103 protein-coding genes, 3 tRNA genes and 1 pseudogene are annotated in these 115,343 nt (G+C 59.7%); 67 read left to right on the top strand and 40 right to left on the bottom strand.

The features are described 5' to 3' along the window. Positions 1-189 precede the first annotated feature (189 nt). The 6 genes from BM062_RS08765 to BM062_RS08740 all read left to right on the top strand — a co-directional run bounded on the left by BM062_RS08765 (position 190) and on the right by BM062_RS08740 (position 9,000). Positions 190-1,158 carry a Bug family tripartite tricarboxylate transporter substrate binding protein gene (locus BM062_RS08765; protein ID WP_092395871.1) on the top strand — a complete coding sequence of 323 codons (969 nt, stop codon included), beginning with the start codon at positions 190-192 and terminating at the stop codon, positions 1,156-1,158. A 133-nt stretch (positions 1,159-1,291) separates the two neighbouring features. Then, the gene (locus BM062_RS08760; protein WP_092395869.1) at positions 1,292-2,392 is read left to right on the top strand and encodes an ABC transporter substrate-binding protein; all 1,101 of its coding nucleotides are present in this window, start codon (positions 1,292-1,294) and stop codon (positions 2,390-2,392) included. 73 nt (positions 2,393-2,465) lie between these two features. Then, entirely contained in the window at positions 2,466-4,271 is a 1,806-nt protein-coding gene (locus BM062_RS08755) for an ABC transporter permease (protein WP_092395867.1), read from the top strand. A gap of 27 nt (positions 4,272-4,298) precedes the next feature. Next, positions 4,299-5,390, top strand: coding sequence for an ABC transporter ATP-binding protein (locus BM062_RS08750; protein WP_092395865.1), 1,092 nt, complete (start codon positions 4,299-4,301; stop codon positions 5,388-5,390). Positions 5,391-5,509: 119 nt separating this feature from the next. Next, complete coding sequence (locus BM062_RS08745; RefSeq protein ID WP_092395863.1) at positions 5,510-6,598, top strand: porin; 1,089 nt, start codon at positions 5,510-5,512, stop codon at positions 6,596-6,598. Between the two features lie 197 nt (positions 6,599-6,795). Next, on the top strand, positions 6,796-9,000 hold the full coding sequence (locus BM062_RS08740; RefSeq protein ID WP_254785011.1) for a M3 family metallopeptidase: 2,205 nt from the start codon (positions 6,796-6,798) through the stop codon (positions 8,998-9,000). 66 nt (positions 9,001-9,066) lie between these two features. Here the strand turns inward: BM062_RS08740 and BM062_RS08735 are convergent, their stop codons facing one another. The 4 genes from BM062_RS08735 to BM062_RS08720 are packed head-to-tail and all read right to left on the bottom strand — an operon-like array spanning position 9,067 to position 13,255. Continuing rightward, positions 9,067-9,552 (bottom strand): asparaginase domain-containing protein, encoded by a 486-nt coding sequence (locus tag BM062_RS08735; RefSeq protein ID WP_092395861.1) that lies wholly within the window; start codon positions 9,550-9,552, stop codon positions 9,067-9,069. Between the two features lie 12 nt (positions 9,553-9,564). Next, entirely contained in the window at positions 9,565-11,040 is a 1,476-nt protein-coding gene (locus BM062_RS08730) for a cytochrome c (RefSeq protein WP_254785010.1), read from the bottom strand. Beyond that, positions 11,037-12,638 (bottom strand): GMC family oxidoreductase, encoded by a 1,602-nt coding sequence (locus BM062_RS08725; protein ID WP_092395859.1) that lies wholly within the window; start codon positions 12,636-12,638, stop codon positions 11,037-11,039. Before BM062_RS08725 ends, BM062_RS08730 begins: the two co-directional genes overlap by 4 nt. Positions 12,639-12,640: 2 nt before the next feature. Beyond that, on the bottom strand, positions 12,641-13,255 hold the full coding sequence (locus tag BM062_RS08720) for a sorbitol dehydrogenase family protein (protein WP_092395857.1): 615 nt from the start codon (positions 13,253-13,255) through the stop codon (positions 12,641-12,643). Positions 13,256-13,409: 154 nt separating this feature from the next. On the opposite strand from BM062_RS08720, the gene BM062_RS08715 reads away from it, so the two are divergent. Beyond that, entirely contained in the window at positions 13,410-14,165 is a 756-nt protein-coding gene (locus BM062_RS08715) for an L-asparaginase (RefSeq protein WP_254785009.1), read from the top strand. A 4-nt stretch (positions 14,166-14,169) separates the two neighbouring features. Here the strand turns inward: BM062_RS08715 and BM062_RS08710 are convergent, their stop codons facing one another. Beyond that, positions 14,170-15,162 (bottom strand): D-2-hydroxyacid dehydrogenase family protein, encoded by a 993-nt coding sequence (locus BM062_RS08710; protein WP_092395855.1) that lies wholly within the window; start codon positions 15,160-15,162, stop codon positions 14,170-14,172. Positions 15,163-15,592: 430 nt separating this feature from the next. On the opposite strand from BM062_RS08710, the gene BM062_RS08705 reads away from it, so the two are divergent. Continuing rightward, positions 15,593-17,452: a phosphoenolpyruvate carboxykinase (GTP) gene (locus BM062_RS08705; RefSeq protein WP_092395853.1), complete on the top strand. Its 1,860-nt coding sequence runs from the start codon at positions 15,593-15,595 to the stop codon at positions 17,450-17,452. A 301-nt stretch (positions 17,453-17,753) separates the two neighbouring features. Here BM062_RS08705 and BM062_RS08700 read toward each other — a convergent pair whose 3' ends face one another. Further along, entirely contained in the window at positions 17,754-18,071 is a 318-nt protein-coding gene (locus BM062_RS08700; RefSeq protein WP_092395851.1) for a hypothetical protein, read from the bottom strand. Between the two features lie 390 nt (positions 18,072-18,461). Between BM062_RS08700 and BM062_RS08695 the strand changes: the two genes are divergently transcribed. Continuing rightward, complete coding sequence (locus BM062_RS08695) at positions 18,462-19,427, top strand: LysR family transcriptional regulator (protein ID WP_092395849.1); 966 nt, start codon at positions 18,462-18,464, stop codon at positions 19,425-19,427. On the opposite strand, the gene gntK is transcribed toward BM062_RS08695, so the two are convergent. Continuing rightward, on the bottom strand, positions 19,428-20,981 hold the full coding sequence (gene gntK, locus BM062_RS08690; protein WP_092395847.1) for a gluconokinase: 1,554 nt from the start codon (positions 20,979-20,981) through the stop codon (positions 19,428-19,430). Positions 20,982-21,356: 375 nt separating this feature from the next. Here gntK and BM062_RS08685 point away from each other — a divergent pair, with 375 nt between their 5' ends. Continuing rightward, the gene (locus BM062_RS08685) at positions 21,357-22,391 is read left to right on the top strand and encodes an HTH-type transcriptional regulator GntR (protein ID WP_092395845.1); all 1,035 of its coding nucleotides are present in this window, start codon (positions 21,357-21,359) and stop codon (positions 22,389-22,391) included. A 19-nt stretch (positions 22,392-22,410) separates the two neighbouring features. On the opposite strand, the gene BM062_RS08680 is transcribed toward BM062_RS08685, so the two are convergent. Together BM062_RS08680 and BM062_RS08675 are read right to left on the bottom strand one after the other, a co-directional pair. After that, on the bottom strand, positions 22,411-24,195 hold the full coding sequence (locus BM062_RS08680) for an alkaline phosphatase family protein (RefSeq protein WP_254785008.1): 1,785 nt from the start codon (positions 24,193-24,195) through the stop codon (positions 22,411-22,413). A gap of 214 nt (positions 24,196-24,409) precedes the next feature. Continuing rightward, entirely contained in the window at positions 24,410-24,868 is a 459-nt protein-coding gene (locus BM062_RS08675; RefSeq protein WP_014008389.1) for an Lrp/AsnC ligand binding domain-containing protein, read from the bottom strand. Between the two features lie 250 nt (positions 24,869-25,118). Here BM062_RS08675 and putA point away from each other — a divergent pair, with 250 nt between their 5' ends. Continuing rightward, positions 25,119-28,799, top strand: a complete 3,681-nt coding sequence (gene putA / locus BM062_RS08670) for a trifunctional transcriptional regulator/proline dehydrogenase/L-glutamate gamma-semialdehyde dehydrogenase (protein WP_092395841.1) — start codon at positions 25,119-25,121, stop codon at positions 28,797-28,799. Positions 28,800-28,924: 125 nt separating this feature from the next. On the opposite strand, the gene BM062_RS08665 is transcribed toward putA, so the two are convergent. Further along, complete coding sequence (locus BM062_RS08665; protein ID WP_092395839.1) at positions 28,925-30,901, bottom strand: DUF3300 domain-containing protein; 1,977 nt, start codon at positions 30,899-30,901, stop codon at positions 28,925-28,927. A gap of 247 nt (positions 30,902-31,148) precedes the next feature. Between BM062_RS08665 and BM062_RS08660 the strand changes: the two genes are divergently transcribed. After that, on the top strand, positions 31,149-33,188 hold the full coding sequence (locus tag BM062_RS08660) for an AsmA family protein (RefSeq protein WP_092395837.1): 2,040 nt from the start codon (positions 31,149-31,151) through the stop codon (positions 33,186-33,188). Positions 33,189-33,284: 96 nt separating this feature from the next. On the opposite strand, the gene BM062_RS08655 is transcribed toward BM062_RS08660, so the two are convergent. Both BM062_RS08655 and BM062_RS08650 read right to left on the bottom strand, forming a co-directional pair. Then, positions 33,285-34,586, bottom strand: coding sequence for an aspartate carbamoyltransferase (locus BM062_RS08655; protein WP_092395835.1), 1,302 nt, complete (start codon positions 34,584-34,586; stop codon positions 33,285-33,287). An 823-nt stretch (positions 34,587-35,409) separates the two neighbouring features. Continuing rightward, positions 35,410-36,297, bottom strand: coding sequence for a LysR family transcriptional regulator (locus BM062_RS08650; RefSeq protein WP_092395833.1), 888 nt, complete (start codon positions 36,295-36,297; stop codon positions 35,410-35,412). A 140-nt stretch (positions 36,298-36,437) separates the two neighbouring features. Between BM062_RS08650 and BM062_RS08645 the strand changes: the two genes are divergently transcribed. From BM062_RS08645 to BM062_RS08520, 26 genes are all read left to right on the top strand, one after another. After that, positions 36,438-37,976, top strand: coding sequence for a CoA-acylating methylmalonate-semialdehyde dehydrogenase (locus BM062_RS08645; protein WP_092395831.1), 1,539 nt, complete (start codon positions 36,438-36,440; stop codon positions 37,974-37,976). 159 nt (positions 37,977-38,135) lie between these two features. After that, positions 38,136-39,764: a GMC family oxidoreductase gene (locus BM062_RS08640; RefSeq protein WP_092395829.1), complete on the top strand. Its 1,629-nt coding sequence runs from the start codon at positions 38,136-38,138 to the stop codon at positions 39,762-39,764. Between the two features lie 201 nt (positions 39,765-39,965). Then, positions 39,966-40,736 carry an ABC transporter ATP-binding protein gene (locus tag BM062_RS08635; RefSeq protein ID WP_092395827.1) on the top strand — a complete coding sequence of 257 codons (771 nt, stop codon included), beginning with the start codon at positions 39,966-39,968 and terminating at the stop codon, positions 40,734-40,736. Beyond that, positions 40,736-41,485, top strand: a complete 750-nt coding sequence (locus BM062_RS08630) for an ABC transporter ATP-binding protein (protein WP_092395825.1) — start codon at positions 40,736-40,738, stop codon at positions 41,483-41,485. Before BM062_RS08635 ends, BM062_RS08630 begins: the two co-directional genes overlap by 1 nt. A 79-nt stretch (positions 41,486-41,564) precedes the next feature. Then, positions 41,565-42,773 carry an ABC transporter substrate-binding protein gene (locus tag BM062_RS08625; protein WP_092396122.1) on the top strand — a complete coding sequence of 403 codons (1,209 nt, stop codon included), beginning with the start codon at positions 41,565-41,567 and terminating at the stop codon, positions 42,771-42,773. Between the two features lie 151 nt (positions 42,774-42,924). Then, positions 42,925-43,809 carry a branched-chain amino acid ABC transporter permease gene (locus BM062_RS08620; protein WP_092395823.1) on the top strand — a complete coding sequence of 295 codons (885 nt, stop codon included), beginning with the start codon at positions 42,925-42,927 and terminating at the stop codon, positions 43,807-43,809. Between the two features lie 17 nt (positions 43,810-43,826). Next, entirely contained in the window at positions 43,827-44,798 is a 972-nt protein-coding gene (locus BM062_RS08615) for a branched-chain amino acid ABC transporter permease (protein ID WP_092396120.1), read from the top strand. 259 nt (positions 44,799-45,057) lie between these two features. Then, entirely contained in the window at positions 45,058-45,831 is a 774-nt protein-coding gene (locus BM062_RS08610) for a sulfite exporter TauE/SafE family protein (RefSeq protein ID WP_092396118.1), read from the top strand. A 199-nt stretch (positions 45,832-46,030) separates the two neighbouring features. Continuing rightward, entirely contained in the window at positions 46,031-47,956 is a 1,926-nt protein-coding gene (gene mnmG / locus BM062_RS08605; protein WP_092395821.1) for a tRNA uridine-5-carboxymethylaminomethyl(34) synthesis enzyme MnmG, read from the top strand. A gap of 69 nt (positions 47,957-48,025) precedes the next feature. Then, complete coding sequence (gene rsmG / locus BM062_RS08600; RefSeq protein WP_092395819.1) at positions 48,026-48,697, top strand: 16S rRNA (guanine(527)-N(7))-methyltransferase RsmG; 672 nt, start codon at positions 48,026-48,028, stop codon at positions 48,695-48,697. Between the two features lie 19 nt (positions 48,698-48,716). Further along, complete coding sequence (leuE, locus tag BM062_RS08595) at positions 48,717-49,352, top strand: leucine efflux protein LeuE (RefSeq protein WP_092395817.1); 636 nt, start codon at positions 48,717-48,719, stop codon at positions 49,350-49,352. A gap of 21 nt (positions 49,353-49,373) precedes the next feature. Then, positions 49,374-50,144 (top strand): ParA family protein, encoded by a 771-nt coding sequence (locus BM062_RS08590; RefSeq protein ID WP_092395815.1) that lies wholly within the window; start codon positions 49,374-49,376, stop codon positions 50,142-50,144. 123 nt (positions 50,145-50,267) lie between these two features. Continuing rightward, on the top strand, positions 50,268-51,164 hold the full coding sequence (locus BM062_RS08585; protein WP_092395813.1) for a ParB/RepB/Spo0J family partition protein: 897 nt from the start codon (positions 50,268-50,270) through the stop codon (positions 51,162-51,164). 292 nt (positions 51,165-51,456) lie between these two features. Further along, positions 51,457-51,801, top strand: a complete 345-nt coding sequence (locus tag BM062_RS08580; RefSeq protein ID WP_092395811.1) for an ATP synthase subunit I — start codon at positions 51,457-51,459, stop codon at positions 51,799-51,801. Beyond that, positions 51,798-52,622: a F0F1 ATP synthase subunit A gene (atpB, locus tag BM062_RS08575; RefSeq protein ID WP_092395809.1), complete on the top strand. Its 825-nt coding sequence runs from the start codon at positions 51,798-51,800 to the stop codon at positions 52,620-52,622. The genes BM062_RS08580 and atpB overlap by 4 nt, the downstream gene beginning before the upstream one ends. Positions 52,623-52,713: 91 nt before the next feature. Next, positions 52,714-52,959: a F0F1 ATP synthase subunit C gene (gene atpE, locus BM062_RS08570; protein WP_011872763.1), complete on the top strand. Its 246-nt coding sequence runs from the start codon at positions 52,714-52,716 to the stop codon at positions 52,957-52,959. A 66-nt stretch (positions 52,960-53,025) separates the two neighbouring features. After that, positions 53,026-53,496, top strand: coding sequence for a F0F1 ATP synthase subunit B (locus BM062_RS08565; protein ID WP_092395807.1), 471 nt, complete (start codon positions 53,026-53,028; stop codon positions 53,494-53,496). A gap of 2 nt (positions 53,497-53,498) precedes the next feature. Then, positions 53,499-54,038 carry a F0F1 ATP synthase subunit delta gene (locus BM062_RS08560; protein ID WP_092395805.1) on the top strand — a complete coding sequence of 180 codons (540 nt, stop codon included), beginning with the start codon at positions 53,499-53,501 and terminating at the stop codon, positions 54,036-54,038. 52 nt (positions 54,039-54,090) lie between these two features. Beyond that, entirely contained in the window at positions 54,091-55,632 is a 1,542-nt protein-coding gene (gene atpA, locus BM062_RS08555) for a F0F1 ATP synthase subunit alpha (RefSeq protein ID WP_092395803.1), read from the top strand. Positions 55,633-55,649: 17 nt separating this feature from the next. Next, positions 55,650-56,522: a F0F1 ATP synthase subunit gamma gene (gene atpG, locus BM062_RS08550; RefSeq protein WP_092395801.1), complete on the top strand. Its 873-nt coding sequence runs from the start codon at positions 55,650-55,652 to the stop codon at positions 56,520-56,522. Positions 56,523-56,572: 50 nt separating this feature from the next. Then, a complete protein-coding gene (atpD, locus tag BM062_RS08545; protein WP_092354792.1) occupies positions 56,573-57,973 on the top strand; it encodes a F0F1 ATP synthase subunit beta in 1,401 nt (466 codons plus the stop codon). A gap of 80 nt (positions 57,974-58,053) precedes the next feature. Next, the gene (locus BM062_RS08540) at positions 58,054-58,479 is read left to right on the top strand and encodes a F0F1 ATP synthase subunit epsilon (RefSeq protein ID WP_041743818.1); all 426 of its coding nucleotides are present in this window, start codon (positions 58,054-58,056) and stop codon (positions 58,477-58,479) included. Between the two features lie 181 nt (positions 58,480-58,660). Then, on the top strand, positions 58,661-59,431 hold the full coding sequence (locus tag BM062_RS08535; RefSeq protein WP_092395799.1) for a basic amino acid ABC transporter substrate-binding protein: 771 nt from the start codon (positions 58,661-58,663) through the stop codon (positions 59,429-59,431). Positions 59,432-59,563: 132 nt separating this feature from the next. After that, positions 59,564-60,004 (top strand): CoA-binding protein, encoded by a 441-nt coding sequence (locus BM062_RS08530; RefSeq protein ID WP_092395797.1) that lies wholly within the window; start codon positions 59,564-59,566, stop codon positions 60,002-60,004. A 42-nt stretch (positions 60,005-60,046) separates the two neighbouring features. Beyond that, a complete protein-coding gene (locus tag BM062_RS08525) occupies positions 60,047-60,853 on the top strand; it encodes a PPK2 family polyphosphate kinase (protein WP_092395795.1) in 807 nt (268 codons plus the stop codon). Between the two features lie 96 nt (positions 60,854-60,949). Then, complete coding sequence (locus BM062_RS08520; protein WP_254785007.1) at positions 60,950-61,765, top strand: SGNH/GDSL hydrolase family protein; 816 nt, start codon at positions 60,950-60,952, stop codon at positions 61,763-61,765. A gap of 21 nt (positions 61,766-61,786) precedes the next feature. Here the strand turns inward: BM062_RS08520 and BM062_RS08515 are convergent, their stop codons facing one another. Next, complete coding sequence (locus tag BM062_RS08515; RefSeq protein ID WP_092395793.1) at positions 61,787-62,560, bottom strand: transporter substrate-binding domain-containing protein; 774 nt, start codon at positions 62,558-62,560, stop codon at positions 61,787-61,789. Between the two features lie 20 nt (positions 62,561-62,580). Next, entirely contained in the window at positions 62,581-64,089 is a 1,509-nt protein-coding gene (locus tag BM062_RS08510; protein WP_092395791.1) for a MocR-like pyridoxine biosynthesis transcription factor PdxR, read from the bottom strand. A gap of 107 nt (positions 64,090-64,196) precedes the next feature. Between BM062_RS08510 and gabT the strand changes: the two genes are divergently transcribed. The 7 genes from gabT to BM062_RS08475 all read left to right on the top strand — a co-directional run bounded on the left by gabT (position 64,197) and on the right by BM062_RS08475 (position 73,171). After that, positions 64,197-65,519: a 4-aminobutyrate--2-oxoglutarate transaminase gene (gabT, locus tag BM062_RS08505; RefSeq protein ID WP_092395789.1), complete on the top strand. Its 1,323-nt coding sequence runs from the start codon at positions 64,197-64,199 to the stop codon at positions 65,517-65,519. 267 nt (positions 65,520-65,786) lie between these two features. Continuing rightward, the gene (locus BM062_RS08500; protein WP_371326569.1) at positions 65,787-66,920 is read left to right on the top strand and encodes an ABC transporter ATP-binding protein; all 1,134 of its coding nucleotides are present in this window, start codon (positions 65,787-65,789) and stop codon (positions 66,918-66,920) included. Positions 66,921-66,973: 53 nt separating this feature from the next. Then, the gene (locus BM062_RS08495) at positions 66,974-68,014 is read left to right on the top strand and encodes an ABC transporter substrate-binding protein (RefSeq protein WP_092395787.1); all 1,041 of its coding nucleotides are present in this window, start codon (positions 66,974-66,976) and stop codon (positions 68,012-68,014) included. 83 nt (positions 68,015-68,097) lie between these two features. Then, complete coding sequence (locus BM062_RS08490) at positions 68,098-69,387, top strand: ABC transporter permease (RefSeq protein ID WP_371326567.1); 1,290 nt, start codon at positions 68,098-68,100, stop codon at positions 69,385-69,387. A gap of 4 nt (positions 69,388-69,391) precedes the next feature. Then, positions 69,392-70,225: an ABC transporter permease gene (locus tag BM062_RS08485; RefSeq protein ID WP_092395785.1), complete on the top strand. Its 834-nt coding sequence runs from the start codon at positions 69,392-69,394 to the stop codon at positions 70,223-70,225. Positions 70,226-70,303: 78 nt separating this feature from the next. Next, positions 70,304-71,758 carry an NADP-dependent succinate-semialdehyde dehydrogenase gene (gabD, locus tag BM062_RS08480; RefSeq protein ID WP_092395783.1) on the top strand — a complete coding sequence of 485 codons (1,455 nt, stop codon included), beginning with the start codon at positions 70,304-70,306 and terminating at the stop codon, positions 71,756-71,758. A 243-nt stretch (positions 71,759-72,001) separates the two neighbouring features. Continuing rightward, entirely contained in the window at positions 72,002-73,171 is a 1,170-nt protein-coding gene (locus tag BM062_RS08475) for an MFS transporter (protein ID WP_092396110.1), read from the top strand. Positions 73,172-73,186: 15 nt separating this feature from the next. On the opposite strand, the gene BM062_RS08470 is transcribed toward BM062_RS08475, so the two are convergent. Then, complete coding sequence (locus BM062_RS08470) at positions 73,187-74,143, bottom strand: phytanoyl-CoA dioxygenase family protein (RefSeq protein ID WP_254785006.1); 957 nt, start codon at positions 74,141-74,143, stop codon at positions 73,187-73,189. Between the two features lie 138 nt (positions 74,144-74,281). Between BM062_RS08470 and BM062_RS08465 the strand changes: the two genes are divergently transcribed. Continuing rightward, positions 74,282-75,136 carry a helix-turn-helix domain-containing protein gene (locus BM062_RS08465; protein WP_092396106.1) on the top strand — a complete coding sequence of 285 codons (855 nt, stop codon included), beginning with the start codon at positions 74,282-74,284 and terminating at the stop codon, positions 75,134-75,136. Between the two features lie 46 nt (positions 75,137-75,182). On the opposite strand, the gene BM062_RS08460 is transcribed toward BM062_RS08465, so the two are convergent. Further along, on the bottom strand, positions 75,183-76,073 hold the full coding sequence (locus BM062_RS08460; protein WP_092395781.1) for a LysR family transcriptional regulator: 891 nt from the start codon (positions 76,071-76,073) through the stop codon (positions 75,183-75,185). A 113-nt stretch (positions 76,074-76,186) separates the two neighbouring features. Here BM062_RS08460 and BM062_RS08455 point away from each other — a divergent pair, with 113 nt between their 5' ends. Beyond that, complete coding sequence (locus tag BM062_RS08455; RefSeq protein WP_254785005.1) at positions 76,187-77,773, top strand: zinc-binding metallopeptidase family protein; 1,587 nt, start codon at positions 76,187-76,189, stop codon at positions 77,771-77,773. 6 nt (positions 77,774-77,779) lie between these two features. On the opposite strand, the gene speB is transcribed toward BM062_RS08455, so the two are convergent. After that, complete coding sequence (speB, locus tag BM062_RS08450; protein ID WP_092395779.1) at positions 77,780-78,733, bottom strand: agmatinase; 954 nt, start codon at positions 78,731-78,733, stop codon at positions 77,780-77,782. 142 nt (positions 78,734-78,875) lie between these two features. Here speB and BM062_RS08445 point away from each other — a divergent pair, with 142 nt between their 5' ends. After that, positions 78,876-79,790 (top strand): LysR family transcriptional regulator, encoded by a 915-nt coding sequence (locus tag BM062_RS08445; RefSeq protein ID WP_092395777.1) that lies wholly within the window; start codon positions 78,876-78,878, stop codon positions 79,788-79,790. Between the two features lie 96 nt (positions 79,791-79,886). Continuing rightward, a complete protein-coding gene (gene hemE, locus BM062_RS08440; RefSeq protein ID WP_092395775.1) occupies positions 79,887-80,966 on the top strand; it encodes a uroporphyrinogen decarboxylase in 1,080 nt (359 codons plus the stop codon). Between the two features lie 104 nt (positions 80,967-81,070). Here hemE and BM062_RS24985 read toward each other — a convergent pair whose 3' ends face one another. Then, positions 81,071-81,253 (bottom strand): hypothetical protein, encoded by a 183-nt coding sequence (locus BM062_RS24985; RefSeq protein WP_139220013.1) that lies wholly within the window; start codon positions 81,251-81,253, stop codon positions 81,071-81,073. Between the two features lie 552 nt (positions 81,254-81,805). Here BM062_RS24985 and BM062_RS08435 point away from each other — a divergent pair. Further along, complete coding sequence (locus BM062_RS08435) at positions 81,806-83,848, top strand: primosomal protein N' (protein ID WP_092395773.1); 2,043 nt, start codon at positions 81,806-81,808, stop codon at positions 83,846-83,848. 273 nt (positions 83,849-84,121) lie between these two features. On the opposite strand, the gene BM062_RS08430 is transcribed toward BM062_RS08435, so the two are convergent. Then, a complete protein-coding gene (locus tag BM062_RS08430) occupies positions 84,122-84,916 on the bottom strand; it encodes a FadR/GntR family transcriptional regulator (protein ID WP_092395771.1) in 795 nt (264 codons plus the stop codon). A 219-nt stretch (positions 84,917-85,135) separates the two neighbouring features. Between BM062_RS08430 and BM062_RS08425 the strand changes: the two genes are divergently transcribed. Together BM062_RS08425 and BM062_RS08420 are read left to right on the top strand one after the other, a co-directional pair. Next, positions 85,136-85,900, top strand: a complete 765-nt coding sequence (locus BM062_RS08425) for an SDR family oxidoreductase (protein WP_092395769.1) — start codon at positions 85,136-85,138, stop codon at positions 85,898-85,900. Positions 85,901-85,955: 55 nt separating this feature from the next. Further along, positions 85,956-86,297, top strand: coding sequence for an L-rhamnose mutarotase (locus BM062_RS08420; protein WP_092395767.1), 342 nt, complete (start codon positions 85,956-85,958; stop codon positions 86,295-86,297). A gap of 6 nt (positions 86,298-86,303) precedes the next feature. Here the strand turns inward: BM062_RS08420 and BM062_RS08415 are convergent, their stop codons facing one another. Further along, positions 86,304-87,002, bottom strand: a complete 699-nt coding sequence (locus tag BM062_RS08415) for a response regulator (protein WP_092395765.1) — start codon at positions 87,000-87,002, stop codon at positions 86,304-86,306. Positions 87,003-87,272: 270 nt separating this feature from the next. Between BM062_RS08415 and BM062_RS08410 the strand changes: the two genes are divergently transcribed. The 5 genes and pseudogenes from BM062_RS08410 to BM062_RS25895 form a co-directional block, all read left to right on the top strand. Further along, positions 87,273-87,902, top strand: a complete 630-nt coding sequence (locus tag BM062_RS08410; RefSeq protein ID WP_092395763.1) for a response regulator — start codon at positions 87,273-87,275, stop codon at positions 87,900-87,902. 104 nt (positions 87,903-88,006) lie between these two features. Continuing rightward, positions 88,007-88,876, top strand: a complete 870-nt coding sequence (locus tag BM062_RS08405; protein ID WP_092395761.1) for a class I SAM-dependent methyltransferase — start codon at positions 88,007-88,009, stop codon at positions 88,874-88,876. 107 nt (positions 88,877-88,983) lie between these two features. Further along, positions 88,984-89,343: a hypothetical protein gene (locus BM062_RS08400; protein ID WP_092395759.1), complete on the top strand. Its 360-nt coding sequence runs from the start codon at positions 88,984-88,986 to the stop codon at positions 89,341-89,343. Positions 89,344-89,449: 106 nt separating this feature from the next. After that, entirely contained in the window at positions 89,450-90,919 is a 1,470-nt protein-coding gene (locus BM062_RS08395) for a DNA-3-methyladenine glycosylase 2 family protein (RefSeq protein ID WP_092395757.1), read from the top strand. Positions 90,920-91,177: 258 nt separating this feature from the next. Further along, positions 91,178-91,291: pseudogene (locus BM062_RS25895) on the top strand (site-specific integrase); the annotation flags it as partial. A gap of 9 nt (positions 91,292-91,300) precedes the next feature. Here the strand turns inward: BM062_RS25895 and BM062_RS08385 are convergent. Continuing rightward, on the bottom strand, positions 91,301-91,879 hold the full coding sequence (locus tag BM062_RS08385) for a PIN domain-containing protein (RefSeq protein WP_092395753.1): 579 nt from the start codon (positions 91,877-91,879) through the stop codon (positions 91,301-91,303). Positions 91,880-91,882: 3 nt separating this feature from the next. Continuing rightward, complete coding sequence (locus BM062_RS08380) at positions 91,883-92,356, bottom strand: helix-turn-helix domain-containing protein (protein ID WP_092395751.1); 474 nt, start codon at positions 92,354-92,356, stop codon at positions 91,883-91,885. Between the two features lie 386 nt (positions 92,357-92,742). On the opposite strand from BM062_RS08380, the gene BM062_RS08375 reads away from it, so the two are divergent. After that, positions 92,743-94,101 carry an ATP-binding protein gene (locus tag BM062_RS08375; RefSeq protein WP_092395749.1) on the top strand — a complete coding sequence of 453 codons (1,359 nt, stop codon included), beginning with the start codon at positions 92,743-92,745 and terminating at the stop codon, positions 94,099-94,101. Between the two features lie 296 nt (positions 94,102-94,397). On the opposite strand, the gene BM062_RS08370 is transcribed toward BM062_RS08375, so the two are convergent. Further along, positions 94,398-94,473: transfer RNA gene (locus tag BM062_RS08370), tRNA-Arg, on the bottom strand. Between the two features lie 200 nt (positions 94,474-94,673). Between BM062_RS08370 and BM062_RS08365 the strand changes: the two genes are divergently transcribed. Next, entirely contained in the window at positions 94,674-95,276 is a 603-nt protein-coding gene (locus BM062_RS08365) for a c-type cytochrome (RefSeq protein WP_092395747.1), read from the top strand. Positions 95,277-95,349: 73 nt separating this feature from the next. Here the strand turns inward: BM062_RS08365 and BM062_RS08360 are convergent, their stop codons facing one another. The 7 genes from BM062_RS08360 to BM062_RS08330 all read right to left on the bottom strand — a co-directional run bounded on the left by BM062_RS08360 (position 95,350) and on the right by BM062_RS08330 (position 98,996). Then, positions 95,350-96,039 (bottom strand): YiaD family glycine zipper/OmpA-like lipoprotein, encoded by a 690-nt coding sequence (locus BM062_RS08360; RefSeq protein WP_092395745.1) that lies wholly within the window; start codon positions 96,037-96,039, stop codon positions 95,350-95,352. Between the two features lie 68 nt (positions 96,040-96,107). Further along, positions 96,108-96,485 (bottom strand): hypothetical protein, encoded by a 378-nt coding sequence (locus BM062_RS08355; RefSeq protein ID WP_092395743.1) that lies wholly within the window; start codon positions 96,483-96,485, stop codon positions 96,108-96,110. Positions 96,486-96,499: 14 nt separating this feature from the next. Continuing rightward, positions 96,500-96,886: a phage holin family protein gene (locus BM062_RS08350; protein WP_092395741.1), complete on the bottom strand. Its 387-nt coding sequence runs from the start codon at positions 96,884-96,886 to the stop codon at positions 96,500-96,502. A gap of 24 nt (positions 96,887-96,910) precedes the next feature. After that, positions 96,911-97,210 (bottom strand): ElaB/YgaM/YqjD family protein, encoded by a 300-nt coding sequence (locus BM062_RS08345; RefSeq protein WP_092395739.1) that lies wholly within the window; start codon positions 97,208-97,210, stop codon positions 96,911-96,913. A gap of 174 nt (positions 97,211-97,384) precedes the next feature. Further along, on the bottom strand, positions 97,385-97,894 hold the full coding sequence (locus BM062_RS08340) for a hypothetical protein (protein WP_092395737.1): 510 nt from the start codon (positions 97,892-97,894) through the stop codon (positions 97,385-97,387). A gap of 77 nt (positions 97,895-97,971) precedes the next feature. Then, the gene (gene rnk / locus BM062_RS08335; protein ID WP_175500932.1) at positions 97,972-98,382 is read right to left on the bottom strand and encodes a nucleoside diphosphate kinase regulator; all 411 of its coding nucleotides are present in this window, start codon (positions 98,380-98,382) and stop codon (positions 97,972-97,974) included. 146 nt (positions 98,383-98,528) lie between these two features. Beyond that, positions 98,529-98,996, bottom strand: a complete 468-nt coding sequence (locus BM062_RS08330) for a hypothetical protein (RefSeq protein ID WP_092395735.1) — start codon at positions 98,994-98,996, stop codon at positions 98,529-98,531. Between the two features lie 367 nt (positions 98,997-99,363). Between BM062_RS08330 and BM062_RS08325 the strand changes: the two genes are divergently transcribed. After that, positions 99,364-99,439 (top strand) — tRNA-Val (locus BM062_RS08325). Positions 99,440-99,473: 34 nt separating this feature from the next. Further along, positions 99,474-99,550 (top strand) — tRNA-Asp (locus tag BM062_RS08320). Positions 99,551-99,659: 109 nt separating this feature from the next. Here the strand turns inward: BM062_RS08320 and BM062_RS08315 are convergent. Then, positions 99,660-100,178, bottom strand: a complete 519-nt coding sequence (locus BM062_RS08315; RefSeq protein ID WP_139220012.1) for a hypothetical protein — start codon at positions 100,176-100,178, stop codon at positions 99,660-99,662. A 323-nt stretch (positions 100,179-100,501) separates the two neighbouring features. Between BM062_RS08315 and BM062_RS08310 the strand changes: the two genes are divergently transcribed. Beyond that, positions 100,502-101,632 (top strand): GGDEF domain-containing protein, encoded by a 1,131-nt coding sequence (locus tag BM062_RS08310; RefSeq protein ID WP_092395731.1) that lies wholly within the window; start codon positions 100,502-100,504, stop codon positions 101,630-101,632. Between the two features lie 24 nt (positions 101,633-101,656). Here BM062_RS08310 and BM062_RS08305 read toward each other — a convergent pair whose 3' ends face one another. From BM062_RS08305 to BM062_RS08295, 3 genes are all read right to left on the bottom strand, one after another. Continuing rightward, entirely contained in the window at positions 101,657-102,556 is a 900-nt protein-coding gene (locus BM062_RS08305) for a recombination-associated protein RdgC (protein WP_092395729.1), read from the bottom strand. Positions 102,557-102,739: 183 nt separating this feature from the next. Next, entirely contained in the window at positions 102,740-103,024 is a 285-nt protein-coding gene (locus BM062_RS08300) for a DUF4404 family protein (protein WP_092395727.1), read from the bottom strand. A gap of 41 nt (positions 103,025-103,065) precedes the next feature. After that, complete coding sequence (locus tag BM062_RS08295) at positions 103,066-105,129, bottom strand: UvrD-helicase domain-containing protein (RefSeq protein ID WP_092395725.1); 2,064 nt, start codon at positions 105,127-105,129, stop codon at positions 103,066-103,068. Between the two features lie 133 nt (positions 105,130-105,262). Here BM062_RS08295 and BM062_RS08290 point away from each other — a divergent pair, with 133 nt between their 5' ends. After that, positions 105,263-105,742, top strand: a complete 480-nt coding sequence (locus BM062_RS08290; RefSeq protein ID WP_092395723.1) for an SRPBCC family protein — start codon at positions 105,263-105,265, stop codon at positions 105,740-105,742. 24 nt (positions 105,743-105,766) lie between these two features. Here the strand turns inward: BM062_RS08290 and BM062_RS08285 are convergent, their stop codons facing one another. Both BM062_RS08285 and BM062_RS08280 read right to left on the bottom strand, forming a co-directional pair. Further along, complete coding sequence (locus BM062_RS08285; RefSeq protein ID WP_092395721.1) at positions 105,767-106,393, bottom strand: response regulator; 627 nt, start codon at positions 106,391-106,393, stop codon at positions 105,767-105,769. Continuing rightward, the gene (locus BM062_RS08280; RefSeq protein WP_092395719.1) at positions 106,386-107,756 is read right to left on the bottom strand and encodes a cache domain-containing protein; all 1,371 of its coding nucleotides are present in this window, start codon (positions 107,754-107,756) and stop codon (positions 106,386-106,388) included. Before BM062_RS08280 ends, BM062_RS08285 begins: the two co-directional genes overlap by 8 nt. 232 nt (positions 107,757-107,988) lie before the next feature. On the opposite strand from BM062_RS08280, the gene BM062_RS08275 reads away from it, so the two are divergent. Continuing rightward, on the top strand, positions 107,989-110,061 hold the full coding sequence (locus BM062_RS08275) for a carbon starvation CstA family protein (protein ID WP_092395717.1): 2,073 nt from the start codon (positions 107,989-107,991) through the stop codon (positions 110,059-110,061). Positions 110,062-110,071: 10 nt separating this feature from the next. After that, positions 110,072-110,272, top strand: coding sequence for a YbdD/YjiX family protein (locus tag BM062_RS08270; RefSeq protein ID WP_041742732.1), 201 nt, complete (start codon positions 110,072-110,074; stop codon positions 110,270-110,272). Between the two features lie 77 nt (positions 110,273-110,349). Here BM062_RS08270 and BM062_RS08265 read toward each other — a convergent pair whose 3' ends face one another. From BM062_RS08265 to BM062_RS08250, 4 genes are all read right to left on the bottom strand, one after another. Next, entirely contained in the window at positions 110,350-110,880 is a 531-nt protein-coding gene (locus BM062_RS08265; RefSeq protein WP_092395715.1) for a DUF6622 family protein, read from the bottom strand. A gap of 136 nt (positions 110,881-111,016) precedes the next feature. After that, positions 111,017-111,718, bottom strand: coding sequence for a GntR family transcriptional regulator (locus BM062_RS08260; RefSeq protein WP_254785004.1), 702 nt, complete (start codon positions 111,716-111,718; stop codon positions 111,017-111,019). A 258-nt stretch (positions 111,719-111,976) separates the two neighbouring features. Continuing rightward, the gene (locus BM062_RS08255; protein WP_092395711.1) at positions 111,977-112,495 is read right to left on the bottom strand and encodes a hypothetical protein; all 519 of its coding nucleotides are present in this window, start codon (positions 112,493-112,495) and stop codon (positions 111,977-111,979) included. Further along, complete coding sequence (locus tag BM062_RS08250) at positions 112,492-113,595, bottom strand: MGDG synthase family glycosyltransferase (protein ID WP_254785019.1); 1,104 nt, start codon at positions 113,593-113,595, stop codon at positions 112,492-112,494. Before BM062_RS08250 ends, BM062_RS08255 begins: the two co-directional genes overlap by 4 nt. A gap of 267 nt (positions 113,596-113,862) precedes the next feature. Between BM062_RS08250 and BM062_RS08245 the strand changes: the two genes are divergently transcribed. After that, positions 113,863-114,765 carry a DMT family transporter gene (locus BM062_RS08245; RefSeq protein ID WP_092395707.1) on the top strand — a complete coding sequence of 301 codons (903 nt, stop codon included), beginning with the start codon at positions 113,863-113,865 and terminating at the stop codon, positions 114,763-114,765. Between the two features lie 152 nt (positions 114,766-114,917). Further along, positions 114,918-115,343, top strand: a 426-nt coding sequence (locus BM062_RS08240) for a contractile injection system protein, VgrG/Pvc8 family (protein ID WP_254785002.1), incomplete at its 3' end; no start/stop codon positions are given.

Below are 115,343 nucleotides of genomic sequence, written 5' to 3'. Positions count from 1 at the left end.
CAACTAGTGGCTAGAATTCGAAAACGGGCCGTCAATACTCACACAGAAAACCTTGCTTGGCAAAATCTTGGGGGTCGTTAGTGAAAGGAAAATGAAAGACTGCCGCCGTTATGATGTAAAAAAACGATTAAAGCCCTGGGTTTCGCATCTGCATTGCGGGTGAAACAACAACAGAATGGGTAGGAGACAATGAATTCCGTCATCAACTGGATTGCTGCACTCAGTGCATGTGTCACGCTTGGCGCCCACGCGGCGCCGGTGCATTGCATTGCGCCTGCCAAGCCAGGCGGCGGCATGGCCGTAACCTGCAAGCTGGTGCAGAAGGGCCTGCAGCTGCAATCACCAGCCGGGCAAGAGCATCCGGTCAAGATCAGCTACCTGCCGGGCGGCATCGGCGCCGTGGCCTGGAACTCGATTGTCACCCAGCGCCGCGCCGAAGCCGATACGCTGGTGGCGTTTTCCGGCGGCTCGCTGATGAACCTGGCCCAGGGAAAATACGGCGATGCCGACGTCGACAACGTGCGCTGGGTAGCCGCCCTCGGGGTCGACTACGGCATGATCGCGGTGCGCAGCGATTCGCCGTACAAGACCTTGCCCGAACTGCTCGACGCCCTCAAGAAAAATCCCTCGAAAATCACCATAGGCGCCGCCGGCACCGTAGGCAGCCAGGACTGGCTGAAAATTTCCAGGCTGGCCAAGCTCAAGCAGATCGATCCCAAGAACCTGCGCTTCGTCGCGCTGGAAGGCGGCGGCGAAGCCTTTACCGCCTTGCGCGCCGGCCATGTGCAGGTGGTTTCCGGCGATGCTTCGGAAGCCACGCTGCATTCGCTGGACGGCGAGATCCGCGTGCTGGCGGTGCTGTCCGAACAGCGCCTGCAGGGCGCACTGGCCAATGTGCCAACCGCCCGCGAACAAGGCATGGACGTCAGCTGGCCGATCATCCGCGGCGTCTACATGGGACCGCAGGTGAGCGACGCCGACTATAAACGCTGGGTCGGCACTTTCGACAAGATGATGGCGACTCCCGAATTCGACCAGCTGCGCGCCCGCAACGGACTGTATCCGTTTGCGCTGAGCGGCGACAAGCTGACCGCATACATTAAAAAAACCGTTGAAGACTATCGCAAACAATCGGACCAGCTTGGCTTGATCAGATAAATCCCGCCGCGGCAAGAGGCCCGGCAAAAACCCCGCAAGCAATGCCAGATGGCAGCCGAATCCCCGGCTGGCACCGGCTCGCCTGCGCCTTTTTAAAAGTAGCTGCACCCATAACACTCAGGAGATGACATCCATGCTTATCAAAAAAACCCTGGCAAGCGCAATCGCCGCCGTATCGCTGGGCCTGGCCCTGAACGCCTCGGCGCAGGCGCCGGCAGGTTATCCGGCCGACTATGCAAAGGTCATCGACGGCGCCAAGAAAGAAGGCAAGCTGGTGATCTACAGCGCCACCGACTCGAAAGCCGCGGAACCTCTGATCAAGGATTTCAGCGCGCTCTATCCGGGCGTCAAGGTCGAGTTCAACGACATGAATTCAACCGAGGTGTACAACCGCTTCATTTCGGAAGCGGCCGCCGGCGGCGCTACTGCGGACGTGCTGTGGTCGTCGGCGATGGACTTGCAGTTCAAGCTGGCCAGCGAAGGTTATGCCGCCGTGTACAAATCGCAGGAAGCCGCTGCGATTCCTGCCTGGGCCAACTACAAGGACAGCGCTTACGGCACCACTTTCGAACCGCTGGCCATCGTCTACAACAAGCGCCTGGTGAGCGCCGACGAAGTGCCGGCCAACCATGCCGACCTGGTCAAGCTGCTGACCGCCAAGGCTGACAAGTTCCGCAACAAGGTCACCACCTACGACATCGAAAAATCGGGCGTCGGCTTCTCCTTCATCACCGAAGATGCGCAGATCAATCCGCAATTCTGGGACCTCGCCAAAACCTTCGGCGATGTCGGCATCCGGGTGCAATCCTCGACCGGCACCATGCTGGAACGGATTTCCTCCGGCGAGAACCTGATCGGCTACAACGTGATCGGCTCTTACGCGCAAGCGCGCGCCGCCAAGGATCCGTCGATCGGCGTCTCCTTCACCAAGGATTACAACCTGGTGCTGTCGCGCGTGGTGTTCATCAACAAGTCGGCCAAGAACATGAACGCGGCCAAGCTGTGGATCGACTACCTGCTGTCCAAGCGCGGCCAGACCATCATCTCCAACGAATCCCAGCTGTACGCCTTGCGCTCGGATGTCAGCGGCCACAACACGCTGGGCAGCCTGACCACCCAGCTGGGCGGTGCGCTCAAGCCGATCGCAATCACGCCGGCCCTGCTGCAATACCTGGACCAGACCAAGCGCCTGGCGTTCCTGAAGCAGTGGAAAGCCGCCGCAGGGAAGAAATAAGGCAAGCATGCCATCCCCGCCCGCGCGGGGATGGCGGATTTTCAAGACCCGGGTTTTTCTGCAAGGTACAACTATGTCATCCATTTCTTCTCCCCATCCGCTGGCCAGCCGTTCCCGGCTGGCGCGCCTGAATTGGCCGCGCGGACTGGTGGTCACGCTGGCGGCGGTGGCGATTTTCCTGCCGCTGGTGCTGATTTTTTACCAAAGTTTCCTGTCGGCGCCGTTTTTCGCGCCGGTCAAGACCTTGAGCCTGGAACCGTACCGCTTCATTTTCGACGATCCGGATTTCCGCCAGGCGTTCATCAACGGCTTGCTGCTGGCCAGCGGCCTGGCCCTGATCGCGGTGCCGCTGGGCGGCATGCTGGCGTTCCTGATGGTGCGCACCGACCTGCCGGGCCGCAACTGGATCGCGCCGATGCTGCTGGTGCCGATTTTTGTCTCGCCGATGGTGATCGCCTTCGGTTATGTGGTGGCGATGGGGCCGGTCGGCTTCTATACGGTGTGGATGCAGGACCTGCTGCGCCTGGTCGGGATTGAAGCAACGCCGTGGAATGTGTATGCCTTCCCCAGCATCGTCATCATCGCCGGCCTGACCCATGTGCCGCATGTTTACCTGTACGCCTCGGCGGCGCTGAAGAGCCTCGGCGCCGATGTCGAGGAAGCCGCCCGCGTGGCCGGCGCTTCGCCGCTGCAGGTGGCGCTGAATGTGTCGCTGCCGATGATCATGCCGGCGCTGGCGTATGCCGGCGTACTGGTGTTTTTCCTCGGCTTCGAAGTGTTCGGCCTGGTGCTGGTGCTGGGCGACCCGGAAGGCCACCTGGTGCTGCCGACCTACTTGTACAAGCTGACCAACAAGCTCGGCACGCCGTCGTACCACCTGATGGCGGCGGTAGCGGTGTGCCTGGTGGCGGTGACCTTGCCGCTGGTGATGATCCAGCGCTGGCTGCTGCGTTCGGCCAACAAGTATGTGTCGATCAAGGGCAAGGGCGCGCGCCAGAAGGCGCTGCCGCTGGGCAAGTGGAAATGGCTGGCGTTCAGCCTGATCGCGGCCTGGCTGATTTTTACTATCGTGATCCCGCTGTCCGGCATCGCCTTGCGCGCGTTTGTCTCGCACTGGGGTTATGGCGTATCGCTGATAGACACGTTCACTTTGCAGCACTTCCGCGATATCTGGGACCAGCCGGCGCTGGTGCGCGGCATCGTCAACACCATCCTGATCGGCGTCATCGGCGGTGCGATCGCGGTGGCCTGCTACTGCTGCATCGCGCTGGCCATGCATCGCAAATCGGACGGCATCACCCGCTTCCTCGACTACAGCGTGCTGATCCCGCGCGCCGTGCCGGGCCTGCTGGCCGGCCTGTCGTTCCTGTGGGTGTTCCTGTTCGTGCCGTCGTTCCTCGACAGCATGCTGAAAGGTTATGACAACGCAGTAGCGCAATGGCTGGTGGAACACGTGATTCCGCAACTGCGTGAACTGCGCTCCACCATCTTCTCGGTGTGGCTGGCGTACTCGGTGGTGTGGCTGGCTTATGGCTTGCGCCTGATCACCACGGCGCTGCTGCAGGTCGGTCCGGAACTGGAAGAGGCGGCGCGTGCGGTCGGCGCCCGCCGTGCGCAGGTGACGCGCGACGTCACGCTGCCGCTGGTGCGCTACGGCGTGCTGGGCGCCTGGCTGATGGTGTTCCTGATCTTCGAACGCGAATACTCGACCGGCGTCTACCTGCTCTCGCCCGGCACGGAAGTGATCGGCGCGCTGATCGTCTCGCTGTGGGCTTCCGGCTCGGTCGACCTGGTCGCCACTCTCTCCTTCATCAACATCACGCTGGTGGCCATCGGCCTCGGCATTGCGCTGCGCTTTGGGGTCAAGCTTCACGACTAAGTTGCACCACACAATCAGGAAATCATCATGAGCGAATTAAGTGTCAATAACCTGCATCTCGACTACGGCAGCGGCGCCAGCGCCAATCAGATCCTCAAGGGCGTATCGATGGAATTGCAGCGCGGCGAAGTGGTTGCCTTGCTGGGGCCTTCGGGCAGCGGCAAGACGACCCTGCTGCGCGCGGTAGCCGGCCTGGAATCGCCGAAATCGGGCAGCATACAGATCGGCGAGCGCGCCATGTTCGACGGCCAGCGCAAGCTGGAGATCCCGGCCGAAGAACGCAACCTGGGGCTGGTGTTCCAGTCCTATGCGCTGTGGCCGCACAAGACGGTTTCCGACAATGTCGGCTACGGCCTGAAGCTGCGCAAGATGAGCAGCAGCGACATCGCCGCCCGCGTCAAGACGGTGCTGGGCCAGCTCGGCCTGGGCCACCTGGGCGACCGTTTCCCGCACCAGCTGTCGGGCGGCCAGCAGCAGCGGGTCGCGATTGCCCGCGCGCTGGTGTACAACCCGCCGGTGATCCTGCTGGACGAACCGCTGTCCAACCTCGACGCCAAGCTGCGCGAGGAAGCGCGCGCCTTCCTGCGCGAACTGATCGTGCGGCTCGGCCTGTCGGCGCTGATGGTGACCCATGACCAGGCCGAGGCGATGGCGATTTCCGATCGCATCCTGCTGCTCAACAACGGCAAGATCGAGCAGCAGGGCACGCCGCAAAGCATGTATGAAACCCCCGACACCCTGTTCACCGCCGAATTCATGGGCAGCAACAACCGCCTGCCGGCCAAGGTGCTGGAGCGCGACGGCGGCCTGACCCTGCTGCAGGTAGAAGGCGGCGACGTCAAGGCAACGCTGCGCGGGCCGACCATCTGCAGCGGCGACAAGGATGCGGTCGCAATCATCCGTGTCGAGCAGGTCAACATTTCCGATACGCAGGTGGACAACGCCATCCGGCTGCCGCTGTCGACCTGCATGTACCTGGGCGACCGCTGGGAATGCGTGTTCCGCAACAGCGCCGCCAGCGGCGCCGACAGCACCGTGCTGCGCGCCTACGCCCGGCACAGGCTGGCGCCGGGAGAGTACTGGCTGCAGCTGCCGCAGGAAGCGCTGTGGGCCTTCTGAGCAAAGATTCCGAGACGACAAAAAAGGGGGAGTCATATCCGCATCACGCAACAGCCTTTGTGCAGCTTAGCCGTAACCGCACAGCCAACAAAAAAATATTACACAACGGAGGAACACCAATGAAAAGAAAGTACCTGGCGGCGGCAACGCTCGCCGCGCTCGGCACGCTGGCATCCGGCGCTTACGCTCAAACCAGCGTCACCGTCTACGGTATCGTCGATACCGGGATCGAGTATGTGAACAATGCCAACGCCAACAAGGACAGCTTGCTGCGCCAGAGCTCCGGCGCCATGAACACCTCGCGCATCGGCTTTCGCGGCACCGAGGACCTGGGCGGCGGCCTGAAGGCGGTATTCCAGCTGGAAAACGGCTTCAAGACCGATACCGGCGAGTTCGACAGCGCCGGGGTGCTGTTCAACCGCCAAGCCAATGTCGGCCTGGAAGGCAGTTTCGGCCGGGTGGTCCTGGGCCGCTCTTTCACCACCACGTATGATTTCATCCTGCCGTTCGACCCCATGGGTTATTCGGCCCAGTATTCATGGGTGACATCAGCCGGCGCCACGGGCGGACGCAAGGACGGCATGCCGACCAACCTGCAGAACATCGTCAAGTACCAGGGCAAGTTCGGCGACTTCAAGCTGGGCGCCACCTATGGTTTTGGCGAAACGGCCGGCAGCACCAGCGACAGCGCGAAATACGACCTGGGCGTGGGCTATGAAAGCGGCCCGTTCCGCATCGCCGCCACATTTGACCGGGTTAACAGCGCAGCCATCAGCGCCACCAACGGCGCTTACAGCAGTGCTTACGACCGGGCCACCAGCATCCACCTGGCGGGCAGCTACCAGCTCGGCAGCGACCTGATCCTGAGCCTGGGTTATCGCAACTACAAGAAGACGCTGGCGTCGAATGCAGCCGACCTGCGCAGCGATTTCTTCTGGGGCGGCGCCAGCTACAAGGTGACGCCGGTGGTGACGCTGATCGGCGCCATCTATTACCAGAACATCAAGAACGTCGCCAGCGGCAAGGACGCCGATCCGATCATGTATTCGGTGCGCGGCAAATATGCGCTGTCGAAACGCACCGACCTGTACCTGAGCGCGGCGTATTCCAAGGCGAAGAACTCGCAGCTGGTAGGCTTGTCGCGTGACGACCTCGCCTACGGCAGCAGCCAGACCGGCGTGATCGCCGGCATCCAGCACCGCTTCTAAAACCGGTAACGGCACGGCGGCTGTTTGGCCGTGCCGTCTTTTGCCACGGAAGACATGCGCGGTTACACGCGCAGTTGTCTTCCGTGTTTTTTTGCAAACTCGGTTTTTATCAAAACAGGCACGATTCCCTGTAGCTTGAATGCTGGCGTAAAATGTTTCGTCAAAAAAATAATCCAGTACCAACCCAAGGAGAATTGATGCAAGCTTCTACACGACGTATCACGCTGTGCGGATTGATGGTGACGGCAGCCGCCGGCATGATAGGCTGCACGACAGCTGACAATGGATCAACCAAGGCATCGCAAGCCTCAGCCGCCACCGCGGCGCTCGCTGCAAATTCCCCCTTCGCCCAGGTCAGCAGCTTGCCTTACAACATGCCGCCGTTCGACCGCATCAAGGATTCCGACTATAAGCCGGCATTCGAAGCCGGCATGGCGCAGCACCGCCAGGAAGCGCGCGCAATTGCCGGCAACCCGGCGGCGCCGAGTTTCGACAACACCATCGTCGCGCTGGAACGCTCGGGCCAGATGCTGAACCGCGTCAGCGATGTATTCTTCAACCTGGTGAGCGCCAACACCAGCCCGGAACTGGACCAGACCCAGCAAGACATGGCTCCCAAGCTGGCCGACCACAAGGACGCCATCTACCTCGATCCGCAATTGTTTGCGCGCGTCGAGCAGCTGTACCAGCAACGGACCAGCCTCGGCCTCGATCCTGAATCGCTGCGCTTGCTGGAACGCTATCGCACCGATTTCGTCAGGGCGGGCGCCCGCCTGTCGGCCGCCGACAAGGACCAGCTGCGCAAGCTGAACCAGCAGATTTCTTCGCTCACCACGCAATTCCAGCAGACCCTGCTGAAAGCCAATAACGACAGCGCGGTAGTGGTCGACCGCCAAGCCGACCTGGACGGTTTGACGCCGGAACAGATCAGCGCCGCGGCGCAGGCTGCAAGCAGCCGCAAGCTGGACGGCAAATGGCTGATTGCCCTGCAAAACACCACCGACCAGCCGCTGCTGGCGCAACTCAAGAATCGCCAGCTGCGCGAACGCCTCTACACCGCCTCCGTCACGCGCGCCAACGGCGGCAGCGACGACAACGTCGCCGGCGTCGCCGAGATCGTCAAATTGCGTGCCCAGCGTGCCGCGCTGCTGGGCTATCCAAGCCATGCCGCCTATGTGCTGGAAGACGAAACCGCCGGCACCCCGGACGCTGTCAACCGCATGCTGGGACAGCTGGCGCCGGCCGCCGCCGCCAACGCCCGCAAGGAAGCCGCCGCCATGCAGCAGGTGATAGACCGCCAGGCCAAGGCCAGCCATGCCAAGCCATTCAAGCTGCAGCCGTGGGACTGGGCGTTTTATGCGGAACAGGTGCGCAAGTCGCGCTACAACTTCGACGAATCCCAGATCAAGCCTTACTTCGAGCTGAACAATGTGCTGCAGAACGGCGTGTTCTACGCTGCCCAGCAGCTGTACGGCCTCCGCTTCAAGGAACGCACCGACCTGCCGGTGTACCAGAAGGATGTACGGGTGTTCGAAGTGTTTGACCAGGACGGTTCGCCGATGGCCCTGTTCCTGTTCGATCCTTTCGCGCGCGACACCAAGCAGGGCGGCGCCTGGATGAACAGCTACGTCTCGCAATCGCGGCTGTTCGGGACCAAGCCGGTCGTGTCCAACAATATCAACATCGTCAAGCCGCCTGCCGGCAAGCCGGTGCTGCTCACGTTCGACGAAGTCAACACCATGTTCCACGAGTTCGGCCATGCCTTGCACGGCATGTTCTCCAACGTACAGTACCCGATGTTATCCGGCACCTCGGTGCCGCCGGATTTCGTCGAATATCCGTCGCAGTTCAATGAAATGTGGTCGCACAACCCGCAAGTCCTGGCGCACTACGCCAAGCACTACAAGACCGGCAAGCCGATGCCGCAAGCGCTGGTCAACAAGGTGCTGGCGGCGCGCAAGTTCAATGCCGGTTTCGAGACTTCGGAATACCTGTCGGCAGCCATGCTGGACCAGGCCTGGCACCAGCTGCCTGCAGGCCAGACGCCGGCGGCCAAGGATGTGATGGCGGTTGAAGCGAAAGCGCTGCATGCGGCCAGCAGCGGCGACGGTTATGTGGTGCCGCCGCGCTACCATACGCAATACTTCCAGCACATCTTCGCCAGCGGCTATTCAGCCGGGTATTACGCTTATATCTGGAGCGACGTGCTGGCCAAGGATACCGAGCACTGGATGAATACCCACGGCGGCCTGAAACGCGCCAACGGCGACCTGCTGCGGGCCAAGGTGCTGTCGCGCGGCTTCAGCGCCGATCCTAGCGCGCTGTTCAAGGATTTCTATGGACGCGGGCCGGAAGTCGGGCCGCTGCTGGAGGCGCGCGGCCTGGGCGGTGTTACCAAGTAATTGCAGACTGGATGTGAAAACGGGGCAGATTTTCTGCCCCGTTTTTTTTCGCCTGGAGAAAAGGTATTACAAAGGCTCGAACACGCCGGCGGCGCGGTTCTTTTCTACTTTGTCCCACGCAAAAATCTTGCCGTTCATCGCCACGTACACGCCGTGCGGCAAGGCTTGCGCGACACCGCAGGCAAAACCGAAATTGAACAAGGCGTCGGAATTGGCTATCGCGTAGGGGATCATCGCGCCGGTGACTACGATCGTCTTCTCCAGCGCTGCCGCACCCAGCACCGCGGCGGTCTCGCGCATGGTGTCGGTGCCGTGGATGATCACTATCGCCTGTTCCGCCGCATGCGTGCAGGAAGCCAGCACGCGCCGGCGGTCGATGTCTTGCATGTCGAGCGAATCCAGCAGCGGCAGTTCTTCCAGCGCGATCTCGGTGGTGATGCGCGCGCGCTGGATCACCTGCGGCAGGTGGCTGGCGGCGAAAGTCAGCTTGCCGGCGATCTCATCGTAATGTTTATCGAAAGTGCCGCCGGTGGCGATGATGCGTAGAGCCATGAGTAAATGTTCCTATGATGAAGCCGCGCCGTCCTTGGCTGGACCAGGCTTGCGGCCGCGACGCATGATGAGTGAAAACAGTATAAATAACACGATCAGGCCTGCCGCGCCTAGTCCCCATGGCAGCGAAGCCAGCATCGGCGAAACCGGTCCGCCCTGGCGCTGGACCTTGACCTGCTCGGGCGTGATCGGCGGCGTATCGGCGTGGCCGTATTGTTTCACCACATAGTTGGCCAGCATGGCGATCTGGCTATCGTTGAGGTAATTGGCAAACCCGGGCATGAAAGTCTGCTCATCCTTGCCGCGGCGCTGTACGCCATTGAGAATCACCATCAGCAGGTTGCCGGGATCGCGCGCGCCCACCACGCTGTTGCTGAACAGGGACGGGTAATAACCGCCGACCACGCCGCTGCCGCTGGCCGAGTGGCAGCTGGCGCAGTTGCCGCTGAACAGTTCAGCGCCGCTGGAAGCGTTGCTGCTGACCGACACTGCCGCCACGCCGCGCAATTCGGCATCGTCGTCAGCGGCCTGGCCCCAGGCGTAGCGCGGCTTCTTGTCTGCGGCGTCGTTGATGGCCGGGACGCTGCGCACATAGGTGACGATCGCCTTCAGGTCGGCATCGTTCAGGTATTGCAAGCTATGCTCGATCGCTTCCGCCATGCCGCCGGCAGCGGACGCCTTGCCCGGCACCAGGCCGGTTTTCAGGTACTGGACAATTTCTTCGTCCTTCCAGCCGCCGATGCCGCTGACCGGATCGGGCGTGATGTTGTAGGCTGTCCAGCCGCCCAGCTGGGCGCCGCCGAAGGAACGCTTGAGGTCGACGCCCATGGTCAGGTTACGCGGCGTGTGGCATTCCTGGCAATGGGCCAAGCCTTCCACCAGGTAAGCGCCGCGATTCCATTCGGGGCTCTTGCCGCCATCGTCCTTCCATTCGCCCGGCTTGAAATTGAACAGGTTCCAGCCGGCCAGGATCCAGCGCTGGTTGAGCGGGAACGGCAATTTGTTTTCCAGGTTTTTTTGCTGGATAGGCGGCAGGCTGAACAGGTAAGCCTTGATCGCCAGCACGTCGTCGCGCGACAGTTTGGTGAAGGAGGTGTAGGGGAAAGCCGGATACAGATGCTTGCCTTCGTCGTCGATGCCGTTGTGCAGCGCGCCGATGAAATCTTCATCGCTCCAGCTGCCGATCCCGGTTTCCTTGTCCGGCGTGATGTTGGGACCATAGATGGTGCCGAACGGCGTGGCCAGCGGATAGCCGCCGGCGAACGGCTTGGCCGGATCGACCGTGTGGCAAGCGATGCAGTCGGCCGCCTTGGCCAGGTAGGCGCCGCGCGTGATCTGGTCAGCATTAGCCGGTGCGACAGCAGCAGGAGCTGCAGCCACGGTAGCGGCAGCGGCGGCAAACGCGGCGCCGTGCGCCAGCCCGGCGGCCAGCGCCATGCCGCCCATCCAGCGGGAAAACCGGCAAACGAGTTGAGCGCGGGCCGTCATAGCACTGTCCTCAAGGTGTCAGCGATGCGCAAGGACAGCGCCGCGATGGTCAAGGTGCAATTCACCGTGCCTGCCACCGGCATCACCGAACCGCTGGCGATGAACAGGTTTTCGTGGTCGTGCGAACGGCAATGGGCGTCGACCACCGAATCGCGCGGATCGCCGCCCATGATGGTGGCGCCCATGATGTGGTTGTTCGGCGCGAAATCGTCGTCGAATTTGATTTCGGTGCCGCCGAACATGGCAGCGATGCTGGCATAGGCCTGGTGCGTCAGCACTGCACTCTTCTGCACGTAGTCGTTGATCGAATACGTGATCTCGGGCTGCGGGATACCTAGCGCATCGCGTTTTTCCGTGCTCGGCCGGATGCGGTTTTCCGGATCCGGCAGGATGTCGTGGAAGCTGTTGATATTCACGGTGCGCGCCGCGCGGCGGCGGATTTCCTGGTTCAGCTTGACGCCGACCAGGCCGTCTTTCAAGGCGGTCTGCGCAGCGTGGTTGGTTTGCGCCATGTTATTCAGGTGCAGCTTCTTGGCTGCGTATTCGGCGCGGAAAGCGCCGTCGCGCATGTCGACGATGGAAGTCATTTCTATCGGGCCGCGCCCTGGCCACAGATCTTCATTGGCAAGGAAAGTGACGCCGGTGCCGGGATGGTCCATCAGGTTGCGGCCGACCTGGTCCGAGCTGTTGCCTACGCCCTTGCCGTGCTTGTCGTCGGTCGACATCAGCATCAGTTTCGGAATCTCGATGCCGTTCGCGGCCAGCACGAAATATTTGCCGGTGACCCGATGCGTGACGCCTTCCGGATCCTTGTAATGCACGGCGCTGATGCGCTCCTTGGCGTCCACCTCGATGCGATACACCACGGCGTCGGCCAGCACCTTGGCGCCGGCTCTTTCCGCTTTCTCGACATGGATGATGCCGCTATACATGGCGGCGATAGGGCAGATCGGCATGCAGTTGTTGTTGCCGCAGCAGTTTGGCCGTTCATCGTAGGCGCGGCTGTTGCGCGCCACCGGTTCCGACACCACCTTATGGCCGGCGCCGTTGACCACGGCGCTGAAGCGCTGGTCGTTCCAGGACAGCGGCAAGTGGTCCATCGGATACGGCTGCTTGCGCGGCGAACCGAGGTCGGTGCCGTCGTTGGGGCCGGACACGCCCAGCTCGACTTCAGCGCGGTAATAGTAGGGTTCCAGCTCGTCGTAGCTGATTGGCCAGTCGCGGCCGACGCCGTACAGCGTTTTCATCTTGAAATCGTTGGGCAGGAAACGCCAGGCCGCGGCGGCCCAGTGCCAGGTAGTGCCGCCTACCGCGCGGATGTATTGCGAATTGTATTTATGCGTGCCCTTGAGTATCAGGTAATTGTTTTCCGGCGTGTATTCGGGATGCGGCGCATATTTGGTGGACGGGTAGGGCACCATGAAATCGTCCTTGCTCGGCGTATTCCGGTAATTCTCGACGATGCGCCAGCGTTCCAGCCGCGGCCCGGCTTCCAGCACCAGCACCGAAGCGCCGGACAAAGCCAGTTGATGCGCCACCAGGGCGCCGGCGACGCCGGAACCGACAATTACGACATCTGCGGACAGGTTATCAGCCATGGTCAAGCCCTCGCTTTCAACACTGCCGGCTGGGTAACCCAATAACCGGGAGCGGCACGGCAATAAGTCGGCACGACTACCGCATCGCGCACCTGGTCGAACATCAGCGCCTGCTCGAAGGCGATCACCTTGGCGTTGCCGGTGACGCCGCCGTCGCCGACCACGCCCAGGTACCAGCCGCTGACGATACGGTGCAGCACCAGCGACAGCGCGCTGTCGCTGCCGACCGCGGCCGCCAGGTTATCGACGTCCTTGATTTTGTGATCGAGGCTGTACTGCCACAACGCTGCGGCCTGCTTTTCAAACTCGATCGCTTGCTTGCCGAGCGCGCTGTACAGTCTTGCGCCTATGCGCGGATTGAGTTTCGGCGCCCCGGTCAGCAAGGCCGACAATGCCATGAAATTTGCCTGTTGCTGGCTGCTGGGGGGAGGTGCGGCGGGGGTGACGGTCTGGGCTGAGGCTTGCTGCAGCCAGCGAGGAATGCTCATCATCGCGAAACTGACGCCGGCCAGCAGCATGAGATTGCGCCTGCTGGCGGAAAACACCTCGCGGCCAGGGGCTGCCGTGATGGGCTGGTCGCTTGTTCGCTCGCCTGTAACTGATGGACGTTGCTGCATATGGCTAGTCCTTTCTGCCTGGTGGGTTGCCTGATTATACTAAGCCCGGCAGATAGCTGCTGCGTCTTTTGCCTACCCTATGAAAACGGCGCGCAGCGACTACACTGGTAACATTTGATTTCAGCGCGCACCTCTTTGACAAGAATCCCGACTCATGAAACCCATCGCACCCGGCACCGTTATTTTCCACCGCTTCCGCGGTTATGGCGTGATCACCTCCGTCAACCTGCTGACCGGCTGGATCGCTGCGCGTTTCGGCAGCGAGAAGCGGACGCTGGACCTGAATCTGTCTACCGACGAGGTCCAGCACGCCGATGGCGAGCCGATCCTGTTCCGCCACGCGCCGCCGGACCGCATGCCGCACGCGCGCCTGATGGCGCTGGTGCGCGAGCTGCATCGCGCCGGTTACCAGCGGCTGTACCTGTACAGCTGGCCCAAGCCGTCCGGCCTGCACTGGCGCTGGCACCTGTTCTGCGGCCGGCGCAGCTGGATGGAGAGGGCGCGGCGCGAAGGCTGGTACGGTTCCGGCGCCGACTACAATTTCAATCCTATCCTGGGCTGGGGCGACAAGCCGGGAGCATCGATCCCGGAGCTGGCCAGGGCGCTGGCGCAGTTCGACCCGCACGGCCTGGCGCAAGCCCTGGGACGCGATGAAGACCACAGCGCATGGTTTGCCAAGGTATGCGACGCCTTGCTGCCGGATTACGCCTTCAGCCTGGGCTGGAGCGAAGGCCCGATGCCGGACAGCCTGCCGGTGATCCCGGTGCGCAAGAACGTGCCCGAATACAGCGGCCCAGCCCTGCCATGGCCGCCCGGCTGGCAAGGCATGTGGCGCGATACCACGCTGGCGGCGCCGGCAGCGCGCCTGAACAAGCTGATCCTGCCCAGCGGCGCCGGCGACGACGACTGACGATTTACTTCTGCGGCAGCGCGCCCGGATTCAAGACATTCTTGGGCGTGCCGCCGGCGAAATCCAGCACATTCTGGAACGCTGCACGGAAATACAGCTCGTAACCATCCTTCTCGACATAACCCAGGTGCGGCGTGGCCAGCACATTCTCCATCCGCAACAGCGGCGAATCCGGCGGCAGCGGCTCGGTCTCGAATACATCCAGCGCCGCAAAACCAGGCCGGCCCTGCTGCAAGGCCGGCAGCAGCGCGCCGTCGGCGACCAGTTCGGCGCGGCTGGTGTTGACAAAGATGGCGCTGGATTTCATCAAGGCCAGGTCAGCTGCCTCGACGATGCCGCGGGTGGCGTCATTAAGGCGCAGATGCAGCGACAGCACATCGGCTTCGGCAAAGAACTGCTGCTTCGACGCTGCGGCTTCGTAACCGTCTTTTTGCGCCGCGGCCAGGCTGGCATCGCGTCCCCATACCAGCACCCGCATGCCGAACGCCTTGCCGTATCCCGCAACCATGCGGCCGATCTTGCCGTAACCCCAGATCCCCAACGTGCGTCCCTTGAGCGCGGTGCCGATGACATCGTTTTGCGGCAGCGCCGACACCGATTGCCATTGCCCTTGCTGCAAGTTGCTGACATAGCGCGCAATGCGGCGGCTGGCGGCCATGACCAGGGCCCAGGTCAGCTCGGCCGGCGCGGTCGGATCGCCGACGCCTTCGACGATGGCGATGCCGCAGTCGGTAGCTGCTTCGACGTCGATATGGCCGCTCACTTTGCCGGTCTGCGAAATCAGTTTCAGCTTCGGCAGTTTTTGCAGCAGCGCCCTGGAAAAACTGCTGCGTTCGCGTATCAATACCAGCGCTTCAAAATCGGCCAGCCGAATTGCCATCTGGCCAACGCCGCGCGCGGAATTGTTGAACACTTTCACCTCGTGGCCCTCCAACATGTTGAAGCTGTCGAGATGGCGGACGCTGTCCTGATAATCATCGAGTATGGCAATTTTCATAGGAGTCTCTGGCTTTACGGAAAGTAAATGCGTGCAAAAAAGTGGAGGAAAACCGCTGTCACGTAATAAAGCAACAGCATCCGGAAAACGGGAAATACCTTACTACAATAGTTGGTCATTTTCACTACAAATCGGGTGTACAATCGGGCCACTTTTCCCAGGAAAAATGCAGTTTGCCGGACCGGACAAGCAGTATCGACCATGGTGTGCGGCCTACGCCGCTGTAAAACCCGCACGATGCCTGTAAATTTGTAGCTGACAGTAAACCCCGGCCCATTATTTCATTTTTTGCTGCCCGCGGCGATGCACAAAGAGCCCGCAGCAAACGCACCAGAATTCAGCCGACCGACACGGCGCGCCAGGCAGGCGCAGGCCGCTGGCAAAGGAAGGCCAGACGCAGATTTCTTTATTGGTATTGGAGGTAGTTTTCATGAATCAACCCCTTATGGGCGGCATTGCTGCAATCAACGCCCCGGCATACGTCAAGCAGCAGAAACTGATCAACTGGGTAGCTGAAGTCGCCGCCCTGACCAAGCCTGACCGCATCTACTGGTGCGACGGCTCGCAGGCTGAATACGATCGCCTGTGCAGCGACATGGTGGCGGCCGGCACCATGAAAAAACTGAACCAGGAAAAACGCCCGAACAGCTACCTGGCTTGCTCCGATCCGTCGGACGTGGCGCGCGTCGAAGACCGCACTTTCATCTGCTCGGCAAAAGAAGAAGACGCCGGCCCGACCAACAACTGGACCGATCCGGCCGAAATGCGCAAGACGCTGCACGGCCTGTTCGACGGCTGCATGCAAGGCCGCACCATGTATGTGGTGCCGTTTTCGATGGGCCCGCTGGGTTCGCCGATCGCCCATATCGGCGTTGAACTGTCCGATTCGCCGTACGTCGCCGTCAACATGCGCATCATGACCCGCATGGGCAAGGCCGTGTGCGATGTGCTGGGCAGCGACGGCGACTTCGTGCCTTGCGTGCACAGCGTCGGCGCACCGCTGGCGGCCGGCCAGAAAGACGTGGCCTGGCCTTGCAATCCGACCAAGTACATCGTCCACTATCCGGAAACCCGTGAAATCTGGTCTTACGGTTCGGGTTACGGCGGCAACGCGCTGCTCGGCAAGAAATGCTTTGCGCTGCGCATCGCTTCAACCATGGGCCGCGACCAGGGCTGGCTGGCGGAACACATGCTGATCCTCGGCGTCGAATCGCCGGCAGGCAAGAAACACTATGTTGCGGCGGCTTTCCCGTCCGCTTGCGGCAAGACCAATTTCGCCATGCTGATCCCGCCTGCAGGTTTCGAGGGCTGGAAAGTCACTACCATCGGCGACGACATCGCCTGGATCAAGCCGGGCGCCGACGGCCGCCTGTACGCCATCAATCCGGAAGCCGGCTATTTCGGCGTCGCTCCGGGCACCAACAACAAGACCAACTACAACTGCATGGCCTCGCTGCGCGAAAACACCATCTTCACCAACGTCGCCCTGACCGACGATGGCGATGTCTGGTGGGAAGGCATGAGCAGCACGGCGCCTGAGCACCTGATCGACTGGCAGGGCAAGGACTGGACGCCGGCCATCGCCAAGGAAACCGGCGCCAAGGCAGCCCATCCGAATGCGCGCTTCACCGTGGCCGCAACCCAGAATCCGGTCATCGACGCCGCCTGGGACGATCCGGCCGGCGTGCCGATCTCTGCCTTCATTTTCGGCGGCCGCCGCTCCACCACCGTGCCGCTGGTAACCGAAGCCCGCAACTGGGTGGAAGGCGTGTACATGGCAGCCACCATGGGTTCGGAAACCACTGCTGCCGCGGCCGGCCAGCAAGGCGTGGTGCGGCGCGATCCGTTCGCCATGCTGCCGTTCATCGGCTACAACATGAGCGACTATTTCCAGCACTGGCTGACATTGGGCGAGAAGCTGGCGCAGCAAGGCGCTGCCGAACTGCCGAAGATCTTCTGCGTCAACTGGTTCCGCACCGGCGCCGACGGCAAGTTCGTCTGGCCTGGCTTTGGCGACAACATGCGCGTGCTGAACTGGATGCTGGACCGGCTCGACGGCAAGCAGGGCGGCGTCGAGCACCTGTTCGGCGTGACGCCGCGTTACGCCGACCTGAACTGGGAAGGACTGGCGTTCAGCGAAGAACAGTTCGAGCGCATCACCGCGATCGACAAGGCTGCCTGGAAAGCGGAAACCGCGCTGCATACGGAACTGTTCGACAAGCTGAAACATCGTTTGCCGAAGCAGTTGGCCGAGGTCAAGCTGGCGCTGGAGAAGCAGCTGGCCGAGTAAGGTCCGGCTCGCATCGCAAAACAGAACGCCCGCGGCTTGCGGGCGTTTTTTTATGTGCGGGCAAAAAAAATCCCCGCCGGCGCTAAGCCGGCGGGGTGAATCCTTCCATCGCAGGAAAGAGGAGACGTCAGAAATTCAGATGACAGCTGTTACAGGCCGTTCAAACCCATCCAGGCCAGAACGCGCGTGGCCACGGCACGCAGCCATTGCAGCACTGCGAAAGTCGGGAAGCCGTCTTCGTCATGGTAAATGTATTGGTGCATGGCAAACTCCTCGTGGTTAATTGTCGTCAAGCGTGTCATCAGTCGCGGCCGGCCAGCAAGCGCAGCTCGGCCGCCAGGTTAGGCTGGCTGGAGGCATGGTCGTTAGCCATGCGGCGTATCAGTTGCTGCCCTTTGAACTTGCTGCGGGCAATCCGCTGCTCCAGCGATTTGCGCGGCTTGATCAGCATCAATGCTGCGCGCAAGATCCCCATCCAAAGCGGTTTGAAATACACCATCAAGGTCGCCAGCGCTCCCAGGCCCAGCAAAGGCCGCAGTGCGGCGGCAGCGGCAGCAAGCAGGGCCGATGCGTCGAACAAGGCGATTTCAGCTGGCAGGGCAAAAGCGAATAAAGACATTGCGACGACTCTTTCATGGTGATGTTGCATTGCAGTATATTCACTACTTAGCGTGCTATCCAATTCTGATTTTGGATATCAGTTATGTGTTCGACGAATAATGTTCTGATGCGGCTGAAGAATGTCTTCCATGTCGTCGTTAATGCATTATGTGTAAGATAAAGCACGGCGGGCATAAGGCAGTCTGGTGGAGTTTCTACTCAGCAATAGTTGCGTATCTAAGACATAATCCAGATTGATATGCATTTTATGTTGTGGTGCAATATTTTCACCCCACTTGAAATCTGTCATTGCGCTTTCATATAACAGTTATAGAATCTGTGAATGTTGCTTTCAGCTAAATTTGCTGTCGCCATATCCATCTAAAAATAATTAACGATAGATCCAACCATGAGCTTCCTGACGCTTGACCTGAACCTGCTGCGTGTCTTCGACGCCGTCATGACCGAGCAGAACCTGACGCGCGCCGCCAGCCGGCTGGCAATGACCCAGCCGGCGGTGTCGAATGCCTTGAAACGCCTGCGCGACACCCTTAACGACGAGCTACTGATCCGCACCGCGCACGGCGTCAAGCCGACCCAGCATGCAGAAGAATTGTGGCCGGTGGTCAGGCGCGCGCTGACCGACCTGGAAACCGCGATCACGCCGGAGACTTTCGATGTCTCGCGCGCCCACACTACTTTCCAGATGGCGATGGCCGACGCCACCGCAGCGTTATGGCTGCCGGCGCTGGTGCGCACCATCGAGCGCAATGCCCCGCAAATGAATATCCGCATGGTGCCGCTGACCACCCGCGATCCGCGCCAGATGCTGTTGCGCGGCGACGTCGACCTGGCGGTCGGCTTTTTCCCCGGCGTCGCGGCGCAACTGGCCGGCGGCCAGACTACCAGCGCCTCGCCGATCCACCACGAACGGCTGTACACCGGCGAATACGTGTGCGTGATGCACAAGGACCATCCGCTCGCCAGCCAGGTGCTGACCCTGGACAATTACTGCGCCTCGCATCATCTGCTGGTGAGTTTTTCCGGCCGGGCGCACGGCTTGATCGATGAAACCCTGGCGGCGATGGGACGCGAGCGGCGCATCCTGCTGACCGTCAACCAGTTCTTCACTGCCGGCCGGGTGGTCGCCAGTTCCGATTTGCTGACGGTCTTGCCGCGCCACCTGATCGGCGCGACCGGCATGACCGATGTCCTGGTGGCGCGCGAACTGCCGTTCCCGACGCCGGCGGTGCACGTCGACATGCTGTGGCACGAACGGGATGCGCGCAATCCGGCGCATAAATGGCTGCGCGGCCACCTGAGCGAAACCGCGCACGAGAAATTCAGCCTGATCGATCCCGAAGACGAAGACTAATCAATCGCGGGCGGCAGTCTCGCGCTGGAACTGCGACAGCTGCCGGTACTGCTGCTCCAGCAGTTTCGGAATAGCCGCATAGATCGGCCACAGGCGGCGGTACAGCGCGACGTTTTCCGCAATCGGCACGTGGCGGTGGGTAGAACCGACCATGGCGCCGATGACATCCAGCGAATCGACCTTGCCCAGTGCGTACAGGCCGAGCACGGCAGCGCCGAGGCAGGACGATTCGACGCTTTCCGGCACCACCACTTCACGCTCGAAAATATCCGCCATCATTTGCCGCCACAGCGCCGAACGGGCAAAGCCGCCGGTCGCCATCATGTGGGTGGTCGGCCCGATCAGGCCCTCGACCGCCGGCAAGATACTGTACAGGCTGAAAATCACGCCTTCCAGCGCGGCCCGGATCATGTGCGGCTTGCCGTGGTGCGTGGCCAGGCCGAAATAAGAGCCGCGCGCATCGGCGTTCCACAGCGGCGCCCGTTCGCCGGCCAGGTAGGGATGGAACAGCAATCCTTCGGCGCCGGCGCTGACACCCTCGGCGATCTTGGTCAACGCATCGTAAGGATCGAGTCCGGCGGCCTTGGCGGCGGCCGATTCGGCGGTGGCCAGCTCATTGCGTACCCAGTGGAAAATGCTGCCGCCGTTGTTGGTGGGGCCGCCGACCACCCAATGCTTGGCGGTCAGGGCATAACAGAAGGTGCGACCGGAGGGATCGGTCAGCGGCTTGTCGATCACGGTCCGCATCGCTCCCGAGGTGCCGATGGTGACGGCCACCTGGCCAGGGCCGATGGCGTTGACGCCGAGATTGGACAGCACGCCATCGTTGGCGCCGATCACGAACGGCGTCGCCGGCGACAAGCCCAGCTGCTGCGCCATGGCCGGCGCCAGGCCGTTCAGGTGATGGGTGGTCGGCACCAGTTTAGACAATTGCTGCGGGCCGATGCCTAGCAGTTCCAGCGCACCCTGGTCCCAGTCCAGCTGCTGCAGGTTGAACATGCCGGTGGCGGAGGCGATCGAATGGTCGACCAGCCATTCGCCGAACAGGCGGTACAGCACATATTCCTTCATGCCGACAAACCGCGCGGTGCGCGCAAACAACTGCGGCTGGTCGTGGCGCAGCCACATGATCTTGCACAGCGGCGACATCGGGTGGATGGGCGTGCCGGTGCGCAGGTAGATTTCATGGCCGCCCAGTTCGTCGCGGATGCGGTTGGCCCATGCGCCGGCGCGGTTGTCGCCCCAGGTAATGCTGTTGCTCAGCAATTCGCCGTCCGGGCCGACTGCAATCACGCTATGCATGGCGGCGCTGAAGGACACCAGCGCAATCTGCGCGGACTCGACATGGCTGTTGCCGACGGCGTTGCTGATAGCGCTCAGCACGGCTTCGTAAATCTGCTGCGGATCTTGCTCGGCCATGCCCGGCGTGGTGCACAGCAGGGGATATTCCACCGCGTGCTGCGCCACCACTTGTCCCTCGGTGGTGAACAGCACCGCCTTGGTGCTGGTGGTGCCGATATCTACGCCGAGCATGTATTCTGGCTGGTGTTGCATGAACTACCTCGTGATGAAATGAGTAAGCGACTGGTAATGGGCAGCCATCCTGCCTGGACAGCCGTCCGCCGCGCCCGCTTCATTGTAGTACTTGCCGGCGGCGGCGAGTGGCTGCAATAATACACCAGATGTTAGCGCTAACATCGCATCTCTTGACGCAACGGAAAGTGATATTGCAGACTGCTAGTATCCTTACTCCAAGGAAACTATAACAATACGGCATGGCTTGCGTGTAACATTGGTCGCGCTAGCCAAATGAACAAGATTCCATTGCCAGTCACATATCTTTAGGACCAGGCGGAATAATGAGCAGGCTGATGAACAGGCTGCCGCAGCGAGCTAAATGCAAAGAACCCATAAAATGCCATCGTTACCATGACCAGCCCGGAACTCAAGCCACAACGCCATAGCCGCGCCAGCGGCAGGGTAACCATCGTCGACGTTGCGCGCCTGGCGCGGGTCAGCCCGATGACTGTGTCGCGCGCCCTGAAAACCCCCGCGCTGGTGCAGCTGGAAGCGCGCGACCGGATTGCGGCGGCGATCAAGCAGCTCGGTTATGTGCCGAACCAGGCCGCCAGCACGCTGGCCTCGGCCAAATCGCAGGTGATCGGCGTGATCGTGCCATCGCTCAGCAACTCGGTGTTCGTGGATACGCTGACCGGCATCCGCGACAGCCTGAACCAGCACGGCTACAAATTCCTGATCGGCGAAAGCAGCTATTCGCCGGACAAGGAAAGCCAGCTGATCAGCACGTACCTGGCGCATGCGCCGGACGGCTTTTTGCTGAGCGGCATAGAACAGCAGGATGCGCTGCGCGAACAGCTGGCAACGCACAATGTGCCGGCCGTGCGCATGTTCGACCTGAATCCCGGAAACAGCGAGGTCACGGTTGGTTTTTCGCATGAAGAAGCGGGTTACAGCATCGCCCGCCACCTGATCGCGCGCGGCTACCGCCAGCCCGGCTTTCTCGGCGCCCAGCTCGATCCCCGCATGATGAAACGCCGGCACGGCTTTCGCAAGGCATTGTCGGAAGCAGGCATGAACCCTGAGGTGGAAGTGTTGACGCCGGTGCCGTCGACGGTAGAACTCGGCACCAAGATGCTGGGCCAGATCCTGCAGCAGGCGCCGGCTTGCGATGCCGTGTTTTGCTGCAACGACGACTTGGCGCTTGGAGTCTTGTTCGAGTGCCAGCGGCGCGGCCTGTCGGTGCCGGGCCAGATGGCGATCGCAGGGTTCAACGATTTGCCGTGGTCAGCCTTCGCCAATCCCGGCATCACCACGATAGTCACGCCGCGTTACGACATCGGCTTTACCGCCGCCCAGTTACTGATCAAGCTGCTCAGGCACGAACCGCTGGAAACAACCAGCGTCGACCTCGGCTTCAAGCTGGCGATACGCAGCAGCACCTGAGCAGCAAACAGGACTCCGATCAATGCAGATCCGGCAAAGCCTTGGTACGTTCAATTCGCACAGCCTGCAATTCGCTCGGATCCAGCGCCAGCAATGACAGGATTGTCGGGGCAATCTGCGTTGTCTCGACATGATCGTCATTCGATTGGCGGGCGATGCCGGCCCCCCATACCACGATAGGAACATGTCTATCCTGATGCGCGTTGCCGCCATGCTCGGCGATCTTGGACAGCTTGCCGCCGGCCCAGACGACTCCTTGCTGCGCGATACCGACTACATCGGGAACGCGTTCATCGCCACGCCTGGTGCCGAATAAATCTTCAGCCTCTTCTCCGGCATAGATTCTTGTGACGCCAGCTTGCGTAAATGGCTTGGAGATGCTGTTGCCCAAAGCATCCGAGCCGATGCCGGCGCCCGAATAAGCAAGCAGGAAATTCTTCGCAAAGCGCGTTGCTTTAGCCGAGCGGTCGGTGAGCCACATCAGGATGCCGTCGTCATCGATTGCATGGGCAACCAGATGGGTTTGGCTGGGGTCTTTGCAGCCCGCACTATTGTTTTCCCAAGCGCAGTTCAATGCGTCAATCATGTCGCCGTCATTGATGATCGTCAGCGCCGTGCGGTTTTGCGGTGATTGGCCATGTTTTGCGGAGAGCACCACCACCGTTTTGCGGAGATCAAGCGCGCTGATGATGGCCTTGAGCTGGCCGTCCACAAAAGTTAATGCGCTTTGCAATACCGGCCCTGGCACCGCGCCATTCAAGGTGTAGCCGCCCAGGCCGTTGGTCATGATGGTGCTGGGATTTTCCGGGTCGATGTAGTAGTTCGATTTGTTGAGTTTCTGCGCGGTGGAGACAGCCTGGAAGTTCATGCCGAAAATGGCGGGAACGCCCAGCGAGTTATTGCCGGCGTGATCCAAGCCCTTGGCCCAATTCACGACGGCCTTTACTTTGAAGGCATCGTATTTTTGGGTATTGGCGTTGTCCTTGGTCCAGTCGTCGCCGGGACCGGCAGGTGCTGACGGATCGGTGACTGAACTGTTGATTTCAGGTGCGAACAAGTCGTCGATTCCCTTGCCGGACGGGCCATTGAGAATGTCATATGCCGCGTGCTTGTCCGACCATGCTGTACGCAAATGATGCTGCTTCGCTACTTCAAAAATCGTGTTCACTTGAAGATACTGATGCGGATACACCGGCAAACATGTTTTGGGATCTACCGGCAATGTTTTCGGATCCAGCAAATCTTGTGCATGGCCAGTCAGCTGAGATATTTTTGTGAAGTCGGAATACAACCCGGGAATCTGCTGGCCGCTGTCCAAGCGGTTCATGTCCTTTGCGCTGACTTCCGCGTAGTAAACTTCCGCCCCCGGTTTCGCTCCCGCGCAGCTGGTTGTTCCCGCAGGCAGCAGCCCTCGGCTGTAGGCGTCATCGTAATAGATACCCGTGGTTTTTGGATTGCCGCCAGTGAGCTGGCCGACCATGCCTGGAAATGAATCCGAAGGGAAGGGGGTTCTGGCGTTGGTATAGCTGGCGCCTTCACGCACCATGCGCGCGAGGGTGGATTGCGGATACGCGGTAACAAACCAGTCAAGGTCGGCTTGGTGCATGCCGTCGACTGAAATGAGTAGGACATGCTTGGCTGGCTGTTTTTTTGCATCCGTTTCGTCGGCATGGCTCAACGTCGCCGCACTTGCGAAGAAAGAAAGCATCAGCGCCAAGGTGATTTTTTTCGAGGTTTGCATAGTTATTTTCCTATAGGGAGGATAGTGAAAAAAACTGGAATGAAGAAACTCGACGTCAAGCATAAGCCTCGTATGTGACCGGACAATTACGTACGGCAATATTTTCGAATGCTTGTCAAAGGCGCATGCAGCCGTGTTGCAGATGTGTTTTTGAAATAAAAAAGGGCCGTAAAAAAAAGAAGCAGAGTCAAATATCCACCGGGGAAAATTCAACTCTGCTTCTTTTATTCCAGCAGGCAGGAACCATGCGGCGAGCGCTGGCGGCCTGGGCCGATTCTTAGCGAATCGGCAGCTTTGTAGTGTGCTTGACCTCTTCCATCACCGCGTAAGTATGCGTCTCGCGCACGCCCTTGAGCTGCAGCAGCGACTTGCCGAGAAACTCGCGGTAGGCGTTCATGTCCTTGACGCGCGCCTTGACCAGGTAATCGAAACCGCCGGCCACCATGTGGCACTCCAGTACCTCGGGGATGATCTGCACGCTCTGGCTGAACGCCTCGAAAACTTCCGGCGTGGTGCGGTCCAGCACCACTTCGATAAACACCAGCAGGGCGACGTCCAGCAACTGCGGATTGAGCTGGGCGGTGTAATGCAGGATATAACCGGCTTCCTGCAGTTTGCGCACGCGCTCCAGGCAAGCGGCGGGTGACAAGTTGACGCGAGCAGACAGATCGACATTGCTGATACGACCATCGTTCTGCAGTTCGGCCAGGATTTTCTTACTAATCTTGTCAAGCATGCACTATCTTCCGAAAAATTTTATTCGGTTAAATTTTCTCACCAATAACAAAATTTTGATAGCGGCCATTATTACCAGAATTAATCCATGCCGATGCCGCCTACAATCGAACAACTTCACTTTCCTGAACAATTAAACACGTCGTCGTGAATAATGCTCTCCGGAAATTAACAAAGCCAATATCCTCACCGAGACAACCGCCATGCCGCCGCTACAGCCGTCATCCCAGCCAGACACTACTTCTCCCGCCATGTTCAGCCCCGCATTTACCGTCTTCCACCAGGAAGTCATGACCGGCCCGACGCCATTGCGCGCCGCCATCACCGCCGCTTACCGGCGCGATGAAATCCTGGCCGTGCAATGGCTGCTGGCGCAGGTGCAGACCAGCGCCGGCTCGTATGCCGCCAGCCAGGCGCTGGCGCGCAAGCTGGTGCAGGCGGTGCGCGAAAAACGCACGCGCGCCTCAGGCGTCGATGCCTTGATGCATGAATTTTCGCTGTCGTCGGAAGAAGGCGTGGCGCTGATGTGCCTGGCCGAAGCGCTGTTGCGCATCCCCGATCACCAGACCGCCGACCGCCTGATCGCCGACAAGATCAGCAAGGGCGACTGGGGCAGCCACCTGGGCGAATCGCCGTCGCTGTTCGTCAATGCCGCTACCTGGGGTTTGCTGATCACCGGCAAGCTGGTCGCCACCAACAGCGAACGCGGACTGGGTTCGGCGCTCACCAAGCTGATCGGGCGCGGCGGCGAGCCGCTGATCCGCAAGGGCGTCGATGTCGCCATGCGCATGCTGGGCAACCAGTTCGTCACCGGCCAGACCATCGCCGAAGCGCTCAGCAACAGCCGCGACAATGAAAAACGCGGCTATCGCTATTCCTACGACATGCTGGGCGAAGCGGCGTTAACCGAAGAAGATGCGGCCGCCTATTACCGCTCGTATGAAGACGCCATCCATGCCATCGGCAAGGCATCGAACGGCCGCGGCATCAAGCAAGGGCCGGGCATCTCGGTCAAGCTGTCAGCGTTGCACCCGCGTTATTCGCGCGCGCAACGCCAGCGCACCATGGAAGAGTTGCTGCCGCGCCTGAAACAGCTGCTGCTGCTGGCCAAGCAATACGACATCGGCCTCAACATCGACGCCGAAGAAGCCGATCGCCTGGAACTGTCGCTGGACCTGATGGAAGCACTGGCGTTCGACGCCGACCTGGCCGGCTTCGAGGGCATCGGTTTTGTGGTGCAGGGCTACCAGAAACGCTGTCCTTTCGTGATCGACTACCTGGTCGACCTGGCGCGCCGCAGCGGCCGCAAGTTCATGGTGCGGCTGGTCAAGGGCGCGTATTGGGATTCCGAAATCAAGCGCGCGCAAGTCGACGGCCTGCCTGGCTTCCCGGTCTATACGCGCAAGGTGTATACCGACGTTTCCTACCTGACCTGCGCCCAGAAACTGCTGGCGTCCACCGATGTCATCTATCCGCAGTTCGCCACGCATAACGCGCATACGTTGGCGACCATCTATAGCTGGGCGCAAGAAAAAAACATCACTGATTATGAATTCCAGTGCCTGCACGGCATGGGCGAAACCCTGTACGACCAAGTGGTCGGCAAGGACATGCTGGACAAGCCTTGCCGGATCTATGCGCCGGTCGGTTCGCACCAGACGCTGCTGGCTTACCTGGTGCGGCGCCTGCTGGAAAACGGCGCCAATTCTTCGTTCGTAAACCAGATCGTCGATGAGAGCGTGACCATCGATTCACTCATCGCCGATCCGCTGCAAGCCGCGCAACAGCTCGGCGGCGAGCCGCATCCGCAGATTGCCCTGCCGCCGGCCATGTACGGCGCGGAGCGCAAGAATTCGGCTGGCCTTGACTTGAGCAACGAGGAAGTACTGCGCGAGATCGACAACGCCTTCAGCGTATTCGGCAAGCAGCAGTGGCACGCAACGCCAATGCTCGCCGAACCGAAAACCTACAGCCAGGCCGCGCGTCCGGTATTGAATCCGGCCGACCAGCGCGACGTGGTGGGCAGTGTCGTCGAAGCCAGCGTGGCCGATGTCGACAAAGCCTTGCATGCCGCCAGCGTCTACGCCATGGACTGGCAAACCCTGCCGCCGGCGGAACGCGCCGACAAGCTGGAACGCGCCGCAGCCCTGTTTGAAGTCCATCAGCTGGAACTGATCGCACTGGCAATCCGCGAAGCAGGGAAGTCATTGCCGAACGCCATCGCCGAAGTGCGCGAAGCGGTCGATTTCCTGCGTTACTACGCAGCGCAGGTGCGGCATGTCCAGAATGCCTTGGCGCTGGGGCCGGTGGTATGCATCAGCCCGTGGAATTTCCCGCTGGCGATTTTCATCGGCGAGGTCAGCGCTGCGCTGGCCGCCGGCAACGTGGTGCTGGCGAAGCCGGCGGAGCAGACGCCGCTGATCGCAGCGCGCGCGGTGCAATTGCTGCACGAGGCCGGCGTGCCGCAGGCAGCATTGCAATTCCTGCCGGGCCAGGGCGACACCGTCGGCGCCGCGCTGACCGCCGATGCGCGCGTCAAGGGCGTGATCTTCACCGGTTCGACCGAGGTCGCGCAGATCATCAACCGCACCTTGGCCAAGCGTTCGCTGGCAGAGTCGGTGGACTTGCCGCTGATCGCTGAAACCGGCGGCCAGAATGCCCTGATCGTCGATTCCAGCGCGCTGCCGGAACAAGTGGTGCAAGACGTGCTGAATTCCGCCTTCGACAGCGCCGGCCAGCGCTGTTCCGCCTTGCGCGTGCTGTGCCTGCAAAACGATATCGCCGACCGCACCCTGCATATGCTGAAGGGCGCGATGCAGGAACTGCGGATCGGCAATCCGGACCGCCTGGCTACCGACATCGGTCCGGTGATCGACGCCGATGCACAAGGCCAGCTGCTGGCGCATATCGAAAAGATGCGCGCCACGGCGAAAGATTTCTACCAGCTGCCGCTGCCGGCCGAGCAAAGCAACGGCACCTTCGTTGCCCCGACGCTGATCGAAATCGGTTCCATGTCGGAGCTGAAACGCGAAGTATTCGGCCCGGTGCTGCATGTGCTGCGTTATGCGCGCAATGAGCTGCCGCAACTGATCGACGCCATCAACGGCAGCGGTTACGGCCTGACCCTGGGCATCCACTCGCGCATCGACGAAACCATCGATTTCATCGTCGCTCACGCTCATGTCGGCAATATCTATGTCAATCGCAATATCGTCGGCGCGGTGGTCGGCGTGCAGCCGTTTGGCGGCGAAGGAAAATCCGGCACAGGGCCGAAAGCCGGCGGACCTTTGTACCTGAAACGCCTGCAGCGCAATCCCGCGGTGTCGCTGGGAGCGCACACGATCCATGCGCCGAATCCGGAAGCTGAGAACGCCACCCCGGTGCTGCAAGCCTTGCTGAGCTGGGCCAGGACGCATGGCCATCAACGCATCGCGGCGCTGGGCGAGGAATACATGCACGCCAGCTGGCTCGGCACTTCGCTGGTGCTGCCGGGTCCGACCGGCGAACGCAACAGCCTGTCGTTTGCGCCGCGCGGCGCGATCCTGTGCAGCGCGGATAACGTCGGCGCCATGCTGAACCAGCTGGCGGCGGTGTTCGCTACCGGCAACCTGCCGGTGGTCGAAGCCAGTTCGTCCGCCATGATTCCGGAAGGTTTGCCGCGCGCGGTGCGCGCCGCGATCCGCGTGGTCGACCAGCTTGCCGGCAACGACCACGCCAGGCGCTTGCAGCTGGCCCTGGTCGACGGCGCCGGCACCGCGCGCCTGCGTCCTTTGCTGACGGCGCTCGGAGAACAAAGCGGGGCGCTGGTGCCTTTGCTGGAAACGTCGGAATACGCTTCGATTCCCTTGTGGCGCCTGCTGGCCGAACGTGCGGTTTGCGTCAACACCACGGCCGCCGGCGGCAACGCCAGCCTGATGACCTTGCAAGCTTAAGCACAGCAAACCCGACAGCGTCCGCTGTAAATGAAAAGGCTGGCTGAACCCTGTGTTCAGCCAGCCTTTTTTATTGCGCCGTGATGCTTGCCGCGGCTCGCCTTAACGGCATTTTTGCGATGCACTCATTTGTGTTCGTCATCCTTTTTTTGCGGATGGACATTGTTGGCATGAGGCTGCTCGTGATTTTGCTGAGGCGGATGCTGGACCTGCGGTTGTGGCGGCTGTGGCCGTGGCTGCTGCATTTGCGGCTGAGGCTGAGGCTGAGGTTGCGGTCGCGGTTGCTGCACCTGAGGTTGTGGTGGCTGTGGCCGTGGCTGCTGTACCTCTGGCCGTGGTTGCTGTGCCTGCGGCTGTGCTTGCGGCCGCCATTCCGGCCGGTTCGGTTCCTGATGTATCTGCTGGGCAGGGTGCTGGGCCTGTTCCGGCTGCCGGTTGGGCAGGTTTTGCGGCTGAGGCTGGGGTTGGAATTGCGGCTGCGGCGTCGGCTGCGGTCTTGCCGCTTCCGGCGCGGCAGGGCGATTGGCGTTGGGTCGCGGCACATTGCCGTTGAAAGGATTCTTGTGCAGGTTCACAGGGCTTTCTGCTTCCAGGTTCCTCGGCTGGACCGGATGCCGGTTCTGCGCGTTTTGCTGTAGCTGGTTCGGCACCGGGTTCTGTCCCGGCTGACCGGCAGCCGGATGTCCCGGTTCGCCGGCCTGCGGCTGGCCTGGAGCGGGCCGGATGAATCCCGGGCGCGCCAGTTGATTGGCGTTAGGCACGGCGCCGTTGGCTTGCGGCGGGACCTTGCCGAAGTCGGGCCGGCTCATGTGGCTGAAATCCGGCTGGCCATGATTCTGCCGCGGATTGCCGGCAAATGGCGCGGCATTCTGGTTCGGACGCTGCTGCGCTTGCGGCTGCGGCTGTGCAGGATTCGCTTGCACTGCCGGATTCGGCCGCTGCGCATTGAAGAAATTGGCCGCGCCGCCGCCCGGCTGGCCGGGGGGGCGCCCGCCGTTGGCCACGGCAGGATTGTTGTTGCCGGGGCCGCCAAAATTATTGCGCGTGTTGGTGATCGTGTTGTTGTTATTCACCGTACTGTTGTTGTAGGTGTTGTTGTAGTTGTTGGTCACGCGGTTGACGATAGTCGTGGAGCGCGACACATAGGTATTGTTGTTATACACAACCGCAGGCCGATGCCAGCCATGATCGCGGTCGCCATCGCCGCGCCAGTTGCCGCCGCCGCCTTCGCCGCCCCAGTGCACACCCCAGGAATTCCAGCCCCAGTCGTGATGGCTGATCACCGCACCGACCGCAATGCCGAGGCCGAAGGTAATCACGCCGGCAGTCACTATCTCGCCAGGCGGGTAATAGGGAGCAGGAGGTTCGTAGGCATAGCCGGGATAGACCGGCAGCGGCTGGCCATAGACCACGCCGGGGTTGTAGGCCGGCACGTACACCACGTCAGGCTCGGCCGGTTCGATCACGATGGTTTCCGGCGGCGGCGGGATCATTTCCGGTCCGGCGTAGACCAGCGGCTCGCCGGGCGGCGGTGCATAGTCGCTGGGCGGAGCCGGCTGCACGCGCGGCCGTACGGCGATCCGCTGCTGCCTGGTGTCCTTCAGGTTGCCGCTGCTGGCGGCGCGCTGGCGCATTACCTGGATCGCGTTCATGACATCGGTCGGATCGTTGACATACGCGTCGCCAAGGGCCGAAGTCCACGGAATGTTGCGCGCCATCTGGTCCAGCACGCTGGGAAACTGCGTCAAGCCTTTTACGCTGACGTCCCAGGGCTGCTGGTTGGCTGCGTCCTGCAGCTGGGCGCCCTTCAAGTTCTTGTTTTGCGCCAGCCAGTTGTCGGCAGCGGTGATCTGGTCGGGATAGCTGGATGCCGCCAGTACTTGCGCCACCAGCTTGTCGGGAAACAGGGCGATCGGCCCGACCAGCTGATACAGCTGGTCCGCGGTTGGCGGCACATAGGCCGGAGCCGCCTGCGCTTGCGGCGCCTGCGGCGCGGCCGTGGCAGGCGCAGCGTCGGGCTTTTTGTCGCAGGCTGCCAGCGGCAGCACCGCTACGCAGACGCTCAGCATCAGCGACATCGAAGTATTTTTATTATTGCTCATTTTTTGCTCCAGACTACGAGGAATGGACGGTAGTTACACGCTAGCACGGCAACTTGGCTACGCAACACCGGGTTACAAACGCTTGCATGTCTCACACAAATGCAGGAGGTCAGTCTCTAGATAACGTCTCATCACCGGGTCTCGATGACATACACTCTCATCAGTTTATTATTGGTAGAGCGGCAAGCACGGCAATCTAGACACTTGTCAAATTGAACTTTTTCATCGCGACTTACCTCACAACCTTATGACTGCCTCTACATTTCCCTCGCTGCGGCGCCCGGTTCGATGGCTGTTATGGTCGATTGCGGCATTGATTGCTTTGATCGCCCTCTGCGTGGCGCTGCTGCTCACATTCGACTGGAACCGCGCCAAGCCGTGGTTGAACCAGCGGGTCAGCGAGGCCACCGGACGCAATTTCGCGATCCGCGGCGACCTGGTGCTTACCTGGCAAAAATCGCAGGCCGACCTCGACAGCTGGCGCCGCTGGGTGCCCTGGCCGCGCCTGAGCGCCAAGGACATCGTGCTGGACAATCCCGACTGGGCCAAGACCGGCCCGCACATGGCGGAGATCGGCCAGCTGACGTTTTCATTGAGTCCTTTGCCCTTGCTCGCGCACCGCATCGTGATACCGTCGCTGGAGCTCGATACGCCAAGCATCGCGCTGGAACGCAAGCCGGATGGCGACAATAACTGGACGTTCAAATCCAGCGGACCGTCAGCCTGGCAGCTGGAACTGCAAAAGCTGGCCCTGGCGAAAGGCACGGTGAGGTTGCTGGACCCCATCAGCAAGCTCAATATCAAGGCTGACATAGACAGCTTGCCGGCAGCCAGCGCCGAAGGTTACGGCATCGGCTGGAAGGTCGGCGGCACGTTCAACAAGGCTGCCGTCAGCGGCAGCGGCAAAGCCGGCGCGGTGCTGTCGCTGCAAAATTCCACCACGCCCTATCCGCTGCAGGCCAGCGTCAATATCGGCAAGACCGCGATTGCCATCCAGGGCACGCTGACCAAGCCGAGCGACCTGGCGGCGCTGGACTTGCGTTTGAAACTGTCGGGCGCCAGCATGTCGAACCTGTATCCGCTGACCGGCATCGTGCTGCCGGCGACGCCGCCGTTCGCCACCGAAGGGCGGCTGGTCGGCAAGCTCAACAGCGCCGGCGGCGACTGGACCTACGATAAATTCAGCGGCCGCGTCGGCTCCAGCGACTTGTCCGGCACGCTGGAATACATCGCGCAGAAACCACGGTCTTTGCTGAAAGGCTCGCTGCTGTCCAACCAGCTCAAGCTGCAGGACCTGGCGCCGCTGATCGGCGCCGATTCGAACGCCAGCAAGGCCAATCGTGGCGACGGCGTGGCGCAGCCGAGCAACAAGGTGCTGCCGGTGGAGCAGTTCGATACCGCGCGCTGGGGCAGCATCGATGCCGACGTCAAATTCACCGGCCGCAAGATTATCCGCGACAAGGACCTGCCGATCCAGGACCTGGTCGCCGACCTGCACTTGAAGGACAGTGTGCTGTCGTTGACGCCGTTGAACTTTGGCGTGGCTGGCGGCAACCTGGTTTCCAACATCAAGCTCGACGGCAGCAACAAGCTGATCAAGGCGGAAATGAAAATCTCGGCGCGCCACCTGAAAATCAAGCAGCTGTTCCCGACGCTGGCGTCGGCCCAGGCCAGCCTGGGTGAAATAAACGGCGACGCCTCTCTGTCCGCTGTCGGCAACTCGGTGGCCAGCCTGCTGGCCAGCTCGAACGGCGAACTGAAAACCCTGATCAACCAAGGCACCATCAGCAAGTTCTTGCTGGAGGCGGCTGGCCTGAACATCGGCAATGTGGTGATTTCCAAGCTGTTCGGCGACAAGCAGGTGAAGCTCAATTGCCTGGCCAGCGATTTTGCCGTGACCAACGGCGTGATGGACGCCCGCACCTTCGTGATGGATACCGACGACGCCATCATCAATGTCGAAGGCCAGGTCAATCTCGCCCAGGAGTCGCTGGCGCTGACCATCAATCCGAAGACCAAGGGCTTGCGCATCTTCTCGCTCAGGTCGCCGCTGCACGTCACAGGCAGCTTCAAGAACCCGGACGTAGGGGTGGACAAGGGTGTGCTGGCCTTGAAGGCTGGCGGTGCGATTGCGCTCGGCGTACTGGCTCCGGTGGCGGCAGTGCTGCCATTGATCAATATCAGCCCGGACCAGCAGAGCGATTGCGCCGGCCTGCTGGCGCTGGCCAAGGAAAAGCCGGTGGCGCCGCCGCCCGGCAAGACGCTGCGTCCAAAGAAAACGCACTAGCCTTCATTTTCCTGCCGGATACGGCCGGACCGCCTGGTCCGGCCCGTAATTTCAATTGATCCCACCATTCAGGCGACCCCGTCTAGGCGATCCCGTCTAGGCGACCCCATCAAATACCGCGTCATCCGGCCCGACATAGTGCGGTGAGCGCCAGCTGACGTCGCGCATCGAATGCTGCACCTGGTTTTCCACGCCTAGCAGGGTGGCGAAAATCGCCATCCTCACCGGAATGCCGTTGTCGGTCTGGCGGAAGATCGCCAGGCGCGGATCGTGGTTGAGATCCGTGCTCAGGTCGTTGGCGCCCGGCCTGCCATCGCGCGGCAGGGGATGCATGACGATGGTGCCGGCGCCGCAGGTGGCGTCGATCAGCGCCTGGTTGATCTGGAAATCGGGGGCGTAGCCTTCTATCGCTTCGTCGGCGAAGCGTTCTTTCTGGATCCGGGTTGCGTACACGATGTCAGCCCCCTTCAATCCCTGCGCCAGCGAGGCCGATTGCTCCACCGTGTGGCCGCCGCGGGCGATGCGTTCCAGGATATGGGCCGGCATCTCCAGCGTCGGCGGCGCCACCAGGGTGAACCTGAGGCCGCGATACAGGGCCAGCAGCTTGATCAGCGAATGCACGGTGCGGCCGTACTTCAGGTCGCCGACCATGACGATATGGGCGCCGTCGACCAGTTTCCCCAGGCGCGAGAACTCACGCTGTATGGTGTACAGGTCGAGGATAGCCTGGCTCGGGTGTTCGCCCGGCCCGTCGCCGCCGTTGATCACCGGGATATTCGTGGCGCGGGCGAATTCGTCCACCGCTCCCTGTTCCGGATGCCTGACTACCAGCGCATCGGCATAACCGCTGATGACGCGGCTGGTGTCGTAGATCGACTCGCCCTTGGTCATCGAAGAGAAGGTAAAGCCGGTGGTGTCGCACACCGAGCCTCCCAGTCGGCAAAAAGCCGCGCCAAAGCTGATACGCGTGCGCGTGCTGGCTTCAAAGAACAAATTGGCTAGCACCGCCCCCTCGAGGATGCGCGAGACCTTCTGGCGCCTTGCAATGGGCTGCATGATGTCTGTCACGCGGAACAGCTGCTCCAGTGAATCGCGTGAGAACTGGTCGACCGACAGCAGCTGGGGCCTGCCGTTATAAGAAATCTGCTCGCGGAGCGGCGCATCTGTTTTATTGACATATACGCTCTGCGTTGAAGCAGATTTAAGCAATTCGGCAGCCAGGATTTCGCCGACAAATTTGCTGACAATGTCCGGCATGACCCTGAATTCGCTGGACGTTTCCGGAAGCAGCCAGGTGTCCAACGCACGCTTGCGAATGCCGATGCGGTCGGAAAAATTGTCCCGGGTCAGGTTCAGGCGACGCATGGCGTCGCGCAGGAAAGTTTGTTGATCACTCATTCTCGCCACCTTTATATACGCTAAGCGTACATTAAAGGTTTGGATTTATCCTGTCCAGGCTTTTTTCCTTCTTTCATGCTGCCCATTATTTAGGCAAGAGAAAATTTTTCTTGAAAACAGGTTCAAGAGGCTCAAAAACCCAGGCAAACAGCCCGATTTTCGGATTTTGTGGATAAAGCTGTGGATATCGTGTTTTTTAATTGTGGATATCTGAGATAGTTTTCCACAGCCATCTTTTTATCCAAGAACTATTCTTTTGCGATACACCGATTACTCAGGCTTTATCCAATCCATAAGTACTTGAATGAATGGTCAAATAGGCAGTTACCCACAGAAAAGCAGTTAGTTAACTACTACTACTATTTATATATATAAATCTTTAAATACAAAACCGAAAAACCTTTTCTTTTGAAGTTGCTTTTAAAAAAATATTTAACAAAAAGAAATAAAAACAGCTTTTTTTCAAAAACCTTCTTTTCTTGATTCAAAAAATGCATCTATTTCAACGGTAGAAAAGAAGAGATCCAGAACGAGGGTTGTGGATAAGTCTTTGGATAACTAGTGGAATCCAATGTGAATAAACCAGGACAAGCGTCAGGCCGTCATTTTTATCCAAGAAATGTTCTTTCCAGATACAAGGTTTACTCAGCATTTATCCAAGCCGTAAGTTATTGAATGAATAGTCAAATTCATAGTTATCCACAGAAAAGCAGGTGGTTAACTACTACTACTATTTATATATATAAATCTTTAAATACAAAGCTGAAGAAGCTGGATTTGCAAAAAGGACGAGTTTTCTTCTCTAAAAGATGCTTTTGAAGCATCAGTTTTTCCAGATTGACTGCAATATCGCAAAAATTGCAGCGATGACCGGTTCGTCCTTGCGTTTTTCCAGGGTGATAAACGAAAGTTCGGTGGATAAATTGACCGTATCGGAAATCACCAACCCGTGGGCATGTGCTTCACGTAATGCAATTGACTCCCGCACCAGAGACAAGCCGACTCCGGATTTCACCAGGTCAAGCATCGAAGGTTCCTGGTCGACCAGCGCAACTTTGTTTGGCGTGACTTTGTATTGAGCAAAAGTTTTGCTGAGTAAACGATGATGGGCTGACTCGGGTGGAGCCCAGATCCAGGGCAGTTTGGCCAAAGCCGGCCAGTCTTTTCCGGAAACCCGGCTTTTCCAGCCGGATGGTGCAAGCACGCAGTAAGTAAATTGTGTCAGTGTGAGCCGGTGAAAGTTTTTGTTGGGCGTACCGAGGTAATAACCGACATCGAGATGGCCGGATTTGATTTGCTGTAGTACATCGCCAGACATGCTGTGCTGCAACTGTGTAGAAAGCTGGGGATAACTTTCCACCAGGCGCTGCAGGAAAGCGCCCAGCCGGATGAATTCAGGATCGAGAATGGTGCCGATCGCCAGTTTTCCGCTCAGGATTTCCGAGCTGTCCGAGTGCAGGCTTTCTGCCTGCTGGCGCATTTCGGCCATGGCGGCGATTGCGCGTTCGGCAAATGGCAGCAACTTGATGCCTTCGTCGGTCAAAGCCATGCCGCTGGGGATGCGCGTAAACAGTTGCAGGTTCAGGCTGGCCTGCAGCGACTTGATTTGCAGGCTGACCGCTGGTTGCGTGACGTGCAGGAGTTCGGCTGCGCGTGTCAGGTTGCCCTCCCTGGCGACGGTGAGGAAGGCGCGAAGCTGGGTAATGTCCATGTGCGTAATCTTTAATCAGGATGGTTTTATTATTAGTATTGCTTATATTGATATTGATCATAACTCATTGGATTGTTGGCAAAGCTAGCGATATTCTGGGAAAACGCTAACCGAACCCGGTTTTACCAAAAGGAATCCTTATGACTACCGAATTCAATTCGACGCCCAGCCCGACTCCGCTCATTCAACATTACATCAACGGCAAGCTGACAGAATCCGCCAGCGGCCGTTTGCAAGACGTGTTCAACCCGGCCACCGGCGCGGTTTCGGCCAGGGTTGTGCTGGGCAGCGTGGAAGAAGTCAACGCCGCGGTTGCCGCCGCATCTGCAGCTGCGCCGGCATGGGCTGATACCGCACCGCTGAAGCGTGCGCGGGTGATGTTCAGGTTCAAGGAATTGATGGAGCAGCATCACGATGCGCTGGCGGCGGCGATTACGCGGGAACACGGCAAGGTGTTTTCCGATGCCAAGGGCGAAGTGACGCGCGGCCTGGAAATCGTCGAATTTGCTTGCGGTGTTCCGCATCTGCTGAAGACGCAATTTACCGACAATATCGGCGGCGGCATCGATAACTGGAACCTGCGCCAGCCGCTGGGCGTCACCGCCGGCATCACGCCATTCAATTTTCCGGTAATGGTGCCGTTGTGGATGGCGCCGATGGCGATTGCGACCGGCAACACATTTATCCTCAAGCCTTCCGAGCGCGATCCGTCGCCGTCGTTGATGATGGCTGACTTGTTCCGCCAGGCCGGTTTGCCGGATGGCGTATTCAATGTGGTGCAAGGCGACAAGCTGGCAGTGGATACCTTGTTGCAGCATCCCGATGTGAAGGCGGTGTCGTTCGTCGGATCTACGCCTATCGCGGAATATATTTACCAGGAGGGCGCCAAGCGCAAAGGCGTTTATCCACTGAGAGTACAGGCGCTGGGAGGCGCCAAGAATCACCTGGTGGTAATGCCGGACGCCGACCTGGACCAGGCGGTGGATGCGTTGATGGGTGCTGCTTACGGCTCGGCCGGGGAACGCTGCATGGCGATATCGGTGGCGGTGGCCGTCGGCAATGTCGCCGACAAATTGATAGAAGCGCTGATTCCGCGCGTGAAAGCGCTGAAGATCAAGAACGGCATGGAAGCCGATGCGGAAATGGGGCCGGTGGTCAGCGCCGTGCACAAGGAAAAGATCGAAGCTTATATCGAAGGCGGCGTTGCTGCCGGCGCCAGGCTGCTGGTCGATGGCCGGGGCCTGAAAGTTGCGGGACTGGAGCAGGGATTTTTCCTTGGCGGATCGTTGTTCGACCAGGTGACGCCGGAAATGAAAATCTACCAGGAAGAGATTTTCGGACCGGTTCTTTGCATCGTCCGGGTGCCTGATTTTGCTGCTGCCGTGAGCCTGGTCAATGCCCACGAATTCGGCAACGGCGTAGCGCTGTTCACCTCGGACGGCAATACCGCGCGCGAGTTTTCGCGGCGCATCGAGGTCGGCATGGTCGGCATCAACGTACCGATTCCGGTGCCGATGGCGTGGCACTCCTTCGGCGGATGGAAGCGCTCGCTGTTTGGCGATACGCATGCATACGGAGAAGAAGGAGTGCGGTTTTATACGCGCTATAAATCGATCATGCAGCGCTGGCCGCAGACCATTTCAAAAGGCGCGGAATTCACCATGCCGGTCGCTAAATAAATGGTGTAAATAATTATTTTAAAAACGGTATAAATAATATTCATGTTCTATACAGATCTCGTTCTGTGATGTTTCATTTTTTTGAGAAGCGCAGAATGGGATTTTGAGAATCAGGCGGCAAAGCAGGTTTGCACAAGACAAAAAAACAGAAAGAGACGCATGGAATCAGCAGGCAAGTACGACTACATCATCATCGGTGCGGGGACCGCCGGCTGCGTGCTGGCGAATCGTTTGACACAGGACGGTTCGGTTAAGGTATTGCTGATAGAAGCAGGCGCCAAGGACGATTACATCTGGATCCATATCCCTGTCGGCTACCTGTATTGCATCAACAATCCGCGTACCGACTGGATGTACCGGACTGAGCCTGATGCCGGCTTGAATGGGCGCAGCCTGATTTATCCGCGCGGCAAGGTGCTGGGCGGAAGTTCGTCGATCAACGGCATGATCTACATGCGTGGCCAGGCCCGGGATTACGACCAGTGGGCAGAACTCACCGGTGATCCTGCATGGCGCTGGGAGCAGGTGCTGCCATTGTTCAGGAAGAGCGAAGACCACTATAACGGCGCCAGTGAATTCCACGGCGCCGGCGGCGAATGGCGGGTTGAAAAGCAGCGCTTGTCCTGGAAGATCCTGGATGCTTTCCGCGATGCTGCGGCCGAAACCGGCATCCCCAAGGTTGATGACTTTAACCGCGGCGACAATGAAGGATGCAGTTATTTCGACGTGAACCAAAAGCGCGGCATCCGCTGGAATGCGGCCAAGGCTTTTTTACGTTCTGCCAGCGGCCGCGGCAACCTGACGATCATGACCGGCTGCCAGGTAAAGCGCCTGTCGCTTGAGCGTGGCGAGCAGGGGTTGGTGTGCAAGGGCGTCGAGTTTTCCGGCGGCGGCAAGGAATGGCATGCCGAGGCCAGTCGCGAAACCCTGCTGAGCGCCGGCGCTGTCGGTTCTCCGCAAATCCTGCAGTTGTCCGGCATCGGTCCGGCGGCGCTGCTGCAGCAGCACCAGATCCCAGTCGTGCAGGATACCCCGGGTGTCGGCGAGAATCTGCAAGACCATTTGCAGATCAGGATGGCGTTCAAGGTCAGCGGCGTCAAAACCCTTAACGCCATGAGCGGCAGCTGGCTGGGCAAGGCCAGGATCGGCCTGGAATACCTGCTGATGCAGAGCGGTCCGATGTCGATGGCGCCGTCGCAGCTGGGGGCGTTCGCCAAGTCCGATCCGGGGCAGGCCACGGCCAACCTGGAATATCATGTGCAACCGCTGTCGCTGGAAAAATTCGGCGATCCGCTGCATGCTTTCCCGGCTTTTACCGCCAGCGTCTGCAACCTGCGGCCCAGTTCGCGCGGCCATGTGCGGATCGCTTCCGGCGCGGCCGGGGAGGCGCCGAAAATTACCCTGAATTACCTGGATACCGAGGAGGACCGCAAGGTTGCCGCAGCGTCGCTGCTGCTGACGCGCAGGATTGCCGCCGCCCCGGCGCTGCAGAAATATGCGCCGGAAGAATTCAAGCCCGGCCCGCAATACCGGACCGAGGAAGAACTGATCAAAGCCGCCGGCGAAATCGGCACCACCATCTTTCATCCCGTAGGGACCTGCAAGATGGGCCGTGGCGACGATCCGATGGCGGTGGTGGACAGCCAGCTGCGGGTGAAGGGTGTAGGGGCGCTGCGCGTGGTTGACGCGTCGGTGATGCCGACCATCACTTCCGGCAATACCAATTCGCCGACCCTGATGATTGCGGAAATGGCGGCAAAATTCATCAAAGAGGACGCCGGCAAATGAAAATAAGGGCTTGGTCCTGGGCGCCGTTCAGGATATTTTGTAAGACATGGCTAATTTATCCAAAGTTTTTGTATAGTATTTCTACGTATTGCCCCGGCAGAGCGGCAACGGTTAGTATCCGTAAAAAAATATAAGGCTGATAAGGCGCTTGCAATACCATCTGTGAGCGGTTCCGATAAGGCAACATGCATAGGAGACCGGATGACTGACATCATCTTGGAGACAAAAAACCTGACCAAGGAGTTCAGGGGGTTCACGGCCGTCAATGGCGTTAACCTGCAGGTCGAGCGCGGCCATATCCACGCGCTGATCGGTCCCAACGGGGCAGGGAAGACGACTTGTTTCAATCTGCTGACCAAATTCCTGGTGCCGACTTCCGGCCAGATCCTGTTCAACGGCCGTGATATCACGACCGATGCACCGGCCCAGATCGCGCGCCAGGGCATTATCCGTTCCTTCCAGATTTCCGCCGTGTTTCCGCATTTGAGCGTGATGGAGAATGTACGCATAGGGCTGCAGCGTACACTGGGCACTTCCTACCATTTCTGGAAAAGCGGCAAATCGCTGGCGCAGCTGAACCAGCGCGCGATGGAACTGCTGGCGGAAGTTGACCTCACCGAGTTCGCCGATACCCTGACCGTCGACCTGCCTTACGGCCGCAAGCGGGCGCTGGAGATTGCGACTACCCTGGGCATGGAGCCGGAACTGATGCTGCTGGATGAACCGACCCAGGGCATGGGGCACGAAGACGTCGACCGCGTCACGGCGCTGATCAAGAAAGTTTCCGCCGGCCGCACCATCCTGATGGTGGAGCACAACATGAACGTGGTGTCAGGCATCTGCGACAAGATCAGCGTCCTGCAGCGCGGCGCCATGCTGGCCGAGGGCCGCTATGAAGAAGTATCCAAGAACCCGCTGGTGATGGAAGCCTACATGGGCACCAGCACCGAGGCACTGGCAGGAGCGCATTGATGTCCGCAGTCCAATCTCCAAGCGTCAGCGCCGCAGCCCAAAGCACGGCTGCGCTGAGCATCGAAAACCTGCAAGCCTGGTATGGCGAATCGCATATCCTGCACAACGTCAACCTCAGCGTGAACAAGGGCGAAGTGGTGACGCTGCTGGGCCGCAACGGCGCCGGCCGCACTACCACCATGCGTGCGATCATGGGCTTGACCGGCGCCCGCAAAGGCTCGATCAAGATCGGCGGCGTCGAGACGATCGCGCTGCCGACCTACAAGATCGCGCATCACGGCGTCGGCTATTGTCCCGAAGAACGCGGCATTTTTTCTTCCTTGTCGACCGAAGAAAACCTGCTGTTGCCGCCGTCGCTGTCGATTACCGAAAAGGGCATGTCCGTCGACGAAATCTACGACATGTTCCCCAACCTGAAAGAACGCAGGAACAGCCAGGGCACGCGCCTGTCGGGCGGCGAACAGCAGATGCTGGCGGTTGCGCGCATCTTGCGCACGGGCGCGCGGCTGCTGTTGCTGGACGAGATATCCGAGGGCCTGGCGCCGGTGATCGTGCAGACGCTGGCGCGCATGATCACCACCTTGAAAGCCAAGGGATACACGATCGTGATGGTGGAGCAGAACTTCCGTTTTGCGGCGCCCCTGGCGGACCGTTTTTACGTGATGGAGCACGGCCAGATCGTGGAGTCGTTTGCGTCGTCGCAGCTGGAACAGAAAATGCCGGTGTTGAATGCTTTGTTGGGTGTGTAGGTCTGGACGGGGAGTTCCGCTTGCTGCGGATGCAGCCGCGGGATAACGGGTGGTTTAAAAAATGGAGAAGACAATGAATATCAAGTTAAAGACTTTGGCAGTCGCAGTGAGCAGCACTGTCGCCCTCGGCCTTGCCGCGCCGGCCTCGGCGCAGATTTCCGGCGACGTCATCAAGATCGGCTTCATCACGGACATGTCGAGCGTTTACTCCGATATCGACGGCCCCGGCGGCGCGGAAGCCATCAAGATGGCGATCGCCGACATGGGCGGCGCCATCAACGGCAAGAAAATCGAGCTGGTGGTGGCGGATCACCAGAACAAGGCCGACATCGCATCGAGCAAGGCGCGCGAGTGGTTTGACCAGCAAGGCCTGGACGTGCTGATCGGCGGCACCAACTCCGGCACTGCGCTGGCGATGGCGAAGATTGCAGCGGAAAAGAAGAAACCGTTCTTTGAAATCGGCGCCGGCAGCACCCGCCTGACCAACGAAGAGTGCACGCCTTACACCGTGCACTATGCCTACGATACTTACGCATTGGCGCATGGCACCGGTTCGGCGGTTGTGAAGCAAGGCGGCAAGAGCTGGTATTTCCTGACTGCCGATTATGCTTTCGGCGCGTCGCTGGAAAAAGATACGACCGCGGTAGTGAAAGCGTCTGGCGGCACCGTGTTGGGCGCGGTCAAGCATCCGTTGAACGCCTCTGACTTTTCTTCCTTCATGCTGCAGGCGCAGTCGTCCAAGGCGCAGATCATCGGCCTGGCGAATGCCGGCGGCGACCTGATCAACTCGGTCAAGGCCGCCAACGAATTCGGCGTCACCAAGAACGCCAAGCTGGCCGGCCTGCTGGTGTTCATCAACGACATCCATTCGCTGACCCTGAAGCAGACCCAGGGCATGTACCTGACCGACAGCTGGTACTGGGACCAGAACGACGAATCGCGCAAATGGGCGAAGCGTTATTTCGAGAAAATGAAAAAGGAACCGTCCAGCCTGCAGGCCGCGGATTACTCGTCGGCGATGCAATACCTGGCTGCGGTCAAGGCCACAGGCACCGATGATGGCGACAAGGTAATGGAGCAGCTGCGCAAGGCCAAGTTCAACGACATGTACACCAAGAACGCTTATCTGCGCGCGGATGGCCGGGTAGTGCACGACATGACGCTGTACCAGGTCAAGACGCCGGCTGAATCGAAATATCCTTGGGACTACCTGACCAAGATCCAGACCATTCCGGGCGAACAGGCTTTCACGACCAAGGCCGAGAGCAAGTGCGCCTTGTGGAAGTAACGAGGCTGCCGCGCCTCTGCTGAGGATGCGGCCCGGTGCTGACGATATGCCTGGCGCGCCGCGCAGTGCAGGGGTGTGTTTCACCCTGCGCTGCGTGGCGCGCTGTTCGATAGTCCTTCACTCGCACGAGTGATCTTTTGATGACATTGCCATGGAAATATTCGGCATTCCCTTTCAAGCCTTGATGAGCCAGCTGCTGCTGGGGCTCGTCAACGGCTCGTTCTACGCCATGCTGTCGCTCGGCCTGGCAGTGATCTTCGGCTTGCTCAACGTGATCAATTTCGCCCACGGTGCGCTGTACATGATGGGCGCCTTCCTGGCCTGGATCGGGCTGACCTATTTCAACCTGAACTACTGGGTGATGCTGGCCCTGGCGCCGCTGCTGGTGGGGCTGTTCGGGATCATCATCGAGAAGACCATGCTGCGCTGGCTGTACAAGCTGGACCACTTGTACGGCTTGCTGCTGACCTTCGGCATCACCCTGATGGTGGAGGGCATCTTCCGCTCGTTCTATGGCGTTTCCGGCCAGCCGTTTTCGGTGCCGGAACTGTTGAGCGGCGCCACCGACCTCGGCTTCATGGTGCTGCCGAACTATCGCGCCTGGGTGGTGCTGGCTTCGCTGACAGTGTGTTTTGCGACCTGGTTCGTGATCGAGAAGACCAAGCTGGGCGCCTACCTGCGCGCCGGCACCGAGAATCCGAAGCTGGTCGAAGCATTCGGCGTCAACGTGCCGCTGATGGTGACCTTGACCTACGGCTTCGGCGTCGCTTTGGCGGCCTTTGCCGGGGTGCTGGCGGCGCCGGTGATCCAGGTGTCGCCACTGATGGGTTCGAACCTGATTATCGTCGTATTCGCGGTTGTGGTGATCGGCGGCATGGGTTCCATCATGGGTTCCATCATTACCGGCCTGGCGCTGGGCGTGATCGAAGGATTGACCCGCGTGTTTTATCCGGAGGCGTCGGCCACGGTGGTGTTCATCGTGATGGCGATTGTGCTGATGATCCGGCCTGCAGGCCTGTTCGGCAAAGAGAAATGAGCGGAGCGGCTATGAACATGAACAAGAAAATAGGCTACGGTTTGCTGTTGGCTGCGGCACTGGCGGCGCCGTTCGGCATTTATCCGGTGTTCCTGATGAAGATCATCTGCTTCGCGCTGTTTGCCTGCGCGTTCAACCTGCTGATCGGCTTTACTGGATTGTTGTCGTTTGGACATGCTGCATTCTTCGGCGGCGCCGGCTATATCGCAGGTTATGTCTTGACCAAGCTCGGCTTGCCGACTGAAGTGGGCTTGCTGGCAGGGACTGCGGCGGGCGCCCTGATCGGCCTGGTAATGGGCAGCCTGGCGATCCGCCGCCAGGGCATCTACTTCACGATGATTACCTTGGCGCTGGCGCAGATGCTGTATTTCGTTTGCCTGCAAATGCCGTTCACCGGCGGCGAGGATGGCTTGCAGGGTGTGCCGCGCGGGCATCTGTTCGGTTTTATCGATCTCGGCAACGACCTGACTTTGTACTATGTGGTGCTGGCGATTGCAGTGGCTGGCTTCGCGCTGATCATGCGCACCGTGAACTCGCCGTTTGGCCAGGTGCTGAAAGCGATCAAGGAAAACGAGCCGCGCGCCATTTCGCTCGGCTACGACGTCAGCCGCTACAAGCTGCTGGCCTTTGTCCTGTCGGCCGCGCTGTCAGGCCTGGCCGGTTCTACCAAGACCCTGGTGCTGGGTTTTGAAACGCTGACCGACGTGCACTGGACCATGTCGGGGCTGGTGGTGCTGATGACCTTGGTGGGTGGTTTGGGCACGATCATAGGACCGATCGTCGGTGCGCTGATCATCATCGTGCTGGAGAACAAGCTGGGCGATATCGGTAACTGGCTGGCCTCGGTGACGCATATCGAATGGTTCAGTGGACTTGGCGAGTCGGTCACTATCGTTACTGGCTTTATCTTCATTGTCTGCGTGCTGGCGTTCCGGCGCGGGATTGTCGGTGAAATCTCGGCCTTGCTCAAGCGTTCCGGCGCCAGATGACGTAGTCCCGGCCGTATCTTTAAAAGCCCGTACCCAGCTTGGCTGGTACGGGCTTTTTGTTTAGGGGATAGGGATATCTGGACTGCTTAAATATTAAGCAGTCGTGCCGAAGTTAATTAAGTTGCTTGCTTGAACTTTTCCATCCTGTTCAGCCAATCGAATTACTTGGATAGCTATGACTAAATAACATAGCTGCCTGGCATGCTCACCCGGGCCCGGACACGTAAAATTGCGTGTCTTTAATATCGCCTGGTTCATCATGCCTGAGTTATTCCCCGATTTCCTTATCCTTGCCCTTGCCAGTTTTGTTGCCGGCTTGATTGACGCCGTGGTCGGAGGAGGGGGCTTGATCCAGATACCTGCCTTATTCTCGATGCTGCCCAATGCCGCGCCGGCTACCGTATTCGGCACCAACAAGCTGGCCGGGATATTCGGCACCAGCGCCGCCGCGGTCAATTTCGCCAAACGGGTCAAGCTGGCATGGAGTGCGGCATTGCCCGCAGCGGGAGCGGCATTCCTGTTTGCCTTCCTCGGTGCCTATACCGTAACGCATATACCGACTGAGGCCATTCGCAAATCGCTGCCGTTCATTTTGCTGGCGGTCGCGATATACACGGTGAAGAAGAAAGATTTCGGCAGTATTCATGCTCCTCTGCATACCGGCTCGAAAGAGAAGCTGCTTGCGGTGCTGATCGGCGGTGGGATTGGTTTTTATGACGGTGTTTTCGGCCCTGGTACAGGTAGCTTCCTGATTTTCCTGTTTGTGCGATTTTTCGGTTTCGATTTCCTGGCTGCTTCCGCCGTATCCAAGGTTATCAATGTGGCGACCAACCTGGCTGCCTTGCTGTGGTTTGGATATAGCGGGCATATCATCTGGCAGCTTGGATTGATAATGGCTATCTGTAATGTTGGTGGTTCGTTGGTTGGTACACGCTTGGCGCTGAAACATGGAAGCGGTTTTGTACGGAAGCTGTTTTTGCTGGTGGTGTCGGTATTGATCTTGAAAACGGGTTACGACGCCTTCCTTAAATAATTTTCTCGACGCCACCACTAACGGCGATTGTTTCACGTGAAACAATCGCCGTTGTTGTTTTGGGCGCGATAACTCCGGTTTGTTCAATGTTTCACGTGAAACAATCGCGACACTGTGTGCGGGAGGGTGTAAGCGATAGCTGCATGCTTTATAATCACGCCTCAGCCCACTGTTTTTCATCGTCTCCAAGAGGCGCACTATGCTTTTTCCTACACATTTTGATGTAATCGTCGTCGGCGGCGGCCACGCCGGCACCGAAGCCGCGTTGGCGTCTGCCCGCATGGGCCAGAAGACTCTATTGTTGACACACAATATCGAGACCTTGGGCCAGATGTCGTGCAACCCTTCAATCGGCGGGATAGGTAAGGGCCACCTGGTAAAAGAGGTTGATGCGATGGGTGGTGCAATGGCTATCGCTACCGACGAAGCGGGCATCCAGTTTCGTATCCTGAATTCCTCAAAGGGGCCGGCAGTACGGGCGACCCGCGCACAAGCTGACCGTATCCTGTACAAGCAAGCTATCCGTTCGCGCCTGGAAAACCAGGAAAATCTCTGGCTGTTCCAGCAAGCGGTGGATGACCTGCTGGTGGAGGGTGATCGCGTGGTCGGCGCCGTTACGCAAGTCGGTATCCAGTTCCGTAGCAGGGCAGTGGTGCTGACCGCCGGTACTTTCCTGGATGGGAAGATCCACGTCGGCCTCAACAACTACTCCGCCGGCCGTGCCGGCGATCCGCCTGCAATCTCCCTGTCGGCGCGCCTGAAAGAATTGAAACTGCCGCAAGGCCGCCTGAAGACTGGCACGCCGCCGCGCATCGACGGCCGCACTATTGATTTTTCCGTGATGCAGGAACAGCCGGGCGATCTCGATCCGGTGCCGGTATTCTCGGTAATGGGCAATACCGCCATGCATCCGGCCCAACTGCCTTGCTGGATTACCCATACCAACCAGCAAACGCATGACATCATCCGCGCCGGCCTTGATCGCAGCCCGATGTATACCGGCGTGATCGAAGGAGTAGGGCCGCGCTACTGCCCATCGATAGAAGACAAGATCCACCGCTTTGCAGGCAAGGATTCGCACCAGATATTCTTGGAGCCGGAAGGGCTGACAACCAACGAGTTCTACCCTAATGGCATTTCGACAAGTCTGCCGTTCGACGTGCAGCTGGCCCTGGTGCATTCGATGCGCGGGCTGGAGAACGCCCACATCTTGCGTCCCGGCTATGCAATCGAATACGATTATTTCGATCCGCGCGCCTTGAAGGCTTCGCTGGAAACCAAGTCGATCCAGGGCTTGTATTTTGCCGGCCAGATCAATGGCACTACCGGTTATGAAGAGGCAGCCGCCCAAGGCATGCTGGCCGGCTTGAACGCCGCGCTGCAGACGCAGGAGCGCGATGCCTGGACACCGCGCCGCGACGAAGCTTACCTTGGCGTGCTGGTGGACGACCTGATTACCCAGGGCGTGCAAGAGCCTTATCGCATGTTCACCAGCCGCGCCGAGTACCGCCTCAGCCTGCGTGAAGATAATGCCGACTTGCGCCTGACCGAAATCGGCCGCCAGCTGGGTTGCGTCGGCGATGCCCAATGGACGCAATTCGAGAAAAAGCGCGAAGCGGTTGCGGTCGAGATGGAGCGCCTGCGCTCAACCTGGGTCAACCCGCGCATCGTGGCCGAAGCCGAGGCAGAGCGCTTGCTGGGCAAGGCCATCGAACGCGAATATTCCCTGGTCGACCTGCTGCGCCGTCCAAACGTTTCTTACGATCAACTGATGACGCTCAAGGGTCTCGATGGCCAGGACCTGGGCGGTCCGGGCGTGCAGGACGACACGGTCAAAGAGCAGGTCGAGATCCAGGTCAAGTACGCCGGGTACATCGACCGCCAGGCGAAGGAAGTCGAGCGCCATGAACATAATGAAAACCTGAAGCTGCCCGCCGACCTGGACTACATGGACGTGCAGGCGCTGTCTATCGAAGTGCGCCAGAAGCTGAATCTGCACCGGCCGGAGACCTTCGGCCAGGCTTCGCGCATTTCCGGCGTTACGCCGGCCGCCTTGTCGCTCTTGCTGGTGCACCTGAAAAAGGGCGGCATGAAGCGGCTGAATGCAGACGATCAGGCTGCCTGATTGCTTAGTTATCAACTATCTGATCAACTACCATCAAGGTAATTGCCGGGATAATCGAGGAGTGGCAACATGAGTTCAACGCAGACCGCGCCGGCGGCAAAACAAGCGCTGGAAGCGAGCCTGCAGCAAGGTGCGTCAGCACTGGGAATCACGCTGGACCAGGACCAGCAGCAGCAACTGCTGGCTTACCTGGACCTGCTGGCAAAGTGGAACAAGGTTTATAACCTGACTTCGATCCGCGAACCGGCGCAGATGATGACCCACCATTTGCTGGATTCGCTGGCGGTAGTGCCGGCTTTTTCCGAGGCAAAGAATGTGCTCGACGTAGGCGCCGGCGGCGGCCTGCCGGGGATGATCCTGGCGATATGGGCCGGCAAGGCCAGGCCGCAGATGCGGGTGTCGATGGTCGACACGGTGCACAAGAAAACAGCATTCCTGACCCAGGTAAAAGCCGAGCTGGGCCTGGGCAACGTCAGTGTTCACACCGCCCGGGTAGAACAGTTGCAGGTAGCGCAGAAATTTGATGTGATCACTTCGCGGGCATTTGCGGAGTTGGCCGATTTTATCAACTGGTCGGCGCATTTGCTGACCGATGACGGCCAGTTCATCGCGCTGAAAGGCGTGCGGCCGGATGAGGAGGTCGCGCGCTTGCCGGCCGGCTGGGAAGTCACCGAAATCAGGCCTCTGGCGGTACCGGGGCTGGATGCAGAACGCCACCTGATTTTTATCAAACGCAAATAACAGCGGGAGCAAATCCATCATGACTGCATTTTTCCACGCCCTTGGCATTACCGACGTCTGGCAACTAATCGTTGCAACCATGGTGTTCCTGGCGCTGCCCGGCGCGGGTACGTTTTGCATCCTGACCAGCGCCGGCAGGGAAGGCGTGCGCGGCGGTTACGCCTCGCTGTTCGGCATCATGCTGGGCGATGCGGTGCTGATGTTCCTGGCGGCGATAGGCGTGGCCGCGCTGCTGACCGCCAATCCGCTGGTGTTCAAGGGCGTGCAATACCTGGGTGCGGCCTACCTGGCTTACCTCGGCTGCAAACTGCTGTTCGCCAGGAAGAGCGAGGGCGCCAGCGCTGCCGTGGGTTTCGCCGGCGTCAGCAATTTCACCCGCGGTTTCCTGGTGACGCTGATCAATCCCAAGGCGATCGTGTTCTACATGGCGTTCTTCCCTTTGTTCATTGATCCGGCGGCACAGCGCGGCAGCCTGACCTTCCTTACCATGGCTGCAATCATCTCCAGTTGCGCGCTGTTTTACGGTAGTCTGCTGGTACTGCTCGGGAATACCGCGGCCAAGCGCCTGGGACACAATCGCCGTATTGCTGCATTCGCTTCCAAGGCCGCGGGCATTTTCCTGATCGGCTTTGGCATCAAATTAACGACTAACTAATCACGACCTTTACACCAATACATGGCAAAAATATTTTGTGTCGCCAATCAAAAGGGCGGGGTCGGTAAAACCACTACCGCCGTGAACCTGGCCGCCGGCCTTGCGCAACTGAACCAGCGGGTGCTGCTGGCGGACCTCGATCCGCAAGGCAACGCCACCATGGGGGCGGGGATCAACAAGGGCACATTGTCTGCCACGATTTATGAAGTATTGCTGGGTATCTCCGATATCAAATCGGTGCGCAAGACCTCCGAGACCGGCGGTTTCGATGTGCTGCCGGCGAATCGCGAACTGGCCGGCGCCGAAGTGGAAATGGTCGAACTGGAGAATCGCGAAAAGCGTTTGAAAGATGCTTTCATCGCGGTTGCCGACGAGTACGATTTCATCCTGATCGATTGCCCGCCGGCGCTGTCGATGCTGACCTTGAACGGCTTGTGCGCGGCACATGGCGTGATCATCCCGATGCAGTGCGAATATTATGCTCTGGAAGGCTTGTCTGACCTGGTCAACACCATCAAGAAGGTGCACGCCAACCTGAACCCGGACTTGAAGATCATTGGCCTGCTGCGGGTGATGTTCGATCCGCGCATGACTTTGTCGCAACAGGTGTCGGTCGAACTGGAAAAGCATTTCGGCGACAAGGTGTTCAAGACCGTGATCCCGCGCAACGTGCGGCTGGCCGAAGCGCCTTCCTACGGCATGCCGGGCGTCAGCTTTGACGCTGCATCCAAGGGCGCGCAGGCTTATATCGCTTTTGGCGCAGAGATGGTGGAGCGTATCAAGACCATGTAATGCACAGCTTATGTACAGCCTTATACAGCTTTAATCACAGGCTTATCCATAGGTTTATTCACAGGGTTATCCACAGCCTGTCACAACGTTATCAGTAAAACAGTAATCTACGGTAGGAAAAAGATGGTCACGAAGAAATCAAAAGGACTGGGCCGCGGCCTTGAAGCACTGCTGGGCGGATCAACCGACATCACCGAGGCAGTGCCGACCATTGCCGGCGCGCCGTCGGTGTTGGCCGTGACAGTCATGCAGGCCGGCAAATACCAGCCGCGTACCCGCATGGACGAAGGCGCGCTGGCTGAGCTGGCGGCGTCGATCAAGGAGCAGGGCTTGCTGCAGCCGATCCTGGTGCGGCCGATCGCCTTGCACAACGGCGCCCAGCATTATGAAATCATCGCCGGCGAGCGCCGTTTCCGGGCGGCCCAGCTGGCCGGCCTGATCGAAGTGCCGGTGCTGGTCAAGGATGTCGACGACCAGACCACGGCGGCGATGGCGCTGATCGAAAACATGCAGCGCGAGGACCTGAATCCGCTGGAAGAAGCGCAGGGTATCCATCGCCTGATCACCGATTTCAGTTTCACCCACGAACAGGCGGCGGTATCGGTAGGGCGCTCACGCAGCGCGGTCTCGAACCTGCTGCGCCTGCTGAACCTGGCCAAGCCGGTGCAGACCATGCTGATGGCGGGCGATATCGACATGGGGCACGCACGGGCGCTGCTGGCGGTGGACGCCGCAACTCAGATCACGCTGGCTAACCAGGTGGTCGCCAAGCGGATGTCGGTGCGCGATACCGAAAAACTGGTGGTGCGCGCCACTACCGAAGCCGATGGCGCCGGCCGGCCCGCCAAGAACAAGGAAAAGTCGCGCGATATCGCACGCCTGGAAGAAGAATTGTCGGATTTGCTGGCAACCCAGGTGACGATCAAGACCGCCGCCAAGAATCGCGGCCAGCTGATCATCGATTTTTCCGACCTGGATACGCTGGACGGTTTGATCGCGCGGCTCAAAGGCGCTGAATAGAAAATCGGGACACTTCACATTATTGGTGCACAGATCACAATCAGGATGATTGTCGGTACGGTTGCACGGCCCGTAAAACGGGCTTCCGCAGGCAAGTGGATCTGTTGCATAAGCTTATGATTCGGCAGCAAAAGTTTGACGAAAGCCGCGCCCAGCCTTTATAATCCTCGGGCTTCTAAATCAGCCGTGGACTTGCCTTAGTTACGTGTTTAACTGCGCGCATTAACTGCGATGTGTCAGCCGCGTTCGTCAACTGCGTTGCAAGAGCGGCTTCGCACAATATTGGGTCAGTATGCTGCGCATCGTGCTTATGCAATTTGTTACTACGGTCGTGCTGGCAAGTGTGGCAGGTTTACTGGCCGGCGTATCCGGATTCTGTTCCGCGCTTTTAGGTGGTGTGTGCTGCGCGGTTCCCAACGGACTGTTCGCTCTCCGTCTTTACATCAGCGCGCGCAAACCAGGTGGCGCCAACCCGATGTCTTTTTTCATCGGAGAGTTTGTCAAAATTGCTACAACGATTGCGCTAATTGGCGCGGTCGTATGGTTGTACCACGATTTGAATTGGCCGGCATTCATCGTCAGCTTCATCGTGGTACTCAAAAGTTACATAATCTTACTTTTTAGACATCGATCATGACTGTAGCTTCAAGCGACGCACTAACCCCCTCAGAGTATATTGTCCATCACCTTGGACATTTTTCAACTGGCCATCAATCCAAGATAGTCGATTTTTCGATCATCAATATCGACACGATCTTCTGGTCGCTGTTCGCCGGCGTGGTCGGCTGCCTGTTGATGTACCTTGCCGCGCGTAAAGCGACTGCAGGCGTTCCGGGTCGCTTCCAGGCTTTCGTCGAAATGGTGGTCGAGATGGTCGACGACCAGGCCAAGGGCATCGTCCACGGCGACCGCAGCTTCATCGCGCCGCTGGCGCTGACCGTGTTCATCTGGGTCGCCCTGATGAATTCGCTCGACTTCCTGCCGGTCGACCTGTTCTCCAGCTTCTTCAAGCTGGTCGGCCTGGACGGCCTGATTTCCCACCACCGCGTGGTGCCGACCGCCGACCTCAACGGCACCATGGGCATCGCCCTCGGCGTGCTGGTGCTGATGCTGTACTACAGCTTCAAGATCAAGGGTTTTGGCGGTTTCCTGCACGAACTGGTGGCGGCGCCTTTCGGCATCTGGCTGGCTCCTGCCAACCTGCTGCTGAACCTGATCGAATTTGCTGCAAAGACTGTGTCGCTGGCGATGCGGCTGTTCGGCAACATGTATGCCGGCGAACTGTTGTTCCTGCTGATCGCGCTGCTCGGTTCGACCGCCACCGCGTTTGGTTTTGTCGGACATGTCGTGGCCGGCTCGATCTGGGCGATCTTCCACATCCTGATCGTGTTGCTGCAAGCGTTTATTTTCATGATGCTGACGCTGGTGTATATCGGCCAGGCACATGAGGCGCACTAACCGGCGCCGGATTTGAATCAGTAGTTGTTCTTGTTTTGGTTTTGTTTTTTTGTATTAATTTTTGTATTCACTTAACTTTGAAGGAATTGTCATGACTGATCTGTCTTTTGTTGCTTTGGCTTGTGGTTTGATCATCGGTTTGGGCGCTATCGGTGCTTGTATCGGTATCGCAATCATGGGCGGTAAGTACCTCGAAGCATCGGCACGTCAACCAGAACTGATGAACACTCTGCAAACCAAGATGTTCCTGCTGGCCGGTCTGATCGACGCTGCGTTCCTGATCGGTGTTGGTATCGCCATGTTGTTCGCATTCGCAAATCCGTTCATCGCTAAGTAATTTAATCAAGCGTAACCGAATCTGCTGAGTCACTTCAGCACACGTTATTCTGAGAAGGAAATTACCGTGAACTTAAACGCAACATTGTTTGCTCAGTTCGTGGTCTTCTTTGTCCTGGCGCTGTTCACGATGAAATTCGTGTGGCCGCCACTGACCAAGGCGCTCGATGAGCGCGCCAAGAAGATTGCGGACGGCCTGGCAGCCGCTGATCGCGGCAAGGCAGATCTGGCAGCCGCTGAAAAGCGCGCTTCGGCAGAACTGGCGACCGCGCGCGACGAAGGTCAAAAGCGCATTGGCGAAGCTGAAAAGCGCGGCCAGCTGATCGTCGACGAAGCCAAGAAAACGGCTTCGGAAGAAGCTGCCCGCATCATCGCTAACGCTAAAGCCGAAGCGGAACAGCAAATGACCAAGGCACGCGAAGCTCTGCGCGGCGAAGTTGCGACCCTCGCGGTCAAAGGCGCCGAACAGATCCTCAAGCGCGAAGTCAACAGCGCGGCGCATGCCGACTTGCTGAACCAACTGAAAACAGAGCTGTAATCATGGCTGAACTTGCAACGATTGCTCGTCCTTATGCAGAAGCGCTGTTCCGTGTAGCCAAGTCGCAAGACCTTGCTGCGTGGGCGAATCTGGTTGCCGAAATGGGCCAGGTAGCGGTCCATTCCGATGTGAAGGCGCTGGCGCACAATCCGGCCGTCTCGCATCAGCAAATCGCGGATACGTTCCTGGCGCTGCTGAAATCGCCGCAGGCGGCCAACGCCGAAGCCAAGAACTTCGTCGCGACGCTGGTTGACAACGGCCGCCTGGTCGCTTTGCCGGAAATCGCCGAGCAATTTCAAGTGCTGAAGAATGCACAAGAAGGCGCCGCCGATGCCGAGATCACCAGTGCTTTTGAAATGACCGAAGCGCAAGTGAAGGATCTGATCGCGACGCTGGAAAAGAAATTCGGCCGCAAGCTGAACCCATCGGTCACTGTGGACAACTCGCTGATCGGCGGCGTACGCGTAGTGGTCGGCGACGAAGTGTTCGACACCTCGGTACGCGCCAAGCTGCAAGAGCTGCACGCTGCCTTGGCTGCCTGAGACCCCTGCGTATTTGCGTAACTGAGCAACGAGAAAAATTTTAGGAGTTAACATGCAACTCAACGCGTCTGAAATCAGCGAACTGATCAAGAGCCGGATTCAAGGCCTTGGCGATACTGCTGAAATTCGCAATCAAGGCACGGTTATTTCCGTGTCCGACGGTATCTGCCGTATCCATGGTCTGTCTGACGTGATGCAAGGTGAGATGCTGGAATTCCCAGGCAACACATTCGGCCTCGCGCTGAATCTCGAGCGCGACTCTGTCGGCGCCGTTATTCTGGGTGACTTCGAACACATTTCCGAAGGCGATACAGTTAAATGTACCGGCCGTATCCTGGAAGTGCCTATCGGTCCGGAACTGCGCGGCCGTGTAGTGAATGCACTGGGCCAGCCTATCGACGGCAAGGGTCCGGTCAACACCAAGCTGACAGCGCCGATTGAAAAAATCGCGCCAGGCGTTATTGCCCGTCAATCCGTTTCGCAGCCAATGCAGACCGGCATCAAGTCGATCGACTCGATGGTGCCGATCGGCCGCGGCCAGCGCGAACTGATCATCGGTGACCGCCAGACCGGCAAGACCGCTGTGGCGATCGATGCGATCATCAATCAAAAGGGCCAGGACGTGACATGTATCTATGTCGCTATCGGTCAAAAAGCATCGTCGATCAAGAACATCGTGCGCTCGCTGGAAGCACACGGCGCCATGGAATACACCATCGTTGTTGCTGCATCGGCTTCCGAGTCGGCTGCGATGCAATACCTGTCGGCCTACTCCGGCTGCGCAATGGGCGAATATTTCCGTGACCGCGGTGAAGATGCGCTGATCGTGTACGACGACCTGTCCAAGCAAGCTGTTGCATACCGTCAGGTATCGCTGCTGCTGCGCCGTCCACCAGGCCGTGAAGCTTATCCTGGCGACGTGTTCTACCTCCACAGCCGTCTGCTGGAACGCGCGGCACGCGTGAACGAAAAGTACGTCGAAGATTTCACCAAGGGTGAAGTCAAGGGCAAGACTGGTTCGCTGACTGCCTTGCCGATCATCGAAACCCAGGCTGGCGACGTTTCCGCCTTCGTTCCGACCAACGTGATTTCGATTACCGATGGTCAGATCTTCCTGGAAACTTCGTTGTTCAACGCCGGTATCCGTCCTGCGATCAACGCCGGTATTTCGGTGTCGCGCGTTGGTGGCGCTGCCCAGACCAAGGTAATCAAGAACCTGTCCGGCGGTATCCGTACCGACTTGGCGCAGTATCGTGAACTGGCTGCGTTTGCGCAGTTTGCTTCCGACCTCGACGAAGCGACCCGCAAGCAGCTGGACCGCGGTGCACGCGTTACCGAGCTGCTGAAGCAAGCGCAATACTCGCCGTTGTCGATCTCGCTGATGGCTGTGACTCTGTTCGCGGTCAACAAGGGTTTCCTGGACAGCATCGAAGTCAAGCAGGTACTGCCGTTCGAAAGCGGCCTGCACAACTTCATGAAGACCAGCCACGCGCCTTTGCTGCAAAAGATCGAAGAAACCAAGCAACTCGACAAAGATGGTGAAGCTGCATTGTCTACTGCCGTTGCTGATTTCAAAAAATCGTTCGTGGCTTAATTTAACTGGAGCACGGAATGGCTACAGGTAAAGAGATACGCAGCAAGATCAAGAGCGTAGAAAATACGAAGAAGATCACCAAGGCGATGGAAATGGTCGCCGCATCCAAAATGCGCAAGGCGCAGGACCGGATGCGTGCGGCACGTCCCTACAGTGACAAGATTCGTAATATCGCTTCTAACTTGTCGCAAGCCAATCCAGAGTACACGCACCCGTTCATGGTGAAGCAGGACAACTCCAAGAACGTTGGTTTCATCGTCGTCACCACAGACAAAGGTCTGTGCGGCGGCATGAACACCAACTCCTTGCGTTTGCTGACCTCGAAACTGCGTGAGCTGGAAGGACAAGGCAACAAGGTTCAGGCGGTAGCGATCGGCAACAAGGGTCTGGGTTTCCTCAACCGGATCGGCGCCAAGGTCGTTGCGCATGCCGTGCAGCTGGGCGATACGCCGCATCTGGACAAGCTGATCGGGCCGGTCAAGGTACTGCTCGATGCTTACCAGGAAGGTCGCCTGGACGCGGTTTATCTGGTGTACACCAAGTTCATCAACACGATGAAGCAAGAGCCGATGCTGCAGCAACTGCTGCCGCTGTCGAGCGATCGTCTTGAGGCTGATAAAAAAGGTTCGCATTCCTGGGACTACATTTACGAGCCGGATGTGCAAAGCGTCATCGATGAATTGCTGGTGCGTTACGTGGAAGCGCTGATTTATCAGGCTGTCGCAGAAAACATGGCGTCCGAGCAGTCGGCGCGCATGGTGGCGATGAAGTCGGCCAGCGACAACGCGGGTAACGTGATCGGCGAACTGAAACTGGTCTACAACAAGACGCGTCAAGCTGCGATTACCAAAGAACTCTCGGAAATCGTTGCCGGTGCGGCTGCCGTCTAGCGCGCTACGCGCTTAACAGAAACTTATTTTTATATATTGAAGGAACGAAAATGGCTGATGGCAAAATCGTTCAGTGTATCGGCGCTGTGGTGGACGTTGAATTCCCACGTGACGCGATGCCTAAGATTTACGACGCCTTGAAGATGGATGGCTCGGAACTGACGCTGGAAGTACAACAACAGCTGGGTGACGGCGTAGTCCGCACCATTGCGCTGGGTACATCCGACGGTTTGCGCCGCGGCATGACAATCAAGAACACAGGCCAGCCAATCATGGTGCCGACCGGTAAAGCAACACTGGGCCGCATCATGGACGTGCTGGGCAACCCGATCGACGAATGCGGTCCGGTAAGCCACGAAACCACTGCCTCTATCCACCGCAAGGCTCCTGCGTACGACGAATTGTCGCCATCGCAAGAACTGCTGGAAACCGGCATCAAGGTTATCGACCTGGTTTGCCCGTTCGCCAAGGGCGGTAAAGTCGGCCTGTTCGGCGGCGCGGGTGTGGGCAAGACCGTGAACATGATGGAACTGATCAACAACATCGCCAAGGCGCACAGCGGCTTGTCCGTGTTTGCCGGTGTCGGTGAGCGTACTCGCGAGGGTAACGACTTCTATCACGAAATGGCTGACGCTAAAGTGGTTGATCTGGAACATCCGGAAAAATCCAAGGTCGCCATGGTCTACGGCCAGATGAATGAACCGCCAGGCAACCGTCTGCGCGTTGCGCTGACCGGCCTGACCATCGCTGAAGGTTTCCGCGATGAAGGCAAGGACGTGCTGTTCTTCGTCGATAACATCTACCGCTACACACTGGCCGGTACCGAAGTTTCCGCGCTGCTGGGCCGTATGCCTTCCGCCGTGGGTTACCAGCCAACGCTGGCTTCGGAAATGGGCCAGCTGCAAGAACGTATCACATCGACAAAAACCGGTTCGATCACATCGATCCAGGCCGTCTACGTTCCTGCGGATGACTTGACCGACCCGTCGCCTGCAACCACGTTTGCTCACTTGGACTCCACCGTTGTGTTGTCGCGTGACATCGCTTCGCTGGGTATCTACCCTGCGGTTGATCCGCTCGACTCGACTTCGCGCCAGCTGGATCCGCAAGTGGTCGGCCAGGAGCACTACGAAACTGCCCGCGCTGTGCAAGGCATCTTGCAACGCTACAAGGAATTGCGCGACATCATCGCGATTCTGGGCATGGACGAACTGGCTCCGGAAGACAAGCTGCTGGTCGCGCGTGCACGTAAGATGCAGCGTTTCCTGTCGCAGCCTTTCCACGTTGCTGAAGTGTTTACCGGTTCGCCAGGTAAATACGTTTCGCTGAAGGACACGATCAAGGGCTTCAAGATGATCGCCAGCGGCGAACTCGATCACCTGCCGGAACAAGCGTTCTACATGGTCGGCACGATCGAAGAAGCAATCGAAAAGGCCAAGAAGATCGGCTAACCGGCAAGCGCCGGAGCCGCCGCAGCTGAGCGGCTCCGGCGCTTCCCGTTAGTGACTTCATGGACAACAAAGGGTTTAAGATGGCAAACACTATTCACGTAGACGTTGTTTCCGCGGAAGAGATGATCTTCTCCGGCGAAGCCGAATTCGTCGCGTTGCCGGGCGAGTCGGGCGAGCTGGGGATTTATCCTCGTCACACCCCGCTGATCACGCGCATCAAGCCGGGCGCGGTACGGATCAAGGTGGCAGGCCAGGCGCAGGACGAGTTCGTGTTCGTTGCCGGCGGTTTGCTGGAAGTGCAGCCGAATCACGTTACCGTTCTGGCTGACACGGCCATCCGCGGCGCCGACCTGGACGAAGCGAAGGCTAGCGAAGCCAAGCGCCGTGCCGAAGAAGCGTTGACCAATAAAGAATCCCTGATCGATTACGCAAAAGCACAGTCCGAGTTGTCGGCAGCGATTGCGCAACTGGCAGCGATTGCGAAATTGCGTCAAAAAGGACGTTGATCCGGTAAAACGCCGTTAATTCGGATGGCAACCAGAAAAAGCAGCTTCGGCTGCTTTTTTGTTGCCTGGAGCAACAGTCTTTATCATTTGTCATCGCGTTTTTAATGACGCCGCCGCTGATCTTCCACTAAGATGGATGAAAAGCGCAGGTCCCCGTTGCGCGCATAAATGGAGACGACAAATGAAAATCCGGCTGCTGCATTTTCTGACCGCCGCTCTGCTGGCAATCGGCCTGTGCGCCTGCGAGAGGCCAGCCGACACGGCTCCTACTCCTAAGGTTTACCGGGTCGGCATGAACGCCGCGTTCGCCCCGTTCGGCTCCATAGATACCAGCGGCAAGATCGTCGGTTTCGACGCCGACATCATGCAGGCGGTAGCGGACCAGGCGGGCATCAAGATCGTCTGGGTGAATACGCCGTGGGAAGGAATTTTCTCCACCCTGGCCAACGCCGACATCGACATCATCGCTTCCGGCGTCACGATTACCGATGAGCGCAAGCAAAGCATGCTGTTTTCCGATCCGTATTTCGAGGCCAAGCAGGTGATCCTGGTGGCGCCCGGCAAACAGATCAGCAGCCCGGACGACCTGAAGCAGGCGAACCGGGTCGGTGTCACCGGCGGCACCAGCGCCGACACCATCATGCAGAAAATGCTAGGCAAGAACAACAACGCCCTGGTGCGCTTCGAAAGCCTGCCGCTGCTGCTGAACGAAGTGGATAACGGCGGGGTCGACGCCGCGGTGGGCGACAACGGCGCGGTAGAGAACCACCTGAAATTCAACAAGGACAAGGGCTTCAAGCTGATCGAAAGCGACAAGTTTGAAAAAGAATACTATGGCATCGCGGTAAGGCCGGCCGATACCGCGCTGATGGCCAAGATCAACAGCGCGCTGAAAGCCCTGCACGGCAACGGCAGCTACGACAAGATCTACGCCAGCTATTTCTCCAAGTAAGCCTGGGGCAGGGCGGGCGCGCAGCCCGCCTTGCGCTCGCTGGCAGAACAGCGGGTTCTCGCGGTAATATCACAGAAAGATTCTCAAGCTCACGAGGATTTCCCTTACGTCGACAAGTAGATATCCGAACCCATGCCAACCACATCCGCTCCTGTGTCCAATCCTGCCAACCCGATCATCGCCATCGTCGGCCTTTCTTCCAAACCGGACCGGCCAAGCTATGGCGTAGCCCGCTACATGCAGGAGCGCGGTTACCGGATCATCCCGGTCAATCCCACGCATGCTGGCGCTCACATCCTCGGCGAGCCTTGCTACGCAAACCTGTACGACGCGGCGAAAGCGCTGGCCGCAGACCGGCTGAAGATCGACATCGTCGACTGTTTCCGCAAGGCGGAAGATATTCCGCCTATCGTCGGCGAGGCGATCATGATCGATGCCCGCTGTGTCTGGATGCAGCTCGGCATCGTCAATGAAGCGGCAGCCGCCAAGGCGCGCGCCAACGGCATGCAGGTGGAGATGGACAGCTGCATCAAGATCGAACATGCGCTGGGAAACCTGCACGGCATCCTGTAAGCAGCAACCGCAATACTGTCCCAAGGGATATCGGAGAGAACAATGAAAGCATGCACGCAGTTTCGCGCCGGCAAGCAAACCAAGATCAAGGATGCCGACGCCGAGCAGAAACCGCTTTCCAGCGGCGACAAGACCAAGGACCGGGACCAGGTAGCCGCGCTGGCGGCAGAAATCGCCGTGCTGCAGGAAATGCTGTATGCGGCGCAGGAGCACAAGGTGCTGGTGGTACTGCAGGGTACCGACACCAGCGGCAAGGACGGCACCGTAAAAGGGGTGTTCAACCTGATCAATCCGCAAGGCATCCAGATTGCCAACTTCAAGGCCCCCAGCACCATCGAGCGCGCCCACGACTATCTGTGGCGGGTGCATCAGCAGGTGCCGCAGCAGGGCGAGATCGTGGTTTTCAACCGCAGCCACTATGAAGACGTGCTGATCACCCGCGTGCACGACTGGATCGACGAGGACGAATGCGAACGCCGCTATGCCCAGATCCGCGATTTCGAGAGAATGCTGGCGGAAACCGGCACCACCATCATCAAGTGCCTGTTGCACATTTCCAAAGACGAGCAGCGCAACCGCTTGCAGGAACGCATCGACGATCCGGCCAAGCACTGGAAATTCGACATGCAAGACCTGGAAGAGCGCAAAAGCTGGGACAAATACCAGGTATTGTTTGGCAAGGCGATCGATGCCACCGATGCCGACCACGCGCCCTGGTATGTGATCCCGGCCAATTCCAAGACGCACCGCAACCTGGCGATCGCCAGCATCCTGCTGGAAACCCTGACTGACCTGAAACTGAAGCCGCCGCCCGCCAAACCTGAATTAAAAGGCTTGAAGATAGAATGAATTTAACGGCGGCAACCACTATAATTGTTTGCTGTTAAGAAAAAATCATATAAACAGTTTGATCCGTGACGTTAGCAAAAATGAAGGAGACATGACGTGCGCCGCTGGTTGCCGGAACTGATCGCATTACCGCTCTTGCCATGGCTGCTCATACAAGGCCGTCGCACGCGCCGCATTACGCCACGCCTGCCGGAAGCGATGGGACCGACCATCGGCCAGGCCCAGATCGCCGGCAGCACCGAGCCGCCGCAACGGCCGCTGGCTTTGCTGACGATCGGCGAGTCGCCGGTGGCTGGAGTCGGCGTCGCCACCCATTACGAAGCGATCACCGGCCAGTTTGCCGCTGCGCTGGCGATGCGCTTGCAGCGTACCGTGACCTGGCAGGCGGTCGGCGAAAACGGCGCCACCCTGAGCGACGCCGTCAAGACCATGCTGCCCCAGGTGGCCTCGCAAAAGGTGGATATCGTGCTGATTGCGTTCGGCGTCAACGACACCACCGCATTCCGCTCCTGCAACCGCTACCGGGCCGAGCTGCTGCAGCTGATGCGCGACCTGCAGGCGCACCTGGACCCGCGCCTGATCGTGATTTCCGGGATTCCGCCCATCCACGCCTTCCCGGCGCTGCCGGAACCCCTGCGCTATGTGCTTGGCTTGAAAGCCAAGGCGCTGGATGAAACGGTGGAACAGCTGATTGCCGAGCTGCCGGCAGACCTCGGCCAGCTGCGGGTAACGCGGGTGCCTATCCTGATCGACATCAACGACCACGCCCTGATGGCGTCCGACGGCTATCATCCGTCCGCCAGCGGCGTCTCCCTGTGGGCGCGCCAGCTGGCGACCGCTGTTGCGGCCCATCTGAAATCGATCAAGAAGAGCAAGCTGGCCGCGCAGCAGGCGGCCAGCAAGCAGGGCTGAGCCGGCGCCTTCCTGTGCGGGTTACTTGAGCCACTGGTTGAGCACCCGGTCGTAGTCGCCGGTCGCTTTCAGCTGGTGCATCCAGGTGTCGACGAATTCCTTGAACGGCACATCGCCGCGCGGCAGCATGAACGCCTTTTCCGAGAATTGCAGCGGCTGGTCCGGACGGATCGCGCATAGCTGCGGATGCAGCTTGGCCTGCCACAGGGTTTCGCTGGCGTCGGTCACCATCACGTCGGCCTTGCCCTGCACGATCTGGTCGAAGATGGTGACATTGTCCGGGTGCAGGATCAGCTGCGCCTGCTTGTAGTTGGCGCGGGCGAATCGTTCATTGGTGCCGCCCGGGTTGACGATGGCGCGCGTGGCCGGCTGGTCGATCGCCGCCAGCGACTGGAATTTTGCGGCGTCGGCGCAACGCGCGATCGCCGCTTTGCCATCCACCATGTGCGGGGCCGAAAACGAGACTTTCTTTTGCCGCTCAAGCGTCACCGATACGCCGCCCATGGCGATATCGCATTTCTCCAGGAAGTCGCTGGTCAGGTTGCTCCAGCTGGTCTTGACGAAGCGCGCTTCGACCCCGAGCGCCTTGGCCAGCGAGCGCGCCAGGTCGACATCGATGCCTTCGAAACTGTTGTCGCTCTTGAAAAACGTGAACGGCTTGTAGTCGCCGGTCATGCACACTCGCAGGCTGCCGGATTTGACGACTTCGTCGAGCCGCGACGGTGCGGTCTGGGCGGAGGCCGAGGTGGCTGTTGCGGCTAGCGCCAGCACCAGCGTGAAAATCAACGTCTTCATGCAATCTCCTTGGTTAAAAATCATTTCCAGTGGGTTTTTATGATCGCCGCCAGCTTGTCGAAAGCCGGTGCGATCTGTTCATTCGGCACGCAGGCATAACCCAGCAGCAAACCCTGGTGCCTGGCGCCGGCGTTCATGAAATAGCGCGATAGCGGCCGCGCCACGATTCCCTCGGCGCGCGCGGCGCGGCTGATGGCCAGGTCGTCGCATTGCGGCGGCAAGCCCAGCGCCAGGTGCAGGCCGGCTTCGCCGCCGGTGAGCGTGATGCGGTCGCCGAAATGCCGTTCGATCGCAACCTGCAGCAGGTGCAGGCGCTCCGCATACAAGACCCGCATGCGCCGGATGTGCGACGCAAAATGGCCTTCGGTCATGAAATCGGCCATGATCGCCTGCATGAAAACCTGGCTGCCGCGATACAGCTCGGAGACGCCGGTCGCGAACGCCGGCGCCAGCGATTCCGGCACCACCATGAAACCGATGCGCAGGCTGGGAAACATGGTCTTGCTGAAGGTGCCCATGTACAGCACGCGGTCGTCGGTATCCATGCCTTGCAAGGACGCCAGCGGCCGGCTGCCGTAGCGGAATTCGCTGTCGTAGTCGTCCTCGATGATCCAGACCTTGCGGGTCGCTGCATATTCCAGCAGCATGCGCCGCCGCGACAAGCTCATCACCATGCCCAGCGGATACTGGTGCGACGGCGTGGCGCAGATGAAACGCGGCGGCTGGCGCAGGTTGGCCAGGCGCATGCGCATGCCTTCGGCGTCGACCGGGATCGCCACCGGCTTGATGCCAAGCGAATTGAGCACGCTGCGTGTGCCCCAGTAGCACGGATCTTCGACCCAGGCGCTGTCGCCATGCTCGCCCAGCAGCTTGACCACGATGTCCAGCGACTGGTGGATGCCGGTGGTGATGATCACCTGGCTGGCATTGCAGTTGACCGAACGCGCGATGCGCAGGTATTCGGCGACCGCTTCGCGCAGCGGCAGGTAGCCGCCGGCATCGCCGTAGGTCAGCAGTTCGGCGCGCGAACGGCGCCAGTGCTTGTTTTGCAGGCGGCTCCAGATCTTGTTCGGGAACAGGGTGACGTCCGGCACGCCCGGCATGAACGCGCCCCACTGCAAATCGCTGACGCCGGCTTGCTGGATCAGCGCCGCGCCATGGGCCGACAGTTCCGACTGGCCGCTGGGGTCGGTCAGCGGCGGGGTGTTCAGGCGGACTTCGGGAATCTGGTCGGGCGTGGTGTCGGCGATGAAGGTGCCGGCGCCGGCGCGGGTTTCCAGGTAACCCTCGGCGATCAGCTGTTCGTAGGCATAGGTCACGGTATTGCGCGATATGGCCAGCTCGCGCGCCAGGTCGCGCGAAGACGGCAGTTGCCAGCCGGACGGCAGCAGCTGCGACAGGATGGCTTCGCGGATGGCCTGGTAGATCTGCCGGTTGAGCGGCGCGCCTGTGCCCTTGGCCGCCTTGGCGCCGTCGGCGCCGCGTTCCATGCGCATCAGCAAAAAATCGGTGAGCGAGGCGATGCGCAAAGTGGCTCCATTAGAAAACTGAAAGTGGCACTATATTATAGATCCAGCTCGGCCTTAGTATGCATCAAAGCTTGTACAAAAAATGCATATCGATTCTAGGAGCCAAGATGAAAAACGACGGATACCACGCAGCCGCGGCAGCGGCAACCACCAACGCTGCACTGCATCAACGGAAAAATGCCGCCACCCCGCGCGGTGTCGGCGTCATGTGCGATTTCTACGCCTCGCATGCCTTGAATGCCGAAATCTGGGATGTGGAAAACCGCCGCTTCATCGATTTCGCGGCCGGCATCGCCGTCCTCAACACCGGCCATCGCCATCCCAAACTGGTAGCGGCGATCCAGGAACAGCTCGGCAAGTTCACCCATACCGCCTACCAGATCGTGCCTTACGCCAGCTATGTCGAACTGGCGGAGCGCATCAACGCCATCACGCCTGGCGGCCATGCCAAAAAAACCACCTTCTTCTCGACCGGCGCCGAAGCGGTAGAGAACGCCGTCAAGATCGCCCGCGCCGCCACCGGCCGCAGCGCCGTGATCGCGTTTTCCGGCGCGTTCCACGGCCGCACCATGATGGGCATGGCGCTGACCGGCAAAGTGGTGCCGTACAAGGTCGGTTTCGGTCCGTTCCCGGCGGAGGTCTACCATGTGCCGTTCCCGATGGAATTGCATGGCGTCAGCGTGGAAAGTTCGCTGGCCGCACTGCAGGCGCTGTTCAAGGCCGACGTCGATCCCAAGCGGGTCGCCGCCATCATCCTGGAGCCGGTGCAAGGCGAGGGCGGTTTCTACGCTGCGCCGCCGGCCTTGATGCAGGCGCTGCGCGCCTTGTGCGACGAGCACGGCATCCTGCTGGTGGTAGATGAAGTGCAAACCGGTTTTGCCCGCACCGGCAAGCTGTTTGCGGTAGAGCATTCCGGCGTGATCCCGGACCTGATGACGATGGCCAAGAGCCTGGCCGGCGGCATGCCGTTGTCGGCTGTGTGCGGCCGCGCCGAGATCATGGATGCGGCGGCGCCCGGCGGCCTGGGCGGCACTTACGCCGGCAATCCGCTGGCGGTCGCTTCGGCGCTGGCCGTGCTGGACGTGATCGAAGAAGAAAAACTGGTGGAACGCGCCAACTTGCTGGGCGCCAAGCTGAAACAGGTGCTGGAAGGCCTGCGCGCCGAGATTCCGCAGATTGCCGACATCCGCGGCCTGGGTGCGATGGTGGCGGTGGAATTCCTGCATCCCGGCACGCGCTTGCCGGATGCCGAGTTCACCAAGAAGGTCCAGGCCGAGGCGCTCAAAAACGGCTTGCTGTTGTTGAGCTGCGGGGTCTACAGTAATGCGATCCGCTTCTTGTTTCCGCTGACCATAGAGGATAACTTGATGGATGAGGCGCTGGCCATCCTGAGCGCAGCGATGCGCACCGTTGCCGCAGCTAGAACCTAGATTTGGCAGTTGACCGCTCATTTGAGTCTGAAAAGCCTTATGAACGCTGTTTATCTTTCGTTTAATGATGTTTGCCCATTGGGTGAAAGCGCTACGGGCGCGATTGCACATTTTTCCGGTCCTCTGGCGTCGTTGCTCCTCCTAGTGGAATGGAGTCCACGTCGTCGTCGCGCCTAGCCAGAGAACCGGAAAAATGCACGCTCGCATCCGTTCAACTACCAAATCTAGGTTGAAACTTGTCGGGAGATTGAGTTGAAGCAAGAAAATATCGCCACCCACTTGCCCTTGGTGTCCAAGGAAGTTGCCGATAAACCAGGCGCGCCGGATATCCTGGTGCAGTTTTCCGGCGTCAAGAAAACCTACGACGGCGAGAACCTGGTGGTCAAGGACCTCAACCTGGATATCCAGCGCGGCGAGTTCCTGACCTTGCTCGGGCCGTCCGGTTCCGGCAAGACCACCTGCCTGATGATGCTGGCCGGCTTCGAGTTCCCCACCGGCGGCGAAATCCGCCTGGACGGCCAGCTGCTCAACAAGGTGCCGCCGCATAAACGCAACATCGGCATGGTGTTCCAGAACTATGCGCTGTTCCCGCACATGACGGTGGCGCAAAACGTCGCCTATCCGCTGCGGGTGCGCAACATCAGCGGCAGCGAACGGGCCGGCAAGGTCAAGAAAGCGCTGGACATGGTGCAGATGGGCAAGTTCGGCGACCGTTATCCGGCGCAGCTGTCCGGCGGCCAGCAGCAGCGCATCGCGCTGGCGCGGGCGCTGGTGTTCGATCCCAAGCTGGTGCTGATGGACGAGCCGCTGGGCGCGCTCGACAAGCAGCTGCGCGAACACATGCAGCTGGAACTGAAAGCCCTGCACAAGCGGCTCGGCGTGACCTTTGTCTACGTCACCCATGACCAGAGCGAAGCGCTGACCATGTCAGACCGCGTCGCCGTGTTCGACCAGGGCATCATCCAGCAGCTGGCGGTGGTCGACCGTCTCTACGAATATCCCGAAAACCAGTTCGTGGCCGGTTTCATCGGCGACAACAACCGTTTCAACGGCGTGCTGGCGGCCAGCGAAGGCGCCAACGGCACGGTGCGTTTGCCGCATGGCGGCTTGCTGAGCGGGCTCAACGCCAACGACGCCGGCGTCGGCCGGCAGGTGGTCGCCTGCATCCGGCCGGAACGGATCCACCTGTTGCCGCTGGCCGATGCGCCGGAACAGGCTTTGCGCGTCAGCGTCAGCAGCCTGATCTATTTCGGCGATCACGTGCGGGTGCGCTGCGCAATCCCGCAGCAGGACGACTGTTTCGTCAAGCTTTCCCTGAACGATCCGGCGCTGGCCGGGTTGTACGAAGGCACAGAGGTTGCATTGGACATAGATCCCAAGCACCTGCGCATTTTCATTTGAAAATTTTCCGCACTTGTTCGCATTTGCTTTTTTTTAAATCCCGAGGAGACGTGATGAAGTCGATATTCAAACCTGTTTTTAGCAGCGTTGTACTGGCGTTGGCTGCAGTAGGCATGGCGCAGGCGGCAGCCTTGACGGTGGTCAATTTCGGCGGCGCCAACGGCGCGGCGCAAAAAGTGGCCTACATCGATCCCTACGCCAAGGCTAGCGGCGACAAGATCACGGTCGTCGAATTCAACGGCGAGCTGGCCAAGGTCAAAGCCATGGTCGAAGCCAAGAAGGTCAGCTGGGATGTAGTGGAAGTAGATGCCGGCGATATCGGCCGCGCCTGCGAAGAAGGCTTGCTGGAAAAGATCGACTTCAGCAAGATCGGCAACAAGGCCGATTTCAGCCCTGCCGCCATCCATGAATGCGGTGTCGGCGCTTTCGTCTGGTCGACCGTGCTGGCCTACGATGCCGACAAGCTCAAGACCGCGCCGAAAACCTGGGCTGATTTCTGGGACACCAAGAAATTCCCAGGCAAGCGCGCCATGAAGAAGGGCGCCGAGTACACGCTGGAATTTGCGCTGATGGCGGACGGTGTGGCGCCGAAAGACGTCTACAAGCTGCTCGGCACCAAAGCCGGCGTCGACCGCGCCTTCAAGAAGCTGGATGAGCTCAAGCCGAATATCCAGTGGTGGGAAGCCGGCGCCCAGCCGCCGCAATTCCTGGTGGCGGGCGATGTCGTGATGTCGACCGCATTCAACGGCCGTATCGACGCCGCGCAACGGGAAGGCAAGAACCTGAAGGTGAGCTGGATCGGCAGCATCTACACGCTGGATTTCTGGGTGATTCCAAAGGGCACGCCGAACAAGGCCGACGCCGAGAAATTCATTGCCTTCGCCAGCAAGCCGGATTCGCAAAAGGCTTACGCCAGCAATATCTCCTACGGTCCGGTGAACAACCAGGCGCTCAAGCTGCTCGATCCGAAAACGCTGGCTAACCTGCCGACCTCGCCGACCAATGCCAAGGACGCCTTGCAACTGAGCCTGTCGTTCTGGACCGACCATGGTGAAGAACTGGAGCAGCGTTTCACGGCCTGGGCCGCCAAGTAAGCAGACTGGCATGGCCGCAAGCCGTGTTGTCCACGGCTTGCGGCGGTTCTTTGCAATTCATCATCTAGCGCACCCGGAACACCATGACTTCTATTGCATCTGCCGGCGTCAGTCCTGCCATGACGCCGCCCGCATCACCGCAGAATTCCCAGCTCAGGCGTGAGTTGCGCCAGGCCCAGTTCCGCAAGCGCGCCGCGGCGCTGGCGCTGATCGCGCCGCTGGCGATTTTCCTGCTGCTGACTTTCCTGGTGCCGATCGCGATGCTGCTCAAGCGCGCTGTGGAAAATCCGGAAGTCGCCGCCACGCTGCCGCATACCGTGGCCGCGCTGAGCAACTGGGACCGCAAGAGCGCGCCGCCGGACGCCGCCTACGCCGGCCTCGCCAGCGACCTGCTGCGCGCCAGGGAAGACAGTTCGGCCGGCTCGTTGGCGCGCCGCCTCAATTCGGAAATCTCGGGCGCCCGTTCCATCATCATGAAAACCGCGCGCGCCTTGCCTTTGCTGGATGCCGACGGCAAACCGTTGCCGCCTGCGCAAATCAAGCAGGCGCTGATCGACATCGATGAGCAATGGAGCCAGCTGCCGTACTGGCAGGCGATCGCCAAGAACGGCGCGCCATATTCGCCGTACTACCTGCTGGCGGCGCTGGACCTGAAGCAGGACGCGTTCGGCCATATCGAAAAAGCCGATCCAAGCGCATCGGTATACCAGAAGATTTTCGGCCGCACGTTCTGGATGGGACTGGTCGCTACCCTGGCTTGCCTGGCGCTCGGTTATCCGCTGGCGTACTGGCTGTCGACCATGTCGGAACGGCGCGCCAACCTGTTCATGATCCTGGTGCTGATTCCGTTCTGGACCTCGATCCTGGTGCGGGTCGCGGCCTGGATCGTATTGCTGCAGTCGGAAGGCCTGGTCAACAAGGCGCTGATGGCGACCGGCCTGACCCAGGCGCCGCTGGAACTGCTGTTCAACCGCATCGGCGTGTATATCGCCATGACCCACATCCTACTGCCGTTCATGATCCTGCCGCTGTATAGCGTGATGAAGGCCATACCGCCAACCTACCTGCGCGCCGCGGTGTCGCTCGGCAGCCATCCGTTCGCCGCGTTCTGGCGCGTGTATGTGCCGCAAACCTATCCTGGCATCGGCGCCGGCGCCTTGCTGGTGTTCATCCTGTCGGTCGGCTACTACATTACGCCGGCGCTGCTGGGCGGGCCGAATGAGCAGATGGTGAGCTATTACATCGCTTATTTCACCAATGTCACCATCAACTGGGGCATGGCGTGCGCGCTGGGCGCGTTGCTGTTTGCCGCGACGCTGGTGCTGTACGGCGTGTACCGCCGCTTCACCAAAAACGACGTGGCGATGGGATAAGAAGATGAAACTGCTTCCACAATTTCCTCCTTACGTCTCGCTGGCCGAACGCGCCTGGTTTTTCTTTTCGCGCGGCTTCAACCTGCTGGTGCTGCTGTTCCTGCTGCTGCCGATCCTGGTGATCATTCCGCTGTCGTTCAGCGACAGCACTTTCCTGGTGTATCCGATCCACGGTTTTTCGATGCGCTGGTACCAGAACCTGGTGCATTCGGAAGAATGGGTCAGCGCCGCGAAAAACAGCTTCATCGTGGCGCCGTTGGCGACCGTGCTGGCAACCATACTCGGCACCCTGGCGGCGGTCGGCCTGAACAAGGCGGATTTCCACGGCAAGGGTTTGCTGATGGCGGTGCTGATCTCGCCGATGGTGGTGCCGGTGGTGGTGGTGGGCGTCGGCGTGTATCTGTTCTTTGCGCAGATCGGCTTGTCCGACAGTTATACCGGCCTGATCCTGGCGCATGCGGCGCTCGGCGCGCCTTTCGTGGTGACCACGGTGCTGGCGACGCTGCAAGGTTTCAACCAGAACCTGGTGCGCGCCAGCCTCAGCCTGGGCGCCAATCCGCTCTCCACTTTTTTCCGGATTACCTTGCCGGTGATTGCGCCTGGCTTGATTTCCGGCGCCTTGTTCGCCTTCGCCACCTCGTTCGACGATGTAGTGGTAACCTTGTTCGTAGCCGGCCCCGGCCAAGCCACCTTGCCACGCCAGATGTTTACCGGCATCAAGGAAAACATCAGCCCGACCATCGCTGCGCTGGCCACCATCCTGATCGTGTTTTCCACCTGCCTGCTGCTGGTGCTGGAATGGATACGCGGACGCAACAAGGCGCTCGCCAAATTCTAGCCGCTTGCAGAGCACTGCTTCTCAGCACGCATATCGCAACCTGGTATGCGTGTCTTCAATGTTCATAGGAGTCACCCCATGATGCAATTAAAAGATCCCTCATTGTTCCGCCAGCAAGCCTATGTCAACGGCGAGTGGTGCGGCGCCGACAGCGGCGCCACGCATCCCGTGACCAATCCGGCCACCGGCGAAACCATCGGCAGCGTGCCGCTGATGGGCGCTGCCGAAACCAGGCGCGCGATCGCCGCAGCCAACGAAGCCTGGCGCCAGTGGCGGCGCAAGACCGCCAAGGAACGCAGCATCGTGCTGCGCAAATGGAACGACCTGATGCTGGCCAACCTGGACGACCTGGCGCTGATCATGACGGTCGAGCAAGGCAAGCCGCTGGCTGAAGCCAAAGGGGAAATCGCCTACGCCGCATCGTTCATCGAATGGTTCGCGGAAGAGGGCAAGCGCGCCGGCGGCGACACCATTCCATCGCCGTCGCCGAGTTCGCGGATCGTGGTGGTGAAAGAGCCGATCGGCGTTTGCGCGGCGATCACGCCATGGAATTTCCCGGCCGCGATGATCACCCGCAAAGCCGGTCCGGCGCTGGCCGCCGGCTGCACCATGGTGCTCAAGCCGGCCGAATCGACGCCGTTCTCGGCGCTGGCGCTGGCGGTGCTGGCCGAGCGCGCAGGCATCCCGGCCGGCGTGTTCAGCGTGGTGACCGGCTCTGCCCGTGAAATCGGCGCCGAAATGACCAGCAACCCGGTGGTGCGCAAGCTCACCTTTACCGGTTCTACCGGCGTCGGCCGTTTGCTGATGGAACAATGCGCGGCCACTATCAAGAAACTGTCGCTGGAGCTGGGCGGCAATGCGCCGTTCATCGTGTTCGACGACGCCGACCTGGATGCCGCCGTCGAAGGCGCAATGGCCTCCAAATACCGTAACGCCGGCCAGACCTGCGTCTGCGCCAACCGCTTGTATGTGCAGGATGGCATCTACGATGCATTCGCTGAAAAACTGGTGGCCGCGGTGGCTAAGCTGAAGGTCGGCAACGGCCAGCAAGAGGGCGTCACGCAAGGTCCCCTGATCGACCAGAAGGCGGTCGCCAAGGTCGAGCAGCATATCGCCGATGCGGTGGCGAAAGGCGCGCGCATCCTGGCCGGCGGCAAGCGCCATGCACTCGGCCAGAGTTTCTTCGAACCGACCGTGCTGGTCGATGTGACTTCCGACATGATGGTGGCGCGCGAAGAGACTTTCGGTCCGATGGCGCCGCTGTTCCGCTTCAAGACTGACGACGAAGTGCTGGCGCTGGCCAACGACACCGAATTCGGCCTTGCCAGCTATTTCTATTCGCGCGATATCGGCCGCATCTGGCGCGTCGCCGAGGGCCTGGAAAGCGGCATGGTCGGCATCAATACCGGCCTGATCTCGAATGAAGTGGCGCCGTTCGGCGGCGTCAAGCAATCGGGCCTGGGGCGTGAGGGGTCGAAATACGGGATCGAAGATTACCAGGTGATCAAGTACCTGTGCATGGGCGGGATCTGACGTTACCCGCGCGCCGCCTTGCATGCATTTACGCCCAGCAAGCCGTGCCTCCAAGGCACGGCGTTTCGCAAAAATCCAACACTTTTCCGGCCGGCAGCCGCATTTTGAGGTCGGAATCTGGTAGCGCTAACACAAATAAATCGCCGTTGATATAATGTTGCTTCGCACCATGGCCCCGGTGCGCGCCTTTGACCGCCGCGCTTTCCTGCTGTTCGGCGGTTCCATTTCCGGACGATCATCATGCTGTCTTTGCCCCTGTTTGCCCTTGCTGTTGCCGCTTTCGGCATCGGTACGACGGAGTTCGTCATCATGGGCTTGCTGCCCGATGTCGCACGCGACCTGGGGGTGACGATCCCGGCGGCGGGCATGCTGGTGACCGGTTATGCGCTGGGCGTGACGATAGGGGCGCCGATCGTGGCCATCGCCACCGCCAACATGCCGCGCCGGACGGCGCTGCTGAGCCTGATCGGCCTGTTCATCATCGGCAATGTGCTATGCGCCTTGTCGCCGAATTATGTGGTGCTGATGCTGGCGCGCGTGGTGACAGCGTTTTGCCACGGCGCATTTTTCGGCATCGGCTCGGTGGTGGCGGCCGGACTGGTGGCGCCGAACCGGCGCGCGCAGGCGATCGCCCTGATGTTTGCCGGCCTGACCCTGGCCAATGTGCTGGGCGTGCCGTTCGGCACCGCCCTCGGGCAACAGCTGGGCTGGCGCTCGACGTTCTGGGCGGTGACCGTGATCGGGGTGCTGGCGGCGATTGCGCTGGCGCTGTGGCTGCCGAAGAAAATCGAGATGCAAAAGACCAGCCTGCTGCAGGAATTCGCGGTGCTCAAGGACAAGCAGGTACTGATGGTGCTGGCGATCAGCGCACTGGCGTCGGCCAGCCTGTTTTCGGTATTCACCTACATCACGCCGATCCTGGAAGACGTCACCGGGCTGACGCCGCATGCCGTGACGCTGGTGCTGCTGGTGTTCGGCCTCGGCCTGACAGTCGGCAGCGCGCTTGGCGGCAAGCTGGCCGACTGGCGCCTGATGCAGTCGCTGATCTGGTTCCTGGTGGCGCTGGCGATCGTCCTGACGGTATTCACCCTGACCATGCGCACGCCGCTGCCGGCGGTGATCACGATCTTCATCTGGGGCGTGCTGGCGTTTGCGATCGTGCCGCCGCTGCAGATGCTGGTGGTGGAACGCGCCAGCGCCGCGCCTAACCTGGCTTCGACCCTGAACCAGGGCGCTTTCAACCTCGGCAATGCGAGCGGCGCCTGGTTCGGCGGCATGGCGATCAGCGCCGGCTTCCAGCTGACCACCTTGCCTTACGTCGGCGTGGTGGTAGTGGTCGCGGCGCTGGGTTTGACCTTGTGGTCGGCTTCGATCGAGCGCAACAACGGCCTGGCGATGACCCCTAGCGAATAAGCGCCGGCCCTGTTCCTACCAGGGTTTCTTGCCCAGGATCTTCTCGCCCAGCTCGCTCAGCTGCGCCAAGGGATAGCGGGTCTTCTCCCATTCGCGCGGGTCGCCGGGAAAGGCGTAGCTGTCCGGCGGCGTCCGCTGCGTCCAGCTTGCTACCCGCCAATTTCTCAATTCTGCTTCTTCCTCGCGCGCCGGCGTAAACGCGATGTACTGCGCCAGCCGCACCTGGTCGGCCGAGGTGTTGGGGCGGATGCCGTGCGCCAGCAAGCTGTTGAAAATCAGCAGGTCGCCCGCCTGCATCGGTACGAACCGCACTTGCCAAGGCAGCGATTCCACATCCGGGCGCCACGGGTTGCGATCCTTGGGCGCAGTCTTGCGCCACTCGGCGAAATGTTTGAACAGCTCAGGAATACATTGAAAACCGCCGCTTTCCGGCGTCGTATCCGATAACGCCAGCACGCCCTGCACATTCACCGGCAGCGGCTCCAGCGAGGTGTCGGCATCCCAGTGGATGAAGCCGCCGAAACGCCGCGCGCCCTGGTTCGGCGTGTTCAGGTTGGCGCGGTCTATGGTTACCCACAGGTCTTCGCGGTCCCAGATGTCGACGAAGGCGTCGACCATGCGCGGCGTCTGGCGGTTGTCCCAGAACGTCTGGTGGTGATAAGCCTCGACCATGCCGGAGCCGTTCAGCTCTTTCATTTCATGGTCGCGCAGTTGCGCGCGGTTCCAGGTGTCGGGCGCGTTGCGGTCCAGCTCCTGGAACTCCCACAAAAAATCGACCGTGCGCTGTACCTGTTCGGCGCTGACCGCCTGCTTGACGATGACGTAGCCATAGGTTTGCCAGTGCTGGAAATCGGCGGCCGACAATACCCGCAGCGGCAGGGTTTTCCGTATGTCGCGCAGCTGCTCCTGGTCGGGGTAGAGCACGGATGGATTGCTGAGAGGTTGCTTGGCGGCAGCGTAAGGCTGGTTCATGAAGGTCTCCGGGTTGGTGTTGTCGGCTGGGCCTGGTTTGATTGCAGCTCGATTCTCTGCCGTCGGACGCCAGCCGATTTCGCCGCAACTGCCGCTTATTGATACTATCCTGATGTAATTATCCATCGGAAGGTCAGAATGCGACCGCAATATGAGCACCTCACCCTGTCTCCCGGCCATTCCTGGCAGCTGTTGTGGCGCGAATTGCCCGAGTTGCCGTTTCTCTGGCATTACCATCCAGAGTTCGAGCTGACCCTGACCTTGAACGCGCGCGGCCAGCGTTACGTAGGCGACCATCTGGCCGATTTCGGCGATGGCGACCTGATATTGCTGGGGCCGAACCTGCCGCACACCTGGTCGGCCAGCGAGCGGATCGCGCCGGCGCAGCAGATGCTGGCGGTGGTGGTCTGGTTTTCGCGCGACTGGCTGGTCCAGCTGCAAACCAGCTTGCCAGAACTGGCCGGCCTGCTGCAGCTGGGCAAGCGGGCCGACAGGGGATTGCAGTTTTCCGCCGCCACCGCGGCCCGCGCCAGGCCGCTCATGCTGCGCATGGAAAAACTGGCGCCGGCGCAGCGCTTGCCCATCTTGCTGGAGTTGTTGCTGCTGCTGGCGCAAGACGAACTGGCGCAGCCGCTGGCTTCGGTGGCTTCCGCCGCGATCGCGGTGGATACGCAGCGCCAGCGCATGGGACGGGTGCTGGACTATATGCACGCCCATTTCCAGGCGGCGCTGCCGGTAGAGCTGCTGGCCGAGCGCGCTGCGCTGTCGGTAGGGGCTTTCCACCGCTTCTTCAAGCGCCACACGCAGCTGACGGTAACCGCTTACCTGGCCCAGCTGCGGATAGGCAGCGCCTGCCAGCAACTGATCCAGACCGACAAGGCGATAGGGGTGATTGCGCAGGAAGCGGGCTACCGCAACCTGGCCCATTTCAACCGCCAGTTCCGCGCGGCCAAGGGTGTCAGCCCACGCGAATTCAAGCAAAGATACAGATAACAGCTATCTATGGCAGAGTGCAGGCACTTACTTCATGTTGATGAATCTAGCCGGCGGGTATCGCTGAGCGAGCCCATTCGAGATCGCTGCTAAGCCAGCGCGCAGCTTCGCTTTGCTGCTCCTGCTTGCTCCAGATCAGGTCGACGCTTTTCAGGAAAGCCGGCTCCTGGTATTCATGCGCCAGGATTTTCAAGCCCTCGCGCACGCCGTTTTCCTGCATTGCGTGCTGCGGCAGGAAGGCCCAGCCCATGCCGCGCCTGAGCAGGTCCAGCAGCAATTCCGGGCTTTCGATGCGCCACATGATTTCGCTGTAGCGGCCGAAGATGGATGCGTCGCCGCCGTCGCGGCTGGAAGCCAGCAATTGCCGGTGCTGCGCCAGGTCGCCGTTATGCACTTGCGGCAGGCGGCTCAGCGCATGGCCGGCCGCCGCCACCGGCACGAATTGCAGCTGGCCCAGCGAGCAGGCGTTGAAGTCGCTGGGCATGGGATCGACCGTGACTGCAATGGCAATATCCAGCAAGCCGCGCCGCATCAGGTCGGTGGCGTCGATGCTGGTGGGGCGGAACAATTCCAGCTGCAGCTGCGGGAAACGCCGTTCCAGCTCCGCGCACAAGGCATGGCTGCGGGCCAGCGGCAAAGCCTGGTCGATGCCCAGGCGCAGGCGATGGCCATGGCCTGCGCTCAGGCTGTGCGCCTTGCGTTCCAGGTTGCCGGCCGCGGTCAGTGTCGAGCGGGCGAAACCCAGCAGCACCGCGCCGTCCGCGGTCAGGGCCAGGTGATGCAGGTCGCGCTCGAACAGGCGCGTACCCATGTCCACTTCGAGATTGGACAGCGCGGTGCTGACCGTCGACTGCGCCTTGCCCAGGCGGCGCGCGGCCGCGGACAGGCTGCCGCAGTCGGCGATGGTGGCGAATACCAGCAGGTTTTCCAGAGTCATAGGGTAGGCGCGAAGCAGGGCGTTATCGACAAAACAGATGACCGTTAATTATGGCATGGCGTATATCGTGATTAGTATGCATCGGCAGCCATGCAACTACTCAGGAGACGGGCATGATTACCGAAGCAAAACAAAACGCGCTGGACTGGGTGGACGGCAATGCCCGCCAGCTGTCGGACTGGCACCAGACCATCTGGCACTACGCCGAACCGGCTTTCCGCGAATACAAGTCGAGCGCCTGGTATGTCGCCAAATTGCGCGAATACGGGTTCGAGGTCGAAACCGGCAGCGGCGGCATGCCGACCGCGTTTGTCGCCACTTTCAAGAACGGCGCCGGTCCCACCATCGCCACCTATGCCGAGTACGATGCGGTGCCCGGCAACTGCCAGGCGGCGTCGACCAGGAAGGAGCCGCGCGCGGGTTTGTCCAAATACGCGCCGGGCCATACCGATCCGCATTCGGCGCTGGGCATCAGCGCGCTCGGCGGCGCGCTGGCGGCGCGGGACGCCATGCTGAAATCCGGCATCCAGGGCACGCTCAAGGTGTTTGGCGAGCCGGCCGAAAAATTGCGCGCATCGAAACCCATCCACGCCGCCAAGGGTTATTACGACACGCTCGACGCGGCGGTGAGTTTCCATCCGACTTACATGCTGCCGCTCTGCAATACCACGGTCTGGGACGCCCACTGCGGCGTCGGCTACAACTATATCTACACCTTCACCTGCGACGCGCCGGAAAACTGGATCGCCGCCGACAAGTTCAGCCCGATCCCGCAAAACCACCTGGCCGCGCGCGCTCCCGGCGCCAGCGATGCGCTGGTGCTGTTCTACAACCTCAACGAGAGCCTGCGCCGCTCGATGCTGCCGGCCACCGGCCTGTGGAGTTTCAACGAAGCGATCCTGTGCGCCGGCCAGGCCACCGCCGATAACCTGACGCCGCATGTGTCGCAAATCAATTTCATGCTGCGCACCGACTCTGTCGAACAGGCCGAGATCATCAGCCAGGTAATGGACAACAATGCCGAAGCTGCCGCCAAGGCAACCTTCTGCGAATGGAAGAAAACCTGGGTCAGCAAATCGCGCGGCGGCTTGCCGAACCACGTGATGGCGCGCGCCACCTACGACAACATGGTGCTGGCCGGGCCGCCGAGGTGGGACGGCGAAGCGATTCGCATCGCGCAGGAAATCCAGCGCAACCTCGGCCACGAACCGATGGAAAAACCGTTCCTGGCGGTCACCGAAGAATTGATCGACCCCGAAGACTGCGAGCGCGAATTGCGCAAGCAGATGCCGGCCTGGCAAAAATACCTGACCTCGGACGATTACACTGACTACACCTGGCATTGCCCGACCGTACGGCTGTATGTGGCGCGGCCGATGCTGGCGGCGCCGCGCGGCTTTGTATACCCGGACTGGGTAGCCAACGCGCTCGGCGGAATTCCCGCCACCATCGATCCGATGATCCAGTCCGCCGCCAAGACCATCGCGGCAACCCTGGTCGATCTGTTCAGCAACCCGGTGCTGTTGCAGGCCGCCGGCGATGAATTCAAGGAACGCACCGGCGGCGGCATCGGCGGCAGCAACTGGCAGGCGCCGCTGCTGCCGAAGGATTTCAAGGTGCCGCACCAGTACCGCTGGCCGGAATACATCACGACGGTGCGCGGCGAAGAGTGGACCATTCCGTGGCGCGACGATGAATAAGCGCGGCTAGCGGCGCGGCACGCCTGGCAGCACGCACAGCATTTCATACGCCAGGTTGGCGCCCAGCAGGGCAGTGGTGCCAACCGGATCGTAAGGCGGCGACACCTCGACCAGGTCGGCGCCGACGATGTCCAGGCCCCAGGCGCCGCGGATGATTTCCAGCGCCTGCGGCACGCTCAGGCCGGCGATTTCCGGGGTGCCGGTGCCGGGCGCATAGGCCGGGTCGATGCCATCGATGTCAAAACTCAGGTAGACCGGGCCGCCGGCCACGCGGGCCCGCACTTCTTCCATCAGCGGCGCCAGCGATTTGTTCCAGCATTCTTCCACCTGCACCACCTTGAAACCCTGGTCGCGGCACCAGTCGAAATCTTCCGCGGTGTAGCCGGTGCCGCGCAAGCCTATCTGCACCACGCGCCGGCAATCCAGCAAGCCTTCTTCCACCGCGCGCCGGAACGGCGTGCCGTGCGCGATCTTTTCTCCGAACATGGTGTCGTTGACGTCGGCATGGGCGTCGACGTGGATCAGGCCGATCTTGCCGTATTTGCGGTGCAGCGCGCGCAGGATCGGCAGCGCGATGGTGTGGTCGCCGCCCAGCGAGATCGGACGGCAGCCGGAGGCGACGATGCTGTCGTAGGCGGTCTCGATCAGCCTGATCGAATCCAGCAGATTGTAGGGATTGATCGCGACGTCGCCCAGGTCGGCGATGCGCAGCGCATCGAAAGGCGCAGCGCGGGTCGCCATGTTGTAAGGCCGCAGCAGCACCGATTCGGTACGGATCTGGCGCGGGCCGAAGCGGGTGCCGGAGCGGTTCGAGGTGCCGAGGTCGAACGGTACGCCGACAAAACAGGCGTCCAGTTCCGCACTGCTGGCGACGTGCGGCAAACGCATCATGGTGGCGATGCCGCCGAAACGCGGCATGTCGTTGCCGCCTAGCGGTTGATAGAGAGGGGTTTCCGACATGGTCGTCTCCGGGAAGGAATGGGGGGATTGAATACCAGCCACTCTAGCCGCAAATAACATTAATAAAAATGCGTGTAATCGAATATTTACATTGATCAGGATAGATGTATGATCGACCTGACCTCCTTATTTCCGACCTGGCATGCTCAATCAGCTATCCGACCTCGACCTGCGCCTTATCCGTGTATTCCTGTCGGTGCTTGACGCCGGCGGCATTTCCGCCGCGCAGACCGCCCTGAACGTCAGCCAGTCCACCATCAGCACCCAGCTGGCGACGCTGGAAACCCGGCTCGGGTTCCGTTTGTGCGAGCGCGGCCGGGCCGGATTCCGGCTGACGCCGCGCGGCGAGCAGTTCGCCCAGTCCAGCCGCCGGCTGCTGGAAAACATCGACCACTTTTGCCTCGATGCGCGCCAGATCGGCCGCAAGCTGGCCGGGCAGCTGCACCTGGGTTTGATCGGCCACGCCGCCATGAGCGCCAACGCGCGCCTGGGCCAGGCCATCGCCCGCTTTCGCGCGCGGGATGAGGCGGTTATGCTGTCGCTGGCGGTGCTGGCTCCCGGCCAGCTGGAAGAAGAGGTGACCAACGGCCGCCTCGACCTCGGCATCGGCTATTTCTGGCATCGTCTGCCGAGCCTGGAATACCTGCCGTTGTATACGGAACACCAGGTGGCGTACTGCGCCGCCGCGCATCCGTTGTTCAAGCAGGCCGGAAAACTGACGACCGCGGCATTGGCGCAGCACGACTGGGTCTGGCGCAGCTATCCGCTGCCAGAGGCCGACGGCCCGGGCGGCGTATTTTCGCCGGCGCGCGTGACGGCGCTGGCCGACAACATGGAAGCGGTCGCGGTCCTGATCCTGTCGGGACAGCATCTCGGTTTCCTGCCCCGGCACTTCGCCGCGCCTTTGGTAGAGCAAGGATTGCTGGCGGCGCTCAATCCGGCGCTGCTGTCCTATGAGGTCACCTTGCACATGGTCGTGCGCCGCCAATCGAGCCGCGGCGAAGTGCTGCAAGCGTTCCTGGATGACATGGTGGCGGTGCACCGGCAACCGGGGTAATCGCAGACATATGCATGGCATGCGAGGAACCGCTGTCGCGGCCGCCGGTTTGGGTGAGATAATGAGGCGTTATCACACGCATCCAGATCGCCTCTTATGTCACAATTCGCTCCGCTCAAGAACGATACTTTCCTGCGCGCGCTGCTGCGCCAGCCAACCGACTACACGCCCCTGTGGCTGATGCGCCAGGCTGGCCGCTACCTGCCGGAGTACCGTAAAACCCGCAGCCGCGCCGGATCCTTCATGGGACTGGCGACCAATCCCGACTACGCTACCGAAGTCACGCTGCAGCCGCTCGACCGTTTCCCGCTGGACGCCGCGATCCTGTTCTCCGACATCCTCACGGTGCCGGACGCCATGGGCCTGGGCCTGTATTTCGCCGACGGCGAAGGCCCTAAGTTCTATCGCCCATTGCGCGATGAAAAGGACGTGATGGCGCTGCAAAGCCCTGACTTGGGCAAGCTGGATTATGTGTTCAAGGCGGTTACGCAAATCCGCACGGAACTCAACGGCCGGGTGCCGCTGATCGGTTTTGCCGGCAGCCCGTGGACCCTGGCTTGCTACATGGTCGAGGGCGAGGGTTCGCGCGAATTCCATACCGTCAAGACCATGCTGTACAACCGCCCTGACCTGATGCACCACGTGCTGAGCACCAATGCGGCGGCGGTAGCGGCCTATCTGAATGCGCAAATCGACGCCGGCGCCCAGGCCGTGATGATTTTCGATTCCTGGGGCGGGGCGCTGGCGGACGGTGCTTACCAGGAGTTTTCGCTGAATTACATGCGCCAGGTGGTGTCCCAGCTGCAGCGCGAAAAGGACGGCGTGCCGATTCCGGCGATCGTATTTACCAAGGGCGGCGGCCTGTGGCTGGAACAGATTGCCGATATCGGCGCCGATGCCGTCGGCCTCGACTGGACCGTCAACCTGGCCGAGGCGCGGGCCCGCATCGGCCAGCGCGTTGCCTTGCAGGGCAATCTCGATCCGGCAGTGCTGTTTGCCAATCCGGAACAGATCCGCAGCGAAGTCGAGCGCCTGCTGAATTCCTTTGGCGCACCGCAAGCCGGCAGCGGCCACGTGTTCAACCTGGGTCACGGCATTTCGCAATTCACGCCGCCGGAATCGGTTGCCGTCATGGTGGACGCGGTCCACGAAATCAGCCGTAAATTGCGCGGATAGAAGCTTGCCGGCGCCATGTAACGGCTGCTACCTGCTGAAGCACGCTGTTACACAACGCCATGCATAACACATTCGTAAGCAATCCGGAGATTGGCGCGCGATAGTTATGCACAAAATAAATCTGCTGCACCACGGAAATTATTTATATCTATATTTTTTATTTTGCACTTGGGTCTGTTTTGTAAGCATTTGATTTTAAAGGGTTTATTTTCTGCTTTTAGTTTAGGCAATTTATTGAAACCCGCATCAAATATGAGGCTGCAGCCTGTCAAGAGCAGGTTACCCACAAAGTTATCCACAGACATTGTGGATAATTTGAAAAGCGCTTATGAAACCGATGCTTAGGGCACTTCCTCATGTTTTACATTAAGTGGAATCTTAGAAATTAGGGTTTACCCTCGATTTCCCTCAGTTGACACCGGGCTAATTTTTCCGGTGCGAAACTAGGCGATGCTGCCTCAAAAAGTGACATGGTGGTGCATTGGGATGGATTTGAATGTAGCCAGGATTGTTACCTTGCCATTTCCCGGTTGTTACCTTTTTATGCTTTGTTTTGGGGCGTCTCGAATTTAGTTATGCACATAATTTTGTTTCCGCAAGGATTTTTTTTAAGGACGGAAATTTTTTTGCTTTCTGGAATGATCAATTTAAGTCTTTGATTGTAAATAGTATTTTTATTGATACTGGTTTGGGCAAGAGCCTGAACATGCCGTAAACAGGCGCTTTCAGGTTGTTTACGCAACCTTGTCCACAAAGTTATCCACAGATCTTGTGGATATTTTTAAAAGCACTTATGAAACCGATAGTTAGCTTATTTCCTCGGGAATTACATTAAGTTCGTGAAACAAAGCATTCTCCAAATCGTCCTCGATACTCCCTTGGATAGCAGTTTCGACTATCGCTGGCAGGCCAGCGACGACAGCGAGCCTACGCCGCAAATCGGGCAGCTGGTCCAGCTTTCGTTCGGCCGGCGGGAAGTGGTCGGCATGATCGTCGGCACCAGCGCCGAGAGCGACGTTCCCGCCGAAAAATTGAAAAACGTGCAAGCGGTGCGCCACCAGCTGCCGCCGCTGTCGCCCCAATGGCTGGCCTTGTGCCGTTTTGCCGCCGATTATTATCAGCGGCCGCTGGGCGAAGTGGCGCTGCCCGGCCTGCCGAAAAACCTGCGTGCGTTGACCACCGTGGCGCTGGACCGCGGCTTGAAGAAGTTGCAGCAAAGCGGCGCCGCGCACGACGCCACGCCGATCGACGTGGCGCAGCTGAATCCGGCGCAGCAGCAGGCTGCCGACGCGATTGCCGGCGCCAGCGGTTTTGCGCCGACGCTGCTGTACGGCGTCACCGGCAGCGGCAAGACCGAAGTCTACCTGCAGGCCGCGGCGCAGATCCTGGCGCACAACGAAGGCGGCGCCGACAACCCGTCGCAGATCCTGATCCTAGTGCCGGAAATTAATTTGACGCCGCAGCTGGAGGGGAACATCCGCGCCCGTTTCCCCGGCGTGATGGTGGCGACCCTGCACAGCGGCCTGGCGGAAGGCGAGCGCATGCGCCATTGGCTGGCGGCGCACCTGGGGCAAGCGCGGATCATCCTCGGCACCCGGCTGGCGGTGCTGGCTTCCCTGCCGCACCTGAAGCTGATCGTCATCGACGAAGAGCACGATCCATCCTACAAACAGCAAGAGGGCTTGCGTTATTCGGCGCGCGACCTGGCCGTGTGGCGCGCCCACCAGCTGGGGATCCCGATCGTGCTGGGCTCGGCCACGCCGTCGCTGGAAACCTGGCACCACACGCAATCGGGACGCTACCGGAAGCTGGAACTGCGCGAGCGCGCGGTCAAGGATGCGGTGTTGCCGCTGGTGCGCCGGATCGACATGGAGCGCGACAAACCCAGCGAAGGACTGACCTCGACCCTGGTCAGCGCCCTCAAGCAAAGGCTGGAGCGCGGCGAACAGTCGCTGCTGTTCCTGAACCGGCGCGGCTACGCCCCGGTAATTGCCTGCGACGCCTGCGGCTGGGTCAGCAACTGTACCCGCTGCACCTCTTTCATGGTGCTGCATAAACCCGAGCACCGCCTGCGTTGCCATCATTGCAGCCTGGAGCTGAGGATCCCGAAATCCTGTCCGACCTGCGGCAATGTCGACCTGCAGCCGCTGGGGCGCGGCACGCAACGGCTGGAAGAGGGACTGCAAGCGATGTTCCCGGAAGCGCGGGTGCTGCGCATCGATGCCGACTCGACGCGCCGCAAAGGCAGCGCGCAGGCTGCTTTCGACAGCGTGCACCGGGGCGAAGTGGATATCCTGATCGGCACCCAGATGGTCGCCAAGGGGCATGATTTCAAGAACCTGACCCTGGTCGGCATCCTGAATCCCGACACGGCGCTGTTTTCCCACGACTATCGCGCCAGCGAGCGCCTGTTTGCGCAACTGATGCAGGTGGCGGGGCGCGCCGGCCGCGCGGCGCAGAAAGAGGGCGGCAGCGCCAGCGAGGTGCTGATCCAGACGCGTTATCCACAGCATCCCCTGTACGCGGCGGTGATCGCCCACGATTACGATCGCTTCGCCACTTCACTGCTGGAGGAGCGTGCGCAAGCCTGCTTGCCGCCTTATATTTATCAAGCGTTGCTAAGGGCCGAGGCGAAGGAGCTGGAAACCGCGATCGAGTTCTTGCAGCAGGCGGCCAATTGCATCGAGCACGGCGGCATCACCATGCATGATCCGATTCCGATGACCATGACCCGGGTCGCCAACGTCGACCGCGCGCAATTGCTGATCGAGTGCCCGTCGCGTCCCGGCCTGCAGGCTTTCCTGACGGACTGGATGGCTCAGCTGCGGCAGATCAGGACGCGCGCCAAATGGTCGCTGGAAGTGGATCCGGTGGATATCTGACCCGGCCCTAGGGCCTGTCCCCATTTGATTTGGGAGATGCGTTCAAACCAAAACGTGTGGTGGCAAGGCGCGTGGCGTAGCAGGGGCAGGTCGCCCCTGCAAGCCATGCAACGCGGCCAGCGCACGTTTTGGTTTGAACCCTTCGGGAACGGCTGCAGGCGTCGCATGCCGTTGTTGCTTCTCCTTGCCGTAGCACCGCTACGTCGCGTCGTCGCGCCTAGGCCTGCAACGCCTGCCGCGCGTTCGCACTCCCAAATCAAATGGGGACAGGCCCTAGTGTCTTTGCTCGGGCACCGAGCGGGAAAAGATCCGCACCACGGAATCCATGTGCGCCCGCATGGCGCGCCGCGCCGCCACTGCATCGCGCGCCTGCAGCGCTTCCAGGATGAGCTGGTGTTCATGTTCCGAACGGTTCGGCATGTCTTTCGAGCTGTACAGCGTTTGCAGGCGCTGGAACATCATGCCGTATTTGCGTCCCAGCAAGTGGCTGACCAGCAGCAGGTAAGCCGGGTTGCCGCTGGCTTCGGCGATGCGGATATGGAACAGGCGGTCGCCGGGATGGGTATGCGAGCCGCTGCGGTTATCCTCGACATTGCGTGCATACGCCTCGGCGATATTGCGCAGCTGTTCATCGCTGGCGTTGACCGCGGCCAGCGCCGCCGTCTCGGGTTCCACCAGGCGCCGCGCCTGCAGCAGCTTGAACGGCGGGATTTCATCATCCAGTCCCAGGTTGATTTCCAGGTCCAGCTCCGGATCGATTTCCCAGCCGCTGCGGTGCGCTGCCTGCTGCAGGGCCGGCGCCTGGTTGCCGTTGTTGCGCGCTGCTTCGTCTTCATTGCGCGGCAACACCATCACGCCATTGCCGACGCGGACGCTGACGATGCCGATCACTTCCAGTGCGATCAGGGCTTCGCGCACCGAAGTGCGGCTGACGCCGAACTGCTTGGCCAGTTCGCGTTCGGGCGGCAGGTTGTCGCCGGGACCGTATTCGCCGCGGTCGATCATGTCGCGCAGCTGGTCGGCGATTTGCTGGTACAGGCGGCGGTTATGTATAACTTGTATGGGCATGGCAGTAAGGAAAGAGATTTTTCATATTGTGCCACGGCGCGATTGCTGTGAACCTAGGCAAATGGCGTCGGCGCCTGTCCGGTCGTCAATAAATGACGGCAGCGGGTTGCCGGTCCGGTTGCTCGCTGAATTTCCGCTGTGCTAGTATTGGTCCAGCCAATGAACCTTTTCAGTATAAAATATTAACCCGAGTAAATCCAGAAAATCGGAGGCAGCCGTATGAGATTGCAAGGAAAACGCATTTTGGTGACTGCGGCCGGGCAGGGCATCGGCCGCGCCAGCGCCCTGATGTTTGCACGCGAAGGAGCGCAGGTGCTGGCGGCCGATATCAACCCCGGTTCTTTGGCGGAAACCGCCAGTGCCGCAAGCGCCGCCGGCCATCCGCTGCGGACGGTGCAGCTCGATGTCACCGACGCCGCCGCGGTGACGGCGCTGGCGCAAGCAGAGCAAAGTTTCGACGTGCTGTTCAATTGCGCCGGTTTTGTCCATCACGGCAGCATCCTTGATTGCAGCGAACAGGATTGGGATTTCTCATGGGATCTCAACGTCTCTTCCATGTACCGCCTGATCCGCGCGCTGCTGCCAGGCATGCTGGCCAGGGGCGGCGGCTCCATCATCAACATGGCGTCGGCGGCCTCCAGCGTCAAAGGCGTGCCCAACCGTTTCGTCTACGGCGCCACCAAGGCGGCAGTAATCGGCCTGACCAAGGCGGTTGCGGCGGATTTTGTCGCCAAGGGCATCCGCTGCAATGCGATTTGTCCCGGCACGGTCGAGTCACCGTCGCTGCGGCAGCGGATTGCCGAACAGGCGCGCCAGCAAGACGTCGATATCGCACAGATCGAAGCCGCGTTTGTCGCCCGCCAGCCGATGGGACGGGTGGGCAAGGCCGAAGAAATCGCCGCGCTGGCGCTGTACCTGGCTTCGGATGAATCGGCGTTTACCACCGGCGCGATCCATGTGATCGACGGCGGCTGGTCCAACTGACCTGCGCGCCCGCGCAGCCACCCTACACTCTATCTAGTTAGCGAGCTTCGACAATATGCGTTACTGCCTGGCGCTGGACCTGAAGGACGATCCTGGCCTGATCGGCCGCTATGAGGAGTTGCACCACCACATCTGGCCCGAGATCGCGGTCCATCTGCGGTTGCATGGCGTGCTCGGCATGGAAATCTATCGCCTTGGCACGCGCCTGGTGATGCTGATGGAAACCGACGACGCGGTTTACAGCCCGGAGCGTATGGCCGAAGCCGCGCGCAGCAATCCCAAGGTGCAGCAATGGGAAACCCTGATGTGGGAATTCCAGGCCGCCACCCCGTGGACCCCTGCCGGAGAAAAATGGGTGGCGATGACGCAGATTTTTGACCTCAGGCTGCAGCCCTGAACCGCGTCAGCTTCCTTCACCCTCATCGCTGTCCTCGTTATCCGTCTGAAACCAGTCGCCGCACCCCGGCGGCTGGACGATATCGCCGCTCACCGCGGCGCAGTAGCGGCCCAGTGCGATGTCGCTGTCCAGGCCCAGTTTCTTCATCGCCGACGCTTTTTGCAAGCTGACCGTTTTCACGCTCTTGCTCAGGCGCTGGGCAATATCGCGCAAGCTGTTGCCCGCCACATACAGGCGCAGCACTTCCGTTTCGCGTGGGCTCGGAATGCGGCTTTTGGCCTGGCCGTTGATACCGTTCTGCAACAAGGCCTGGAAAGACGGCCCTACATAAGGCGAGCCGTTGCCCAGGTGGCGGATGGTCTTGCCGAGTTCGGGGATTTCATCGCTTTTGTGCAGCAAGCCGTTCGCGCCGCTATTGACGATCTGGTACAGCACCAGCGGAAACGCATTCATGGTCAGCACCACCAGCCAGGTTTGCGGATGATGGCGCCTGATATAGGACAGCAGGTGCAAACCGTCGCTGACGCGCACCATCGGCATCGAAAATTCGGTGATGACCAGGTCGCAAGGCGTCGATTCCAGGCATCTGACCAGCGCATCCGAACTGGTCACGCTGGCCACGACGCGGCAATCCGGCACATGGTTGAGGTAATTGCGCACCCCTGCGGTAAATACGGGGTGATCGTCCGCCAGAACAATCTTCACAATGATTACTCCACAGAAAATAACAGACAGGATCGGAGCCGGCCCGGAAGAATCTCAAAACGCGCCAGCGCGGTTTGCAGCGAGATCGATTTTAGTTATTCCATTGTTACCTTGTTTATTAGACTACGAAATTACGAAATTTACTTATATATTTAATAATATGTAAACCTGATACTTCCTATTCAATAACGATAAGTAGAAACCTATAAAGAGGACACCAAGGCGGACGCCAAGGTAGACATCATTCACCAGCCGTGGAGAGACAATTTCATGATCAGGATCATCCTGGCCGACGACCAGCCGGCCATCATTTCCGGGACACGCCAATATATCGAGCAGATGCCGGGCTTTACCGTAGTGGCGGCGGTCTCTTCGACGGCAGAACTGTCGGAGCGATTGCGAGATACGCCATGCGACCTGCTGGTCACGGAATTTTCATTGCCGATGAATCGCATCGGCTGCGGCTGCGCGTTGTTCTGCCAGCTGAAGCACGATTACCCGTCCCTGGAGCTGATCGTGCTGACGATGATCGACATACCGGCGGTGCTGTACCAGATCGTCCATTGCGGCGTGAAAGGGCTGGTGCACAAAAGCGACGAGATAAGCGAGCTCGGCCGCGCCTTGCAGGAAGGTTCGCCCGCGGCGCCGTATATCGCCAAGTCAGCGCTGCGGATGCTGAAAAAAGGTCCTAACGGCAGGCTGCCGACCAGGCGCGAAACGGAAGTGCTGAAGATGTACGTGGTCGGCAACAGCCTGCGGGAAATCGCCGACCGGCTTAACAAGAGCGTCAAGACCGTGGGTTTGCAAAAAGCGTCGGCGATGAGAAAAATGGGCCTGCGCAACGACATCGAACTGGGCAGGTATTCCTGCACGATGGGCAAGATAGAGCAGCCGCCCTGACGGTTTTTTTTGGACGGATCGCGGCGCATTGGAGACTTCATGCTGTCGAAGCCGTTATACTTGGTGGACTAGCCGGCAAGCCTGGCAGACAGAAAGCAAGTTCCATGAACGGTATCAAGCAAGAATCCAATTCCCCCAATCCGCAAGCGTCCAAGCACGAAATCCGCCCCGGCCAGTCGATAGAGTTGCTCAAAGAGTTACATATCCTGACGCGCGACGGCAAATTGAACCAGGACAGCCGCCGCAAGCTCAAGCAGGTATATCATTTATATCAATTCATTGAGCCGCTGCTGCAGGAGATCCAGCAAGAACAGGGCGGGGTGCAGCTGGTCGACCATGGCGCCGGCAAGTCGTACCTGGGATTTATCCTGTATGACCTGTTTTTCAAGACGCTGACCGACGACTCGCACATTTTCGGTATCGAAACCCGCGAAGAACTGGTCAAGAAGTCGCAGGAACTGGCGCAGCGCCTGGAGTTTCCGGGCATGTCTTTCCTCAATTTGTCGGTGGCGGAATCGATAGGATCGGTTTTGCTGCCTGGCCGCATCGATGTCGTCACAGCATTGCACGCATGCAATACCGCGACTGACGATGCGATCGAATTTGGTTTGAAGAAACAAGCGCGTTTCATGGTGCTGGTGCCTTGCTGCCAGGCGGAAGTGGCTTCCGTACTGAAGAAGAACAAGGGTAAATCGCTGGCGAAAGAAGCGCTGACCGAAATCTGGCGCCATCCGCTGCACACGCGCGAATTCGGCAGCCAGGTCACCAACGTGCTGCGCTGCCTGCAGCTGGAAGCGCATGGTTATCAAGTCAGCGTCACGGAACTGGTCGGCTGGGAGCACTCCATGAAAAATGAACTGATCATTGCCAGCTACAAAGACCTGCCGCGCAAGCGGCCGACCGAGCGCCTGCAAGAAGTACTGCACACCCTGGGGCTGGAAGAAATGCAAGAACGTTTTTTCACCGCGCCCTGAACGACGCAACTTGATTAAAAGCGGAGATCCATCCTAATCATTTTGCAGCATTTGCCTGCCGCAAGCGGGCCGTCCACCATCGCATCACTTAACCTGAGGAGAGTGACATGAGTAAGACGAGTAGTTCACATGCCGTTAAAGAGTTCACCAAGGCCCCGCCGACGGAGGAAGGGCTGACAGAAACCGTGCAGCACATTACGGCTGGCGTCGGCGAGTTCAGTGTCCTCAACCCCGCTGCGCGCGCAGCATTAGTCCTCAAGGTTACGGAGCAGTGGGAACAGGATTTCATCGTTAAATTCCATATTCCCTCGGATCGTGCGAAGGCCGGCGAAGAATATGCCGCCATCGAGCAGGGCGACAAATATCCGAGCTTGTCGGATTCAGTGCGCGAAGCCGTGCTGCAGCGCTTCGATGATCGCTACGGCGACGGCGGGCCGCGATTGTGGTCAGCATTGAACGGCAAGTGAACCCGCGCCCTGTGTGCTTTCAGGGCGCAGCAAACCGACTCTTCCGCATCATGTGCATGTCCGAAAACCGCTAGACACTGATAAATATTGGCGCGATCATGGTCCGATGGAACTCGATCACGACACCTGCTACCGGGCGCTGGCCAGCCGCGACGCGCGCTTTGACGGACGATTTTTCATCGGCGTCAAAACCACCGGCATCTACTGCCGCCCGATTTGCCCCGCGCGTACCGCCAAATCAGAAAACGTGCTGTTCTTTCCCACTGCCGCCGCCGCGCAGGAAGCGGGTTTTCGTCCTTGCCTGCGCTGCCGCCCGGAAGCGGCGCCCGATTCCGGCGCCTGGCGCGGGGTTGCCAACAGCGGCGTATCCGATACCGTGACGCGCGCATTGGCGCTGATCGAAATGGGAGCGCTGGATGACAACGGGATGGCTGCGCTGGTCGAACGCCTTGGCGTCGGCGAGCGGCAATTGCGCCGCCTGTTTGCCCAGCACCTGGGAGCGTCGCCGGTAGCCGTGGCGCAGACGCGCAGGGTGCTGCTGGCCAAGCAGCTGATCCACGAAACCCGCATGCCGATCACCGAAATCGCTTTCGCTGCAGGCTTTGGCAGCATCCGCCGTTTCAACGAAGTGTTCCTTGACCTGTTCCAGCGCCCGCCAAGCGCATTGCGCCATGGCAGCCGGCCAGAGCAATCGGCGCAGGCCGGGGTAACGCTGCTGCTGCGTTATCGTCCGCCCTACGATTGGCCGGCCATGCTGGCATTCCTGAGCGCGCGCGCCATCGCCGGCGTGGAACTGGTGGCCGACGGCTGTTACTACCGCAGCATCTGCCTCGACGGCGTGCATGGGACGATTGCCGTCCGGCCCGGCGAAGGCCATGCCCTGCAAGCCACCATCCGTTTTCCCCAACTGTCGTCGTTATCCGCCATCATCGCTCGTCTGCGCAGGATGTTCGACCTCGCGGCCGATCCGGAAATCATCAGCCGGCAACTGTCGGCAGATCCCTTGATGGCCAGGCTGACCGCCGCCCGGCCGGGCCTGCGCGTACCAGGCTGCTGGGACGGTTTCGAACAGGCGATGCGCGCGGTGCTGGGCCAGCAGATCACCGTGGCCGGCGCCATCAGGCTGGCCGGCAAGCTGGTAGTGCAGCATGGCGAAACGCTCCGCGATCCCAGCCCGGACCGGCCCGGATTGACCCACGTATTCCCGCAAGCGGCGCGGGTGGCGGCCGCCGACCTGGCGCCGCTGGGCATGCCGAAAGCGCGCGCCGCAACCATGTCCGCGATAGCCGCAGCGCTGGTGGCCGACCCGCAGCTGCTGGATACGTGCGCCAGCCTGCAGGAAGCCGTGCTGAAATTGCGCGTGCTGCCGGGCATAGGCGATTGGACCGCGCACTACATGGCGCTCCGCCATCTGCGCGAGACCGATGCGTTTCCGGCGGCGGATGTCGCGTTGATGAATGCGGTTGCGCTGCATGAGGGCGTCCGGCCGAACGTAAAGGAACTGACCGCGCGAGCAGAAGCCTGGCGGCCATGGCGTGCCTATGCGGCACAACATCTTTGGTCGTCGCTAGTCTGACCGGGAAAATTTTTCAGGTAATCAAGCGCTGACGAGAGTTATCGTAAGTTGTTGATTTTATTGGTGCGGCTGGCTGGAATCGAACCAGTGATCTGTGGCTTCGGAGGCCTAAAATATAGTAAGGTTTTATAAGGCTATTAAAGATTTTTTGCTTTTATTGGCACAAATTTGGCACGCTGATGGCAGTTAGCAATCACTTATTCCAAATTTATGGCGACGATACGCAAAAAGGGTTAACGTCAGTGGCACGTTCAAATCGAAAAGGGGTTAAATGTTATGGAAGTGGCCGCGATTACCGGACATAAGACGCTTGAAATGTTGAAGCGACATACGCATTTACGCGCCGAAGACTTAGCTAAGAAACTTGGGTAATTTTGCCCGTCAGATTAACCCAACTGCATCTTCCAGCAATTTACAAGTTTGTGGCAAGCCTTGGGAGAGGTACGTAGCAATTAGCTCTTGTGCCGTTCGTTGTGGATTTTTGAGTCGTTCACGGAGCGTTTTGACGATCTTGAGCATTTTTACCGGAGCCAAACCATATTGTGCAACTAGAAAATCATCCGGATGCAATATTTCTAGGCCGTGTGCGTTTGCAATCTCACTAGGAAAATCTTTGAGATTGAAAGTAACTATCGCATCGCCATGTCCAACAATAGCTGCGGCAAGAACATGTCGGTCATCTTTGTCTGGCAGCGACAGGGAATCGATTAGATATTCGTAATTTTCTACCAGGCAGTCATCGACGGCCTCATTCATTAGCGCGACAGTACGATTCAGGGTGTCAGGTTTTAGATCCGGACGATTAGCTAATACATTTCTGGTCCATTCGTCGTGAATGGTCGATGTCCAACGCCCGCGAAATACGTCGGCCTCAGCAAGGCTCAACAGTAAATCTCGCAACGGCGCTGGATACAAAACACAGGCGTCGAGAATGACGGTATAGCTATAAGATCCGGCCATTAATCAATAGCCCATACCCAGCTCTTGAGCTTGGTCAGTTAGCTTCTGCAGAGCATCTTGTGAAATTTTCCGCCTGTTTTCCTTGTACTCGACTACATCCTCAAAGCGTATTCTTCTATGTGTCCCGACCTTGTGATATCGAATCTTGCCTTCCTCCAACAGTCTTACGAGAAAAGGGCGGGAGACGTTCAGGAACATGGCAGCTTCTTGGGTCGTAACGTCAAGCTCCTTCGGCATTATGGCGACAGCCTTACCTTGGGCTAATGAGCCAAGCAGGTCGGCAATAAGTCGCAAAACCTTAGGGGGTAAACGCAGTAGAGGCGATCCATCATCCCGCTCGACGCCATCTTCAATTATCGCGATATTGATCGCTTTAGAATGATCCAGTGCGCTAACGATGCAGCGCTGTGCGGCTTTTGCAAGCTCCACATCTTCTTTATTGTCCAAGACCATATCTAGATCAAGGTCGTTTGACATGTCATTTTCTCCAGGGCTTCGATGCTTACAACTTTGCAGTGTTGTAAGCGTCATTCGCTGTGGCAGAAATTTGAGAATCAAATTTCTGCCACAGCAAATGGCTACGTCAAAATCATTGTAAACAAATTATACGAAACAAACGAAATATTCGCAACGAAATTGACTGTGGATTTTTGTACGACTTTTTAGTGTGAAATTTATCAATCTATTCTTGGCGAAATTAGATCGTAACTGTATTTATATCCAGTACAATTGCAACACTGTCACGTTATTCAAAGCTACATACTTTGCTCGAGATTCATTGTTCGGCCTGCGAGGAATTCAATTAGAAAACTATCTTATTGGCAACAATCCGTTCTTTCACTGCGTCCACTGGTGCTCCGAAAATGACAATTGAGAATTACACAGAAGATGAGTTTGGCGAAAAGTTGGCAACCGTTATTAACCCGGCTACGCCTATCAAAAGTATCGAGCATCTCAAAGGCCGGAACGATTTTCTTGTCGAAATCAAGCGCACGCTCTTCTCGGCTGGTCGCCACGTCTTTATTTTCGGTGACCGAGGAGTCGGAAAAAGCTCGCTGGCTGCAACGGCCGCGGCACAATATCAAAGCTCTGACGCTGAACCAATCTCTGTTGGCGGCGCCGTGGACGAAACATTCACCTCGATCATTGCGAATATCGCGCTTCAGGCTCTGAAGCGGAGAAAATATGAATCCGTTAAAGTACAAAATTCCGTATCGATGGAATGGCGGGGATTGAAATGGTCGAGCGGCGACGAAGTCAGTGGTCTTGACCTGGCTTCCCAGATAAAAACTGTCGGGGACGCTGCGGAATTATTAAAACAAGTTGCGGAAAAACATTCCGAGAAGCCGGTAGTCGTGCTGGATGAGTTTGACGCGATCCCAGACTCAAAAGAGCGTAGCCGTTTTGCATCGCTCTTAAAACAGCTTGGCGATCAGTCGATTAACATCAAGTTCCTAATCACCGGAGTTGGGCAGTCCTGCGAGGAGCTGTTGGGCGCTCATGCTTCCGCGCATCGCCAGATTGCTACGATCGAACTTCCCAGGCTTGGATGGGACGCGCGAAGGGAAATTGTTACAGAAGCTGCGGAAGCGTTTGGTCTTGATGTTGATAATGATGTGAACTGGCGTATCGCCCTGATCAGTGATGGGTTTCCCTACTACATTCATTTGATCATGCAGCAAATATTGTGGCAAGTGTTTACGGACGAGGAACCATGCACGATGGTGACATGGGATCATTTTTATGCGGGACTGAATGCGGCTATTCGTCAAACGAATGTTGAATTAAAACGACCCTACGAAAAAGCGGTTCTGCACCGCAGCAATGAATTTGAAGATGTGGTGTGGTCAACGGCTGACGGCGACGAGCTACTTCGACCGTTAGACGAAATGTATGCTTCATTTTCACGTGTGGTTACCAAGCGTGAGGGACGTCAATCACTGGTGCAGCAAAAGTACAACGAAGCTATCCGGAAATTAAAAACGCCGGCATATGGGGGGGTTTTATCTCAGGTTCCGGGTCGAAAAGGCTGGTACATGTACAGAGAAAAAATGCTCAGGGGCTACGTGAGGATGCAAGCCGAGGTCAATAAAGTCGATTTAACTGGAGAAAAGAAAAGTCCGAAATCAGTCATGCATGTGGGGAACAGCAGGACCGGCCATTACGGTCCGAGTGTTCCACGCAACATACGGTTATCCAGAGAGGAAGACGACGGCAATTAATATATAGTGCTCGAGTAATTTGAGACAGGGCAGCCAAAGGAACAGGCAAAAAAACGCAAGGAAAATTTATGTCGCTAAATACAGCGGAGTCCAATGAATATCTCACCACCAACTGATCGACTTCATAAATTTCTCACCATTGGTGGTCTCGCGCTTATTCCTGCCGGCACTACGTACCCGTTCGCAACAACGTGATGGCACAATCTTGGCACACTAACTGTGCAAAAAAATGCAAAACATTGCACATCAATGCTAAATATTGCAATGCATAACGTATTGATTTATATGAGAAAAACTGGTGCGGCTGGCTGGAATCGAACCAGCGACCCTTGGCTTCGGAGGCCAATACTCTATCCACTGAGCTACAGCCGCATGAGAGGAACGGTGAAGAGGCATGAAGGATACCGTTTTTCTGCGCGCGCGTCCATGCAAAGCAACGTTTCAGCGTTCCAAATAGTAATTATTGGGACTATAATCAAGGGTTTGGCGGGGGATCGTGTGCTGTTTGGGCGATTCGGACGGTTTTTTGGCGCCTATCCGGCTACGGCTTTGAAAATTGTACTGAGGGAATCATGAGCGACGCACATAACGAAGAACATCAATCCGCGATCAGGACACCTAAGCAGCTGATCGTTGCCATTGCAGCGGGCTTTCTGGTCCCCATCATCTGCATCGTATTGCTGGTGCAATACGTCACTGCCGGCAAGAAGGTCGGCGCCGGTTCCGAGGGGCAGACCCCGGAAGCGATTGCGGCCCGCATCAGCCCGGTAGCCGATGCCGGTTTCACCTTCAAGGATGTCAACGCGCCTAAGCAGCTGCTGTCCGGCGAAGAAGTCTTCAAGTCCACCTGTGCCGCATGCCACGCAGCCGGCGTTGCCGGTGCGCCCAAGGTCGGCGATGCCGGCGCCTGGGGACCGCGCCTGGCGGAAGGTTACGACAAGGTGGTCGGCTATGCGCTGCACGGCCTGCGGGCGATGCCGGCCAAGGGCGGCAATGCCGACCTGGACGATATCGAAGTTGCGCGCGCCGTGGTCTACATGGCCAACCAGTCCGGCGGCAAGTTCAAGGAACCGGAAGTGCCGGCTCCAGCTGCGCCAGCCGCCGCCGCCGACGCCTCGGCAAGTGTGGCGGCTTCCGCTTCCGCAGCAGCCAGCGCTGCGCCTGCAGCAAAATAATCCGGCATAGCCGGTCGTAAAAAAGCCAGTCACATCGACTGGCTTTTTTTTGCCCAAGGACTTGGGGCGAAGATCAGTAGGCCCGTGCCTGCGGCTGGCCTTGCCCAGGATCCCGTTCGTAAGTGTAGAGCTCAACCCGGCGATTGATTGCACGGTTAGCCGCCGTATCATTGGCGACTACAGGCTCTGTGGAACCCAGGCCCTTCGTCAGGATACGATTCGGTGCAACGCCGCGGCTGCCAAGGTAGTTGGCAACATTCTGCGCGCGCTGGTTCGACAGCGGATTGTTGATTGCATCCGTGCCGGTATTGTCGGTATGGCCGTAGACTTCCACCTGGGCGGCGGGATTCTGCACCAGTGTTGTCGCCAGCTGATCCAGGATCGGGCGCAGGGCCGGATTGATGTCAGCGCGTCCGGTAGCAAAGCCGGTATCGGCCGGAACATTGATCTTCAGGCGGTTATCGGCGGTCTGCGTGACCTGGACGTTAGTACCGGCGGTTGCCCGCTCCATCGCCAGCTTCTGGTCTTGCTGGCGCTTGCCCCAGATATTGCCGCCAACCGCGCCGATCGCAGCGCCAATTGCCGCACCGGCAGCTGTCCGTCCGGCGCCGCCTGGGCCGGCAATGCCGCCCACCAGGCCGCCCAGCACAGCACCTGCGCCAGCGCCCATCGCAGTTCCTCTTTGGGTTTCCGACATGTCGGCACAGCCTGCGGTTGCCATTGAAACTGCGAGAACCAGGGCACCCAACTTGAATTTATTCATGGTCTTTCCTTTCTAAGGTTGAGACAGCGCCAGCAAAAAAAACCGCAGCTTCCGGCTGGAGGCTACGGTTATTCATCATCTGTAGTTGTCTTGCTTTTCCTGCTGTTGACATAAGCGGCGCCGCCGATTGCAGCAAGCAGGGCGGCGCCGATAAGCAAAGGTTTGCGGGTACGGCGTTTGGATAGCCATGACGCGCCGGTCAGCAGCAAAGGCAGCATGGCAGGCAGGTTGCTGCCGCCCGGGTTGCCGCGATTGCTGAACACCGATGAAGCGATGCCGGTCATCCGGCCCAGTAAAATGGTCGCCAGCGATTTGCTGTTCAGGTTGGCCCGCACGATATCGCGCGAGACCAGCATGTCGGCACGGAAGGCCGCGCCTTCCTGCAGCAGCTTCTGTTTGCGCTCGGCGGTGGAAAGACTGCTGTCCGGTCCTGGATATCTGCCCATGTCGGGTTCCGTGTTCAAAGTAAGGCGTCGCGGTCTTTGCGCAGCTCGGCCATGGTGACGGGCAAGCCGAGCCGGCCCTGGCGCAGTACGCTGCGCACATAAAAGCCGGTGCCGATCGTCACGATGGTGAAGAACGCCGCCAGGATCAGCAGTATCTTCCAGCCCAGGGCGTCCCACGCCAGCACCAGCAGCAGGCCGCTCCAGAAGGCCAGCGCGAACCACAAGGCGACAATGCCGAGCGCGCAGACCAGGAGCAGCTTGAACAGGTGCGAGCCGATCTCGGAAAATTCCAGCGCGGCCAGTTCGATGCGGCTGATGATCAGCGCAAACATGTTCTTGGCGGTGCCGACCAGCCCGGACACCAGACCCGGACTGCTTTGTTTGGGTTGTTGTGGGTTCATGCGCGCCTGACGGTTATGCTGCGGTTATTTACGGGAGATGGCCAGGCCGACCAGCAGGCCGATGCCGGCCGAAATGGCGATTGCGCGCCATGGATTTTCCTGGACATAGTCATCGGTGGTAGCGGCGATTTCCTTGCCTGCCTCGATTGCTGCAGCTTGTACGTCCTGTGCTTTAGATACGGCCGAATCAAGTAGTTCCAAACCTTTGTCGCGCAGGTCTTCGGCTTTCTCGCCGGTGGTGGCGGCAGCTTCGCGGAACAGTTGTTGCGCGTCTTCGACCATGCTGCGCAGATCGCTGCGGGTTCTCAGAGTGGATCGGTGCATCGTGTGACTCCTTCATTCATGATTTTCAAGTATAGCCAAGCGCTTCTGTAAATGCTGCGGCCAAGCTAGCTTAGGCGTTCGATGATACAGGCTACTATGCTTGCTTGCCAACAAAGTGTCTTTCTGGCATTGAATGTGCACTGGATTGCCGCTCCGCGTGGCGGCAATCACGCCTCATTTCCTGTCGCGCAGTTCGGCGATCGCCGAGATATTGCCGATCTGGATGACGACGGGGCGCAAGGTGATGGTCGCCTGCGCCGGCCGCCAGGCAAACAGCCATTCATGCTGGGATGCATCGCGCTTGCCTTTGCTGAAGGCGCTGCCCAGGGGACTCGGCTGGCCGTAGCTGACGGCGGCGTCGATCCCGGCCCAGTTCGGCAGCAGCCGCTGCGCGGCGCGGTGGATCAGTTCACCGAAATGTTCGGTATCGTGGATCACCAGGCAGCAATCCGACGGCGCGAACGCGTTGAACAGGCTGGCGTCATCGCTGCTGCTCATGCTCAAGGTCAGCAGTTGCGGCGTGGCCCGTTTTGCCGCGCCGTGCGCATGATGGAGGTTACTGATCTGCAGGCTTTCCGCGGGTGGACGCAAACGGAATTCTCCGAGCGTCAAGGAACGTTCCAGCCATTGCCGCTCCGAATAGCGATAGAGCTTGGCAGGGCGTTGGTAATCTGCGCTTAACATGATGACTTGTCTTTATTCTTTGTGTAACGGACGCGAACATCGCGCGTCCTGAAAATCTGCTGCTGCAGTACGGGCGCTTAAAGGTGGAATTCGCCGTTGGCTTCCGGCTGGTACGTCACATCCAGGATGCGCAACTGCAAAGGACGGCCGCCCGGACCCTGCCAGGAAATCGACTGCCCCACCGACAGGCCGAGCAGGGCGCTGCCGACCGGCGCCAGGATCGATACCGCGTCAGGCGGGTTGGACGGGCTCGGATAGGCCAGCGTCATGCCGTATTCGGTATTGCTGACTTCATCGATGAAACGCACCGCCGAATTCATGGTGATCACGCCCGGCGGCATATCTTCGGGAGCGACCACGGTGGCGCGGCCCAGTTCGTTTTGCAAGGCGTCGACGCCAGGCAGGTTGCGGTAAGCGCTGGACGCCAGCAATTGTTCAATACGCTCCAGGTCGAAACTGGAAATGATGAGTGGCGGCTGAATATCCATGACTGTGCTGTCTCGTAGAAAAGGGGGATAAGTGCGAACGCGGCGTGGTGGAATATCTCACGGAGTCCTGCATTGCGTTCAGGCTGATGGCTCGATGGTAGGCGAGAAGCGCGCCGGAAGCAAGCCGGACGCAATCCGCGCGGCCGCTACTCGTCCATCTGCTGTTCGGCGACCGAACGCAGCTGGAAACGGCCGTCGTCATTGAACAGCCAGCTTTCCGCGAGCTCGACTTCGCCGCGATGCAGGAACCGGCTGTCGGGTTTAGGGAAAGGCGCGGCGCGGCGCAGTGCGGCCAGCGCCGTGGCCTCGGCCTTGCGATCGCGGTTGGTGCGCAGGACGTCGGCGCGCAGCAGCTGGCCGTCGGCGTTCACGAAATATTTCAGCACGATCACGGCGCGCAGCAGCGCCTGCGGCCGGCCGACATACACCTGGGTAGAGTTGACCGCGACAATGCGTTGCGCCAGCGCGCGCTTGTAGTCATCCAGCGTGGCGGCGGTCGACGTTGCGGTAGGGGTGGTGGCGGGCGGCGCCGGCGCTTCCCCCAGCATGCCGGTGCAGGCGGCCAGCATGATCGCAGTCACGCTGTACAGGCTAATGCGGATCTTGGCATTCATCGCGGTTCTTCTTATAGTTTGAGTTGGTTAAATATTAACAAATGACGGCGGTGAACCCCTGGGCGCCATGTCGCCGACGACGGTCATTGAATGGCTCCATGATGATATGACAGTCGAGCTGTACCTGGTGTTCCATGTCGGCAAACCGATTCAAACAAAAAAATAACCGAGGCATTCAATTCCCGCGGCGAAACGATGAGAACCAGGCAAACAGGCGGTTTGCGGGCCGAAATCCGATATTGCGAAAAACTTTTCAAAACAAAATGCGACGAAGCGCTAGTAAATTTAAAAAAACCGTTGTACAATCTGCCCCCTTCAGGCGTAGTGACATACGCTAAGAAAGTTTGGCTGACTAAGTGTGCATTTTGGGTGCTTAGCTCAGTTGGTAGAGCGGCGCCCTTACAAGGCGTAGGTCGGGAGTTCGAGCCTCTCAGCACCCACCAAGTGGCCAGACGATCTTAATGAAGCAGCAGTTTAGGAGTGGTAGTTCAGTTGGTTAGAATACCGGCCTGTCACGCCGGGGGTCGCGGGTTCGAGTCCCGTCCACTCCGCCAAGAATACAAATGCCCGCGCAAGCGGGCGTTTTTATTTCAGGAACCGAATTCAAATAAAAAGACGACCGCAAGGTCGTCTTTTTATTCGTCTGCGCTTTTTAAGCGAGCGTCAAAAACGATCGCCTATCGTGCGGGTAATCGCGGCGCCCTCGGATTTCTGCAGCAGCAGCTTGCCATTGCGGATCACCAGCGTCTCGCTGCTTTTATCCCTGGTTTCGGCAATGCTGCCGATCGGCCCCAGCGCCATGCTGACGCTGGAGGAAAGTTTCACCTCGGCGCTCTTGCGGTCCTTGCTGATCTCGATATGCTCGATGTTGACCTGGTAATTGGTCGAGACCCCGCCCAGCCGCCCGGCTTGCGCCAGCGATGCGAACATCTTGTTGTACCTGTCGCAGGTTTCGTCCTTGTCGGCGTTTTCCTGGATCCGTCCCTGGCTGGTGGAGTTGACGCCGGTGCGCGTGAAATCCTTGCTCAGCATTGCGCACAGTTCCTTGCTGCGGCCATTCAGCACGTGCTCGGTGGCGGTGTCGTAAAAGCGGTTTACGCTTTCCTCATCGATGGAATTTTGACGATTCCAGTACCAACTGCCTATCCCGACAGCAACTAATAATAAAATAATGACTCTCATGCTGTCCTGATCCCCTTAAAACGCTAAAGACGCCCTAAAATTTGCTGTGCCACTTTCGCCGCTTTGCACCTCAATCTTGTCAGTAATAGAAGATGCGGCTTAATTTTCCAGTAAGCTATAGAATATCTGCAGTGCAATAATTTTGATAGATAACTTAATCCCGCGTCCGTGCGATCGCCAGAACATGGCATTATTGTTTTCTCACGGAAACATGTCCTGCATCTATTTCTCCGGAAAGATGAATTGCTGTCTGTCATGCGTGGCTGCTTGTTGCCTATAAGGGTGGTGAAGAAACCAATGGCAACCAACGAGAAGTAGGGGACATGAAAGCGCAACGACGAAAAGAAATGAATGCGATGGCATTAGGCATGCTTGGGCGCGTCGCCCTGAGCGGCCTGCTGGATGCCATGCTGCTGTGGGGTTTCGCTCATGCCGGGGTGATCCAGCCGGACATCGCGCTGCTGTACGCCATGGTCGTGGTGTTGGTCAACGGCGTTTATTACCTGCTGATCCGCAGCGGCTTCAACCGGCGCTACAAGGATCCCGGCCTGACTTTTGCGCAGGTGGTGACGGCCCTGCTGCTGCAGACCGGTTTCCTGATCCTGGCGCCGCAGGTCGGCTACCTGTTCCTGATCAATTTTTTTGTCATCTACGGCTTTGGCGTACTCGGCCTGAGCACCTTCTGGTACGTGGTCAGCTGGCTGATCGGTTCGCTGGCGCTGGTGCTGGCCTTCGGCCTGGCAGGTTCGCACCTGAGCTTCCCGGTGGCGAGCAATTTCAGCCAACTGCTGGTGTGCCTGTCCTTCATCCTGACGCTGGGCCGCTGCATCTACCTGACCAACATGCTGAGCCGCATGCAGCGCAAGATCATGGAAAAGAACCAGCAGCTGGTGCTGGCCATGAAACGGGTGCAGGAGCTGGCCACCCGCGACGAGCTGACCAATATCGAAAACCGCCGTTCGCTGATGGAAATCCTGGCCGTCGAGCAGAAACGCTTCCAGCGCGGCGGCACGCCGTTCTGCATCGCCATCCTGGACCTGGACGGCTTCAAGTCGGTCAATGACAATTTCGGCCATGCCGCCGGCGACCTGGTGCTGAAGACCTTTGTCGAGATCGTGCGCAACGAAATGCGCCTGAGCGACCACTTCGCCCGCTATGGCGGCGACGAGTTCGTGCTGGTGCTGACCGGCACCACGGTGCAGGAAGGCGTGACGGCGCTGGACCGCATCTGCGCCGAGACCGAAATGTACGACTGGAGCAAGTTCGGCAAGGACATCATCCTCACGGCGTCGATCGGGATTACCGATTTCCGCCCCGGCGAAAGCATAGACGAAGCCTTCCAGCGCGCCGACATGGCGCTGTACGGCGCCAAGGCGGCCGGCCGCAACCGCGTCATGATCAGCCCCGATACCTTCGAATCATCCGACGGCGGCACTACCATCAGGGCTTTCTAGGCGCCGTTCCCGCGCCTAGGAACCTTAGACTGCGGGTTCGCCGCCCAGCGCGAACACCAGGTCGCCCAGCATCTTGCTCAGTTCGCCGGTCATCAGCATCATGTCGGAATCGAAACGTTCGTCGTCGTTCTTGCTGCTGGTGTCGTTGCCTTCCTTGAGCACGTCGAGCGGCGCGATGCGCTTGACCGCCAGCGATTCGGTCAGGACGAACGAAACATGGTCGGCCCAGGTCATCGCCAGCCGCGTGCACTGCTTGCCGGAGGCGATGTGGCGGCGGACGTCGTCGGCCTCGATGGTGTGGCGTACGTAGCGCACGGTGGCCTTGCCTTCGCCGGCGGCGCGCAGTTCCGTATCCTGGTCGACGGTAAACCCGTGCGGCGCTTCATCGGAAGCCAGCCAGTTGGTCATCGACGTCAGCGGCGAATGCGCCGTGCGCAGGCTGGAAACCTGCAATTTGTCGACCGAGGCCAGCAACAGTTTCAGGATTTCTTCGGCCTTGGCCGGGCTAGCCGCGTCAATCACCAGCCAGCCGTTGACCGGATCGATCCACACCCACGTATTGCGCTGGATGCTGAACGCGCGCGGCAGCAGTTCGTCGGTGACTTGTTCCTTGAGGTCCTTGAGCTGCTTGCGGCCTGGCGCATAACCCTGCTGCTCTTCAATCTCGGCGGCGCGCGCCTTGGTGACCTGGTTGACTACCGTAGCCGGCAGCAGCTTCTTCTCCGTGCCCAGTAAAATCATCATCTGGCGGTTGACGGTATGCACCAGCATGCCGTTGTCGCGCGGCGACAGCCAGCCTTGGCTCTGCAATTCCAGGCTGCTGCACTTGGCAAACGCTTGCGGCGCCAGGAAAGCTTCAAGCTGTTCGGCCGAGATGGCCCATGGTGCGGGGATACGGTAGATCTGAAGATTTTTAAACCACATAGTGTTCCAATTTCCAATAAATAAAACAAATCCCGGACACAGCTACCTGCTGCGTGGCGATTTACGCTATGTCCAGGCGGTTGCCGGTCGATGAAAACGCGGGAAGTTTGAAGCAGCTGAAGCTGGTGCAGCAGTTGCGGGCCGGGGAGGCGCCCGGTCCGCAAAGCAAGGGTGATCGGGTAGTCAGATACCCATGTCGGTCAGCGTGTCGGCGATCTGGCGCAGCACCGGTTGCAGGTGCGGGTGATTTACCGCCAGCCGGGCCGAAATGCTCTGGGCGCGTTCCACCAGCGCCGAACGCAGGTCGGAAGCCGGGGCTGCGGCGGCCGTGCCGGAGGATTTCAGCAGTTCCTGGATATCGCTGTCCAGCGATTGCAGCAAGCCTTTCAGTTCGCTGTCGACGGTGCTGTTGTTTTCCAGTGTGCTGCGGAGTTTTTCCAGCGATGTCTTGATGTTGTCTATGCTCATGGTTTACTCCTGAATTGACTCTTACTCTAACATCTATCTTCTCACGCGGCGCGTGGCTTCTGCAACAAAGCCTTCAAACTGGCCAGGCGGTTTTGCGGCGTGATCTGTTCCGCTTCGGTCGGCATGGCGTCGCCTTCGTCCAGCTTCATTTCCTTGACGAAGCGCGATATTTCGCACACCACCGATTCGCCGGCGCGCTTGCGTTTCTTGCACCAGCTCACGTGCAGGCTGCGCTGGGCGCGCGTGATGCCGACATACATCAGGCGCCGCTCTTCCTCGATGCGGGCGGCGATGGTCTCGGCCGGGGCGTCGGGATCGCCCTTGTGTGGCAAGATGCCCTCCTCGACGCCGATCAGGAACACATGCGGATACTCCAGCCCCTTGGAAGCGTGCAAGGTCGACATGCGCACCGCATCCGGCTCCTCGTCGCGGCCTTCCAGCATCGACATCAGCGCCACCATCTGCGTCAGTTCCAGCAGGTTGCGCTCGTCGCCGGCGCCGTCCTTGCCGCCGCTGCCCTTTTCCTTGAGCCAGTTGGTGAAGTCCAGCACGTTCTGCCACTTGCCTTGCGCCGCGCGGTCGTCGAAGCTGTCATACAGGTAATGCTCGTAATTGATTTCCTTCATCATGTCGTCCAGCACGGCGGCTGCATTTTCGCCGCTGCCGGCCGGGCCGACGCGGCTGGCGCGTGCTTCCAGCTGGTTGATGAAATGGCAGAACTCGCGCAGCGGATACAGCTGGCGGTCGGTCAGCTTGGCTTCGATGCCGCCCTTGAACACCGCTTCGAACAATGAGCATTGCCACTGGCCGGCTACGGTGCCCAGCACTTCCAGCGTGGCCTGGCCGACGCCGCGCTTGGGCGTGGTGATGGCGCGGATGAAGGCCGGATCGTCGTCTTCGTTGGCGATCAGGCGCAGGTAACTGATGATGTCCTTGATTTCGGCGCGGTCGAAAAAGCTCTGGCCGCCCGACATGGTGTACGGGATGCGTTCGCGCCGCAGGGCTTTTTCAAAGGTCCGCGCCTGGTGGTTGCCGCGATACAGGATGGCGTAGTCGGAAAACTTGGCGCGCCGCTCGAAACGGTGCGCCGACAGCATGATCGCCACCTGCTCCGCTTCCTTTTCGTCGTCCTCCATGCCCATCACCTTGATCGGATCGCCCAGGCCGTGTTCCGACCACAGTTTTTTGTCGAACAGCTTGGGATTGTTGCCGATCACCGCGTTGGCGGCTTGCAGGATGCGCGTGGAAGAGCGGTAATTCTGTTCCAGCTTGATCACTTTCAGGTCGGGAAAATCGACCTGCAGGGTTTTCAGGTTCTCGATGGTGGCGCCGCGCCAGGCATAGATCGCCTGGTCGTCGTCGCCCACCGCGGTGAACATCGGCTTCTTGCCGAGCCCGGTGACCAGCAGCTTGACCAGTTCGTACTGGCAGGTATTGGTGTCCTGGTATTCATCGACCAGCAGGTAGCGCAGGCGGCGCTGCCATTTGTCGCGCACCGCTTCGTTGCTGCGGAACAGCTCCACCGGCAGCCGGATCAGGTCGTCGAAATCGACGGCCTGGTAGGCCGCCAGCGTCGCCACATAGCTGCGGTAGATGCGCGCCGCTTGCGCTTCATCTTCGGTGACAGCCTGCTTGATGGCCTCTTCGGGATCGACCAAGCCGTTCTTCCACAGCGACATGGCGTTCTGGATGCGGCGCACCAGCTGTTTATCGGTGGTGATCGCCAGGTCTTGCACGATGGAAAAGCAATCGTCGCTGTCCATGATGGAGAAGCGGTCTTTCAAGCCGAGCTCGCGCGCTTCCTGCCGCAGGATCTTGACCCCCAGCGAGTGAAAGGTGCTGACGGTGATGTGCTTGGCCTGTTTCGGATCCTTCAGCAGCTTGGCGATGCGCTCCTGCATTTCGGTCGCCGCCTTGTTGGTAAAGGTCAGCGCGGCGATATGCCTGGCGTCGTAGCCGCAGTCCTCGATCAGGTGCTGGATCTTCTGCGTGATCACGCGCGTCTTGCCCGAACCCGCGCCGGCCAGCACCAGGCAGGGGCCGTCCAGGTACTTGACGGCTTCCCGTTGGGGAGCATTGAGACCGAAATTGGGAGTAGACGACATCAGCGGCTGACAGGAAGGAGCAAAGCGCTGTATTTTAACAGTGTGCGAGACCTCCGAGCCTGCTTGCCGTCCCGCCCCAGTTCCGGCGTCGAATATGGGACAATCCGTCATTAACCATCTTGCCGGACATGCCATGAAATTCAGTCACCTGATCGAAATCAACGATCCTCTCAACCCGCTGATCGATACCCTGACGCGCGAGCAGCTGTGGCGCGGGCTGGTGATGCGGGCCGAGCAGCCGATGTTGTTCGTTGAGCATCTGGACGATTGCCGCCTGTCGGATAAATCGGTGCAATCGGTAGCGCGTGAATTGCGTTACGGCAAAGTGATCGTCAAGGATGTGGTCAGCTACCTGCCGCTACTGCAGGTGCGCTACCAGGTGCCGAAACAACAAGATATCGCCGGCTCCAGCCTGATCATGACGATTGAAGAACCGGAGCAGGAAATGCTGTTCGTGCGCTTCGAGTATGAGGACGATGCGGTCGAGCGGCAGCCGGCGGCGCAGGCCGAGCAAGAGTTTTACGACGAATTCCGGCGCTCCGCCTATGAAGAAGCCGATATCGACACCATCCGCGTGATCCGCGAACTGGCCGCCGACGGCAAGCTGGGGTAACAATCGCCGGCCGTTACGGCCGCTTTAGCGGAAATTGTTTTCCACCGCAAACTTGATCAGTTCCGCCTGGCCTTCGATATCCAGCTTGCGCTTGATGTTCAGCCTGTGGGTTTCCACCGTGCGCACGCTCAGGTCGAGTTCACGGGCAATCTGCTTGTTCGATTCGCCGTTGGCGATATGCTGCAGCACCTGGCGTTCGCGCGCCGTCAGCAGCTGCCCCGGCGTCATCGGCCGCGCTAGTTTCTGCGCCAGCGCCGCGCTGTAATACATGCCGCCGGAAATCACGGTTTCTATCGCATGCACGATGTCCTTGCCGGGTGCGTCTTTCAGCACATAACCGCGCGCGCCGGCCTGCACCGACTGCATCAGGTATTCGGTCTTGTCATGCATGCTCAGGATCAGCACCGCGATTTCCGGGAAGCTGACATGGAACTGCGCGGTGAGGTCGATGCCGTTGCTACTGCCGCGCAGGTTGATATCCATCAGGACCAGGTCGATCGCCTGTTCTCCGGCGCGCTGCAAGGCTTCGTCGGCGCTGCCGGCTTCCGCTACGATGGCGAAACCCGGCACGGCCTCGAGCCGCGCGCGCAAGCCGTCGCGCACCAGCGGGTGGTCATCGACCAGCATGATCTTGGTGGTGATTTCAGACATAGGAATAGTGCGGATGCGGAATGGTCGCCAACACCGTAGTGCCGGCCGCCGATGAACTGACCTTGAGCCGGCCGCCGACAGCTTCCAGCCGCTCGACCATGTTGCGCAGGCCGATGCCGTGTTTCGGATTGCCGTCGATCTGGTCGACATCGAAGCCGACGCCGTTGTCTTGCACGGTCAGGGTAACTGCTCGCGCATCGCCTTGCAGCAGCACCTTGATCTGCGTTGCCTGCGAATGGCGCGCGATGTTGGCCAAGGCTTCCTGGGCGATGCGGAACAACACTGTATTGGCCACCGCCGGCATGCCGTCGGTGTTGCCGCCGTGCTGGAAATCGATGGGGATGCCGGCGTGTTCCAGCCATTCGCGGGCCAGGTGGCTGAGCGCCGCCGCCAGGCCGAGATCGTCCAGGATCGCCGGCCGCAGGTCGTGCGAAATGCGGCGCACTTCGGCCAGCACGTCGTTCAGCTGGCCGGCGCTGCGCTCGAACGCGGGGCGTGCTGCGGCCGCCTGCTGCGGGCCGTTGTCGAGCTTGGCGATGCCGGCTTCGATCTGCAGCTTGATCGACACCAGCCACTGGCTGATGCCGTCATGCAGGTCGCGCGACAGCCTGGCGCGTTCTTCTTCCTGTGAACGCACCACGCGCTGCGCCAGCACTTTCAGCTTGGCGTCGGCCACCCGGTGTTCGCTGATATTCAGCACCAGCCCCGATACCCCCACCACCAGCGCGCTCAGGATCGCGATGCCGGCAATCCACCACATGGTGTTGCGGATATTGCCGGAAACCTGGGTATCGATCTTGCTGAGCGCGGCGTCGACGTCATCCATATAAATGCCGGTGCCCAGCATCCAGCCCCAGTTCGGCAGCGCCACGACATAGCCGAGCTTGCTGGCGACATGGTGGCTGGACGGCTTTTCCCACTGGTAACGCTCAAAGCCGCCGCCGCTGCGGGCGCGTTCGATCAGGTGCTGGATGGTGAGGTTGCCGTCGGCGTCCTTCATGTCCCACAGGTCGCGCCCGACCAGTTCCGGCTGGCGCGGATGCATCAGGCTCTTGCCCTGCATGTCGTAGATGAAGAAATAACCGTCGTCGCCATAAGACAGCTTGGACAGGATGGCCATGGCCTCGTCCAGCGCGGCCTGGTCCTTGCGGCCGGAATCGTACAGATGGGCGATCGACCAGGTAGCCAGCTCCACGTAATGCTTGAGCTCGGCTTCCTTGCTGGCCAGGTAGGCGGCCTGGATGGTTGCGCGCTGCTGCTGGCCGAGCGCAACCGCCTGGTGCCGCACCGCCAGCGCGATCGCGCACAGCGCCAGGATCAGCGGGACGATGGCCAGGAAGATGATTTTTTGCCGTAATTTCATGGCGCTACTTTACCCGGAATCGCCGCCGGTTCCATCAAAAACCTCTGCCGCGGCTGCGCTGCCGCCATTCCTGCCTACGTAGTACTACGCAAGCGCAGTGCGTAGTTCCTCGCTTGTCCTCCTGCCCCATATGCCAAATACTTTGGCCGCGGCCTGCTTGCTCTGCGAGCGCCGGCCGCTATCCAATAAAAACAATATTCCACAATATTCATTCCCGCCTGGGAGGAGAACAATGAATCGTCTATATTCAAAGATGGGCTGGCTTGCGCTGGCCCTGCTCGGTGCATTCGCGTTTGGCTACATCGGCCTGCAGCGCGGCGAATCCATCAGCGCCATCTGGATCGTGATTGCCGCAGTCTGCGTCTACCTGATCGCCTACCGTTTCTACAGCCTCTACATTTCCGACAAGGTGCTGGGCCTGGACGCCACCCGCATGACGCCCGCCTACAAGTACAACGACGGGCTGGACTATGTGCCGACCAACAAGAATGTCCTGTTCGGCCATCACTTTGCGGCGATTGCCGGCGCCGGGCCGCTGGTGGGGCCGGTGCTGGCGGCGCAGATGGGCTACCTGCCGGGCATGCTGTGGATCCTGGCCGGCGTGGTGTTTGCCGGCGCGGTGCAGGACTTGATGGTGCTGTTCATCTCGACCCGCCGCGACGGCCGTTCGCTCGGCGACCTGATCAAGTCCGAGCTGGGCCCGGTGCCCGGCGTGATCGCCCTGTTCGGCACCTTCATGATCATGGTCATCATCCTGGCGGTGCTGGCGCTGATCGTGGTCAAGGCGCTGGCGGAATCGCCCTGGGGCACGTTCACGGTGGCGGTGACGATTCCGATCGCGCTGTTCATGGGCGTCTATACCCGCTACCTGCGGCCGGGCCGCATCGGCGAGATTTCGCTGATCGGCTTTGTGCTGCTGATGCTAGCGATTGTCGGCGGCCAGTATGTGCAGGAACATCCGATGCTAAGCGCCATGTTCACCTTCACCGGCAAGGAACTGACCTGGATGCTGATCGGCTACGGTTTCATCGCCTCGGTGCTGCCGGTCTGGCTGCTGCTGGCGCCGCGCGACTATCTCTCGACCTTCCTCAAGATCGGCACCATCGTCGGCCTGGCGCTGGGCATCGTATTCGTGGCGCCTGAACTGAAAATGCCGGCCTTCACGCAGTTCATGGATGGCTCCGGCCCGGTCTGGTCGGGCAGCCTGTTCCCGTTCCTGTTCATTACCATCGCCTGCGGCGCGGTCTCCGGCTTCCATGCCTTGATCGCTTCCGGCACCACGCCGAAACTGCTGGAGAATGAACGCCATGCGCGCTTCATCGGCTACGGCGCGATGCTGATGGAATCGTTTGTCGCCATCATGGCGCTGATCGCAGCGTCCTGCATCGAGCCGGGCGTGTACTTCGCGATGAACAGCCCGGCGGCATTGATAGGCACTACCGTGGACAGCGCCGCGCAGGCCGTCTCGCAATGGGGTTTTTACGTGACGCCGGAAATGCTGGCGCAGGTGGCGAAAGACGTCGGCGAGCACAGCATCATTTCCCGCGCCGGCGGCGCACCGACGCTGGCGGTCGGCATGGCGCACATCTTGTCGAGCATAGGCGGCGGCAAAGTGATGATGGCGTTCTGGTACCACTTCGCGATCCTGTTCGAAGCGCTGTTCATCCTGACCGCGGTCGATGCCGGAACCCGCGCCGGCCGTTTCATGCTGCAGGACCTGCTCGGCACCTTCGTGCCCTCCATGCGCAAGATCGATTCGCTGCCGGCCAGCCTGATCGCGACGGCCCTGTGCGTCGCCGGCTGGGGGTATTTCCTGTATCAGGGCGTGGTCGATCCGCTGGGCGGCATCAATACCCTGTGGCCGCTGTTCGGCATCTCCAACCAGATGCTGGCGGGGATTGCGCTGATCCTGGCGACATGCGTGCTGTTCAAGATGAAACGCGACCGCTTTGCCTGGGTCACCATCGTGCCGACCGTCTGGATCCTGGTCTGCACCCTGACCGCCGGCTGGCAGAAAATATTCGACGCCAATCCGCGCGTCGGCTTCCTGACCCACGCCGGCAAGTACCAGGCCGCGCTGGCGGACGGAAAACTGCTGGCGCCGGCCAAGTCGGCTGCGCAGATGCAGCAGATCATCTTCAACGATTACCTCGATGCAGGGCTGGCGGCGTTCTTCATCCTGGTGCTGCTGAGCATTCTCGGTTTCGGCATCAAGACCGTGCTGGCGGCACGCGCCGCCAACAAGCCGAGCACCAGCGAAACGCCGTTTGAAGCGCTGCCTGCCAGCGCCTTGCCCTCAGCCTGAAAGGTCGGCCATGCTGGAAGAACTGTCGAAAGCCGGACGCTATCTCGGGCAGACCATGCGCCTGATGGTGGGTTTGCCTGAGTACGGCACCTACGTGACACACATGGAAAACACGCATCCCGGCGAGCCGATGATGAGTTATGAAGAGTTTTTCAAGGAGCGCCAGGAAGCCCGTTATGGCGGCAATGGCCGGGTCGGGCGCTGCTGCTAGCCGCGGCTTGATTGAGCAAGCGTCCTATGGGGGATGTTTTTTGCCGACCGGGCAACCGGCCGGCTTTTTTTTGCCTGTCAGTTATTCAATGGTCCGCTATATGCCTCGCCGGCAGGCTGCGCATTGCGGTACAAGGCGACGATGCGCAGCAGGCGGCCGATGAACATGCCGTTGAACACGCCATAGAGTGCGCATATCGCTGCTGCGAACACGGCGTTGTGAGCCAGCGGCGGCTGTATCGCCAGCAATACGGCAACCGCATATTTGGTCACAAAAATCGCCATCATCAATGCCAGCGGCAGCCAGCTGCCGCGCTGGAACAGCACGCCGCGTTCGGGATAGGCCACGATCCGGTCTTTGCGGAACAGCTGCCAGTTGAGCGCCGCTGCAATACCTGCGCTGGCCAGCCAGCATCCGACGGTCAGCGGCGTGACGCCAAAGGTGGCGGCAATTCCCTGCCAGGACAGCGCCAGCATCACCAGCGGGATGATGGAGACTTTTTTCAGCGTGACTTCGCGGTCGGCGCTGGCCACGACGCCGCGATAAACCAGGAACGCCAGCAGCGCCCAGACCCAGGTTGGTGTATGTGAAATGATTTGTGCAAACATGTTGTGCTCCCGTTGAGTGATCTGCGGCGATTATCTGGTCGCCGCAGAGGCGGGAGAAGCGGAATGCGACGAAATGTCGGAATACGTCGTGAATCGACATCCAGCGAGACCGGCACGGCATTGTCCGCCCAGGCCGTCAGCGTATTTCCGCGGAATACTGGAAGCGTTCAGCCGGCACAAATGAAGTGCGCCATTCGACCGGCTCGCCGGCGTGGTCCAGCATCAGGCGCTCGACGCAGATCGCCATGGTTTTGGTTTGCAGCTTGAATACGGCGGCATTGGCGCGGTTCAGCGGCTTTGCCGTCAGGTCGTCGATGGCGCGCGAGACCAGCACATCGCATTCGGTTTCATAGATCGGGTACAGGGACGGCGGCGAGTTGCTTTTCAGGTATTTCTGCAGCTTCCTGAAGCGTGCCAGCGGCAGCCAGATATGTTCCGACAGCACGATTTCATCGTCGAAAGAACGGATGCGATGCAGATACAGCGCTTTGTCGCGCGGCTTGAGCTTGAGTTTGCCTGCCACTTCGGCGGGAGGAATGGCGGTTGTCATCGAGCGGATGCGGGCGGTCGGCAGCCGGTTCTTGGCCTTGCCGTGCATCCGCACGAAACGCAGCATCGAGGAGCGTTCGGCGGCGCGCGCGACAAATGTTCCGCGTCCGCGCACGCGATCGACGACGCCGTCGGTGACCAGCGCGTCCAGCACCTTGCGCATGGTGCCGACTGCGATTCCATATTCAGCGGCCAGCTTGTCCTCGGACGGCAGCGCCTCATCAGCAGCCCAGCTGCGCAAAGCGATCCTTTGCAGCAAATCGTCACGGACTTGCAGATAGCGCGGCAAGCGCGGATCAGAGCCGTTTTCTGGCGGGAGAGGCGTATTTTTTTGCGAGAGAGATGCGTTTTTTTTCAGGAGAGGCGTGTTTTTTTTCGAGAGAGACGCGTTTTTTTTGGCGAGAGGCGCGTTTTTTGCACTTTTTTTGATCAGCATTAACAACATTTCAAACTTGGAAAGGGCCCGCAATTTACCAAGTTCCCGTTGTTTTTACAATACATATGTGAATCTCTACTCCTATATAGAACCAGAGATTCACATATTGATTCAGCCTTGGCTGAGCGCGACGCCGGCGGGGCGCGGCCTGCGCTCTGCCAGCCACAGCAGCACGATCGCCGCTATCGAATAAATCCAGTAGTCGGCCGGCACCGCGCCGAGCCAGTGCTTGTGCCACGGCACGTCGACCGGATTGAAGCGCGCCAGGCCATAGGCCGGGTTGAGCACAAACCAGAGCCAGTCCTCGCTGATCCAGAACACCATGATGGAAGCGATGATGCGGCATTCGCTGCGCCAGTCCCAGCTGCCGTTGAACCAGACCGGATAATGGAACATCAAGGCGATGAAGGGAAAGATCCAGGCGTGGTAGCCGGTCATGGCGCGCCCGCCCCAGAAGATGTCGAGCAGCCAGTGATGCTCGATGCGCCAGGTCGGCAGGTTGGCGGCCCAGCCGGCGGCGCCCTCGATCTGGATTTCGACATTGGCGAAAAAGAAGGCAGTCAGCACGGCCCAGAACAACATGCCGAACAGGCGGCGGTATGGTGAAGCTGCTGGTGTAGTTGCGGTCATGTGGTCGGTAACGGAAATGGAGAATCGAGTTTGCTCAGCACCGTTTGCAGCACGGCGCGGCCTGCGTGCGGGCGTCCCAGCGCCAGGCTGCGCTGCCGCAGGCGCAGCAGCTGTTCGGGCTGTTGCAGCAGCTGCTGGACCCGGAACGCCAGGGCAGTCAGGTCGATCGCCTTGAGCGCCGCGCCTTGTTCCAGCAGGTAATCGGCATTGCGTTCTTCCTGGCCCGGGATCGGTGAATGAATGATCATCGGCACGCCCATCGCCAGGCATTCGGAAGTGGTCAGGCCGCCCGGCTTGGTGATCGCCAGGTCGGCGCAAGCCATCAGCTGCTCCACGTGGTTGGTGAAGCCGAAAGGAAACAGGCGGCCAGGATGGGCCGCGGCCAGCTGCTGCAGGTTGCCCAGCAGCGCGGCGTTCTTGCCGGCCAGCGCCACCAGCTGGAAATCGTCGGGCAATGCCAGCAGCCGTTGCACGGTCTTGTCCAGCTCGCCGATGCCGGCGCCGCCGGACATCATCAGGATGATCTTGCGCTCCGGGTCGAGGCCGAACTGCTGCGCGCAGCGGCGGCGCTCCGGGGCCTGGCCGAAGCCCGGCATGATCGGGATCCCGGTCACGTGCACCGCATCGGCCGCCAGTCCGCGTGTCCGCATGCGGTAGGCGATTTCTTCGGTGGCGGCAAAATATCCCTGCATCAGCGGCTGCAGCCACATGCTGTGCAAATCGAAATCGGTGACCTGCACCCAGACCGGGCAAACCACGCGCTGCTTGCCGATTTCCCGCGCCAGCAATTCGGCCGGCAGGAAGTGGGTGCAGATGATGGCGTCCGGCGCCGCGGCGCGGATCGCGGTGCGCAAGGGGCGGGTGCTGATGCGTTCAATCGCGCGCCGCAGTTTCTGGGTCGGCGAGCTGCTCAGGGCCTTGTCGCTCTTTTGGTAGACATAACCCCACAGCGCGGGATGGCGGTTTACCAGGTGCAGGTAGAAATCGGTATATACCGCACGGAATCCGGCCGGCACAAAATCCATCGCATCCAGGTGGATTGCTTCGGTACCGGGGAATTCGGCGGCGGCGTAGGCCTTGAGCGCTTCGGCGGCGCGCATGTGGCCGGCGCCGGCGGAGACGCTTAACAGCAATAGCTTGCGAGGGCGGGGCGCGCTCGGCGCATGGACTGGCTTATGAATGATAGGCTCCGGCCAGGTTTGCCGCCGGCGATGCAAAAGTGACTACTTTCAAGCATACTCCTTGCATTCTGCGTTCGGATTCTTACTGCTCGGTTACAGCTTCATGACAGCGATGATAGGGATAAATCGGCGCTGAGTAAAATGACATTTATGACACATCATCCCTGCTTCTGAAAGACTGAAAAAATGCCCACGACTCGCAGACCGCTGGACGGTTTGGCCATGAGCCTGATGTTGATCCTGTGCCTGTGCTGGGGGCTGCAGCAAGTTGCCATCAAGGTGGCGGCGCCGAGCATCTCGCCGATCTTGCAAAACGGCTTGCGTTCGGCAGTGGCGGCAGTGCTGGTGAGCGGCCTGATGTGGTGGCGCGGCAGCAAATTCTCGCTGACTGACGGCACGTTCTGGCCGGGCCTGGCCACCGGCCTGCTGTTCGCCGGCGAATTCCTGTGCGTCTCCATCGGCTTGAACTACACCACCGCCTCGCACATGTCGGTATTCGTCTACACCGCGCCGATTTTTACCGTGCTGGGTTTGCACTGGCTGGTGCCGGGCGAGCGCTTCGGCCTGACCCAATGGCTGGGCGTGGTCGCCGCATTTGCCGGGATCGCGGTGGCGTTCGCCGGCGGCTTTGACGCCGGCGCCGGTTTCAGCCGTACCCTGGCCGGCGATGCGCTGGGCGTACTGGCCGCCGTGTTCTGGGCCGCCACCACCATCATGATCAAGCGCAGCGTCCTGACCAATACCGCTCCCAGCATGACCTTGTGGTACCAGCTGGCGGTGGCCGCGGTGACGCTGCCGCTGCTGGCCCTGGCCTCGGGACAGGCCGAAGTAACCGCTCCCTTGACCGGCATCATGTGGACCAGCCTGGTGTTCCAGTCCCTGATCGTCGCTTTCGGCAGTTTCCTGGCCTGGTTCTGGATGCTGCGCCGTTACCTGGCTTCGCGGCTGACGGTGTTTTCCTTCCTGACGCCCCTGTTCGGGGTCAGTTTCGGGGTCTTGCTGCTGGACGATCCGATCGGCTTGCCGTTTGTATTCGGCGCCGCGCTGGTCTTGAGCGGAATCGTGCTGGTCAACTGGCAGCGCAGTTAACGGATACGCAAGCCATAGGCAAACGTCTGGTTTTTGCAACCAGGCGGCGGATCTGGCCGGATTTGGTCGATTGTTTTACTTATATATTTGGTATTATCTAGATCTCAATTTATTCCCGTAAGACAATATTCCGGGTAACCACAGGGACACGCATGAGCAACGTACTCCAGAGCCTGCAAAGCCTCATAGGCGGGCGCCAGACCAATCGGATCCTGCGCCTGTCGTTTCCGCATGACGACGGCCCGTCCGCGCAGCTGCTGGTCAACAAGCTCGATGCCGTGGAAAGCCTGTCGCGCGATTTTGCGTTCACGGTAGAGCTGCTGTCGGACGACGCCAGCCTGGCGCTCAAGGATTTGCAGGGTAAATTATTCAGCGTTGAGCTGGTGCGCGCCGACGGCAGCCTGCGCTACTTCAGCGGCTACTGCTTTGAATTCCGTTTAGTGAAGACCGACGGCAGCGTCAGCTTCTATCAAGCCAGATTGGGTCCGTGGCTGCAGTACCTGCGCCTGCGCAAGGACAACTACATCTTCCACGGCAAGACCCTGCGCGAACAGAGCGAAAGCATCTTCAGCGACTAC

The organism is Collimonas sp. OK412, assembly GCF_900112135.1.
Taxonomy (GTDB): Bacteria; Pseudomonadota; Gammaproteobacteria; order Burkholderiales; family Burkholderiaceae_D; genus Collimonas; species Collimonas rhizosphaerae.
Note: the sequence above shows the minus strand (reverse complement) of the source record. Positions and strands in the feature narration are given on the sequence as shown.

What these genes read in the sequence shown, in the direction of transcription:
- BM062_RS08330 (WP_092395735.1), bottom strand. Translation starts at nt 98,996, where the DNA reads ATGAATGCCAAGATCCGCATTAGCCTGTACAGCGTGACTGCGATCATG.
- BM062_RS08580 (WP_092395811.1), top strand. Translation starts at nt 51,457, where the DNA reads ATGCTGCGCATCGTGCTTATGCAATTTGTTACTACGGTCGTGCTGGCA.
- gabD (WP_092395783.1), top strand. Translation starts at nt 70,304, where the DNA reads ATGATGCAATTAAAAGATCCCTCATTGTTCCGCCAGCAAGCCTATGTC.
- BM062_RS08455 (WP_254785005.1), top strand. Translation starts at nt 76,187, where the DNA reads ATGATTACCGAAGCAAAACAAAACGCGCTGGACTGGGTGGACGGCAAT.
- BM062_RS08630 (WP_092395825.1), top strand. Translation starts at nt 40,736, where the DNA reads ATGTCCGCAGTCCAATCTCCAAGCGTCAGCGCCGCAGCCCAAAGCACG.
- BM062_RS08730 (WP_254785010.1), bottom strand. Translation starts at nt 11,040, where the DNA reads ATGACGGCCCGCGCTCAACTCGTTTGCCGGTTTTCCCGCTGGATGGGC.
- BM062_RS08740 (WP_254785011.1), top strand. Translation starts at nt 6,796, where the DNA reads ATGCAAGCTTCTACACGACGTATCACGCTGTGCGGATTGATGGTGACG.
- BM062_RS08285 (WP_092395721.1), bottom strand. Translation starts at nt 106,393, where the DNA reads ATGTCTGAAATCACCACCAAGATCATGCTGGTCGATGACCACCCGCTG.
- BM062_RS08650 (WP_092395833.1), bottom strand. Translation starts at nt 36,297, where the DNA reads ATGGACATTACCCAGCTTCGCGCCTTCCTCACCGTCGCCAGGGAGGGC.
- BM062_RS08245 (WP_092395707.1), top strand. Translation starts at nt 113,863, where the DNA reads ATGCCCACGACTCGCAGACCGCTGGACGGTTTGGCCATGAGCCTGATG.
- leuE (WP_092395817.1), top strand. Translation starts at nt 48,717, where the DNA reads ATGACTGCATTTTTCCACGCCCTTGGCATTACCGACGTCTGGCAACTA.
- rsmG (WP_092395819.1), top strand. Translation starts at nt 48,026, where the DNA reads ATGAGTTCAACGCAGACCGCGCCGGCGGCAAAACAAGCGCTGGAAGCG.
- BM062_RS08275 (WP_092395717.1), top strand. Translation starts at nt 107,989, where the DNA reads ATGAATCGTCTATATTCAAAGATGGGCTGGCTTGCGCTGGCCCTGCTC.
- gabT (WP_092395789.1), top strand. Translation starts at nt 64,197, where the DNA reads ATGAAAAACGACGGATACCACGCAGCCGCGGCAGCGGCAACCACCAAC.
- BM062_RS08680 (WP_254785008.1), bottom strand. Translation starts at nt 24,195, where the DNA reads ATGCTTGACGTCGAGTTTCTTCATTCCAGTTTTTTTCACTATCCTCCC.
- BM062_RS08315 (WP_139220012.1), bottom strand. Translation starts at nt 100,178, where the DNA reads ATGAGAGTCATTATTTTATTATTAGTTGCTGTCGGGATAGGCAGTTGG.
- atpB (WP_092395809.1), top strand. Translation starts at nt 51,798, where the DNA reads ATGACTGTAGCTTCAAGCGACGCACTAACCCCCTCAGAGTATATTGTC.
- BM062_RS08755 (WP_092395867.1), top strand. Translation starts at nt 2,466, where the DNA reads ATGTCATCCATTTCTTCTCCCCATCCGCTGGCCAGCCGTTCCCGGCTG.
- BM062_RS08535 (WP_092395799.1), top strand. Translation starts at nt 58,661, where the DNA reads ATGAAAATCCGGCTGCTGCATTTTCTGACCGCCGCTCTGCTGGCAATC.
- BM062_RS08385 (WP_092395753.1), bottom strand. Translation starts at nt 91,879, where the DNA reads ATGGCCGGATCTTATAGCTATACCGTCATTCTCGACGCCTGTGTTTTG.
- BM062_RS08350 (WP_092395741.1), bottom strand. Translation starts at nt 96,886, where the DNA reads ATGAACCCACAACAACCCAAACAAAGCAGTCCGGGTCTGGTGTCCGGG.
- BM062_RS08715 (WP_254785009.1), top strand. Translation starts at nt 13,410, where the DNA reads ATGAAACCCATCGCACCCGGCACCGTTATTTTCCACCGCTTCCGCGGT.
- mnmG (WP_092395821.1), top strand. Translation starts at nt 46,031, where the DNA reads ATGCTTTTTCCTACACATTTTGATGTAATCGTCGTCGGCGGCGGCCAC.
- BM062_RS08270 (WP_041742732.1), top strand. Translation starts at nt 110,072, where the DNA reads ATGCTGGAAGAACTGTCGAAAGCCGGACGCTATCTCGGGCAGACCATG.
- BM062_RS08490 (WP_371326567.1), top strand. Translation starts at nt 68,098, where the DNA reads ATGACTTCTATTGCATCTGCCGGCGTCAGTCCTGCCATGACGCCGCCC.
- BM062_RS08640 (WP_092395829.1), top strand. Translation starts at nt 38,136, where the DNA reads ATGGAATCAGCAGGCAAGTACGACTACATCATCATCGGTGCGGGGACC.
- BM062_RS08695 (WP_092395849.1), top strand. Translation starts at nt 18,462, where the DNA reads ATGAGCTTCCTGACGCTTGACCTGAACCTGCTGCGTGTCTTCGACGCC.
- BM062_RS08725 (WP_092395859.1), bottom strand. Translation starts at nt 12,638, where the DNA reads ATGGCTGATAACCTGTCCGCAGATGTCGTAATTGTCGGTTCCGGCGTC.
- BM062_RS08375 (WP_092395749.1), top strand. Translation starts at nt 92,743, where the DNA reads ATGACAATTGAGAATTACACAGAAGATGAGTTTGGCGAAAAGTTGGCA.
- BM062_RS08400 (WP_092395759.1), top strand. Translation starts at nt 88,984, where the DNA reads ATGAGTAAGACGAGTAGTTCACATGCCGTTAAAGAGTTCACCAAGGCC.
- BM062_RS08765 (WP_092395871.1), top strand. Translation starts at nt 190, where the DNA reads ATGAATTCCGTCATCAACTGGATTGCTGCACTCAGTGCATGTGTCACG.
- rnk (WP_175500932.1), bottom strand. Translation starts at nt 98,382, where the DNA reads ATGGATATTCAGCCGCCACTCATCATTTCCAGTTTCGACCTGGAGCGT.
- atpA (WP_092395803.1), top strand. Translation starts at nt 54,091, where the DNA reads ATGCAACTCAACGCGTCTGAAATCAGCGAACTGATCAAGAGCCGGATT.
- BM062_RS08635 (WP_092395827.1), top strand. Translation starts at nt 39,966, where the DNA reads ATGACTGACATCATCTTGGAGACAAAAAACCTGACCAAGGAGTTCAGG.
- BM062_RS08355 (WP_092395743.1), bottom strand. Translation starts at nt 96,485, where the DNA reads ATGGGCAGATATCCAGGACCGGACAGCAGTCTTTCCACCGCCGAGCGC.
- BM062_RS08540 (WP_041743818.1), top strand. Translation starts at nt 58,054, where the DNA reads ATGGCAAACACTATTCACGTAGACGTTGTTTCCGCGGAAGAGATGATC.
- BM062_RS08585 (WP_092395813.1), top strand. Translation starts at nt 50,268, where the DNA reads ATGGTCACGAAGAAATCAAAAGGACTGGGCCGCGGCCTTGAAGCACTG.
- BM062_RS08675 (WP_014008389.1), bottom strand. Translation starts at nt 24,868, where the DNA reads ATGCTTGACAAGATTAGTAAGAAAATCCTGGCCGAACTGCAGAACGAT.
- BM062_RS08720 (WP_092395857.1), bottom strand. Translation starts at nt 13,255, where the DNA reads ATGCAGCAACGTCCATCAGTTACAGGCGAGCGAACAAGCGACCAGCCC.
- BM062_RS08265 (WP_092395715.1), bottom strand. Translation starts at nt 110,880, where the DNA reads ATGTTTGCACAAATCATTTCACATACACCAACCTGGGTCTGGGCGCTG.
- BM062_RS08705 (WP_092395853.1), top strand. Translation starts at nt 15,593, where the DNA reads ATGAATCAACCCCTTATGGGCGGCATTGCTGCAATCAACGCCCCGGCA.
- BM062_RS08700 (WP_092395851.1), bottom strand. Translation starts at nt 18,071, where the DNA reads ATGTCTTTATTCGCTTTTGCCCTGCCAGCTGAAATCGCCTTGTTCGAC.
- BM062_RS08655 (WP_092395835.1), bottom strand. Translation starts at nt 34,586, where the DNA reads ATGAGTGATCAACAAACTTTCCTGCGCGACGCCATGCGTCGCCTGAAC.
- BM062_RS08645 (WP_092395831.1), top strand. Translation starts at nt 36,438, where the DNA reads ATGACTACCGAATTCAATTCGACGCCCAGCCCGACTCCGCTCATTCAA.
- BM062_RS08445 (WP_092395777.1), top strand. Translation starts at nt 78,876, where the DNA reads ATGCTCAATCAGCTATCCGACCTCGACCTGCGCCTTATCCGTGTATTC.
- BM062_RS08750 (WP_092395865.1), top strand. Translation starts at nt 4,299, where the DNA reads ATGAGCGAATTAAGTGTCAATAACCTGCATCTCGACTACGGCAGCGGC.
- BM062_RS08485 (WP_092395785.1), top strand. Translation starts at nt 69,392, where the DNA reads ATGAAACTGCTTCCACAATTTCCTCCTTACGTCTCGCTGGCCGAACGC.
- BM062_RS08590 (WP_092395815.1), top strand. Translation starts at nt 49,374, where the DNA reads ATGGCAAAAATATTTTGTGTCGCCAATCAAAAGGGCGGGGTCGGTAAA.
- atpG (WP_092395801.1), top strand. Translation starts at nt 55,650, where the DNA reads ATGGCTACAGGTAAAGAGATACGCAGCAAGATCAAGAGCGTAGAAAAT.
- BM062_RS08525 (WP_092395795.1), top strand. Translation starts at nt 60,047, where the DNA reads ATGAAAGCATGCACGCAGTTTCGCGCCGGCAAGCAAACCAAGATCAAG.
- BM062_RS08310 (WP_092395731.1), top strand. Translation starts at nt 100,502, where the DNA reads ATGAAAGCGCAACGACGAAAAGAAATGAATGCGATGGCATTAGGCATG.
- BM062_RS08460 (WP_092395781.1), bottom strand. Translation starts at nt 76,073, where the DNA reads ATGACTCTGGAAAACCTGCTGGTATTCGCCACCATCGCCGACTGCGGC.
- BM062_RS08425 (WP_092395769.1), top strand. Translation starts at nt 85,136, where the DNA reads ATGAGATTGCAAGGAAAACGCATTTTGGTGACTGCGGCCGGGCAGGGC.
- hemE (WP_092395775.1), top strand. Translation starts at nt 79,887, where the DNA reads ATGTCACAATTCGCTCCGCTCAAGAACGATACTTTCCTGCGCGCGCTG.
- BM062_RS08685 (WP_092395845.1), top strand. Translation starts at nt 21,357, where the DNA reads ATGACCAGCCCGGAACTCAAGCCACAACGCCATAGCCGCGCCAGCGGC.
- BM062_RS08745 (WP_092395863.1), top strand. Translation starts at nt 5,510, where the DNA reads ATGAAAAGAAAGTACCTGGCGGCGGCAACGCTCGCCGCGCTCGGCACG.
- atpE (WP_011872763.1), top strand. Translation starts at nt 52,714, where the DNA reads ATGACTGATCTGTCTTTTGTTGCTTTGGCTTGTGGTTTGATCATCGGT.
- BM062_RS08615 (WP_092396120.1), top strand. Translation starts at nt 43,827, where the DNA reads ATGAACAAGAAAATAGGCTACGGTTTGCTGTTGGCTGCGGCACTGGCG.
- BM062_RS08255 (WP_092395711.1), bottom strand. Translation starts at nt 112,495, where the DNA reads ATGACCGCAACTACACCAGCAGCTTCACCATACCGCCGCCTGTTCGGC.
- BM062_RS08340 (WP_092395737.1), bottom strand. Translation starts at nt 97,894, where the DNA reads ATGTTAAGCGCAGATTACCAACGCCCTGCCAAGCTCTATCGCTATTCG.
- BM062_RS08735 (WP_092395861.1), bottom strand. Translation starts at nt 9,552, where the DNA reads ATGGCTCTACGCATCATCGCCACCGGCGGCACTTTCGATAAACATTAC.
- BM062_RS08710 (WP_092395855.1), bottom strand. Translation starts at nt 15,162, where the DNA reads ATGAAAATTGCCATACTCGATGATTATCAGGACAGCGTCCGCCATCTC.
- BM062_RS08515 (WP_092395793.1), bottom strand. Translation starts at nt 62,560, where the DNA reads ATGAAGACGTTGATTTTCACGCTGGTGCTGGCGCTAGCCGCAACAGCC.
- BM062_RS08660 (WP_092395837.1), top strand. Translation starts at nt 31,149, where the DNA reads ATGACTGCCTCTACATTTCCCTCGCTGCGGCGCCCGGTTCGATGGCTG.
- BM062_RS08530 (WP_092395797.1), top strand. Translation starts at nt 59,564, where the DNA reads ATGCCAACCACATCCGCTCCTGTGTCCAATCCTGCCAACCCGATCATC.
- BM062_RS08290 (WP_092395723.1), top strand. Translation starts at nt 105,263, where the DNA reads ATGAAATTCAGTCACCTGATCGAAATCAACGATCCTCTCAACCCGCTG.
- BM062_RS08345 (WP_092395739.1), bottom strand. Translation starts at nt 97,210, where the DNA reads ATGCACCGATCCACTCTGAGAACCCGCAGCGATCTGCGCAGCATGGTC.
- BM062_RS08620 (WP_092395823.1), top strand. Translation starts at nt 42,925, where the DNA reads ATGGAAATATTCGGCATTCCCTTTCAAGCCTTGATGAGCCAGCTGCTG.
- BM062_RS08665 (WP_092395839.1), bottom strand. Translation starts at nt 30,901, where the DNA reads ATGAGCAATAATAAAAATACTTCGATGTCGCTGATGCTGAGCGTCTGC.
- gntK (WP_092395847.1), bottom strand. Translation starts at nt 20,981, where the DNA reads ATGCAACACCAGCCAGAATACATGCTCGGCGTAGATATCGGCACCACC.
- BM062_RS08420 (WP_092395767.1), top strand. Translation starts at nt 85,956, where the DNA reads ATGCGTTACTGCCTGGCGCTGGACCTGAAGGACGATCCTGGCCTGATC.
- BM062_RS08280 (WP_092395719.1), bottom strand. Translation starts at nt 107,756, where the DNA reads ATGAAATTACGGCAAAAAATCATCTTCCTGGCCATCGTCCCGCTGATC.
- speB (WP_092395779.1), bottom strand. Translation starts at nt 78,733, where the DNA reads ATGTCGGAAACCCCTCTCTATCAACCGCTAGGCGGCAACGACATGCCG.
- BM062_RS08305 (WP_092395729.1), bottom strand. Translation starts at nt 102,556, where the DNA reads ATGTGGTTTAAAAATCTTCAGATCTACCGTATCCCCGCACCATGGGCC.
- BM062_RS08760 (WP_092395869.1), top strand. Translation starts at nt 1,292, where the DNA reads ATGCTTATCAAAAAAACCCTGGCAAGCGCAATCGCCGCCGTATCGCTG.
- BM062_RS08365 (WP_092395747.1), top strand. Translation starts at nt 94,674, where the DNA reads ATGAGCGACGCACATAACGAAGAACATCAATCCGCGATCAGGACACCT.
- atpD (WP_092354792.1), top strand. Translation starts at nt 56,573, where the DNA reads ATGGCTGATGGCAAAATCGTTCAGTGTATCGGCGCTGTGGTGGACGTT.
- BM062_RS08465 (WP_092396106.1), top strand. Translation starts at nt 74,282, where the DNA reads ATGCGACCGCAATATGAGCACCTCACCCTGTCTCCCGGCCATTCCTGG.
- putA (WP_092395841.1), top strand. Translation starts at nt 25,119, where the DNA reads ATGTTCAGCCCCGCATTTACCGTCTTCCACCAGGAAGTCATGACCGGC.
- BM062_RS08405 (WP_092395761.1), top strand. Translation starts at nt 88,007, where the DNA reads ATGAACGGTATCAAGCAAGAATCCAATTCCCCCAATCCGCAAGCGTCC.
- BM062_RS08470 (WP_254785006.1), bottom strand. Translation starts at nt 74,143, where the DNA reads ATGAACCAGCCTTACGCTGCCGCCAAGCAACCTCTCAGCAATCCATCC.
- BM062_RS08560 (WP_092395805.1), top strand. Translation starts at nt 53,499, where the DNA reads ATGGCTGAACTTGCAACGATTGCTCGTCCTTATGCAGAAGCGCTGTTC.
- BM062_RS08495 (WP_092395787.1), top strand. Translation starts at nt 66,974, where the DNA reads ATGAAGTCGATATTCAAACCTGTTTTTAGCAGCGTTGTACTGGCGTTG.
- BM062_RS08410 (WP_092395763.1), top strand. Translation starts at nt 87,273, where the DNA reads ATGATCAGGATCATCCTGGCCGACGACCAGCCGGCCATCATTTCCGGG.
- BM062_RS08295 (WP_092395725.1), bottom strand. Translation starts at nt 105,129, where the DNA reads ATGTCGTCTACTCCCAATTTCGGTCTCAATGCTCCCCAACGGGAAGCC.
- BM062_RS08360 (WP_092395745.1), bottom strand. Translation starts at nt 96,039, where the DNA reads ATGAATAAATTCAAGTTGGGTGCCCTGGTTCTCGCAGTTTCAATGGCA.
- BM062_RS08395 (WP_092395757.1), top strand. Translation starts at nt 89,450, where the DNA reads ATGGAACTCGATCACGACACCTGCTACCGGGCGCTGGCCAGCCGCGAC.
- BM062_RS08430 (WP_092395771.1), bottom strand. Translation starts at nt 84,916, where the DNA reads ATGCCCATACAAGTTATACATAACCGCCGCCTGTACCAGCAAATCGCC.
- BM062_RS08300 (WP_092395727.1), bottom strand. Translation starts at nt 103,024, where the DNA reads ATGAGCATAGACAACATCAAGACATCGCTGGAAAAACTCCGCAGCACA.
- BM062_RS08250 (WP_254785019.1), bottom strand. Translation starts at nt 113,595, where the DNA reads ATGCGCGCCGCCGAAGCGCTCAAGGCCTACGCCGCCGCCGAATTCCCC.
- BM062_RS08380 (WP_092395751.1), bottom strand. Translation starts at nt 92,356, where the DNA reads ATGTCAAACGACCTTGATCTAGATATGGTCTTGGACAATAAAGAAGAT.
- BM062_RS08610 (WP_092396118.1), top strand. Translation starts at nt 45,058, where the DNA reads ATGCCTGAGTTATTCCCCGATTTCCTTATCCTTGCCCTTGCCAGTTTT.